This window comes from Flagellimonas oceani, from assembly GCF_011068285.1.
GTDB classification, from domain to species: Bacteria; Bacteroidota; Bacteroidia; order Flavobacteriales; family Flavobacteriaceae; genus Flagellimonas; species Flagellimonas oceani.
The window spans coordinates 57,672-173,014 of sequence record NZ_CP049616.1 but is presented as its reverse complement, the minus strand read 5'-3'; the positions used below and the strand labels follow the sequence as shown (position 1 = coordinate 173,014).

The window sequence follows — 115,343 nt, the reverse complement described above, 5'->3', positions numbered from 1 at the left end:
ATTTTACTCACAAGTCGTATTTCTTCTTTGCGAAGGTTTTCGAATAGGCGGGCGTAAACGGGTTTTAAACTGTTTATAGATTCCAGGCTCAAAGAACTGAGGTGTGCAAAATCGCGAAAGTAGATCAGTCGCCTTTCTAGGTAAATATGGAATAACTCTTCTGCAGGGACAACCGAAGAAAGAAGACCTTCAATCTCGTTTAAAAATGTTTTATGTTCTTGCTTTACTACTTCCTTGAAAAGTTCTTCTTTAGTGGAGAAGTAGTAGTATAGGGATGCTTTTGATAGACCTATATCCCCGGCAATCTCCGTCATTGTTGTTTTTTTAAGGCCATAACGGCAAAATCTTTTTTTGGCGGAATCAAGTATTAACGAAAAATTATCGGTACTTTCAATATTGAACATTTGACTTTTTTAGTTAGAAAGTCTAAAATAATATTTATTTTAGCAAAAAAAAAATCTTTTAATTTTTAAAATCTGACCAATGCAGGAAATAGGGCAAGACGACTATTTGTTTTTAAAGCATGCTATTGAAAACATGATGCCGGCCAATAAAATATTCGGGTTAGAAATTATGGAAATCAGACTTGGGTACGTGTGCATCAAAGTCCCTTTTAAGAAAGAATTCATAGGCGACTATCTGCAAAAACGATGGCATGGAGGAATTTTGGCCGCTATGGCCGATACGGCTGGAGGAGCTGCCGGAGCGACGACCCTCGATTCCTTACAGGACAGGATAAATACCTTGGATATGCGGATCGATTATCTCCATCCTACCGTTGAAGGGGATATTTTGGCCAAGGCAAAGATTGTTAAAAGTGGTAAATCCATCAACGTGGTGGACGTGGAACTTTTCCAAAGTGGACAAAAAGATTTAGTGGCTTTGGCAAGATGTATATATAGCATCCATAGAAACGGCTCCTAAACTTTAGGTAATAAAGAATTATACATAAAACAAGAGGATCTTAAAAAACCCTATAGGACATCCTAAAATTTCTCCCCCATTAAATACGTATCCGTTTATGATCAAAAAAATTTTAAGCATTTCCCTTTTATGCCTTGTTTGCGTAGCCAATGCCCAGGAAATAAAGCAGCTTAGCCTAAAGGATGCCGTTTCCTATGCTCTTGAATACAAGGCCGATGCACAAAAATCGAAGCTGGCCATTGAAAATAGTGAGTACCAAATCCAGGAAGTTCGTTCGCGAGCATTGCCACAGATCACAGGAAATGGTAGTTTGGTCTATAATCCCATCCTACAGACCAATGTGATCGATGGAAGTTCCTTTGGGCAACCGGGCACCGTTATACAGGCAACTTTGGGGCAAAAATGGAATTCGGTCTTTGGTGTTTCGTTGAACCAGAACTTATTTGACCAATCGGTTTACACAGGTTTAAAAGCAGCAAAAACTACCCGTGAGTTTTATCAGATCAATAATCGATTAACTCAAGAGCAGGTAATAGAAAAGGTAGCCAATAGTTACTATCAAGTATATCTACAGCGTTTAAACCTTCAGGTACTTGATAGTACGTTGGCAAATACGATCAAGGCGAAAAATATCATTGAGGGCCAGTTTCAAAATGGGCTAGCGAAGAAAATCGATTTGGACAGGATTATTGTTAAAATTTCAAATCTAGAGACCCAACGGCTCCAGATAAACAATGCGCTACAACTTCAAGAAAATACCCTGAAATTTTTTATGGGAATGCCCATAACCGCCCAAATCGAAATTCCGGAAATCGAGTTCGAATTCAGACCAAGCGAGGTAGTTTCATCCCCGGATACCGAGAATCGATCGGAGTATCTGCTTCTCAAAAAGCAGGAACAATTGTTGACTTACCAGAAAATGGCGGTCAAGGCGGAATATTATCCAACGCTTTCCCTAACAGTTGGGTACAACTATCTTGGCCAAGGCCCGGACCTTCCCTGGTTCAAAAAGCCTGAGGACAAGGTATATTGGTCCGATTTTTCATCGATAGGATTGAATTTGAAAATTCCCATTTTCGCAGGTTTTGGTACACGTTCCAAAGTAATGCAGGCCGATATAGATCTGCGGATCTTACAAGAGGATATCAAGGATACCGAATTGGCCTTAGATCTTGATTACGAAAATGCCCGAACCCAAATAAACAATAGTATTGCGACCGTCAACAATCAAAACGAAAATGTCAGGTTGGCACAGGCAGTTTTGGACAATACCAGAAACAATTACGTCCAAGGTTTGGCTCCGCTAACGGATCTATTGGATGCGGAAAACGCCTTGACCGAGGCTAGGAACAACTTTAACTCCGCAATTTTACAATACAAACTGGCAGAAATCCTGTTGTTGAAGTCTAAAGGGGAATTAAAGTCACTAACAAACTAATAAGCACGATGAAAAAGAACATAATATACATACTTACAATTTTAGTGGTATTGGCCCTGATTGCCTTCATCTTAATGAACAACAAACAAGAAAATCAAGCAAAAACGGATATAGTTGCACAGAAAAATGCTAGTGTCACTGTAAAGGTTGATACGGTAAAGATGGAAACTATTCCCCTCAATTTTACCGCCAATGGAAACTTCGAGCCCTTTAAAGAACTGGATTTTTCTGCGGAAAAGCCAGGTAGAGTCGTTAGGGTATTGGTAGAAGAAGGTGATCATGTCAGAGTGGGCAAGACTTTGGCAGTTGTGAGAAGTGAGCAGGTATCGGCAGAACTGCACGCGGCCGAAGCGGCCTATCAGAATGCGTCCAAAAATTTCAACCGTTTTGAAAATGCCTTAAAAACCGGTGGAGTGACCGAACAACAAATGGATCAGGCCAAGTTGACCTTGGTTACTGCACAATCGAGACTGGAACAAGCGAGGGTAAATGCGAGTGATGTCAGCATAAAAGCTACGATAAAAGGAGTTGTAAATAAGCGTTTTATCGAACCAGGTTCTGTTCTGGCAACAGCAACACCAATGTTCGAAATTGTCGATGTCTCCAAACTTAAACTTAGGGTTACGGTCAACGAGTCCCAAGTGGCCAGTTTAAAAACGGGTGCCCCGGTAAATGTAAAAGCCAGTGTCTTACCAGACAGGACATTTGCAGGGAAAATCACGTTTATAGCACCGAAATCGGATAGCAGTTTGAATTTTCCTGTGGAAATCGAGATATCGAACAATCCGGACAACGCCTTGAAGGCGGGCATGTACGGGACGGCATCCTTCACCTCGTCAGACCGGGAAAGCGAAAAGATACTGGTGGCCCCTAGAAATGCGTTCCTGGGAAGTGTAAGCAGTAACCAGGTTTTTGTCGCTGAGGATGGAGTTGCAAAACTGACCGGTGTAACGGCTGGAAGAATATTCGGTGATAAGGTCGAAATATTAGATGGTCTGGACAGCAATGAACTCGTAATAGTTACCGGGCAGATCAATCTACAGAACGGTTCCAAGATAGACATCATCGACTAGAACCGGACAATAACCTGAAACATTTTATTCCATACTATGAAATTAGCGGAAATTTCCATAAAAAGGCCTTCATTGGTCATTGTGCTATTCACCATACTTACCCTTGGGGGCCTGTTCAGTTATAACCAACTGGGGTATGAATTGATACCCAAATTCGACCGAAATGTCATAACCGTCGCCACTATCTACCCCGGTGCCTCGCCCAGCGAGATCGAAAATACCGTGACAAAAAAAATAGAGGATGCGGTTGCCTCTCTGGAGAACATCAAAAAAATAGAATCCCGTTCTTATGAAAGCCTTTCCACGGTTGCGATTACCTTGACGGATGATGCCAATGTTGATATTTCCCTAAACGATGCACAACGGAAAATCAATGCCATTATCAGTGATCTGCCCGATGATGCCAAAACACCCTCCTTAAGCAAATTTTCATTGAGCGACCTTCCGATTATGACAATTGGTGCTAATGGCACTATGGATGAAATTAAGTTTTATGACCTGATTGATAAAAAAATTGCCCCTTTGCTTTCCCGGGTCAATGGTGTGGCACAGATAAATTTGATCGGGGGGCAAGAAAGGGAAATCCAGGTAAATTTAGACGCCGACCGACTTCATGGATATAACCTTTCCATACCCCAGGTCCAACAGACCATCCTGGCCTCGAATTTGGATTTCCCCACAGGAAATATTCAGACCAGGCAGCAAAAAATATTGATCCGGTTGGCCGGAAAATATAAAAATGTTGAAGAGCTGCGCAATCTGGTAGTCGCTGATAAAGATGGCATCCAAGTGAGGCTCAGTGATATTGCGGATGTTCAGGACAGTCAAAAAATACCTGAAAAAATTGCACGGGTAAAGCAAAAAAGTGCCATCCTACTGCAGGTGATCAAGCAGTCCGATGCCAATGCCGTAGCTGTAAGTGAAGATATATTAAAACGGATAGCACAGCTCGAGACCGATTATAAAACCATAGACCTCAGTCTCAATGTCGCCAATGACAGTAGTGTTTTTACCCTAGAGGCGGCCGATTCCGTAATCCATGACCTATTGATCGCCGTGTTATTGGTGGCGATCGTAATGCTGTTCTTCTTGCACAGTGTAAGAAACTCGCTAATTGTAATGGTGTCCATACCCGCATCGTTGGTTGCGACATTTATAGGCTTTTTGTTGTTGGATTATACCTTGAACTTAATGAGTTTATTAGGATTGTCTTTGGTCGTAGGCATCTTGGTGGACGATGCCATCGTTGTACTCGAAAACATTTACCGGCATATGGAAATGGGCAAAAACCGTGTCCGTGCGGCCTATGACGGTACCGCTGAAATCGGGGGCACGGTAACATCCATAACGCTGGTAATCGTGGTCGTCTTTTTTCCCATTGCCATGAGCAGCGGTCTGGTGTCCAAAATCATTACCCAATTTTGTGTGACCATAATTATTTCGACCTTGTTGTCCCTATTGGCATCGTTTACCATTATTCCTTGGTTATCGTCCCGTTTCGGAAAATTGGAGCATATCACAGGTAAAAACCTGTTCGGTAGGCTTATCATCAAATTCGAAACACAATTAAAACGTTTCACGAATTGGATCTCCGGCTTATTGACCTGGTGCCTGGATCATTATAAAACCACGCTGTCCATCGTTTTGGTTATCTTCTTTGCTTCGATCGCCTTGGTAGCGGCAGGATTTATTGGAGGCGAATTCTTTGCCACATCGGATAGGGGCGAGTTTTTGGTGCAGATAGAACTACCAAAAGATGCCTCATTGGAAGAAAGTAATTTTATGGCCCAAAAAGCAGAGGCCTTTTTGAATACACAGGAAGAAGTCAAGAGCCTTATCACCACTGTAGGCCAGACCAGCGAAGGCTTAGGAGCTTCACAGGCTACAGCTTACAAGGCGGAAATAAACGTCCAAATGGTTGATGAAAATGAAAGGCAGGACGATTCTTATGTATTTGCCGCCAAAACAAAACGTCGTTTAGAGAAAATTTTGGTCGGAGCCAAGGTGAAAACCGTCCCTATAAGTCTTTTGGGAGTGGCGGAGGAAGCCCCGTTGGCCTTGGTAGTGACCGGACCTAGTTTGGATAGTGCCATGGTCTTTGCCAGAAAGGCGGAGGCGGAACTGCATAAGATTCCTGGGGCCACGGAAATTGAATTGTCCGTAGAAACGGGAAATCCTGAAATCAATGTTCAAGTAGATCGGGATAAAATGGCCTCCCTGGGATTATCGTTACAAACGGTGGGGTTGACAATGCAAACAGCATTTAACGGGAATACCGATGGCAAATTCAGGGCAGGGGAATATGAATATGATATTAACATTCGCTACAATAGTTTTGATAGAAAAAGCATTGTCGATGTAGGGGATTTGATCCTTACTAATGACCAAGGGCAAGAGGTAAAACTCTCACAGTTCGCCGACATCACCGAAACGTTGGGCCCGAGCCAATTGGAACGCCGGGATAAGACCGCGTCGGTTACCGTAAAAGGGCAGTCCGTTGGCAGACCAGCTGGTACGGTCGCGGATGAATGGGAAGCTGCCTTCCAGGATGTCGAACGGCCCACGGGGGTCGATTACGTATGGGGTGGGGATAAAGAAAGGCAATCGGAAGGGTTCGGAACACTGGGAATTGCTATGTTGGCAGCTATTATATTGGTCTATTTGGTAATGGTTTCCCTGTACGACAGTTTTGTGCACCCGTTCGTAGTTCTTTTTTCCATTCCCTTATCGTTCATCGGAGCTTTGCTGGCATTGGCGTTAACGAACAATTCCCTGAACATCTTTACCATTCTTGGTATAATTATGTTGATCGGGCTAGTGTGTAAAAACGCCATTATCCTGGTTGACTTTGCCAACGAAAGGGTCCGGTCAGGGGAAACGGTCAGGAACGCCTTGATACAGGCCAACCACGCACGTCTCCGCCCAATTCTAATGACTACCATTGCCATGGTTTTCGGGATGCTTCCCATTGCGTTGGCCTCAGGCCCGGGATCGGGATGGAAAAATGGTCTTGCCTGGGTTATCATCGGGGGATTGATAAGTTCGCTTTTCTTGACCTTGATAATAGTACCGGTAATATACAATTTAATGGAAAAATTGGTACATAAGTTTACCAAGGGAACAAAAACTGATTATGAGGAGCTTATGGTGGCCGATTACGAGCATAAAAAATTGGTAGATGGCTTTAACCCAGACCACACGCTGTGATATGCTGGCCGTGTTCCGGTTGTTGAGCTTTATCGACATCTAAAATGCTATCCCCATGGCGGTCCTTGGCGACCTTTTTGTTAGATTTGAATCGATGTTCATCATTATAATGTACAATGATACACCAAGTGAAATCTTGGATAAGTAACTAACTACTGACCTCTAAAAATTAATACTTAATTACTTTCAGACAGAGTTTAATTTGCAGACCCGTTTTTTCTTTGGTTTTATCATGGAAATCGTGCCTCAAAAAATACAATTAAATCGATTTTGGTGATTGTTCCATTTTTAAAAAATTCTTACCCAATATAATGATTTACCCAATGGTGATTTTGATGCTAAAAAACCTTCTTTAGAAGATGCCTATTTTAAAATTTTAAGCGAACACTAAAATGAAAACAATATTTTCCATAGTAAAAAACGAGCTAAGACAGCGTGTATTTAGTTGGGTTACCCTTGTTTTCTTTCTCATGCTTGCCTTTCAGATGATATGGTATACCAAGGGATCGTTTGATTTCTTTTCCAACGAAGGGGTGCTTATGAACGCTTCGAGCATTTTGTATAGAAACTATGCGGCCATGGGTATGCTTATGATCATCATCATTGCCATAGCTACCGGAGGTGTGCTTTACAAAGAGATCAGGTATAAATCCGCGGAGTGGACCTATGCACTGCCCATCAATGAAAAACAATTTTTTATAGGCCGCTTTTTGGCCGCTTTCCTATACCTTGTCATTCTAAGTACGGGTATGATTGTTGGGCATTTGTTGGTGCCGTTTTCCGGCATTGGCGAGGCTGGTCGTTTTGGTCCGGTTCAATGGGGCCCTTTGTTTCACGGTTGGATCATGTTTACCGTACCCAACCTCTTTTTTTATGTATCCGTTGTATTTTTTGCCATTGTGTTTACCCGTAGAATGACCACAAGTTATTTGGCCGTATTCTTGGTGGTCATTCTATTTTTAATCGCCCAAACTTCCTACGAAACCGGGGGTGGGGATAATCTAATGGCTTACATCTTGGCGGATTCGGGAGGCTATGTAGCGGCACAGCACTATACCGAACTGTTGAGTCCCACACAAAAAAATACCGAACTGTTCAAACTGACCGGCTATGTTTTAAAGAACCGATTGCTTTGGATGGGACTTGCCATGGTGTTTGCCATAGCGGCATATCTACGCTTCTCTTTCAAGTACGTCATACAGGCCGGTACCGATAAATCCAAAAAAATCAAAGAAGGCAAGAAAGTGTCATTTTCTACGGCATCCATAAAATTGCCAGAGGTCGTGAAACAATACAAAGTACCTAATTTTCTCACTAAACTATGGTCACTCTCAAAATTGGAGTTCCTGAACATTGTTCGCCCTACTTCCTTCAAAATAATCCTCGGTATTATCTTATTGATGGTGTTTTTGCAAAATGTTACTTGGAATGCGGCTTATTATATTGGTAATGAATATCCCATCAGTAGCAATATGACCTATTTTAGGTTGCAATGGGGCGTTTTTATAACCATGTTGATCATGATTTGGGCCGGCGAGTTGTTTTTTAAGGACAAGACGGTCAATATTTGGCAAATAACAGATTCGTTGCCCGTTCCTGTCTGGGTTACCCAACTTTCCAGATTGGCAGCGATTATTGGACTGTCTTTTATATTAAGTGTGAGCTTTATTGTAGTATCCGTGTTTACCCAAGTGTTGTTGGGTGGAGCTTCTTATATAGATTTAGGACAATTTGCAGAGGACCTTTTGCTCTATCGTTGGGCCTTTTTGAACTTTGTACTTTGGGCGTCTTTGGTGTTTTTTGTGGGAGCTTTGACCAGCCATCGAATTTTCACACACCTTCTTTGTGTGGCCATTTTCATCTTCTTGATTGTTTCCTTTGATATGGGCATCATTGAAGATTTAAGGCTAGGATATGGTTTTACTCCTGGAGTTGAAGATTATTCGGAAATGAGCGGTTATGGTATATTTCAAGAATCGGCCAATTGGTTCTTCCTATTGTGGTTGGCTTTGGCCATTACCTTGGTCATGACCGGTGTTTGGCTATGGAAGCGGGGCTCGGATAAAAAATGGAAAAACAGACTTTCGTTGAAGAATATGCAACTTAGCATGGTTTCCAAAGGTGTGATGGTGTTGTTTTTTGGGGCATTCTTGTTTTTGATGTCGTTCATCACCAAAAATGTGTATGATAATGGCAACTTTATCCCAGATGCCGAAGAGGAACGATTGGATGCCTAGTACGAGATAAAATACAAGTATCTGGAAACCAAACCACAGCCCAAATATGAAACAATCGATGTAAAATTGGATCTATTTCCTTCAAAAAGAAGGGCAGAATTTACTGCTGATATCACATTGAACAACGAAAAGGGGGCAGATACCTTGTTTTTCAATACCAAGGATTTTGTCCAATTATCCAATGTGAAGCTGAACGGACAAGAATTGACCATGGGAAAAGGGGATGTCGAGCAAAACCTGACCGCCTATCCAATCCCGTCTACCTTACAAAAAGATAGCGTGTTGCAGCTTTCCTTGGTAGGGAGCAAACAATATGTCGGTTTTGTGCAGAGCGATTTTCAGGCAGATTTGACCAAAAAGGGAAGTTTTGGTAGTCTTCAGGATTTTTTACCTGTGAAAGGATATGATAGCGACAAGGAGTTATTGGAAAACCGGAAACGCCAAGAACAGGGATTGGAACGTCTGGATTCCAGAATGGCCACTGTTGATAATGCCTTTGCCCTTACCCAAAATGTGTTTGCTACGGATGCCGATTGGGTTACAGGTAAAATTATTATTAGTACCGAAGAAGGCCAAATTCCGTTTACGGCCGGAGCCTTACAAAAAATGGAAACTGAAGATGGTAGAACCACTTCCATCTATACCATTAAGAAACCCCAAGTGTTCAATTGGCAGGTAGGATCATCAGACTATAGCGTTGGCAAGGGCAAGGCCGGGAATATAGACTATTCCATTCTGCATAAACCCACCCATTCGTTCAATGTGGACCTCTATCAAGAAGCATTAAAAAAAGGGGTTGCTTTTATGCAAACCAACTTTGGGGCCAATTCGGTCGACAATCAACTTCAATTGGTAGAAATACACCGTTGGCAAGACGATCGGTATACCTTTGCCAATACCATTGCACTTTCTGAAAAAGAAGGTTGGGTGGCCGATACCGAAGGTTTACAGGAAAAAGCCTATCTCTATCAAACCATCGGTAGTGGATTGGCCAAACTGTGGCTGCAAAAAAACTTGACCATTGCCAATGTGCAAGGGGCGGATATGCTTACAATAGGGTTGCCAGAGGCGTTGGGACTCTTGTATGTGAAAAATGAAATAGGTGGGGAAGCGGTAATCAGCTTATCAAGAAAAGTTGGAAAAGTATGGCAAGGACAAAAATAACGAGCCCAACCAAGAACCACCATTGCTCTATGCCGATGGAGCGGAATATCTTGAAATCAATAAAGGGGCCGTGGCATTTTATAAGCTGATCCAAACCATGGGTTTTGAAGGATTCAATGGATATTTGGCAGAATGGGTCAACGGTAACCTGGACAATCCTACATTGTTCAATGACTTTTGCCAAAAAGCAGTAACTCATATAAAATCATCCGAAAAAAGGGAGATAAGGGCACTTTTTGAAACCAACGAACCGTATACAAACAATACTACAAACAGTAACTAGGACAGATTGATTTTTGGGTGATAACTTATATGCATGTGCATTACACTTATTGGAAAATTTAAGTAATGTCGATTGGGTTTCTGTTATTTCTTCTTTTTGACAGGAAAGCCAGATAAAGAATATGTCAAAGCAGAATGCAATAACAGTCCCTTATAGAATTCAGTGGGAATGTCACAGTATAGGAATATGACAAAACAGTGAGTTTGTTCCCAATTTGATATCAACATCCTCTGGATCACTCATAAAAACAAGAGGACGCTTTATCGCCCTCTTGCATTTATTCTCTCACCGCTACCAAAAAGATTTCTCCATTCCGTTAAATTGGTTGTTTCCCTACAAGAAACCATTGTGTTTTGGTCATGGAAGGTGGCGCCCTGTCGGGCGCTCTTTTGTGGAAAGGGAGAAAGAAGAAAGGATTGGAAATCTCTTTGGATTTCCTATGTTCCTAATCGTATAATCCAAATCACTTAATATTGAATTACATGTAGGTATCATGTTCTTGGGCCATTTAACCCTTGTCTTGTCCTAGAATAGGTTGTCATGATAGAAGCAATAATTTAAATTTAATCATGAAAAGTGTAAACTCCTATTCGGACGATTTTAAACGAAAGGTTGCCTCCCACTATCTGGGATCGGATCTCAGCATGGCGGCAACGGCAAAACTGTATGGTCTCAAAACACCTTCATCCGTGCAACAATGGGTGAAAAGGTTCTGTCCGGACCAGGCCCTGCCGAACGACGGTACCACCAAGGAACCGGCCTCAACTGTCCTACCGGACTCCCCGGAGGGGATGCTGGCCAGGATCAGGGAACTTGAGTCCGATCTGGCAAGCGAGAAGCTCAAAAATCTGGCCGCCAACAAAATGATAGACATTGCGGAAAGGGACCTTAAGATCAACATCAGAAAAAGTCTGGTGCCAAACAGTCCAAGAAATGAAAGAGACCATGCCCAAAACAAGTGTTGGGACGCTGTGCGGACTGTTTGGCAAAACGAGACAGGCCTATTATAAGTTTTTGAGATACGAGTACAGGACACTTGCCGAAAAGCAGTTGGTGCTCGAGATGGTTCAGAATGAACGCGCCATACTTCCCGGCGTGGGCGTGCGCAAGCTCCACAGCATCATCTTCGGGCCATCCTGCCCACAACAGGTTTCAATGGGCATGGATGCGCTCTTCGCCCTCCTGCGGGAAAACTCGATGCTGCTGCGACGCTCCAGAGGCAGGGCAAGGACCACCAATTCACACCATTCGTTTCGGCGGTACCCCAACCTGGCAAGGGAGATGACGGTCGATGCCCCACACCAGCTCTGGGTCAGTGACATAACCTATATCGACACGATGGAGGGATTCATGTACCTTTCGCTCGTCACGGACGCATATTCCAGGAAGATAATAGGATGGGACATATCCCCAAAACTAACGGCCTCCGGTGCGATCGGCGCCCTGAACATGGCCATATCACAGTTGCCGCATGGGACCGGTCCCAAACCGGTGCACCATTCGGACAGGGGCATCCAGTACTGCTGCGACAGGTACATAAGCATCCTTAAGGGTGCCGGCATCGGGATCAGTATGACAGAAAAGGTGGATCCCTTGGAAAATGCAATAGCCGAAAGGGTGAACGGCATACTGAAGACCGAATGGCTCAAGAACAATAGACCAAGGCTCAAAGTGGAGGCAATAGATATGTTCGGGGACATCGTCTCCTCTTACAATGGCCGTAGGCCCCATCTAAGTCTCAATATGCAGACCCCCGATTCGGCCCACATGTCCCACGGACCGATACCAAGGGCATGGAAAAATTATTGGAAGGAAAGACATAAATATGATCAGGGAACAAACCCCTGCATGATAACAAAGGGAACCTTGGGTGTAAACCTGACCTAAGATTATTGAAAAATGTGTAAACTCGTTATAGTATCAACCGCTTTAAGTGACAACTTTTTTCAGGACGAGACACATTTTTTGTACGATCGTACAAATGTATGATCATTTAAATGATCATGTGCTCCAAGGAAAATAAAGGAGGATTAAAGTAAAATATACAGGAAGGAAACTGGACAAAAGAACACTGGTAATCATCGTATAGAGGTAAGGATTTTTCAAAACGCTAATAAATTTGTCTTGATGATTTGCTATGTTAAGGCTGTTTGCGGATAAGGTGCCAAGCCTCATTATTGAACAATCACCATTTTTAAGTTCCCTTTCCTCAATGTCATACCCTTTCTGTTTTTTCCCTTTCCACTATTGGCCCAAACGGGCTTTAAAAATCAGTTTGGAAAATGACAATTGGACAACTGGTAAAGAGATTAAAATTAAGGGTATATTCATACATTGACCATTTTTCTCCCTTTCCATAGAAACTCACCCCTGTGATTTCGTCCAATTCCTTATTTCCAACACTGGATAAATTTACCGTACATATAACTCTGTACGGCAAATCCCTTGTAAACAATCAATAGACAATAGGTTTGTGGTATAGTTGATCGGAGGTCACGGAGCAAGTTGTGTTTTTGTAAACAAAAACTGCGCACTCTGTTTGCAAGCGGCTTTGTGATCCACAAAAAATCCATAAAAATGGCAAGACCTAAAAAGGACATATCAAAACAAAGGGCAGTAGTTATCGCCTTTAGAGTTTCGCAAAGCGAATACGTGATCATCGGCAACAACGCGGAGACCATTGGGCTGTCCGTTGCCGAATATATCCGAAGAAAGTGTACGGGAAGATCCTTGCCGAATAAAAAGGTTGATCCGTTGGACCGGAAACTTTTTGTCGAGCTGAGTAGGGTGGGAAACAACCTGAACCAACTTGCCAGGGTCTCGAACTCAGGTATCCGTGACCCGTTCAATATTCATAAACAATTGGAGGAGGTAAAAATGTTGTTGCAACAGCTCAAATCAAACATCACCAATAATGATAGGTAAGATAACCATAGGGAAAGACTTCTACGGAGTTCTGGCCTACAATGAAAAAAAGGTAAGTGAAGAGGTCGGATATGTCATTGATTCCAATATCGAACAATCCACAGCGGTGAATATGACACAGGAATTCAATTTGATCAGGCAATTGCGTCCGGGACTTGGGAATACGGTCTTCCATGTTTCCTTGAACCTGCCATACACGGATCAATTGAACGATAAGGAGTTTGCTTCATTGGGATGCGACTATCTGATGAAAATGGGTTTTGATAACAACCAGTTCATCATATACCGGCATACGGACACAAAACACGAACATATCCATATCGTGGCCAATAGGGTCAGGTATTCGGGTAGGATAACAAGTGACAGCAACATTAAAAGAAGGAGCCGGGAAGTGCTCAATGATCTGGAGAGGAAATATGGACTGACCCAAATTTCGACAAAAGCCAGTGCCAAAAAACCGCTTACCCAAAAGGAAATCGAGAAAACCCTGAGAACGGGTAATCTGCCTATCAAACTGATACTCCAGAAGAGGATAGCTACAGTAATTTCAGCAGCTACGGATACCACGGAATTCATCACATTGCTGAAAGCGCAAAATATCTTGCCAAAATTCAATGTCAGCCAGAATACGGGCCGAGTGTCGGGAATATCGTTCAAATATGAGGGTGTCATTTATAAAGGAAGCTCTCTGGGCAAAAAATATTCATGGAACAGTATCGTAAAACAAATCGATTATGGGCAAGACAGAGACCATACAGTTATACTATCGGCTAATGGAAAAGAACGGGGAACTGATAGAGCTGGCGAAGGAAACCATGGAACGGCAATCACATCTGTGCCAAGAAGTGAGGGAGTTGCAAAAGGCACTGAAAATTCTGCTCAACAATCAAAAGGTCATGTGGGAAAAATTGAGGGAAATGGAATGACCGGGCGTTTGGCAAATGAAACGGATTGGACTCCTTTCAAACTGGAACTCAAAGATGATATTAATAAGAAAAAGTCCAAAAGAACAAAGAAAAAGAAAGGGCTGGGCCTGTAGAACTTGAACTTATGGAAAACAACAACAAGCAAGAACATTCGGGATTGTCCCCCTCCGAGATCCAGGTATTGGAAATGATGCGCAGCAAAAGGTTCCTGTCCATCAAAGTGATCATCAAGAACGGGGAGGTCGATGCCATTGAAGGTCTGGAACGATTGGACACAGGGGAGCGTATCATCGATATGTTGAAACAACACGATTTTCAAAATCTCGAGATCAAACAAAGCAATGGTAAGATTGTCTGTGTGAACAGGATTTTTAGAAAAAAGATCGATCCTTTCGCAAAAACCAAAAGTTGTTGACCGACACCTCATAAGTATGGAACAAAACAATGATCCCGCAAGGGATCAGATCGATTAAAAAAGGTAAATTAAAGCCTGCTTTACAAATACGGTAGTGACCTTCAAGATTCAGGAGCTATTGCTATTTATAGGAAATGTCAAACCCGATAATCGAGCTAAAGTGGAAAAACAGAACATTCAACAGTACATGGCTCAGAACGTATAAAGGTTTTGAGGACTGCCCGGAGGAAGAAGCGAAAAAGATCGTGGAACAACTCCAACAACTGGCCGACATAGTCTGCGGCCATGTTCAGCGAATAGAGAATGAACGACCTGATAAAAAAGGCTTTTGACTTTTTTTGTGAAGAACGTGATAAAGTTTTAATTTAGATCACCACAGGTAATGGGAATAAGGAATACTGATAATAAGCGGTGAGCGGACCAAGCAATCAGAGGCATTTCGAAAAGGAAAGTTCCTGAAAATCGAAGGAAAGTTCCAATGAAGATAGGGGTCGACCCAAAGTACAAATAACGACAAGAAGGTATGAAAAAGCAATGGCATGGAGATAGGACCAGGTTTTCAAAAGAAGACTTGAGAATGTTCGATGATATCGCCAACTTGGAATTGGATTATTGTAAATGCGGGAACCGACAATCACCGGAGTATTTTTTCTGCGATAATTGTGAAAAGCCCATTCCCGGTGTAGATGAAGGTATAGTTAAAACGTTGGTGACAATTACGGGCCAATTTAAATTTTTAAAGTCCAAATAATCAATGGGAACAATACAGGAAACATTTCGGAAGTACAAAGAGTTGAACCTTACCATGTCGTTTGAAGAGGAAAGGGAAATGCTTTTCAGTTATGTCCATTTGACCAATAAACTGGAGGGCAACAAGCTCACCTTGGCACAGACCACCCAATTGTTGTCCACCGATACCATTTCGGGAAACAATATCAGGACAAAGGACATTTTGGAACAAAAGGGAATGTACAAGGCCTTGGTACGAATGCTCAATGCCGTTAGGGCCAAGGAGGAACTCTCCACATCCCTAATGATAGAATTGAACTGGTTGGTGATAGGCAACCTATGGAAATTGGACGATTTCTATATCGATGCCAAACAAAAGGGCCAGGAACCGGGCAATTTCAAGGTGAGCAACAACCTTATCCAAATAAGTCGGGGCAGCAAGGTGATTGAACGTATGGAACCCTTGAGCTCTCCCGATAATGTTTCCGAGAACATGGACAGACTGGTGGCGCAGGTCGAAAAAAGTACCGCATCTGAAATCAAGAAGGCAGCCTTTTTGGCACAGGAACTTTGGCTCCACCAACCCTTTGTGGACGGCAACAAAAGGACCGGAAGACTACTGATAAATTTTTTGACGATGAAGAAGGGCTTTCCCCTGTTCGTGTTCGACGACAAGAGCATCAATTACAATTCAACCTTGGTAGAGCAATATTTGGAAAACAGACCGGGACTTGTTGAACGATACATCGAGGATGCATTGTTGAAAAGAATGAACAAGGCCATCGACCTCAAACAACATAAAGGGAAGGACAGGGGGTTCAGAATGGTTCTTTAAAGTATGGTCCGACCATGGAAAATGATGAGTTGAAAAATATCACATCATGGTTCGGCTCTTTGCCCGAAAAGAGAAAATTTGAGATCCATCAAGCTGCACGCCTCACCTATAATTCCTGTGCCATTGAGGGCAATTCCTTATCTGAAAACGAAACCTTCAATCTGATAGTCAGGGAATTGTACAAAAGGGAGGCCGGAAAATCCAATAAAAACGAAAAGTCAAGATAAACTTCAACATATGGGCCTAGAGGTATTCAGTCAATTTGCGAAAAAAGAAAAAGGAAGGATAATAGGAAAGAACAATACGGCGGTCATCTACACCCGTGTTTCCAGTAAGGAGCAATTTGACAACAATGCCAGCCTGACGACACAACTCAAATATTGCCAGGAATATGCAATTCGAAAAGAATTGGAAGTATTGGAATATTTTGGGGGAACCTATGAATCCGCAAAGAGCGATGAGCGCAGGGAGTTCCAAAGAATGCTCAGCTATGTCAAAAGGAGAAAGAACATCGGTTATATCATCGTCTATTCCTATGATAGATTTTCCAGAACAGGTGCGAACGGTGCCTATATCAGCGAGCAGTTAAAAAAGCAGGGAGTGGCCGTTATATCGGCCACCCAGGAAATCGATGTGACCACAAGTGCGGGTACGTTCCAGGAAAACCTGTACCACATGTTCTCCCACTTCGATAACCAGATCCGTAGGGACAAATCCATTACGGGAATGCGGGAGAAACTGAGAAGGGGCCATTGGACCGGTGCCTATCCATTTGGATACACCAATACGAATCCCGGTAAGGGGAAGATCCCGAATTTTGTGATCTCGGAGAAAGGAAGATTGCTCAAACAGGCTTTTTTATGGAAAGCTAACTCCAATATGTCCCATGTCGAGATTGCAAAGCGATTGAAAGAAAAGGGGCTGGACATGCATGCAAAAAGATTGACGGACCTTTTCAGGAACCCGTTCTATTGTGGGCTTATCGTGAACAGCCTTATTCCCGGTGAAGTCATCCAAGGGAAACACGAGGCCCTCATATCGAAAGAAATGTTTCTCAAGATCCACAATCTGCTCCATGCAGGTGAACCACCGAAGAAATATTCGTTCGATGACGAAAACCTGCCATTGAAAATGTTTGTCAGATCTTCGGCCTGTGGAACGCCCTACACTGGATATATTGTGAAGAAAAAGGGCCTATACTATTACAAGAACAGACGCAAGGGCAGCAAGGAGAACAGAAGTGCCAATAAGCTCCATAAAGAATTTTTAAACCTATTGGGCAGGTTTACAATTGCCGACAAAAAGTATATCGAACCTTTGACCGATATCATACATGACACCTTGATAGATAAAAACCAAGAGGCACTTGAAGATCAAAAGCGGTTGGCCAAAGAACTCGGCCAACTTAAAGAACGGATAGCCACATTGGAGAGAAGATATGTCGTGCTGAACGAGATCACAAAGTCCCAGTACAATCTTTTCATGCCGGAACTGAAAGCCGAACAAAGGGAGCTGGAGATGAAATTGGAAAATGGGGGAATAAATAGTTCGAACCTCAAAAAGTCCGTAAAATTGGCACTTGGTTATGCCTGCAACCTCCCTGTATTGTGGAAGTTAGGCAATCTGGAAACGAAAAGGGCCATACAATATATGGTGTTCCCAGACGGGATTGGGTATGACTTCAAAAACAAAGCAGTTCGAACTTTTCGGGTCAATGAAATTTTTGGCGCAATCAGTTCGTTTTCAGGTAATTTGAAGGAAATAAAAAACGGGAATTTCCACTCGATTTGTGAAAAATCCCGTTTAGTGACCCAGGGAGGATTCGAACCCCATCCGCTAGCCCTTAAGTTTATTGACTTGTGCCTTGCTTATGTTTAGTAACTAACCGAATTACAGACCACTATGAGCAATCTCCTTTCGTATAAGCCAAAATTAATCAATAATAATCAAATAGGATTAAATATCTATCCATGTAATAACCATGTAAACTGTTAATTGATTGTTTGAACTTTTTAATCAGATAAATATCTGTTATAGATGTCTTTTGAAATCTCTTACCTGTCCTAAAATGCGAACAACGAATATGCCCTTTTCAATTGGTTCATAAAAAATTGTGTGCGCCTTATAGTTGTATCTTCTAAGTAGAGCTGCAAATTCTGAAGCACTTCGACCAAAATCGGGATTATCTGCCAGAGTTTGTAAAAATTGGTATAATTCGGTAACATAGATATGGGTCTGTGATTCCCCCCAAGTTTCCAAGGTATAATCCACTATATCATCGATATCGTCATCCGCTTTGGACGATAAATAATATCTAGGCATTTCTGTTCTTTTTACGAACTATCGCAGCTTCAATAATTTCATCAACAGACCTGATTTTAGAACTTATGCCACTATCATAACCATCTTGTATGGCCGCCTTAGTGATTAGAAACTCCCTATTGCGCTCCTCATCTAATCGTATTAGATGTCGCATGTACTCACTATCGTTTGCGAAGCCACCATTCTCGATTTGTAATTTAATCCACTCTTCCTGGGCAGCAGTTATAGTTAATGATTTTCTTATTGTTGCCATAATAATTGTATTTACATACAATATACGCATTATAACATATTATTGACACATACTTATTAAAAATTTATCAAAGGGAATTAAATCAGGAATGTTTTAGGTATCGATTATTTGAACATTATGTTACGATGTGCTTTTTTTTATTAAGCTCTTTATCTTTTCTGAATCAAAATAGTCTAGTTCTTTCAAGAGAATTGGCAAAAACTTCTCAAAACTTTTAAAACTATCGTTTTGTTCGTATTCCTTGATTTTGGCCTCAAATTGCGGTAAAAAAATAAAATTCAACTCTTTAGTGTGGTATTTGCGTAATTCTTTTGCCCATTTTTCATTACCGCTCCTTTCAGCTAATCTTATTTCTCCTAATCGAACTAGATGTTCTGCGATGCAGTCAAACCAATTATCATAGTTTTGTGCTCCCATAACATTTTGAAGTTCAGGGGTGAATAAATTCTCATACCTGTTAAGAAGTATTTTATTTTCATTTTTATCCAGTATTGTATTCACAAATGCGTGACCGAACTCATGATATGAATTACGCAGGATGAATTTTTCATTGTCAAAACCAAAATACTCGTATTTATTGGAAATACTATCTTTTTCTACTGGTAAGGAAGCACTTATTATTTGGTAAATCAACATTCCATCAGGAGTGTACACATACGGACCAATTCCTCTATACCCATATGCGCCACCAGTAGGCATTTCAGGAGCAGGTATAATCGTATATCTTATTTTTTTCTCTCGGTAGTATTCTTCCATTTGTTTGACAAAATCTTTTGGAGGCAAATTGTTCAATACTTCTTGTCTCGCACCATTATAAAATGCCTTGTTTTCATTCAAGAAAGATTCCACATTTGCATCGATATAGAATTCGGACAACTTTTTTATCCATTCATTAATAATTCCTGTTCTATTTGAATATGGTGAATTATCAAGTGAATACTTGAAGTTCGTACTTGGAAAATCATCTAGGTACAATAGGATTTCAGTTAGTTCGTCAAAGTAGAATATTTCGTTTTGCAATAAACTATCGGAAAGTTTAATTGCAGGATGGTCCTTAAAAGGTTCAAAATACATTTGGGCTGCAACACACATAGGACGTGTTGGATATTCGCCGGGCCAAACGAACATTTCTACAATATGGGAAGTATGAATATTGGGATTTAAATCTACTTGGACTTGCTTTTCGACAATTTCTTCTTTTTCATGATTGCGGTTCTCTGATTTACAACCGAAAAGAAGTACAATGATCCCTAATAGATAAATATTAAATCTCATGGTTTTTCTATGTTATATTGCATTCGTTTATTTGAACTTTATACGTTGCTTAAACTTAGGTAAGAATTGATTAAACGCCTTAGTTTCTCAATCCTTCTTATTCCTGTATTCTTAAAATATTCAACTTCTTCATTATAATATTGAACCAAATCAATTAAGCTCTCATCTGCTTTTATTATACTTTCAGATTTTTTCTTCCATTCTTCATTTTCAGGCAACCATTCATGCCTAAAAAGAATACATTTAATTTTAGTCAAATCTCCTGATTCAAGCCAGTCTGAAGTTAACCTATCTAATTTAGTTCCGTTATCTGGAGTTGACCAAGTGAGTATATCTAAGATAATTGCAATCTTTCGTAAGTCAGTACTCACTTCAATTGAATCTAAAAGCAACTGACAAAAATCTCTTTCAAAATGATTTTTAACTAAAACATCAACCTTTTCAAAGGTAATCTGCCCAATAACATCCGCTTCCTTATTTTCTGGTCTGATATCCTCTAAAATTTCCCAAAGTAATGTCGAATCAATTTTATTCAAGAGATTAATTATTAGAGTTTGACTAATCGTTTATTTGAACTTTGCTTTAATTTTTTTCCACAATGAATAAGAACCACTGTTGCCATTAGTTTTTATTCCATCTATAAAAGTATCCAATTCGGTTTGCTCCAAATTATTTGAATCATCATAAATCAAATAAAAATTCAATACGAATTTGCCAACTTGGTAATTCAAAACTCTCAAATTTGATGGGATTGAATCAGTGCCATTTTTGGTTTTATAGTCAAACCCATATTCAGTGGAAAGGGCTCCTGTCATTTGATTTCTCAAAATCCTTTTTGCATTCATGGGTACTTCGTTTGTTTTTTTTGCCAAATAGGGTACCCACATTAATTCAAACTTATTTATACTCCGAATATTCAAATTGCTTCCACCTTTCAATGCCCTGATGGGATATAAATAACAGGCAATTACTGGTCTTCGACTATTTTTTTTAAGTACAAACACAGGTGGGAAAATTCTCTTTTCGAAGCTTTCCAAATCCTTTTTTGAAAATTCTGAGTTCTCTGGAAAAACATATTCTGCTTTGAAATTTTCAAAAATTCCCCCGTCATCGACTTTAAATCCATTTGGAATAGGTATTGAGATTCCGATGTCGTTCAATTCAATGGAATTTTCTGAAATTTCAACCTTAGGTTTGAATTTCAATTCTCGAATTTTTATTTGGTCTGTTAATTTCATTCTAATTAATGACAGGTTGTTTAATGAAAGAAAAAAACAGCCCTTTATCTTTTATTTGAACTATTAATTAATTGTAGGGGTTGTCCTCTTTAATCTGCTAATAATTTTTCGAGCATTACTTTCTACAGTCTTCCATTCCCATAATTCTGGATTTCCAAATTCATGATTAGCGCTTTTCCAGTTATCAGCTCTCTGTTTTGAGTTCACTGAAATATTACATTCAATATGGTTTTCCCCATCTTTTAAATCAAGTTGAATAAAAATTATTGCCCAGCCATCTATCCGATAACGAAAAGTCATTCCGTTACAATGTTTTGGGTTTAGTGGTATTTTGGAGACGAAAAACTTGCCTCTATGCTCAGGATTATATATTCCAAATCCGAAGTGCACTTTTCCATTCGAAATACCATAGTCTAAATAGTTCTTAAACTCAGATAGAGTGTTAATCCGAACTATTTCCTTTTCCTTTTCAGAGTATGATTCATAGAGTTCAACTTTATAATCTGAAAGAATAAATTCTATCAGTTCCAAAAGTTGATTTTTATCTATGACTTGTTTTCTCTGCATCGTTTATTTGAACTTTTGTTGCTCTCAACACTGATTTAAGAAATAGGTTAGAAAACAAATACTATTCTGACGACTATCCAAGCTATCATTAATATTGTCGCAAAAAAGAAGAGGGTTTTACCTCTGGCACGGTCCTCTGATGAATACGAATATACCTTACTACCGTCTGGAAGTGTTTTCTTTGATGTCCACAAAAAGTAGCCTATGATAATTCCTATTATGCCTCCAAGCAACGCAAAAATATATCCGGCATAGAGCCAAGGTTTTTGATTTCCCTCAGGTTCCGAAAGAGTCTTTAGTCTTTCTTTTTTAAATGTACTTAAAAGTTCCTGATCTATCGATTTCCCCCTATCTGTCAAAATTTTTTGAGCAAGTGTATAGTCAAACTCATTCCATTCATCAGCCTTTATTAGGATTTCATATAATTCTTCATTTGTAAATTCGAACAGATAATAATCATTGTCCACTTGATTTATCAAATTCTTTGCATGATTCTCAAGAATTTTTTCGGCCCTTGGAAAATCAGATTGCTTAATTCGTATTTCATAACGATGTTCCAGAGTGCTTCCAGAAAAAGTAATATCGACCGGTGGAACATTATCACCAAGTGCCGAATCTATACCTTCCTTCTCGAGTAATTCTTTGAATTCTAGAGCTAATTCTTTAGTGGGGTAAACCTTAAAAATGGAATAATTATCTGTCATTAAATCGTTTATTTGAACTTTAGCCTAATCATTTTACTGAATTATTGGTATAATCTAAACGTCATCAACATACCATCTCCAATGCTGGCCACTTTTCCTATTCCTTTTTGATAATAATTGTGGTATTCACTTAATTTATTTGAATCTCTTCCTGTAACTTGACTTGCCTTCATAACCAATAAGTTTGAGTATTGCCTTTGGGGTGTTTCCAATTCTCCATCTAGTTGAACAATTTCATATTCCCAGGCTTTGTCTGTGCTTACCCATTTAAAACCAACCTTGGGATTCTTGGGCATTATCATACTCTCAGTATTGGATGCAACATCGTAGTACAAAACATTTCCATCTTCCAATCTATAAAACGTCTCTACTTTTTTGCCCCATGAATATTGGATTTCGCGAACACTATAGGCAATTTGATTCCATTCAATTTGCTTTGATATGTCTTTATGGATTACATAGGCATCAGTATCAACATACTTAAACTTAGCATCATAATTTCCTACAGGATAATATGCATTTGCGCTGGGTTCAACAACTGTTCTTTTGGACCCGCAGCCCATACTTACCGATAGAAGAACAATTAGGGTTATATTTTTCATTATTGTAGTTAATAAATAATCTTAGCGATTATCGTTTTTTTGAACTTTAAATTCTATTTACAAATACCATTCTTCATATCCTCAAGAGTGGGGTTATGTAAGTTGTTGGAAACATTCCATTCACCTGAGAACCCACCCATATTGATTAAACCATCTAGGTCACAGAAATTGGCAAGAACGCCGTTATCATCTATATAAACCCTATCTTGAATTGTTCTAAGACCATTAAGTCCAGATAGGCTTTCCAATACGGGGTTATCCCATATTTCAATCTCATTTGCCATAATCAATGATTCCAGTCCTTTGAGTGAAGTAAGATTATAACAGTGAACAACAGCTATACTAGCAGTTGTATTTTCAGCAGAAATACCGCTTAAGTCGGTAAATTTTCCACTGTAACCTATCGTTAGCTTAGTTTGGACAATATCCAGGTTTATGCCTTCTATACTTGCCAATTTGAGATTTGTACTCAGAAATAATTCATCGACAAAATTAAGATTTTCAATGGCCGAAATAGAAACTAATTCATTGTTGCCCTCAATTGAAAACTTTTGTCCAATAGTTTCCAAATTTTCAAGTCCATCCAACGACTCCAGTCCTTTATTGGACAAATAAAAATTTCCTCCTATACTAGTAAGTTGATTTAAGCCATTTAATGATTTCAACTTACCATTGCTTTTTATTGTAACATCCTTGGCAACATTTATAATGCCTTGTAAACCGTAGATACTAGTCAATTCACGATTGGATTCGATGATGAGATAATCAACCTCTTGGATATTATGCAGAGACTCAAGATTCTTCAACTTGGAACAAAGATAAACTCTTAGTACTGCTGGGTAATTAACATTTTCCATATCACTATATCCTGTTATTTTTTTTAGACTGCCTAAAGCCTCGATTGATGTTAGTTCACTATTCCAAGATAACCAGAGCTGTCCAACAGATTCTATATTGTCCAGCCCATCTAAAAGTTCTAAGCTTGTGTCCTCAATGCTCAGTGCTCCTGTTATTTCATTTAAACTTTTCAATGAACTTAAATCAACAATATATGGTTCTGAAGGTTTCACGAATCCAGTTATAATTAGACTTCCATTGATTTTTGTATAGCCCTTGGCACCAAATGCTTCAACTTCATTTTGGTTCCTTAGAGTAACATTTCCTTCAAAAATATTTGCATCCTTTAGCGTTATAAAAGTTGAACCAATTGTCCATTCCCCTTTACTGTTTGAACAAACTCCACGGACATAAACGTCATATTCAGAATTTGGTGCCAGGTTTTGAAGTTCAACTGATGTTGTGCCAGCTTGTATTCTTGTTCCCTGTCCAATGGTAAACCCTGTTAAACCATATTCCATATCATATTCTGAGTAATCACCCTCTGTGGACCAGCTTAGGTTTATGTAATCACTGCCTATTGCGTCAATAGACAAGGTTATTGGACCCTCACATGTTACCTCAGAAACGGGTGGTTCGGGCAGTGGAGACTCTGAATCTTCACCACTTGAACAAGAGAAAATTAAAGTGAAAACAAATAGTAGGGAAAAATTGGTCAGTTTGGTATTTGAAATGTACATGATAAGAAAAAGGTTTATAAAAAGATTGATTGCTTTGGGCAAATGTTATTTTGTTTTTAAATGTAGGAATTTTCCATTTATAAAAAATTGGGTTTTCGGTGAAAGGAGGGAATAGTGGTCAATCGGTATTGAGAAATAGAACTTCAATGTAGGGGTAAATAAGGGTCTAAATGGGAAACCAATTAAGTGTACGGAAAAAGTAAACTCTTAAGAATCAGTGGACTCGTTTTGCAATGAAAGTTCAATAAAACGGTGCCTTTTAAAACCCTGGTCTTGAAATAGAAATCGAAATAAGGGCGAACGTAACGAAGTGGAGTGCTGCAAGCCCCAAATCTTGCCAAACTAACTTGCTGAGCGAGGTGAAATTTGACCTGTAAGACTTCTTGAAACCCATTTTTCCATTAAAAATGGGTTGAATCCAAAAGTATAAGAGTGCCAAAGCAATGAATAGAAACCTACATCCGCTTCTAACATTAAACCGTCATTTTTTCACCAAAAATTCATTGATTTTATTGGGCTAAGCCCATTTTTTCACCAAAAATGAAATAACCCATACAAATAAACATTATGGAAAACCATCTAAAAATGGGCTTTTCCGAAGGAAAATGAATTCATAGCGCTGCGTCAGCACGCTATCCTCTTGCTCTTCATATTTTCTTTGCCAGCAAAGAAAACATAAATAGCCATATTCAATAAGATTGAACATTGAAGTCTTTGATTATTACAAATAAGTTATTGCATCCTATTTCAAGTTTACTTCACGCTTATCTTCCCGAACACTATAAAATTGCAACAGGGACCAAGTGCAAAAGTTAGGGTAAGAAATGGGACTTTTGATACGTCTTGGTTTGAATTGAAGTAATTCAGAATTACTGTTCAATGGTCAAAATTTCCAAATCTTTCCTTTGCAATATTGGATTCTGACATTTTTTTGTCCAGTATGGTATCAAGTCCGTCCATGTCCTCACTTATCTTTCTGTCCAGCACCCGTGCATAGACCTGGGTGGTGGCCAATTTAGTATGCCCCAATATCTTCGAGACCGTCTCGATTGGCACCCCGTTACTCAATGTAATCGTAGTGGCAAATGTGTGCCTTGCCATGTGAAAAGTGATATTCTTCCTTATTTTACACGCATCTGCCAACTCTTTGAGATAACTGTTCAGTTTTTGGTTGGAGATGCTTGGGAATAATTTTTCCGGGCTTTTTTTCGGGTGGTAATGGTATCTCTTGATAATGGATAGGGCAGGACCTATTAGGGGAAGCTTGAAGGTGTTCTTGGTCTTTAGCCTTTTGGTACTTATCCAATGTTTTCCATCTATTCCCAGTACTAGGTTATCCTCTCCAAGTTCCATCAAGTCACAATAGGAAATGCCTGTGTAACAACTGAAAACAAATAGGTCCTTGACGATGCGTAGCCGCTCTATACCCGTATAGTATTCTTGAATGTCCTGTAGTTCCTGCAAGGTCAGGAACTCCTTTTCTTTTCTTTCCATCTTTACTTTGAACCTGCGAAAGGGATCTCTGTCAATCCATTCATTGTCCAAAGCCATTCTTGTCATCTTGCGCAGGCGTTGAATATGCTTCATCGCTCCATTATTTGAAAGCTTTTCATGTTTATGCCTGGGATAGAGTTTGCGAAGAAACGTCTCAAATCCGACAATAAAATTATGGTCTAGCTGTGAAATTGGATAATCGTCGCTTTTATATTGTTCATTGATATACTTCAATAGGTAGTTCTGTGTCGTCCTGTAATGCCTCAGTGTAGCCTTGCACAAATTGTGGGCGCAATGCACATTGTGGTGCTCGAAGAGTGTCTTTATTTTGATATTACTCCCGTCTTCCCCAAAATAGTAAGCCTTGACCATCTGTGGGGTAATATAGTGGGATTTAGATTTTAATGCTCGATAACATTGAAAAAGTTCTGTTTCAACCTCCATAAGATAGGTGTTGATTTCCCTTGCCTCTTTGGTATGCCCCAGAACCCTGGACCCTTTTCTGTCCCAAATTTCTGTAGGGATAGTATACTTCAGACTCATGTTGGTCCTTTGTGAATCGACCGTGATACGGGCATAGATCTTTGCTGTGCCATCAACCCTTCTTGCAGTACTTATCCAAAAACTAATTGAAAATGTTGACCTTGTTCTCATAGGATTTGTGTTAAATTAAACGAATTTTACCTACGAAAGTCAAATACCAAGTATCTGTAATATAGTCAATTACAAGCTTATTCGGTTAACACTTTCAAAATAAAATTTTACTAACCGAATTACAAACCAAAAAAGGTCAAATCAAACCATATCATATGATAGCTCAAAAAAGTCAAAACCTTGTAAATCAATAAGATATGCAAGGTTTTGTTTTTGTTTAAACTTAAAAAGTGACCCAGGGAGGATTCGAACCCCCAACCCTCAGAGCCGAAATCTGATATTCTATCCAGTTGAACTACTGGGCCATTAACTATTTATGAACTCAATTTTTTCTTTACAATCGCCGATATAGTTTTGCCATCGGCCTGTCCGGCCAATTCTTTGGAAACAATTCCCATCACCTTGCCCATATCCTGCATACCGGAAGCCCCAACAGCATCAATGGTCTGTACCACCACCTTTTCTATTTCTTCTTCGGTAAGCTGCTCCGGCAAGAATTTTTCTATAACGGCTACTTGTGCCAATTCCGGTTCCGCAAGGTCTGCACGGCCTTGCTCTTGGTAAATCACAGCACTGTCCTTTCGCTGTTTCACCAATTTTTGAACCAGTTTTATTTCATCTTCCTCAGATAGTTCTGCTCCACCGCCTTTATCGGTCTTGGCCAATAAAATGGCCGACTTAACCGCTCGCAACGATTCCAAGGCAACGGTGTCCTTTGCTTTCATTGCGGCCTTCATTTCGGTCATCACCTTATCTTGCAAACTCATCTGTTCTGATTTTAGTTCGCGAAGATAAAAAATAAACCCGAAAGTTTCTGCACTTCCGGGTTTATGCTTTCCATTAAAATGGATGTTAATTTAAACACTACTAATCAACATTATCGTGTAAAAAAGAGTTGTTGGAACGCAATTGCAAATCATCGTTGCTGTCCTCCCCCAAAGTGGTACGGGACACTTTTTGCTCCTTTGGAACATCGTTCAGGTCAACTCCCTGCCGCTTATATGCCGGCTGCTTTTCAATTTCGTCAATACTGTTCCTGTTGTTCTGGAACTTATAATTGAAATTCTTGAGCTTTCTTCTGCGCTCATCGGCACGATCTTTTAAAATATCGCTGATAGAACTGTTCATTGGATCCAAACTCGCCATGGTTTCCTCATTTTGAGCCTTGGCTTCCTCCTTTTCCTCTATCTCGACTGTCTTTTTCTCAAAAACAAGCTCGTTCTCGACCATTTTTGGTTCGTGGGTCTCTGCTTTTGATTTGGCTCCGGTCAATCGCTCTTCCAATTCCATGTATTCTTGAAGGTCGTATCTGGTCTCACCTTCTTTTTTGTATTCCAAAACAGGCTTCACCTCGACATAATCGTTCACTTCCACATCGCCCAGACCATCATCGTCCAAATTAAAGGTTACTGTATGCTCTTTTTCTTCTTCCTCTTCAACTTCATTGTTCAAGGGCATATCGAAGCTCAAAGTGAACTGGTCTTCACTGCTTTTTGATGGTACCACCTCTGCATCGATGACATCAAAGTTATTGATGACATTTTTGGCCTCGATGATAATAAAATCGTCCTCCACCTTATCTGCGATGACTTCCTCATAGAACACATTAAAGTTCCTGATGTAGTTGGTCGTCGGTATAAGGTCCGGGTCCTTTGTTTCAACTTTTGGAGCGATGGTCTGCTTTACCTCCCGCACTGGCTCTTCCTCCATTTCCAAGGTATGCTTCACCACATTTGGTTTGGGCTCTGGTTCAGGAGCCGGTTCAGGCTCTGGAGCTTTTTCAACTTTGACCTCTTGAACCGAAGTCGACTCGGGAGTAAGATCCTGCTCTGCGGTCTGTTCGTCCTCCAAGGTGTAGAAGACCTTTTTGGACTCGGTATTTACAATGTTATCTTGTTGATCCACATTAAAACCCGTAGCGATTACGGTTACTGCAATAGCTTCACCTAAGCTCTCATCTTCACCGACACCCATAATGATGTTGGCACCATGACCTGCTTCAATTTGGATGTGATCATTGATCTCTCCTATTTCATCAATGGTAATCTCCTGCGAGCCGGAAACAATGAGCAACAATACATTTTTGGCCCCATTGATCTTATTATCGTTCAACAATGGTGAATCCAATGCCTTCATAATGGCCTCGGTAGCCCTGGATGATCCCGAAGCGGCCGAAGAGCCCATGATGGCGGTTCCGCTATTGGACAGGACGGTCTTGGCATCCCTAAGGTCGATATTCTGTGTGTAGTGATGGGTAATTACCTCTGCGATACCCCTTGCCGCAGTGGCCAAAACTTCATCCGCTTTTGAGAAACCGGCCTTAAACCCAAGATTACCGTAAACTTCCCTAAGTTTATTATTGTTGATAACGATCAAGGAATCCACGTTGGCACGCAATTTCTCTATCCCTATCTGCGCTTGTTTGTTCCGCATGGCCCCTTCGAACTGGAACGGCATGGTAACGATACCAACCGTAAGAACATCCATTTCCTTAGCGAGCTTAGCGATAACAGGGGCTGCGCCCGTACCTGTTCCACCGCCCATTCCCGCAGTGATGAAGGCCATTTTTGTATTATTGTCCAGCATACCTTTTAAATCCTCCATGCTTTCCAAGGCTGCCTGTTCACCAACATCGGGATTGGCACCAGCTCCCAAACCTTCGGTAAGGGAGACCCCTAATTGTATTTTATTGGGCACGGCACTATTTTGCAAAGCCTGGGCATCGGTATTGCAGATTACAAAATCCACTCCGTTGATTCCGGCCTGGAACATGTGGTTGATGGCATTGCTACCACCGCCACCTACTCCGATAACTTTAATTACGTTGCTTTTGTTCTTGGGCAAATCAAAAGCGATATTGTCAAATTCAGTGTTCTTACTCATGACAGTTGTGTTTCTCTTATGGGGTTATTACTCTGCGTTGTCCAAAAAGTCCTTCAACTTTTCCGACCATTTGTCAAAAATGGATTTTCTGTCCGTATGGGTGGTCGCAGCCGAAGCTGTTGCCTTGGTTCCCATATCGTTTTCTTGTCCTACCAAAACCTCTTCTTCGTGCACCTCTTCTTCATGCTGCTCGATACGGTTTTTCTTCTTGGCCTCCAGGGAATTCATTAGCAATCCAACGGCTGTTGCATACAATGGGCTGGCCACCTCTTCATCCGAATCACCGGCCAAGTGCTCGTTCGGATAACCTATTCTTGTGTCCATTCCCGTAATGTATTCGACCAATTGCTTTAAATGTTTCAATTGGCTCCCTCCACCGGTCAGTACAATTCCTGCGATCAATTTTTTCTTTTGTTCCTCGTGGCCGTAGTTTTTGATCTCCACATATACCTGCTCCACAATCTCCACAACGCGGGCATGGATGATCTTGGAAAGGTTTTTTAGGGTGATTTCTTTCGGCTCACGACCTCTAAGCCCAGGAATGGACACAATCTCGTTGTCCTTGTTCTCCCCTGGCCAAGCGGAACCAAATTTTATCTTCAATAGTTCGGCCTGCTTTTCTATGATGGAGCAGCCTTCCTTGATATCTTCGGTGATTACGTTACCTCCAAATGGGATAACCGAGGTGTGACGGATAATGCCGTCCTTAAAAATGGCAAGGTCCGTGGTTCCACCTCCTATATCGATCAAGGCAACACCGGCTTCTTTTTCTTCTTGACTCAAAACGGCATCAGCGGAAGCTAAAGGCTCCAAAGTGATGTTGCCCAAGTCCAATCCGGCACTTTTGATACATCTTCCAATATTTTTGATGGACGATACTTGGCCCACCACTACATGAAAGTTGGCTTCCAAACGACCACCGTACATTCCAACAGGCTCCTTGATTTCGGACTGACCGTCGACTTTGTACTCTTGTGGCAACACATGGATGATTTCCTCACCGGGAAGCATTACCAATTTGTAAACTTGATTGCACAGCTTATCCAAATCGTCGTTGTCTATCACTTCTTCGGAGTTGGGCCGGGTAATGTAATCGCTGTGGTGCAAGCTTCGTATATGCTGACCTGCAATACCCACGACCACGGAACCTATTTTAAGGCCCGAATTCAATTCGGCCTGTTCCACCGCCTGTTGAATAGACGAAATGGTCTGTGTGATATTGTTGACCACTCCACGGTGAACACCCAAACTTTTTGAACGTCCGGTGCCCAAAATTTCAATTTTTCCATACTCATTTTCCCTACCAATGATCGCTACGATCTTGGTGGTTCCAATATCCAATCCAACTGAATAATTACCTTGTTCCATAATTTAAATTTTGGTGCAAACCACTTGATTGTTGAATTCCAAACTAACTGTTGCATAATCCTCCAAGGAATTGTCCTTGGCCGCCTTTGCATAAAAGGCCATAAAATTGCTGAACTTCTTGTTCAGGTTATCCACTCCGCCCAAATTCACTACAAAGTTTTCCATGCGGAACTTGAGCTGATATTTTCCTTCATCCTCGATATGTATCCCAATGACGTTTTTTCTCAAAAAATCGTCGTTGTTGATATAGTCCAAAATCAAATAGGCATCCTCCAAGGTCTTTCCTGTAATCTTACCGGTAATTATGGGGACTCTTGCCGAATGATGCTTTGACAATGGCATGCGCTGGCCCAAATCATCGAGATAAAATTTAGAGGTACCTTCCACCCTTCCAATTGGCTTTCGCTGAACAATCTTGGATACAAGTTCCCCGTTTACAGTAAGATAGACTTGGGCATTTTTTACCATATCGTTGGATAGTATTACCTCCTCTATGGTATTCAAAACTAACTGTTCTTTGGGCCTGTTCTCGAGGGGTCCGTATTTTTGTATTAACAATTTATTAACCGCATCCTCAGTTAAATACAAACTGTTTTCGCCAACAAATTTCACGGTGACATTTTCCACCATTCTTTTTTGATTTCGATGGTCGGCAAAACCGTAAAGCGCAACTACGCCAACCGACAAAAACGCCAATTTTATGTAATCCCAATTAACGCGCATAGCTCAATTCTTTTTTGATTTTTGGCACCTCAAGTCCAATGTCACCTGCCCCAAGAGCCACCAAGACCCCTGTTGTACAGTTCTTTACTTCTTCCAATAATGCTGATTTTGAAATCAACTTTTTATTGGGATTCTCTATTTTTTCCAAAAGCCATTGCGATGTCACCCCTTCAATCGGTTCCTCCCTGGCGGGGTAAATATCCAACAGGATGATCTCGTCAAAATCCGAAAGACTGGCTGCAAAATCATCCGCAAAATCCCTGGTTCGCGAGAATAGGTGTGGTTGAAAGATTACCGTAACCTTTTCCCCTGCGTGCATTTCCCGAATGGCTTGGTGCACGGCACTTATTTCGGTTGGATGATGTGCGTAATCATCAATGAATACAAAATCTTTTTCCTTTATCTGATAGGAAAACCTGCGCTGAACTCCTTTGAACGTAGCCAAAGCTTCGGCAAGGCGGTGGGGTGGGCAACCCGTTTGCACCGCCATCGCAAAAGCAGCTAATCCATTGAGCAAATTGTGTCTTCCAGGCTTGTTGAACTTTACGTTCTTGATTACCTCGGAAGGCGTTACGAGATCAAATATGTAGGCTCCATGTTCAATTTCAATGTTTTCTATGCAGTAATCGGCACCATCTTCAATACCAAAAGTGATTCCTTCCAAAGGAAGGCCCTTGCGCACGAACAACTTACCTTCGGGCTTGATCCTATTCACAAATTCCCTGAAAGATTTGTCCAATTCATCCTTGGTACCATAAATATCTAGGTGGTCGGCATCCATCGATGTAATACAGGCAATGGTAGGCGTCAATCGTAAAAATGAACGATCGAACTCATCGGCCTCCACTACGGAATATTCCGTGCCATCCAACACAAAGTTGCTGTCAAAATCTTCCGAAACACCACCCAAAAATGCGGTCATCGGCAATTCACATTCTTTTAGCAAGTGCGCCAAAATACAGGTCGTGGTGGTCTTGCCATGTGTACCTGCAACGGCCAAACAAAAAGAATCCCTTGTAATTATTCCCAAAACCTCGGAACGTTTTTTAAGATTGAATCCGCCTGATTGGTAAAACTGGAACTCCGTATGTTTTGATGGCACTGCCGGAGTATAGACCACCAAAGTATCGGGATGTTTGAAGGTATCCGACACCAAATCGATATTATCCTCAAAATGCACGGATATACCCTTTTCGATCAATCCATCAGTAACAGGTGTAGGCGTACGGTCATAACCAGCCACTTCCTTCCCCACAAATTTGAAATAGCGCGCCAAGGCGGACATTCCTATCCCGCCAATACCGATAAAATAAACGCTATGTATATCCTTCAAATTCACTTCAACAACTTTTCTATTTCGTCCACAATATGTTCCGTGGCCTTTGGCATGGCCATTTTTTTAATGTTTTTTCCCAATTTTTCCTGAAGCTCTTCTGAACTCACCAAATGGGAAAAGCTGTTTTCAAATTCAGCATCCAACTCATTCTCCTTTAGCATGATGGCGGCTTCCTTGGCCACCAAAGCTTTTGCGTTTTGGGTTTGATGGTCCTCTGCCACATTGGGCGATGGAACAAAAATCACCGGTTTGCCCACCAAACAAAGCTCCGAGACCGAACCGGCTCCAGCCCTTGAAATGCTGACATCCGCTGCTGCATAGGCCAAATCCATACGGTTGACGAAAGCCAACACCTTTACGGTATCCGACTCATACTTCTTGTATTCTTCATGATACAGTTTGCCACATTGCCAAAGCACTTGCAATCCTTTTTCTTCAAAAAAACCGAGCTCCTTTTCAATCAATTGGTTGATTCTTCGTGCTCCAAGGCTTCCGCCCAATATCAAAACTGTCTTTTTATCGACATCAAGTCCAAAAAATGCAGCCGCCTCTTTCTTACTTTCCTTTATTTCGACCAAATCCGTTCGGATAGGATTTCCTGTTTTAACAATCTTTTCCTTGGGAAAAAAGCGCTCCATGCCATCGTAGGCAACACAAATTTTCTTTGCTTTTCCTGCCAATAGTTTGTTCGTGATCCCTGCAAAGGAATTTTGCTCTTGCAGCACACAGGGAACACCCGAGCTTTCGGCCATGCGCAACAATGGGCCACTCGCAAACCCTCCTGTGCCAATGGCAACATGGGGCTTGAACTGTTTCACTATTTTGCGCGCTTCTAACAAACTACTCATCAGTTTAAATGGAAACATGAGATTTTTCAATGTCAGTTTCCGTTGTATTCCACTTATCCACAAACCCTTTATTTCGTATCCGGCCTGCGGTACTTTTTCCATTTCCATTTTATCCTTGGCCCCGACGAACAAAAACTCCGCATCAGGATATCTTCGCTTCAACTCGTTCGCTATGGCCACGGCGGGATAAATATGTCCTCCCGTTCCCCCTCCAGAAAGTATAAATCTATATCTGTCCACTTAATACTTCTAAAGGGTTTGTTTCATCTATTCCATGGGATTGCTCCTCTAAATTTTCTTTCTTGTTGCTGGCACTCAACACAATTCCAATGGCCATACAGGTCATCCAAATGGAGGTCCCTCCCATACTGATCAATGGCAACGGCTGACCCGTAACGGGAAACAGCTGCACCACGACCGCCATATTGATGAAGGCCTGGAAGACAATCGGCAACCCGACCCCTATCACCAATAATTTTGAAAAAACCGTTTTGGACGAGTGCGCTACCACGACAATCCGAAATAGCAGCAACAAATAGAAAAACAACAATGCTCCTCCACCCAGCAATCCATATTCTTCAATTATGATGGCAAAAATGAAATCCGAAGTACTTTGGGACAACATATTCTTCATTACACTTTTTCCTGCTCCCTTGCCCACTACACCACCTTCGGCCACGGCAATCTGTGCCAATGTCAACTGATGCAGATCGTCTCTGTCCGCCTGTTCGGGGTGGATAAAGGTCTCTATCCTTGACTTCCAAGTTCCGGCTCGCTGGGGCAATACTTCCGGTGCTTTGAACAGTACAAACAGGAACATTCCTGCAAATACGATTCCCGACGCCACCATGGCGAACAAGTATTTTAAAGGATACCCGCCCAAAAAGCACAGCACCAAAACCATAAAACTGATGATAGCAGCCGTCGAGAAGTTCTCCGGCAAAATCAACAGAACCACTAATACTACGGGCAACCAAAGCGGTAAAATACTTTCTTTGAATGTTATCTTGACATCCTTGATCTTGGTGAGGTATCTGGCAATCCATATCATCAAAACCACCGCTGCCAATGTAGATGTCTGGAAATTGACCCCGACCAACGGAATTTTTATCCAACGGTTTGCCGTCACCCCGCCAATTCGAGTTTCCACGGTCAAGGTGTAAATCAAAAGCAATATAACTATGGGCATGGCTATGATGGAAAGCCCCTTAAAATAGTGTGTGGGTATCCTGTGTACGGCATAAATAATACCGAAGCCCAAAAACAAGAGCACAGCATGTTTTACCAAATGACCCAATGTGGTCCCATCACCGTTGACGTAGACCAAATTGGTACTGGCGCTGTACACCGGCAAAAATGAGAAAAGTGCCAAGAGGGCCACTACGCCCCAAATGGCTTTATCACCTTTCAGATTTTTGAATATTGCAAACACGTTTTACAAATTTTTTACTGCGTTTTTAAATTGATCTCCCCTGTCCTCATAATTTTTGAACAGGTCGAAACTGGCACACGCCGGAGAAAGCAAAACTGCATCTCCGCGCTCCGCTACTTTATAGGCCACCTTTACGGCCTCTTCCATGGAATAGGTCTCTACCATAAGGTCGATTACGTTTCCGAACGCATCCAATAATTTGGCATTATCAACGCCCAAGCAAACGACTGCCTTTACCTTTTCTCGGACCAATGGCATCAACTCGGAATAATCGTTTCCCTTGTCCACACCACCAACAATCCATACTATCGGTTTTTTAATACCGTCCAAAGCATAATAGGTGGCGTTCACATTGGTTGCTTTGGAATCGTTTATGTATTCCACATGATTGATCTTCAACACTTTTTCCAACCTGTGGGGCACGCCCTGAAAAGATTGTATGCTATTGCGAATGGTCTCTTTTCTGACCTTAACCAGCATAGCTGCCATGCTGGCTGCCATCGTGTTCTTTACGTTGTGCTGACCTTCCAAGGCCAAAATATCTTCACTCATTTCCAAGGTTTTATGTTCTAATTTTATTTTTATCGTTTTGTTCTCCGACCAAGCACCTTCCTCCAATTTTCTTTTGACGGAAAAGGGCAATAATTTGGATTGAACCGGGTGTTTTTCCAACCAATCTCGAATCACTTCATCATCGGCATCGTAGATCAGGTAATCATTTTTATCCTGATTCATGGCTATTCTGAATTTGGATGCGATATAGTTTTCAAACTTGTAATCATACCTATCCAAGTGATCGGGCGTTATGTTGGTAATTATGGCGATGTGGGGTTTAAAATCCACAATACCGTCCAACTGAAAGCTGCTTATCTCCAACACGTAATGGTCAAAATTTTGCTCGGCCACCATTTTAGCATAGCTATCGCCAATGTTTCCTGCCATGCCCACATGTAAACCTCCATCTTTTAACAGATGATTGGTCAACATGGTAGTGGTTGTTTTACCGTTGCTTCCCGTAATCCCAATAATGGTCGCATCGGTGTATTTTGATGCAAACTCTATTTCCGAAATTACCGGAATCCCTTTTTCAACAAGCGCCTTCACCAATGCCACTTTATCAGGGATACCCGGACTCTTCATCACCACATCGGCATTCAGGATCTTGGCTTCGGTATGTTCGCCGGACTCCCATTCAATCTCAAAATGTTCAAGAACTTTTTTATATTTTTCTTGGATCTCGCCTTTGTCCGAAACAAAGACTTCAAATCCTTTTTGCTTTCCCAAAATGGCGGTTCCCACACCACTTTCTCCACCTCCAAGTATCACCAAGCGACCCATTGCTATCTAATTTTTAGCGTAACAATGCTGATGATGGCCAGCATAATCCCAATAATCCAAAACCGGGTCACTATTTTGCTCTCGTGATATAATTTTTTCTGATAATGATGGTGCAATGGCGCCATCAAGAAAATTCGCCTCCCCTCTCCATACTTCTTCTTGGTCCGTTTGAAATAGCCGACCTGAAGCATCACAGATAATGATTCAGCAAAGAAAATTCCGCACAAAATGGGTATCAATAGTTCTTTTCTAACTATGATTGCGATTACCGCGATTACGCCACCAATGGTCAAACTACCCGTATCGCCCATAAAAACCTGAGCGGGATAGGTGTTGTACCACAGAAATCCGACCAAGGCACCGGCGAATGCAGCAATATATACCACCAGCTCACCTACCCTTGGCAAATAGAAAATATCCAGATAATCGGAGAATTGAATGTTACCGGAAACCCAGGCGAAAATTCCCAAGGTCAATACTATGATTGCTGATGAGCCTGCTGCGAGACCGTCGATACCATCCGTTAGGTTGGCCCCGTTGGAAACTGCGGTAACAATTAAAATCACCACTGGAATAAAAATGAGCCATGCATAATCCTCCGCACCTTCACCCATCCAGGATATAAAATCGGCATAATCCAATTCGTTGTTCTTAAAAAAAGGCACATTGGTACGCACGGACTTGGTTTCTTCCCCGAAAACCTTTTCCACCTCAAAGGTTTCGGTTATGGTGGTGGTATCCTTCTCCTTTATGGTAACAGCAGGATGAAAATAAAGGGTGAGTCCAACGATCAGGCCCAGCCCAACTTGTCCCATAACCTTAAATTTCCCCTTAAGACCTTGTTTATCTTTTTTGAAGGTTTTGATGTAATCATCGATAAATCCAATAATTCCCATCCAAACGGTGGTCACTATCAAAAGGATGACATAGATGTTCTTGATATCTGCAAATAGAATAACGGGCAACAAAGTGGACACAATAATGATGAGCCCTCCCATAGTTGGCGTTCCTGCTTTTTGCTTTTGTCCTTCCAAACCAAGGTCACGGATGCTTTCCCCGATCTGCTTTTTTTGCAAATAGAGGATGATTCGTTTTCCGTAGACCATGGCAATCAATAGTGACAACAATACGGAGAGTGCCGCCCGGAACGTAAGGAACTGAAAAAGTCCCGCGCCTGGCAGTTGGTATTGTTTCTCTAAAAATTCGAACAAGTAGTATAACATGGACTACATTATTTTTTTAGGCTCTGCAGAGCTTCTTTCACTTCTTTAAAATCATCAAAATCGACCCGGACACCATTGGTTTCCTGATAGGTCTCGTGGCCTTTTCCCGCCACTAGGATAATATCATTGGCCATCGCAAGCTTGCATGCGGTTTTTATGGCCTGTTTTCTGTTTTCTATGGACAACACCTTTCGGACATTTTGCGCCTCGACGCCCGCCTCCATCTCTTCGATGATGGTCGTGGGAGATTCGGTTCTCGGGTTATCCGAAGTAAAAATGGCCTGATCGCTCATTTCGGATGCGATATGACCCATAACCGGACGCTTAGACTTGTCACGGTCACCACCACACCCCACTACGGTGATGACGTTTTCATTTCCAGTCCTCAATGCATTGATAGTAACCAATACATTTTTTAGTGCATCCGGCGTATGGGCATAATCAACAATAGCCGTTATCTTATCTTTTGATATATAATATTGAAACCTGCCATCCACGTTTTCCAACTCGCTCATCAACCTCAAAATCTCCATTTTCTCGAGTCCAAGGATATCGGCGGTGGCGTATATGGCAAGTAAATTATAGGCATTAAAGTCACCGATGAGTCTAGACCATAATTCGTTGTCATCCACTTTCAGCAGCTGACCGTTGAATTGGTTTTCCAAAATCTGGGCCCTGTAATCGGCAAAGGTTTTTAACGCGTAGGTATATTTTTTGGCACGGGTGTTCTGCAACATTACCAGTCCGTTCTTGTCATCTATATTGACCAAGGCAAAAGCCGTTTTGGGCAATCCATCGAACAATTTTTTCTTGGTGTCCCGGTACTCGGCAAATGTTTTATGATAATCCAAATGATCGTGGGACAAATTGGTAAAGATGGCTCCTTCAAAATGGAGTCCTTCTGCTCTTTTTTGATGGATTCCGTGCGAGCTCACTTCCATAAAACAGAACTCTACCCCGACCTCGTTCATCATGGCCAAGTAATTGTTGATGGTCATTACATCCGGGGTGGTGTGCGTGGTTTTGAACTCCTTGTCATCTACCAATACCTTAATGGTGGAAATCAACCCCACCTTAAATCCTGCTTTTTTGAAAAGATTATATAAAAGTGTGGTTACCGTAGTCTTGCCATTGGTTCCCGTTACACCCACCAATTTTAGGTTCTTGGAGGGGTTATCATAGAAATTGGAAGCAATTACGGCCAGAGCACTATTGCAATTGTCAACTTGCAAATAGGTAACGCCGTTCACCATAAGTTGGGGAAGCTCTTCGCACACAATGGCCCTTGCCCCTAAATCCACAGCTTTTTGAATGAATTTATGGCCATCGGTAACCGTACCACGAACAGCGACGAACACATCGTCCATCTCCACCTTTCTGGAATCGAAATGCACTTGGTTCACCATTACGTTGGTGTCCCCGCTCACCGCGGAGAGGCTTACTCCATATAATATGTCCTTCAATAACTTCATGAAAGTTCCAATACTATTTTTTTGACCTGTTTGATATTGGTCCCTTGGTTTACCGACTGATTTTTGACTTTTCCATTCCCATGTACTTCGACCTCGATGCCCAAATTTTCCAAAAGCGAAACGGCGTCCATACCGCTCATGCCCTTCACATTGGGCACGGTGCTATATTTTTTTTGAACCTGGGCATAATATTGTTGATACTCCTCTTCCAAGTCTTCATCTTCAATAATCTTGCTATCCACCTCATCCACCATGGGAGAAATAGCATGTATTTTTTGGGCCATGGATTTAAATACGGGACCGGATACATCCGCCCCGTAGTAACCTTCCTCTTTATCTGGCTCATGAATCACCACGATACATGAATATTTTGGGTTATCTGCTGGGAAATACCCGGCAAACGAGGAGATGTACGCCAACTTATCAGGATTTTTCTCCACATAGTTTTTCTGTGTGGTCCCTGTTTTTCCCGCCATGGAAAAATTTTTGGAATACATCCTGTGCCCGGTTCCATAATCCTTCTCCACTACATCTTTTAATAGTTGCTGTGCCTTTTTGACGGTTTCTTTGGAGCAAATGGAAGAGTTCAACACCTCTTTATCAAATCGCTGTACGACTTTATTTCCTTCCCTTACTTCTTGAATCATACGAGGTTTTACATATTCGCCATCATTCGCAATCGCATTGTAAAACGCCAAGGTTTGAATAGGGGTCAACGACACTTCATAACCATGGGACATCCAACCCAAAGAAATTCCAGACCAACCCTTATCACCGGGATAACGGATTACCGGGTCGCCTTCGCCAATAATCGGTAAGTCCAGTTTTTTATGAAGTCCCATGTTCATGAGACGGTTCACGAATTTTTCAGGTTGCTCCTTATAGTTTTCGTTGATGATTTTTGCAAAGGCGGTGTTGGACGAAACCGCAAAGGCCTTGGACAAGGTTATTTTCCCATAGCCTCCCCATTTGGTATCCTTCACAACCCCATCATAAATGCGGTACCTTCCTTTTTCGGTATCAATGACCGTGCTGGTATCGACCACTTTGTCTTCCAGAGCGGCCACCATGGACATTAATTTGAAAGTCGAGCCTGGCTCATGGGATTCGCCAACGGCGTAATTCAGCTTTTCATAATATTTTCCTTCGGAAGTCCTTCCCAAATTGGAAATCGCCTTGATTTCTCCAGTTTGCGTTTCCATGACCACCACACAACCATGGTCGGCCTTATATTTTTCGAGTTGCTTCAACAATTCGTGATGGGCAATATCTTGAATGTTCACATCGATTGTAGAAACCACATCCAAACCATCTTGTGGCTCTACAATATTGTCCAGCCCAACAGGTTTCCATTGCCCTTTGGCAATTTTTTGCTTTAATCGCTTACCTTCCCTGCCTCGCAAATATGTTTCACCGAATGCACCATCCAGACCCACCCGGGTGTAATATCCGTTTTCATCGACACGTTCGTAACCAATGCTCCTTGCGGCCATGTTGCCGAGAGGGTATTCGCGAACCACGCGATGCGTTTCAATAAATCCACCTTTGTACGGCCCCAAATTGAACAATGGAAATTGCTTGATCCGCACATAATCCAAATAACCCACATTACGGGCCACCAACTTATAGCGATTGCCATTGGCCCTCGCTTTTCGGAACAATTGTCTATAATAAGATGATGGTCTTTCGAACATTGCGCCCAAGGAATCGGACAATGCAGCAACATTGTTCTCAAAATTCTCTTGCGAAACGGTCTTTGCATCAAAACGGATGTCATATTTCGAAACCGAGGCCGCCAACAAACTACCATCTTCAGAATAAAGATTTCCACGATTGGGCTCTATTGTGAACATCTTTTCGGTCTTGCTCAGGGCCAACTCCTTATATTTTTCGCCCTGCACCATTTGGATATCCACCAACTTCACCACCACGGCTATGGCCAAAACAAGAAGTCCCCCGGCTACGAGGTACAGTCTGTTCATGATATTTTTTTCGGTAATGGCCACTATTCCGCTGATTTAACTTTAATTTTTCGTGGAGGGTTTTTAGACGGCTCCAAGCCCTTCTCTGCAACCACCTCACGCAAGGTTGACTCCAACTTGAGCTGCTGTACACTGGAGCGAGCTTCAAAAAACTCGCTCTTGAGCTTTCTTACCTCCTCGTTCAATTCGGCAATCTCCAATACTTTTTTATCGGCATTGTGACTGCTGGAAATCATCAAGGCCGCCAAGAAAGAGGCGAACAACAAAAACATCCAGTTCTTGGGCGCATCTCCGCTCACCAAAAACTTTCCTTTTAATATGTCCAGTAATCCTTTTCTCATTTTACATTTTATATGCGTTCCGCAATGCGGAGCTTTGCACTTCTCGCTCTGTTATTGTTCGCTATTTCTTCTGCTGATGGCGTGATCAATCCCCCGACTTTTTTAAGGGGCACATTAATGTTCCCATAAAAATCCTTTTCCGGTTCACCATCAAATCTACCTGCGCGGATAAAGCGTTTCGCCAAACGGTCCTCCAAGGAGTGATAACTGATCACGCTCAACCTGCCACCTTCGTTCAACATCTCCGGCACTTGTTCAAAAAATTCCTTGAGCACCTCAATTTCCTGATTGACCTCAATCCTGATCGCTTGATAGATCTGTGCCAAAATCTTGTTCTCCTTCATTTTTGGCAAAAACTTACGCAGCACCGTTTTTAGGTCATCTGTTGTTTTGATGGGCTCTTCCGATCGTGCCTCCACTATGGTTTTGGCCATGGCATTTGCATTCCGCAATTCGCCATACTGAAAAAGAACCGACGCTAAATCTTCTTGGGAGTAGGCGTTCACCACCCGAAAGGCCGACAATTCGCTTTTTTTGTCCATCCGCATATCCAAATCTGCATTGAACCGAATGGAGAAACCGCGCTCGGCTTCATCGAACTGATGGGAGGAAACCCCAAAATCCGCTAAGATTCCATCAACTTTCCGAATGCCATAGAACTTTAAAAACTGTTTGAGGTAGCGAAAGTTCTGATTGATCAACTGGAACCTTTGATCATCGATTGCATTTTTAAGCGCATCTTCATCCTGATCAAAAGCGAACAGTTTTCCGCCATCACCCAATCTTTTCAAAATTTCTTTGGAGTGCCCGCCGCCACCAAAGGTGACATCCACATACACTCCATCATCTTTTATATGTAATCCGTCCACCGATTCTTTCAGCAGTACCGGATTATGATATGCACTACTCATCGTCGTCAAAAATCTCCTCGGCCAGGTCGGCATAATCCTTCTCCCCTTCCGCCAAGACTTTCTCGTACAGATCCTTGTTCCAAATCTCGATTTTGTCAAAAACCGCGTTCAGAACCACTTCTTTCTCGATTCCGGCAAACTCCACCAAATTTTTTGGAATCTGCAATCTCCCGGAATCACCATCAATACTGACCTCCTTCATCCCCGCCACAAAATTCCTTACAAAAGCGTCGTACTTTCGGTTGATTTTGCTTTTCTTCATCACCTTCTGCATCAACACATCGAACTCGGCCTTGGGGTACAGCTCCAGACATTGCTGGAAAACAGATCGCTTGATGACAAACCCATCCTTGATCACGGGCACCAACTGATTCTTCAAAGAAATGGGCAATAACACCCTTCCTTTGGAGTCCGCTTTACAATCATGTTGTCCTATGATATGGGTCACTAGAAATCAATTGGTTACTTAATACAACTCAAATATATAGATTTTATTTCCACATTTCTCCACTTAACACCACTTTTGTTAATAAATTCCCCACTTTTGAACCATTTCATCCTTTTTGCATAACAAAAACGACAATCGCATCATGAGCGCAATCGGAAATAGTTTTAATCAATTTGGGAAAACTTGCAACCGATAAGTCAAAACCTAAAATCTTTGTGATATGAAATTCCTATATTTGCCCCTCTTACTACCAACTGACTATAGATGGAAGAGCATTTAATCGAGGATGGCAAATACCGCTACATAGAGAAGGGAGAAGGAACTCCCATGATCATATTGCACGGTTTGATGGGAGGTTTGAGCAACTTCCAAGGCGTATCCGAATATTTTCCTCCAAAAGGATATCAGGTGCTGATTCCCGAACTGCCCATTTATGATTTACCGCTTTTAAAAACCACGGTAAAGAACTTTGCCACGTTTTTGGAAGGATTCATTGAGCATAAAGGTTTGAAGGATGTTATTTTATTGGGAAATTCCTTGGGCGGACATATTGGCCTTTTGCATACCAAAATGTTCCCGGAAATGGTCAAGGCCCTTGTAATCACAGGAAGTTCGGGGCTTTACGAGAGCGCAATGGGCGATGGATATCCCAGACGCGGTGATTACGAATTCATCAAAAAAAAGGCGGAGGACGTGTTTTACGATCCAAAAGTAGCCACCAAGGAAATCGTTGATGAAGTTTTTGCAACGGTGAACGATAGGATGAAACTGGTAAAGACATTGGCCATTGCAAAGAGTGCCATCCGCCATAACATGGCCAAGGACCTACCCCATATGAACACCCCCACCTGTATTATTTGGGGAGAAAACGATACGGTTACCCCACCCAACGTAGCAAAGGAATTTCACGAACTCCTGCCCGACTCGGATTTATATTGGATAGAAAAGTGTGGCCACGCCCCCATGATGGAACATCCGAACGATTTTAACCGTATCCTGGAGGCTTGGTTGAAAAAGCGTAACTTCTAAACATGAAAATCACCTCGGCAGAATTTGTAATGAGCAACTCCAATGTTGCGAAATGCCCCAATGAGCCTTTGCCCGAATATGCCTTTATCGGTAGGTCCAATGTGGGAAAGTCTTCCTTGATCAACATGTTGATGGAACGCAAGTCGTTGGCCAAAACATCGGGAAGACCGGGAAAAACACAGCTCATCAACCATTTTAAAATCAACAATAATTGGTTTTTGGTGGATTTGCCGGGTTATGGTTATGCCAGGGTCTCCAAGAAAGATAAAAAAACCTTCCAGAAATACATCACTGAGTATTTTCAAAAAAGAAAACAACTGGTCTGCGGGTTTGTATTGGTAGATATCCGACACGAACCGCAGCCGGTGGACATGGAGTTTATGGAGTGGTTGGGCACCAATCAGATTCCATTTGCGATAATCTTCACCAAGGCTGACAAGCTTAAACCCGGTGCCATTGAAAGACAGGCGAATGCCTACCTTCAAAAATTATTGGAGGGCGCGTGGGAGGAAGCTCCCCCACATTTTACCACTTCATCATCAAACCGTATGGGCCGGGAAGAACTTTTAGGGTTCATTGACGGTATCAACCAAGATTTTTTTAAAGGCAACGCCTAGACCTCAGACCGTTACCGTCATCAATCAATTTGGTAAGAAATAGTTTGTTTTTACGACCAATCAATCAGCTAAAACCCAAGTTTTAATTTAATAAAGATTGATACAATGAAATCCGTATTACACAAAGCAGCAACCCGTGGCCATGCGGACCATGGCTGGTTGAATTCACACCATACATTTAGTTTTGCAGGCTATCATGACCCTGAGCGTATGCATTTTGGGGTACTCCGCGTACTCAATGATGACAAAGTGGCGCCCGGAAGGGGTTTTGGGACACATCCACACGACAATATGGAAATCATCTCCATTCCTTTGGAAGGGGATTTGGAGCACAAGGACAGCATGGGCAACACTACCACCATTAAGGAAGGGGACGTACAGGTGATGAGCGCAGGTACTGGAGTTGAACATAGCGAATACAACAAAAACGCTGACCAAGAGGTAAAGTTTTTGCAGATCTGGGTCTTCCCCAACAAACGCAACGTGGAACCGAGATATGACCAAATCTCTATTCGCGAAATCGAAAGGAAGAACGCCTTTTACCAAGTGCTTTCACCAAGTTCCGAGGACGAAGGGGTTTGGGTGCATCAAGATGCATGGTTCCATTTGGGCAAATTCGAAGATGGAAAAACGGATTCCTATCAAATCAAAAAAGAAGGAAACGGTGTTTATGCCTTCGTTTTGGAGGGCGAAGTCGAAATCAATGGACAAAAGCTCGAAAAACGGGATGGATTTGGGATTTGGGATGTGGATTCCTTCGATTTTAAATCCAATACAGATAGCAGGGTCCTGCTTATGGAAGTCCCTATGAGCTTGGACAAGATCGGACGTTAAACAGCTCGATTTTCAACAATAAAAAAGCCCCGACAACGGGGCTTTTTTATTTGGATGGTTTTTTTTCAGAACATCCCATTAGCTTTTTGGGTATTTTAGAGCCGTAAACACACAGCCATGGTTCAAAATAACAAACCAACCAATCAAATAACTCCCAGCGGGTTCATTCGAATTATGTCCTTTTTACATATGGGCATTGCCGCAACACCTATAATACTGGGTATTTTATTCTATTTTAACTCGGAAGACCCTCAGTTCAACCCTTCGGGCTCGGAAGATATGTTTTTGGCGATTGTACCCGTAGTGGCCCTGGCAAGCATTTTCTTGGGAGATTTCATTTTCAAAAAAATATTGGGCTCCGCATCCCAAAAGAACGGACTCAGGGAAAAGTTGGGCAAGTTCCAAACGGCCTCGATTTTAAAATATGTACTGTTGGAAGGAGCCTCACTCTTTAGCATGGTTATTTTTTCCAACACCCAGAATCTCGTTCATTTGATTTTGGGCATAGTCCTTATTCTTTATCTATTCCTACAACTACCTACCAAACAAAAAATCGAGAGTGCCCTGGACCTAAAAGGAGCCGAAAAGGCAAAGTTCGACCGCACACACGAACCAGTGGATTGAGTTATTTTTTCAACTCCAGTTTTTCGGCAAAATAATCACAGAAGTCCTTCATCGTAGCGGTCATTTTTTCATCTTGCGTGGCCTTGTAAAAAGTATCGGCCAAAGTTACCAAGGTCTGGTGAAAAAACACCTTCATCTCGTCCACGGGCATATCCTTGGTCCACAGATCTATTTTTAAGGATTCCTGATTTTTGCTGTCCCAAACGGACAACAACATGGCTTTGGCCTCTTCCTCATTAATACCGCCATCCTGTGCCGACCAAGTCAATTCCTCGGGCACTCGGTTCTCATCCAATCCAACCTTTAAGGTTATCTCCGAAGTGTGTTCTACTGCCATTTATCTTTTTGGTTTGTAATTTGACTGTTTTAAAATTTCATCTGCGGACATATCCAACATTTGCCCAATTCCTGTATCGGTCTTTTCCATAAAGGCCCTCACAATTTGCCACCCCATGTATCTGCCCAAGCGTGCCGGGGACTCATTGTCCAGTTCCAGCCCAAATTTTGAAAAAGGCGCCGGGTCCAAAAATTTTCTATCCAAGCCCGTATCCGTACTGTACAGCAGTTCCCGTTCCACAAAATACGTCCACATCTGTTCCTCATTCGCCCTTGCCCACGCTATTTCTTCTTCGGAGTATCCTATTTTTTGGGCATCCGTTGCCGATGGAATCAATTTGTCCTTTAAATAAAGTTCCTTTCCATAATACACCATACGGGAAAGAAGCGTTCGGTTTCGTGGATAGGAAATAACTTTTTTGGCAAATGCGCTGGCCACGTCCGAGGTCAAGAATTTTTTATCCAGTGATGATGCAATATACCGCTGCATACCTTCATAAAAATGATGGTCCTCTCCCAAATAATTGTCAAGTCCTATCAACAACAAAGAGTCTACCAAGATAATCCGGCTTTCGTAACGAACATCGGAGGTCAGTGTAACGACATGCGGTGTTTCGGTGCCAGGGAAATAATATTTGATATGTTTAAAGAGCGATTCCAAATCTGCAGCTTCCTGCTCAAAATCACCAAATTCCTTAGCTACCTCGTCGGAAAGTTCAATTTGAAGCGTATCGGTCAATTTGGCCGACCAAACACTATCGGGAAACTGTTCCGGGAACAAATAGGGATACTTCGCTTTTAATTTGTGAATGTCACTGGTAGAGGCAGTTGCAAATTCCCGATCAAACCTTGATATTTTCAAATCCACGGGAATCTTAGCGATTTCCTCTTCGGTCTTATCGGTTTCACCACATGAAGAAATGGATAAAATCAACGTCAAAACAAAACATCTCAACACGGTAATGGTAAAGTATTTGAACAACCGCTTCATTTTTAAGGACACAGGGATTAAATTTACAGGGCACAAAGGTAATTTATAGAATCTAAATAGTAAGATATGCAAACAGAAAAGGTAATCGCCCATATTGTTGATTGGTTAAAAACGTACGCCGAAAATGCAAAATGCAAAGGTTTTGTAATTGGTGTCTCAGGTGGGATTGATTCTGCAGTAACCTCAACGCTCTGTGCCAAGACCGGATTGGACCTTTTATGTTTGGAGATGCCCATTCACCAAGGCGAAAACCAAGTTACCCGTGCCGACAGACATATTGATTGGTTAATTGAAAACTTTCCAAACGTATCCCGTCAACCGGTTGACCTGACACCTGTGTTCGACACTCTGGTGGACGCCTTCCCAAAAGTGGACAAGGAGGAAGACCGTTTTATGTCACTTGCCAATACAAGGGCACGACTTCGTATGACCACGCTTTACTATTTCGCCGCCCTAAAAGGATATTTGGTTGCCGGAACCGGAAACAAAGTGGAAGATTTCGGAATCGGGTTCTACACAAAATACGGTGATGGGGGCGTTGACCTTAGCCCCATTGCCGACTTGTTAAAAACAGAGGTATACGAACTTGGACGCGTGCTTGGAGTGAACCAAGATATTATGGAAGCGGCACCCACGGATGGTCTTTGGGGAGACAGTAGAACCGATGAAGACCAAATAGGCGCATCGTACCCAGAATTGGAGTGGGCCATGAAAATGGATGAGCAAGGCAAGACTTCCGATGATTTTTCTGACAGGGAGAAAGAAATTTTCATTATATACAAAAGATATAATACTGCAAACAAACATAAGATGGTTCCGATACCTATTTGCGAGATCCCACAAGGGTTAAGATAACATTTCAACAGAAAAACCTTAATCCAAAACGAAAAAAACCATAGAAAAACTATGGTTTTAAGAAAAAAGTTACAATTTTACATCATTAAATTGTTATCTTGGTCGCTATATACTTTAAGTATTAGCAGCTAACCATTCACTAAATAAACCGTTTCATAATGATTAAAGTATTGATTGCTGACAACCATCCTATTGTTAGGCTTGGTATAAGACAGGTACTTGAAACGAGCTCGGATATTGAAGTCATTGCGGATGTATCTACTACAGAAGAGCTTTTTAAAACGCTAAAAGACGTAAATCCAGACGTTGTTATTTTAGAAATGGATATTCCGGAAATCAACGGAATCGCCACACTAAGAAAAATGAAATTGGAATTTCCGGACATTAAAACGCTAATGTACAGCGGGCAGTCCGAAGATGTTTACGCCCTTAGTACAATTCGCGCCGGAGCATTTGGCTACTTATCCAAAACCGCTGATTTGGAATACATTATCACAGCGGTTAAAAAAGTAAGCGAAGGCAACATGTTCATCACCAACGAACTGGCCCAACGCCTTGCTTTTGACGAGGGAACCCAAAAACCGCGCAGATTTTTTAGAAAACTTTCTTCCAGAGAGGTCGAAGTACTTAAACTATTGGCGAGCGGCAAACGAAACAAAGAAGTTGCCGAGGGGTTGAACCTAAACGAAAAAACCGTGAGCACCTACAAAGCCCGTTTGATGAAAAAATTGAACGTGGATAATTTGGTGGACTTGCTTCAACAGGCCAAAGCACTGGAACTCTATTAGGAATACCCAACCAAACCAACTATTGTGGGAACCCCTTTCAAAACAACATTGGAAGGGGTTTTATACTTTAAGAAAGTACTCGGTTCAACTTCGCGTTCAATAATTTATTGAGCTGCAGATAGTTCATGATTTCCTCCAAGACCTCCGTATGGTCGCCCTGGCTATCCACGGTTCTCTCCTTGAGCTTTTCGATTCGGTTTTTGATCAAATTACAGCGCAAGGTAAGAATGGTCTCCCCTACCAATTGTGCCACACCTGTTTGTTTTTCTTTTGGATAGATATCACGTCGTTCCCAATCGTGCAGGACATACTGTTCCTCTTCCATTAAAATTGACGAAACCTGGGAAACCGTTTCTTGGTCCAGATCCGACAAAAAAGTATTGATCGAAAACTCCGAATCCTCGTTCAACTTCTCGATCAACTTGTAATAAATGTTCTTGAACTGCTCATTGGTCAGTTCAATCTCATCCTCTTGAAGATCTAAATACACTTTTTCATACACCTTCGCCTCGGAGACTTCAGGCTCCAGCACCAATTCGCCCTCTTCATTTTCCTTGAGCACCAAATCTTCAAACTCCTGCCTTTGATTGCCGTACAATAGAAGCACCTCTATGATCTTTCGTTCCAGCTCGTATTGCACATCCACCTTCTCGACTACGGCATCATTCTTTACGACTTCGAAGGCTTTTTGCTCCTGTTTTACCTTTTTGGAGGCATCGGTCTGATGCTTTTTATCAATCTGGGCCAAGGTATTGTACAGCACATCTTCGGAAATCTGCATCATTCTTGCACATTCCTGAATATAAATCTCTTGCCGTATTCTGTCCGGAATCTTACTGATGCTGTTTACAATATCCCTAACCGTATCAGCCCGCTTTATGGGATCATTGGCCGCCTCTTTGGCCAACAACGAAGTCTTGAACTGGATAAAATCTTTGGCATTTTCATCCAAGTACTGCACCAAATCCTCGTAAGTATTGTTTTTCGCAAAGCTATCGGGGTCTTCACCTTCGGGAAAAGTGCAGACCTTCACGTTCATCCCCTGTTCCAAAATTAGGTCGATACCTCGCAAAGAAGCGCGTAATCCCGCGGCATCCCCATCAAACAAAACGGTAATGTTTTTGGTGAGCCTATTGATGAGCCGTATCTGCTCAGGAGTGAGTGCCGTTCCGCTCGAGGACACCACATTCTCCACACCACGCTGATACATCTGGATCACATCCGTATACCCTTCAACCAAAAAACAATTATCCTCCTTGGCGATGGCCTGCTTTGCGTAGTAAATCCCATAAAGCACCTTGCTTTTATGATAAATATCGCTCTCAGGGGAGTTAAGGTATTTGGCCGCTTTTTTATCATTGGTCAAAATACGGCCTCCAAATCCAAGCACCCTGCCACTCATGGAATGGATGGGAAACATTACCCTGCCCTTGAACCTATCAAACCTTCGATTTTCACCACCACCCTGCTCCTTCACAATGGTAAGACCTGTTTTTTCCAAGAACTCCAATTGGTAACCTTTGTCCAAAGCCGCTTTGGTAAAAGCCTCCCATTCGTCCAAACTATAGCCTAGACCAAACTTTTTTATGGTAGCATCGGTAAAGCCACGCTCCTTAAAATAGGTAAGGCCTATGGCTTTGCCCGGTTCGGATTCCCAAAGGGTTTCGGCAAAATACTTTTGGGCGTACTCGGAAACCAAATACATACTTTCCCGCTCGTTGGCCTGCTCCTTTTGCTCATCCGTCTGTTCCGTTTCCTCTATTTCAATATTGTACTTTTTCGCCAAGTATTTTATGGCCTCGGGATAGGTAAAATGTTCGTGCTCCATCAAAAAAGCGACAACATTGCCCCCTTTGCCGCTACTGAAATCCTTCCAAATCTGCTTAACCGGGGATACCATAAAACTGGGCGTACGCTCATCCGTAAAGGGGCTCAGTCCCTTAAAATTGGAACCCGATTTCTTCAATTGCACAAAATCACCGATCACCTCCTCCAATCGGGCGGTTTCATATACTTGGTCTATGGTGGTTTTTGAAATCAAGGCGTTCCGTTAAAATAGCTGTTAAAGGTAAATAAAAACAATGTTTTGGTGAATTCAAAGACCAAATCCCTATTCAAGATTTAGTATATTAGGAGCACATTCCTTAAAAGCAAGGAATTATAAAAAATTGATTTTATGATAAACCGATCATCAAAAAATTATTGGGGACTTGCAACATTTCTATTGGCCTTTACCTTTTCTGTACAGGGTCAAATGGCTGAAAAGGCATCCCCTTTTTTTGAAAATGGCGAAGCACAAGTAGTAAAGGCCTTCTCCGACCCAAGTAAATGGATACGCCATGATCTTTGGGTCGAGACCACTTTTGATTCTGACGGCGACGGAAAATTAGATCGCATGCACGTGGATGTAACCCGGCCAGAGCAAACAGAGTCCGAAGGGTTGAAATTACCTGTAATTTATGAATCAAGCCCCTATTACGCCGGGACCGCAGGACTGGACAAGGGAATTTTTTGGGATGTTAAACACGAGCTGGGCGAACCGGGAAAACCTAGAAAACATCCTGAGGTAATGCGCCTTGGTGAGCGCCCCATCATATCCAATTCGCAAATAATGACATGGGTTCCACGGGGCTATATAGTTGTACACTCCTCTTCGCCGGGAACCGGGCTTTCCGACGGTGCCCCTACGGTTGGTGGCGACAATGAATCTTTGGCACCCAAAGCGGTGATAGATTGGCTCAATGGAAGGGCAAAGGGCTATTCGGAACGAGATGGCGATACCGAAGTGAAAGCCTACTGGTCCACAGGAAAAGTGGGCATGACAGGCACTTCGTACAACGGAACCATTCCGCTCGCAGCAGCTACAACGGGCGTTGAAGGACTTGAGGCCATAATTCCAATTGCACCGAATACTTCGTACTATCATTATTACCGTTCCAACGGACTAGTACGTTCGCCCGGCGGATATTTGGGCGAAGATATTGATGTGCTATACGATTTTATCCATAGCGGCGATGAATCCAAACGAGCTAGAAACAATAAGGTGGTACGTGACACCGAAATGAAGAACGGACAAGACCGCATAACAGGTGACTACAATGATTTTTGGGCCGGAAGGGACTATCTGAACGATATGAAACCCATGAAGGCCGCACTTTTGATGTCGCACGGTTTTAACGACTGGAACGTGATGCCCGAACACAGCTACCGCATCTATAAAAAAGCCAAGGAAATGGGGCTGCCCACGCAAATCTACTACCATCAAAACGGTCATGGGGGACCGCCTCCTATTTCCATGATGAACCGATGGTTCACCCGATACCTTTTTGGGGTGGAAAACGGGGTAGAAAACGGCCCAAAGGCATGGATCGTTAGGGAAAACGACAAAAAAGACAACCCTACCGCCTATGCCGATTACCCGAATCCGGATGCAATAGATGTAAGCTTATATCCGACCAAAGGCGGGTTAAAATCTGGAAAGTTGACGCCTCTAAAAACCAAGAAACAAGGCACTGAAACCCTTACGGACGATTATAACTTTTCAGGGGCCGATTTGGCCATGGCCAAAGCATCGGAACACAGATTGTTGTACGTTACAGCTCCCTTGGCCGAGGATGCGCACATTTCCGGGGTACCCAAAATCAAAATAAAACTGGCGAGCAGCAAACCTGCTGCCAATTTATCGGTTTGGTTGGTATCCCTACCATGGTCTGAAGCCTTGAACACCAAGATAACCGACAATATCATCACCCGTGGATGGGCCGATCCTCAAAACCATAGCTCGCTGACCGAAAGTAAACCTTTGGTTCCCAAAAAGTTTTATAAAGTGGAATTTGAGTTGATGCCAGATGACCAGATCATTCCAAAAGGCCAGCAAATCGGACTTATGATTTTTTCCAGTGACAAGGAGTTTACCCTATGGCCGGAACCGGGAACAAAATTAACCATTGATTTGGACGGGACGGAACTGACACTTCCCGTAGTGGGTGGAAAAATTAAATTCTAAAAAAAATGATTTTTTCTCAATAATGGGGTTTGACAAAAGAGGCGAAGTAAAGATAAAACATCCGAATTTTAAGCAAGGAGAGTTTCTTTGGAAATACCTAAGCCTTCACAAATTGTTAAACTTTGTTATTAAAAGTGAACTTGTATTTACCCGTTTAGACCTTTTGGAGGACCCGGTGGAAGGATTGTCCACATCACAATTGAGAGCTGCCAACCTTGAGGACCTTATAAACGAAAGCGAGAACAAGGAAAAAGTTTTGCAGATACAACAACGGTTCCCCAATCTTTTGAAGGGCAAGGAATCCATGAATGGTTTTGGAAAATATAGGCAACAACTACAATTTGCCAATTGCTGGTTTCATGATGAGCGGGAATCCATGGCCATGTGGAATTTATACTCCAATAAAGACTCGGTGGCCATTAAGGTAATTGCCAAGGATTTTATTTCGTATATTACTGAAGCTGCCGAGAAATTTGTAGTAGATAGTGGACATAGGCTTCACTTTATTGCTGATGAGGTAAGATATTTGCCCTTGAACCCATTCGACCCGGACTTATCTAAACAGAATTTCAAATATTCTGCGTTCAAAAAAGATTCATCGTACAAACATGAGCAGGAATACAGACTGCTACTTTATATACATTCAAAATGGCAAGATGAACATAAGTTCAAGTTCATTAAATTTCCATTGGAAGACATTGATTTTCAAATTGAAATCGTTTGCCACCCATTAATGCAAGAGTGGAAAAGAACCAATCTGGAAAATTTAGTATCGAGGTTCAACAATAAAATCAAGGTGAAAAAATCGGATATTTTTATGACCGTGTAGAAATTTTTGACCCTAGAATTCAAAACTTAAAAAAATGGCACATCATGACTTTACAACTCTTTCGCAAGCGGTGAACACGTTGACCCAAAATGAAGGCTTCAAGGAAGATTTTGAGGCGGATGAATCCTGTATTAAGGCACTCTACTCCAAAAAAGAGTATCAACCCAGCGATTTGGTCATCATCGAGTCCTATCGTTTTGAGGGGATGACAAATCCGAGCGACCAATCCACTGTTTTTGCCATCGAGGCCAAAGATGGGACCAAGGGTACTTTGGTGATGTCCTACGGTGCATCAACATCACAAAACGAGGAACTTATTCGGCAAATTCCTTACAAAAAAGATTGATCACACAAACAACTTACCCACCGATGAGGGTTGGTAGAGCAACCAACCAGTAAGGCTAAATCTACTTTTGTGGGCCTCCAAAACCGCATGGGGCACCTCGGCACTTTTGAACATTACGCACCTTGCCGCCAATGGTTCCACCAGAAAACTTGAACCATCCTTTTCAAAAATTTCCAGTTCCCCACCATCGCCCAGTTTCCAATCATCGTTCAAATAAATGATCATCGATATCATGCGGTTGTTCCTGTTTTCAAACTGGTCCAAATGTTTATCGTAATGCCCTCCCGAAGGATAATGTGCCAAGTGAAACTCGTAACCCGACAAACTCAAATAACAGTACCGGTTGAAGATGTGCATGGTTTCATCCAATAGATTCCAATAGGTTTCCAATTGGGCATCCCGCTGTCTATCCAACCAATACGTAAAATCGCCACGCACCTTACTGTCGATTTGGTTATCGGCATGGGCACCGATACCTGCTTCCTTGAAATTGGGGAGTTTGCCCAGAAAAAAAGATTTGATCTCCGTATACAGATCGTCACGAAGAAAATTATCGATAATCACATAATCCTTACTGGAGATGTCGTCCATCCAGGACAGCCAATCCTCCAAATCGTGGTAGGCGTTCAATGTTTCAAAAATGTGGGCGAATGTAGAAATTTTTTAAAAACGAAAATCATTTTTTTCATTCGCCCGTGAAAGGGCTAACTTTGAGATGGATAAATATATATGTGGAATGATACTTTTCTTCGGAACAAGACCCGGCAAAAAAGAAACCAAAAGGTTGCCCCATGTTTCCTGTTCGCATTGCGGGCAAACGGGAACCATCACCGCAGTTGCCCAGCCCAACTACGCCCATTTGTTCTGGATTCCGTTGTTTACGATCAACAATATCCGTTATGCGGAATGTTCGCACTGTAAAAAAGTGTATTACAAAGAAGATTTTACCCCAGAAATGGAGCGGGCACTATCCACATAAAAAAACGGTCAGGAAAATCCTGACCGCATTTCTTCAAGGTTCAAAATTGGTCAAATATCGAACCGAAGGCCCAGTGAAATATTGTTTTGCTTTACTTCTGCATCTTTAAAGATAGGGTTCAAGTCATATTTTAGATACAGCAGCACACCATCAAACCCCATGTAACCGCTTACCCCATAGATCAAATCGCTGCTGTTGTAATCCCGCTTGAGCTTATCCTTGACATTCTCTCCATCGCGGTTGTACTTTAATTTTTGACGGGTACCCAGACTAAAGCCTCCGTACCCTCCAAATCCGACCCTAAATTGGTCTCTAATGGAGTAACGCATGGTACGCTCGGTTTTTCTTAACCTTGAAGGACCTACCTCAAAATGAACGGGGAACACCAGATTGTCCATTCGAAACTTGGACTTATCCAAATCATATTCAAATTCCTGCAACACGGTTTGACCTTCCTCCTGCACAAATATTCGGTTCCCATCAGGTTTCAACCCATTGAACTGGAACGAAAACCCGTAATTAAATCGTAGCCAATTGGAGTTTTTGAACACCCGGGTGCGCCATTGCCATCCCATTTCAAAAAAACGGCTTCCGCCAATCTTATAAGGAGAATCGGATAAAGATTGCCCCTCGATGATAGCGTTGTTCAAACCAATGGCCATCACAAAATCGGAATAGGTACGCCTGTCATATTTTATCTCCTTTTTCCACCTGTTGGAATTAAATGTAATGGCCGGTTTACCATCAATAAGTAACCCAATTCGCATTCTATCACCATAAATGGTATCTATCTCACTCAATGTAAGCACCTCTCCCTTGTTCCGCTCCAACAAAGCAATCCTGTTTTCGATAATGGCTACGCGATTTTCAATATTGAGTGCCCTTTGCTTGGCCACTTCCTCTTTTAAAATCCTTGCCTCATTTTCCGAAATATCACCATCTTCCAAACGCTGGTTGATATCCTTTACCTCAAACTTTAAAGCATCCTTTTCTTGTTCAATGATGCGCTGTTTTTCAACTTTCAACGCCTCTATTTTCTTTTGATAGTCCTCTTGTCCAAATGCTACTTGGGAAACAAGGAAAAGGAATAAAACTGTTGAATAAAATGTAATTGTTTTCATGATTGTTTTGATTTATAAACCTCCCTCCTCCCTGCCCGTTCAGAGCAGGAAGTCGTAGAAGGTTCAGCTTGATTGATGAATAATTTTATTGATTTCGGTCTGCCACGGCGGTACGCAGTTTAAGGTATCCCGATTTTAGGGCGTCAAAGATTTGGTCGCGGAACGATTCGTCGAGTTCGTCCTCCACTTCTGCCAATAGTGACATGGCATCCACGGAACCGCCATCGGCGAATAACTTATCGGTCAAAATCTGTCGTTGTGCCGCCCGCAAAAGCGAATCCACTTCGGCATCGGTAACATCTTGCTTTGCATTTTCCATAATTTGCACCTGAGCGACCACTTCTTCCACCTTTTGTGCAATCAGCTTATCCGAGTTGATCCTGATTTCATCACGCAAAGGCTCTTTTGCTTCTTGCTCGGCAACCGCAGCATTGGAAGTCGGTCCTTGAAACTCTTTGGTTTCCTTTGGAATTGTAAGCTCTACCTCTGCTTCGGCCACTTCAGCTTTCTCCTCTGGAACTGGTTCTTTGTCGACTTTTTCGATAGATTTTATGTCGGCTTCTTCCTGTGTTTCCGTTTCAACAACTTGTGGTGCTTCAATCGCTGCATCATTATTTGTATAAAAGAAGACCGAAACCAGCACAATGCCCACAACGCTTGCCGCTATGGCATAAGAAAGCCATTTGTTCCTATTTTGTGGCTTTTGTGCCACCTGCGAAGCAATTTTGTCCCATGCTCCTTCTGATGGCACAATGGTTCGCTTCTCCAGCTTCTCTTTGATATGTTTTTCCAGTTTATCCATACCTCTATTTTTTGTTCGCCGAATGTGATTTGGGCGACATTCCCTTTAAACTTAAATTATCTTGAAGCATCTTTCTGGCCTTGAACAATTGTGATTTCGAGGTTCCTTCCGATATTTCCAATAGTTCCGCTATCTCTTTATGACCATAACCCTCAATGGCGTAGAGCAAGAAAACTGCCTTATAACCTTCCGGCAATCCGTCGATAAGCTGCTGAACATACTCTAGATCCAAAATACCATCGTGAGAAGTGGAAACTTCTCCATTTACCCCAACAGCTTCGTCATCATATACTACAAACTGCCTTTTGCGCAGATACGAAATGCTCTCTCGCACCATTATGGTTCTGATCCAACCTTCAAAACTCCCTTTAAATTGATAGGAACTTAAGTGGTTAAAGACTTTGACAAAACCATGGATCATCACATCCTCTGCAAAATGCAGGTCTTTGATGTACTGCCTACAAACTCCCAACATCTTGGGCGAAAACTTATCGTACAGCAACTTTTGGGCCTGTTGGTCCCCTTTGATCGATTTCTTGATCAGTTGTTTTTCGTTGCTATGTAGCGAGATGATCTTCAAAAGTTTGGTTATAAAAGTGCTTCTATTTTAATAGACGGGATATAGACACAAATAGTTGCCTGAAAATAAAAATTATCAGTATTTATTTGATAATCAATAATTTAAAAATTTATTTTTTACGATCCACCACGTAGTTGACCATAAGTGTGAGGGCACTTTTATACTCGGAATCGGGATAATTGTCCAAAATGGCCAAGGCTTCGTCCTTGAACTCAAGCATTTTTACCACGGCATAATCCAGTCCGCCTTTTTCCTTGACGTACTCGATTACTTCTTTTACCCGTTTCTTGTTTTTGTTATGCTTTTTGATGGAGTTGATCAACCACTTTTTCTTTTCCTTGTCGCTATTGTTCAAGGCGTAGATAAGGGGAAGTGTCATTTTTTGTTCTTTGATATCGATTCCGGTAGGTTTTCCGATTTTCTCTGCACCGTAATCAAAAAGGTCGTCCTTGATTTGAAAGGCCATTCCACAGAGCTCACCGAACTTTCTAAAGATTTCTACTTCATCGGAATCCGGTCGTACGGAACAGGCTCCCATACTGCAGCAAGCCGCGATTAGGGTTGCGGTTTTTTGTCGGATGATGTCGTAGTACACATCTTCCGTAATATCCAACAATCGCGCTTTTTCAATTTGGAGCAATTCCCCTTCGCTCATATCCCGTACCGCATTGGAAATAATATGGAGCAAGTCGTAATTTTTGTTTTCCAACGAGACCAAAAGTCCTTTCGAGAATAAAAAATCCCCAACCAAAACGGCAATTTTGTTCTTCCAAAGGGCATTGATGGAGAAAAAACCTCTTCGTTTGTTACTATCGTCCACAACATCGTCGTGCACCAAACTTGCGGTATGGATCAACTCGATAATGGATGCCCCCGTGTAGGTCCGCTCGTTGACTTCCCCGTTCAACAACTTGGCGGTCAAAAAAACGAACATCGGGCGCATTTGCTTGCCCTTTCTATTCACTATGTAGTAGGTGATCCTGTTGAACAATGCGACCTTGGAGGACATGGATTTGAGGAATTTTTCCTCAAAAAGCTGCATCTCATTTTCTATGGGCTCCCTTATCTGCGAAACGATTTTCAACGTAACGGTGTGGTGTTTGGTTTTGAAACCCTAAAAGTAGGGAAAATGCCAGAGTTGTAGGAATGAATTGCAAGTTTTAAGATACAGACCTCAAAGTGTCGATGATTTGCAAGGGGAATAGTTCCTGAGTTCTGAGTTCAGAGTTCAGTGAAAAACTAAATATAACCTGTCCCCTGTCCCCTGTCCCCTGTCCCCTGTCCCCTGTCTCCTGTCTCCTGTCTCCTAAAAATCAGCTTTTATTGGCAAGCTGTCCGCAAGCGGCATCAATGTCCTTGCCACGAGATCTGCGTATGGTGACCGTAATCCCGTTTCGTTCCAAGGTTTTCTGGTACATTTCAACGGCACTATTTGGTGCTTGCTGAAACTCACCGTCATCAATGGGATTATACTCGATGATATTTACTTTTGATGGAGCAAACTTGCAAAACTTCACCAAGGCATCGGCTGCTTCCTGAGTGTCGTTGATGCCTTTCCAGACCACATATTCGTAGGTAATTCTGTTCTTGGTCTTGCTGTACCAATATTCCAGCGCTTCACGAAGGTCTTTCAGTGGAAATGTGGAATTGAACGGCATAATGGAGGTGCGCACCTCATCAATTGCCGAATGCAAGGAAACCGCCAAACCGAACTTCACCTCTTCATCGGCCATTTTTTTAATGATTTTGGGCACTCCGGATGTGGACACCACGATTCGCTTGGGGGACATGCCCAGTCCCTCGGGGGATGTGATTTTTTCGATGGCCTTCAATACATTGTTGTAATTCATCAAAGGTTCGCCCATGCCCATAAAAACGATATTGCTCAGTGGGCGATCAAAATACAAACGGCTTTCATTGTCAATGGCCACAACTTGATCATAAATCTCATCGGGATTCAAATTTCGCATCCGCTTTAGGCGGGCAGTGGCACAAAACCGGCAATCCAAACTACATCCCACTTGACTGGATACACAAGCGGTGGTTCGGGTATCGGTGGGAATCAATACAGACTCCACCACTAGCCCATCGTGCAAACGTACCGCATTTTTGATGGTACCATCGGAACTACGCTGCATTTGGTCCACCCGAATGTGATTGATGACAAAATTATCTTCCAACATTTGTCTGGTCTCTTTGGAAATATTGGTCATGGCATCAAAATCGTGGGCAGATTTTTGCCATAACCATTCGTAGACCTGATTTCCTCGGAATGCTTTATCGCCCTGCTCCACAAAAAAATTGCGAAGTTGTTCCTTGGTCAATGCACGTATGTCCTTTTTTTTGGTTTCCATCCCTTAAAGATAAGCAAGAAAAAATCCCGTTGGCCACATAGCAAACGGGATTTCTATTCTATGATTTTTTGTACTTACAGAATCAACATGGCATCCCCGTAGGAATAGAAGCGGTAGCCTTCCAAAATGGCCTGCTTGTATGCTTTCTTGATCAAGTCGTGACCTGCAAATGCAGAGACCATCATCAATAAGGTTGATTTCGGCAAGTGGAAGTTAGTAATCATACAGTTGGCGATACTGAACTCGTAGGGAGGAAAGATGAACTTATTGGTCCAGCCCTCGAAGGTATTCAACGTATGCTCGGATGATACCGCACTCTCCAAACCTCTCATCACGGTAGTACCCACGGCACATACCTTTCTTTTATTAGATTTGGCGTTGTTTACGATTTCGGTCGCTTTTTCATCGATCACCAACTCCTCGCTGTCCATTTTGTGTTTGGACAAATCTTCTACCTCGACCGGATTGAATGTTCCCAAACCTACGTGCAAGGTCACTTCGGCAAAATCAATGCCCTTAATCTCCAAACGCTTCAACAAGTGTTTTGAAAAGTGAAGACCAGCAGTTGGGGCGGCTACTGCACCTTCATGCTTGGCATAAATGGTCTGGTAACGCTCCTCATCATCAGCGGTAACTTCTCTTTTTATGTATTTTGGAAGTGGTGTTTCTCCCAATTCCCTCAATTTTCTTCTAAAATCGGTATAGGAGCCATCATAAAGGAAACGCAGTGTTCTACCTCTTGATGTGGTGTTGTCGATAACTTCGGCCACCAAGCTCTCGTCTTCGCCAAAATATAATTTGTTACCGATACGGATTTTTCTTGCAGGATCCACCAAAACGTCCCAAAGCCGTTGTTCCTGGTTAAGCTCGCGCAACAAGAAAACCTCGATTCTAGCTCCGGTTTTTTCTTTGTTACCAAAAAGTCGTGCAGGAAATACCTTGGTGTTGTTCAAGACCATTACGTCGTCTTCATCAAAATAGTCAACTAAGTCTTTGAACATTTTATGCTCAATTTTTCCGGAATCCCGGTGAATCACCATTAGTTTGGATTCGTCCCTGTGCTCTGCGGGATATTCTGCCAATAATTCCTTGGGCAATTCAAAATTGAAGTTTGATAATTTCATGTGGACTTTTTTTCGATTTTTTTAAAGATGGCAAATATACAACCTCATGGTAGCGGATGTCAAGTAATTTGATGATTAAATGTGGATTACAGTTCCCCTATATGGAAACCGAGCGCTTTTAAATCGTTCCAAAAATCGGGATACGACTTGGAAACCACCTCAGCATCGTTTACCACGAAATCAGCTTTTAAAGCTAGTGGGCCAAAGGCCATTGCCATTCGGTGATCGTTGTAGGTATCTACCGCAACACCAGTATTCAACTGTGATTGCGCTTTTAAGGTCAAGCTTTCGGAATCTATATCGACTGTGGCCCCAAACTTGCCCAACTCGGTCTGCAAGGCAGCCAAGCGGTCTGTTTCCTTGATCGGCAAGGTGTGCAGTCCCGTTAAATGACACCCAATGCCCAAACCGAGACAAGTAACTGCAATGGTCTGTGCAATATCGGGAGCATTGGAAAGATCGTACTCCAAATGATTTGATTTTACCTCTCTTGCTTTTTTAAGGAGAATGGAATTGTTAGAAAAAACGGTATCTACTCCAAAATCACGATAAATCTTGGCCAAAACACTATCGCCTTGCAACGAACTTTGTTTGTACGAGGACAATTGAATTTCCGTACCCACTTCGCACATGGCGGCTATGCTGTAGAAGTAACTCGCCGAGCTCCAATCGGATTCCACGACCAAAGTTGTGCCTTCGACAGCTTCTTTGGGGGCAACCTTGATGCTATTTCCTTCAAAAGAAGTTTGAACTCCTATTTGCTCCAGAAGGGCCAAGGTCATTTTAATGTAGGGAACCGATGTAATCTTACCGATAAGTTCCAGTTCCATTCCGTTCTGAAGACTTGGCGCTATCAACAATAATGATGAGATATATTGACTACTGATATTGGCCGGTAGGGAAACGCTGCTTTTGATCAATTTTTTCCCGGTAATCTTCAAAGGTGGGTAACCTTCTTCCTTCACATATTGAATATCTGCACCTAACGACCGTAATGCCTCCACTAAAACTTTGATGGGACGTTCCTGCATACGTTGAGACCCGGTAAGCACAACTTCCTTGCCCTCTTGAGAAGCAAAATAACCGGTTAAAAAGCGCATCGCCGTCCCCGCGTGGTGAATGTCCACTTCTCCTTGAGATTTTGTCAATCCTTTTTGCATAACCTCGCCATCATCGGAATTGGAAAGATTCTCTATTTTGATGTTCGGGAAAAGCGCCTGCAACAAAAGTGAGCGATTGGTCTCGCTCTTGGAACCTGTTATTGCTATGCTTTTTTGAATTTTTTTATTGTTGGGTGAAGAAAGCTGGAGTCTCAATGCGGTGCTGTTTGAATGAATTGTCAAAACTAGAAAAAACGGTCCTAAAGTCCCTTTAAGCGGATAACTTTATTTGAGCTTTTTGTTATTTTGATGACGGTCGTGGTCGCGTTTGGTCTTAAGGTCCAACTTTTTATCAAAAGCTTCCTGCAAATCTATGCCTGTTTGGTTGGCCAAGCAGAGTACCACAAAAACCACATCGGCGAGTTCTTCGCCCAAATCCTTGGCTTTGTCGGATTCCTTCTCGCTCTGTTCCCCGTAGCGTCGTGCAATAATGCGGGCCACCTCCCCTACCTCTTCGGTAAGCTGGGCCATATTGGTGAGTTCGTTAAAATAGCGGACCCCGTGGTTTTTGATCCATTCGTCAACGGCTTTTTGTGCGTTTGCAATATTCATTATTCTTTGTTTTTTGTATCCATTGTAATGGTAACCGGGCCATCATTCAGCAACTCCACTTTCATGTCGGCCCCGAAAACTCCAGTTCCTACTTTTTTACCAAGTTTTTTTTCCAAAACTTGCACAAAGGCTTCATACATGGGAACTGCTGTATCCGGTTTCGCCGCTTTAATATAGGATGGACGATTGCCTTTTTTGGTCTGGGCGTGCAACGTAAACTGACTTACTACAATAATATCACCTTCGACGTCCATCACGGAACGGTTCATTACCTCATTTTCATCATTAAAAATGCGAAGATTTAAAATTTTATTGGTCAACCAATCAATATCCTCTTTGGTATCGGCATCTTCGATTCCCAACAATATCAAAAGACCATGATCAATTGATGAAATCAGTTCCCCCTCAACGGTTACACTGGCTTTTGAAACTCTTTGTAATACTGTCCTCATTTATCTCTCCCTGTATGGATTGTCTTCATCCCCTGTTACCATTTGCACGTAGCTCCTATATCTACTGGCGGCAACTTCATCATTCTCCAAGGCTTCTATTACCGCACATTTTGGTTCATCCAAGTGGAGACAGTTATTGAATTTACATTCCGATTTTAATGCAAAAAATTCTGGAAAATAATCGCCAATCTCGTCTTTTTCCATATCCACAATACCGAATCCCTTGATCCCGGGGGTATCTATGATCCGTGCATCGAACGATAAATCGTACATTTCTGCAAACGTTGTGGTGTGCTGGCCCTGCATATGCTGCTCGGAAATCTCTGCCGTTTTTAATTCAAGACCTGTTTCCAATGCATTGACCAAGGTTGATTTGCCCACTCCGGAGTGGCCGGCAAACATACTTGTGTTGCCCAGCATCAATTCTTTGACCTGATCAACATTTTTGCCCTGCTTGGCCTCTATTGGAATACATCCGTAGCCAATTTTTGAATACAGGCTCATCAACCAATTCACCTCCAACTTTTCTTCCTCCGAATAGGAATCCATTTTATTGAAAAGCAATACCACAGGAATGTCATAGGCTTCTGCCGTAACCAAAAAACGATCTATAAAGCTGGTAAAGGTCGGGGGATTGTTCAAGGTCACCAACAAAAATACCTGATCCAAGTTTGCAGCAATGATATGGGTCTGCTTGGAAAGCTTGACCGACCTGCGAACGATATAATTTTTACGCTCTCCGATACTGGAAATCACACCAATGGTTTCATCTCCAATACTTTCCAGTTGAAATTCCACATAATCGCCCACAGCGACCGGATTGGTACTTTTGATTCCATGGGTACGGAACTTGCCTTTGATCCGGCATTCATAAAATTCTCCCTCCGAGGACTTTACGGTATACCAGCTTCCCGTTGATTTATAAACAGTTCCGTTCACTTTTTGTTCATATTTTGATTACAAAGAAACAATATTACTCCTTATTCGTCGTATATCTTTGTTAACAGTTTTAACAATCATTAACTTAATCTAGTATGAAAAAAATCATTTTGGCCGCTGTAACAATGTTCGCAGCAAGTTTTACCATGAGTGCGCAGCAGTACCATGTAATTACCAGTGTGGAATCCATTGTACCCAATGGATTGGGAAGATCACGGATCATCAATGCACTGGAAGAGAAGGATTACAAGGAGTTCACTACCGTACAAACGGAGGACGACAACTCAAGAAACAAATCCGACAGGAGCGAGATTCGGGTAAAGAATTTCGAAGAAACCAAACTTTTGAACTTTTACAATATTGGCGGTATTCGTTTCCAGAACATAGCGGCCAACGATGCCATGATCACTTCCATGATCAACGATATGGTTTCCAACGGTTGGGAATTGGCCTTTGTGGTAAGTGGTGTGGAAAGTGAGGGCGGTAAAGGTGATGGACAGGGTATTTTTATTACCCGCTACATCTTTAAAAAATAGGCTTCAATATTTATCGATAAAAAAGCCCTCCAAAATGGAGGGCTTTTTGTTGGCAACAAGTTTCATTAATCCTTAATATAGACCCGTCCGCCTACAAAGGTTTTTTTATGTACCGTTTCCGGATTTCCGTATACATAGACATCACCACCGGCTCTCACATTGATATCCACCATTTCTGAAGCGAACACATCCGCTTCCCCGCCTGCAGAAATCTTCACATCGGTTGTGGCAGTTCTTAGTTCACGACCCTCAAAAATTCCACCGGTGTTCAAAACAACACTTTGGTTTTTGGCCAGTCCCGAAGCTTTTACGATTCCGCCGGTCACCGCCCTTACCTCGGCATAATCAACATCCATACCTATACGGATCATGGCACCCTCTTGGGCCCTTAGCTCGATCTTGCTTTTTTGTACCATTTCGTTACAGGTAATTTGGGCTCCTTCATTACCATCTATAACATCCAAATTGGTGTAGTACACCTCGATCATGGTATCCTCGCCCTGAAACTTTTTGTCCAACTGCATACGGAGTTTTAATGTTCCGTTTTTGTTGGTCCAAATAATGTCGTCCACGTTCCAGCCCTTGATCATAATCTTGTTCTCGTCCGATTGGATCAAATTGACCTCGATCAAATCAAAAACCTTGATTTTGTTGAATTCCCCGACCTCGGTATCAATGATTCGTTGTGAAAACATGACCAAGGGCAACAAAAGAAGGCTAAGTGTGTATAATTTTTTCATGATAGCGTGTTTTTACTCTTCAAAGATGACCCCAAAATTGTTTTGTTACAGTTTGAACCAAAAAAAACTACTTGCAGTTCCAAAATCCTGAAACTACAAATAGTTTTTTTACAACCCGATTAAAAAATCCTGCTACGAGTTGATGATTTTTTCTTGGTGGTTGATGGATTCCTGATGGATTGCCTTGAACATTTTCAAAACAAATTCCTCGCTCAATCCTCTTTGCTCCCCTTCCAAGATCATATTGCCCAGAATAGCGTTCCAACGATTGCTTTGCAATACGGCAACGTTCTTCTGTTTTTTAAGTTCACCGATTCCATCGGAAATCTTCATTCGTTTACCCATTAGGTCAATCAATTGATTGTCCAGAATATCGATTTGCGCCCTTAGATTGCTCAAATTGCTATTGTACTCTGCTTCCTCATCGGTCTCTTTCCTAATACGCAAATCTTTCATCATCTGAATCAACGTTTTGGGGGTAACCTGCTGGGCGGCATCGCTCCAAGCATTGTCCGGATCGTAATGTGTTTCGATCATTAAACCATCAAAGTTCAAATCCAAGGCGGTCTGGGAAACATCAAAAACCATATCGCGCTTTCCAGTTATGTGGCTTGGGTCGTTAATGATGGGCAGATCAGGGAATTTTGTCTGCAACTCAATGGCCAGCTGCCACTCCGGAATATTACGGTATTTGGTTTTTTCGTAAGTGGAAAAACCTCTATGGATCACACCCAATTTTTCGATATTGGCAGAATATAAACGTTCCACAGCTCCCAACCACAAAGATAGATCTGGGTTTACCGGGTTTTTTACCAAAACGATTTTGTCAGTTCCTTCCAAAGCATCTGCAATATCTTGAACGATAAATGGGCTCACGGTAGAACGTGCACCGATCCACAATAGATCGATATCGTGCTCCAAAGCAAGGTCTACGTGTGCTCGGTTGGCTACCTCCGTGGCCGTTTTTAGACCAGTTTCTTCTTTTACCTTTTGCAACCACTTCAATCCAATGGCGCCAACTCCCTCAAAGTTTCCAGGACGAGTTCTTGGTTTCCAGATTCCGGCACGGTAATAGCTCACGTCGGTATCTTTTAGCTCGTGGGCTATTTTTAATACTTGGTCTTCGGTCTCCGCACTGCACGGACCAGCTACTACCAAGGGATGAGCCAAATTCATGTCATCCAACCATTTCCTCATTTCCTTTTTGTTTTCCATAATACTCTCTATTTTTTTGTAAGTGGTATTCCTTTTAGTATTTGTTTTATTTTATTGGTATTGCTCATTTCTTGGTGGACATTCTCAAAATCGTTGTCCAAAATCAGTTGTTTGAACCGTGTAAGATTCTCGATATACTCTTCCAACGTTTCCACAACATTGTCCTTGTTCTGTTCAAAAATCGGCGTCCACATATCCGGTGAACTTTTTGCCAAACGAACGGTACTCTCAAATCCACTCCCCGCCATGTCAAAAATATCACGCTCATTTTTTTCTTTCTCGATAACCGTCTTTCCCAACATAAAAGAGCTAATGTGTGATAAATGAGAGACGTAGGCGATGTGTTTATCGTGTGCTTCGGGGTTCATGTACCGAATCCGCATGCCTATCTCTTGAAAAATGGCCAATGCCCTTTCCTGAAGCTTAAAAGTTGTTTTTTCCACTTCGCATATGATCATGGTCTTACCATCGTACAACCCTTGCAAGGCTGCTGTTGGTCCCGAGAACTCGGTACCGGCAATCGGGTGACATGCTATAAAATTCCTTCTTTTGGGATGATCGGCAACTTGCTCACATATCAATCGTTTGGTGGAGCCTGCATCCATTACCACGGTTTCATCTCCAGCGGCATCCAATATTTTGGGCAACTCGGAGACCAAAACGTTTACCGGAATGCTCACATATACCATATCTGCAGTTGCCAATGCATCGTAATCTCCTTTTTTATCTATGATTTGAAGTTGTAAGGCCTCGTCCAAATGGGCATCACTTTTGTCCACCCCAGTAATTTCCGCTTCGGGATGCAGTTTTTTTACATCCTTCGCGAAAGAACCGCCTATCAAACCAACTCCTACAATGACTACTTTCATACTCTAAAATCTTTCTATGGCTTCTTTGATTTTTTCTTCGCTCACGCAAAGTGAAAAACGGATATAGCCTTCGCCATTGCTTCCGAATATGGTTCCCGGAGCAATAAAAATATCTTTATCGTGCAACACTCCATCTATAAATTCTTCCGAAGACTTCGCACCCTCCGGTAATTTGCACCAAACAAACATGCCCACGGCATTTTTATCATAGGTGCAGCCCAATTTATCCGCCAATCGGAACATCAATTCCCGTCTTTTAGTGTACACCTTATCTAGTTCATCGAACCATTCGGGCCCGCTTTGCAGTGCCGCAATGGCCCCTTTTTGAATGCCATAAAACATCCCAGAATCCATGTTGCTCTTCACCTTTAAGACAGCGTTGATGTGCTCCTCGCTGCCAAGCAACATTCCAACACGCCAACCTGCCATATTGAAGGTCTTGCTCAAACTGTTCAGTTCCAAAGTGCAATCTTTGGCCCCTTCGATGGACAGAATACTTGTTGGGTTATTCGACAGGACAAAACTGTATGGATTATCGTTCACCAAAAGAATCTCGTTCTCTTTGGCAAAATCCACCAATGATTCCAACTGCTCCTTGGTCGCCGTTGCACCTGTGGGCATGTGCGGATAACTGATCCACATTAACTTTACTTTGGACAAGTCTTTCTTGGCCAATTGCTCCAAATCAGGAAACCAACCATTTTCAGCTTTCAAATCGTAGGTAATGGCTTTTCCACCCACTAAATTGGTAACGGATGCATAAGTAGGATACCCAGGATTAGGGAGCAACACCTCATCACCTTCATTTAAAAAGGCCATACTGATGTGCATGATTCCTTCCTTCGAACCCATCAAGGGCAAAATTTCGGTATTGGCGTCCACGGACACCTCGAACTTTTGCTGATAGAAATCCGCAATGGCTTCGCGTAGTTGTGGCAATCCTTGATAACTCTGGTATTGATGCGCCCCCGCTTCGATAATGGAATCCCGAAGGGTTTCCAATACTTGCGGTGACGGTGCCAAATCCGGGCTGCCGATACCCATATTGATGATTGGTTTTCCTTGGGCCATCAATCCCCTGACCTCCCTTAATTTTTTGGAGAAGTAATATTCCTGTACGGTATTTAATCGATCTGCTGTTATCATTACAACAATGCATTTTTATATTCGCCCAACACCTTGAAATCCTCGGCCATGATCTGCATCAAAGATTTGGTCTTGGCAAAGTGCTTGTATTTATCAAAAGTTACATCCACAAAAAAAGCATACTTCCAAGGGGTCTCGATTACAGGCAGGGACTGAATCTTGGTCAGGTTCATATTGCAATCGCTCATTACATTTAATACCGTCGCCAAGCTTCCTCTTTTGTGATCGGTTATAAACCTTAATGATGCCTTGTTGATTTCCTCTTCGGGCAGCACCTTATTTTGTTTTTTTAGAATGATGAACCGCGTGGAATTGTTGACAATGGTCTGGATGTTGTCCGCAATAATTTCCAAATCGTACAATTCGGCCGCCATTTTTGGGGCTATTGCGGCAATGTGTTCCAGCTTATCCTCATTGATTCGTTTTGCTGTTTCCGCTGTATCCACACTTTCCACCAATTTGATCTGGGGATGCGCCTTAAAGAACTCCTTACACTGCAACAAAGCCATGGGGTGCGAATGCACCTCTTGGATATCATCAAAGGTTCTGCCCTTTAGAACCATAAGGTTATGGTGAATATTTAAGTAGTGCTCCCCGATTACATGGATATTGTTGTGGTACACCAAATTGTAGTTTGGTATTATGGAACCGGCTATGGAATTCTCGATGGCCATGATTCCCTTGTCGGCTGCACCGATCAATAAGCTATCGATAACTGCATCAAAAGAGTTGCACTCGAGCAACTCAATTCTTTCCCCGAAAAAATCGGTGGCCACCTGATGATGGTTCGACCCTTTTATTCCTTGTATGGCAACTTTTAATTCCATTGCAAAAAAAAAGCCCCGATGTGTATCGGGACTTTATATATTGGTTATACTTTAAACGTATCTATAATAGTCCCGCTTCTCCCTTAAAAAAGAAGTAAAAATAAAAACGGTTCCAGAAATACGTGTTTGTCATCTCGTTGTTAATTGTCGGCTAATTTAGGTATTCAATCGGAAACACACAGACATTCCCAAATTTTTTTTGATTTTTTTCAAAAAAGACATTTTCGCTGCACATTATTTTACAGAAACGATGCTTTTTTAAGAATTCCCTTCTTACCAATAATTTTAAAAAGATTTAATGAACGAAATCCTTGCTTTGGAAACCCAAGGATTAAAACAAGTAAAAGTGTATTTTTGGGATACCTTAAATTCATTTTGAATGTCCATCACCGTACAGAACATCACAAAGACCTTTGGTTCGCAAAAAGCGTTGAACAATGTTTCATTTACCATCAACAAAGGAGAAGTCGTCGGTTTTTTAGGTCCCAATGGTGCTGGAAAGTCCACCATGATGCGGATTTTGACCACCTATTACAAAGCGGACAACGGTGAGGCCTCTGTAAACGGGTTCAATGTTTTGGAAGACGAAAAAGACGTTCAGAAAAGTATCGGGTATTTGCCAGAGCACAATCCGTTGTATTTGGAAATGTATGTAAAGGAGTATTTGGCCTTTAATGCCGATGTCTACAACGTGGACAAATCCAAGATCAATGATGTGATCGAGCAAACCGGTCTATCTCCAGAAGCCCACAAAAAAATCGGGCAGTTATCCAAAGGATACCGCCAGCGTGTCGGCCTAGCCGCTGCTCTGTTGCACGACCCCGAAGTTTTGATTCTCGATGAGCCGACTACAGGACTTGACCCCAACCAATTGATAGAAATTAGAAAACTGATCCGCGAAATCGGCAAGGAGAAGACCATTTTGCTCTCCACCCACATTATGAAAGAAGTTGAAGCCGTTTGTGACCGTGTGATCATCATCAACAAAGGAGAATTGGTGGCCGATAAGAAGCTGGAAGAACTCCGTGAAGCCGAGGAGCAAATCATTGAGGTGGAATTTGATTATCGCGTAGAGGAGCAATTGCTTCAGCAAATGCCCAATGTTTCCCATGTAAAAAATACAGGCGGATTTGTCTACGAAATCACTTTTGGCACTTCAAAGGATATGCGGCCGATCGTTTTTGATTTTGCGCACGACAACAAACTAAAAACATTGCAGCTCAGCAGAAAGAACAAAAACTTGGAAAGCCTCTTTACCGAACTCACCTCCTAAGGTTTCATTTGCCCTAACAGAGGAACAACTCCAAAATGACGTGGAAAACCGTTCCAAATATGGTATTTTTGCGGTTCAGAAGAAAACGGACCTATGAAGCAGAACAACGCCAGATTGGAACTCTCCAAAGAAGAAATGAAGAATTATGGCTATCAAATTATTGATGCTATTGTAGAACACCATGCCACCCAACATGAAAAATTGCCCGTAGCGCTCGGTTCAAGAGAGGAAATGGACTCCTTGTTCTTGGAGGAAGCCCCTGAACAAGGTATGGATTCTTCTGAAGTTCTGAATTTTGTTTTGGACAAGGTAATGACCAACAGCGCCAATATGGCCCACCCAAGGTCGTTTTCGTTTGTTCCCGGGCCTAGCAACTATGTTAGTGTTATGGCGGATGCCTTGGCAACGGGTTACAACATCTTCTCCGGGGGATGGGCTGCCAGTCCTGCCGCTGCCGAATTGGAAATCGTGACCATTCAATGGTTGTTGAAGATTTTTGGTTTCCCCAAGAAAAAAGGAGGCGGCATCTTCACCAGTGGAGGCTCCATGGCGAATCTAACCGCTGTGGTAACCGCCCGACGAATAAAATGTGGCGATGATTTTTCCAAAGCCGTGATTTATCTATCCGATCAAGCGCATTCTTCCAACATTAAGGCGATTCGGGTGCTGGGCTTTAAAAAAGAGCAGATTAGGATCATTCCCACGGACAGCGAACTCAAGTTTTCCGTAAACAAATTAAAAAACTGTATTGCCAAGGACCGATTGGAAGGCCTTTATCCTTTCTGTTTGATTGCCACTGCTGGAACGACCAATACGGGAACAGTTGATCCATTGGTGGAATTGGGAAAAATATGCAAGAAAGAGGATATCTGGTTCCATATTGATGGCGCCTACGGCGGAGCGGCCATCTTATCCCAAAAAGGAAAACAGGCAATGAAAGGCATTGAAAAAGCCGATTCCCTGACGGTGGACCCCCACAAATGGTTCTTTCAGCCCTACGAAATGGGCTGCCTTTTGGTGCGAAACCACAAAAATCTGAGCAGTACTTTTACAGAAAAACCAGAATATTTAAGAGATATCGAGGGCAATACTTCGGAAATCAATTTTTACGACCACGGTATCCAGTTGACCCGCAGGTTTAGGGCGCTCAAGTTTTATATGTCCTTAAAAACCTTTGGTTTAAAGGAATTCCGGGACGCCATTACCTACAATATTGATTTGGCCGAAGAAGTAGAAACCATGCTCCGAGGCAGCAAAAGTTGGGAAGTTGTTTTCCCGGCAACCTTGGCGGTCATCAACTTTAGGTACAACCCCATCAACAAAAAGTATTCGGAGAAAGAGTTGGATAAAATCAACCAGTACATTTCCGCAAAAGTTGTGGATTCGCGCAAAGCCTTGCTTGTTACCACCATTTTAAATGGGCAGATTGTGCTTCGGATGTGCCTCATCAACCCAAGAACCACGATGGAAGATGTGACCGAAACCTTTGATCTTTGCAAAAAATATGCGTTGGAAATTGAGGAGGAGTTGGCCAAAAAAGTCTAAAATCAACTCTTTAAAACAGCATCAATCGCCTCATCCAAAACAGATTGCACTTTTGGGTCCGTGCAATTGATCAGGATAGCAATGACTTTCTCCTGCTCTGGATAAACAAAAAGATTGGTGCAAGCTCCCACGCTGTTGCCGACATGCCCAACAAACGCCCTGCCGTTTGCATCTTTGCTGACCTGAAACCCAAGGCCGTAGTATGTGGGTTTGTCTTCAATGATCTGGGAAGTCAGCAATTGCCTGTAGGTTGCTGACTTGAGCAATCTTTCCTCCAAAATCGCCTGCCCCAATTTGGCAATATCTTCGCAGGTCGATAAATACCCACCTCCAGCCAATTTGTAATTGTTGTTTACGGCAACAGCTTGGGTAAAGCAAAGTGACCGCTTGGTGTAAAATCTTGTTTTGTTCTCGGTTGCCATCGAACTGACAGCAAAATCCACTGGGGAAAAAGTATTGTTTAATCCCAACGGAATCAAAATATTTTCTTTGACGTAGTCTTGAAATGGAACACCACTAGCTTCCTGCATGGCCAAGGACAACAACACAAAATCAAAACTATTATAGAGGTAACTGGTTCCCGGCTCGAAAAACAAGGGGTCATTTTTAAAGACTTCTATCCCATCTTTGATGGAGTAATCCTGATTCAAAGCGTATTCCTTGCCCCGATAGCCACGAATCCCAGCGGTATGACTTGCCAATTGGCGAAGTGTGAATTCGTATTTCTTTTTGGGAAAGTAAGGCACATAAGTGTAAAAAGACGCGTCCAGATCCAGGATGCCACCTTCCATCATTTTGCCCAAGGCCAATCCCGTAATGCATTTGGAAATGCTTGCTATACGGAAAACGGTACGCTGGGGATTTACCTTTTTTCTATTTTCCAAATCAGCATAACCATATCCTTTTTGGAGCAACAATTCACCCCTATCCAAAATGGCAACGGACAATCCCGGTATTTTTTTCTCCGCAACTAGATTATGGAAAAGTGCATCCGCTTTTTCCATTCCCGTTAATCCATTGAGTGGTTTGACTTTTGGAAATGGGGAAAACAGATTTTTAATATGTGAAATAAGATTTCCCAAAAACTCGATTTAAACATCAAAACTAAAGAGAAATAATAAAGCTAGTGAAGTTTTATACAACTGATTACGGTTCCTTAATCCTGAAAAATCAATCTACCATTAAAAAGTTCTTCCACATCCACCACTGGAGGTGTGTTAACGCTGATCAAATTTCCCGTGCCCCTTACCACACCTTCTAATCTTTGCTGCGGATTTACAAAAACATCATTGGAACCCCTGTGGTTTACAGTTACATTTTCCGAAATCAGATTCTCAGCTTCGATCCTAGAATCTCCTGCTGCAACATTTACGTTAAAATTTACAGTATTTCCCTGAAGCTTAAAGAAAGCTATACCATTTACCACTATTCTGACGGTATTGGAATTCAGGTTTAAATCAAAAGAACCATCCGTGGTTTCGGTTTCTGGATTTACAAAACTCTCCGCCAACAGATTTAGGTTGGGATAATTCAGCACCCCATCACTGGAAATCAACAGCCCTGTACTGCTTCGAATTTCTGTGATATTGGGCGAGGTAATATAAATCGTTGTCAGGCCGTAATCCCGAACATAGTTGCAACTGTTCTCATTACGAAGGATAAGGCGGTTACCCTCTACCACCGCAGAAACATCGTTCAATAGAAATTCGCCCGTTTCCACTTCCACCAATTGTTCATCTCCCTGTTTGAGGACTACATTAAGATTTTCAAAAACCGTAATGGCACTGAATTCGGAAACATCTAAAGGTTCCCTTACCATATTGCCCGCATTCTGAAAACAATCGGGCACATTATCACCATTGCAGGAGATCATCAAAAAGGTAAACAGCATTAAAAACGCCCCTAACGCTCCCCCAAGGGAACGCTTTGTATTTCGTATTTCGCACTTACTCCTTTTCATAATCTTACGCCTATTCCAAATTCAATGGCCTCCGCTTTGGCTCCGTGTGATTTTAAAGTGATGGCCCCAAACACCTTGTCGCCAAAATATCGTTTTAAACCGATGCGATTGTACATTCTTCCCTCAAAATCAAAAGGATAGTACACGTAATACCCCAATTGGGCCACTACGCTCAATTTATTGACGAAAAGTTCGTGCCCCACAAATAATCCCACTCTTTTATAATCGGTATCCGGGGCAACTTCCAACTCAGGAAATGATATGGATTGATAGCGTATCAATTCCTTTAAAAAATTGGAAAAGAACACATCTGTTCCCAACTGAATGGCACTACGGTTGCCCAAACGTTTATCGGCATAAGCGGAAACTATGGCAAAACCGTAACGCCCCATATTGATGACGTCGCTCTCGTTGGCACCTCCCCGGAGCACCAAATTGTATCGAATGGGTTCTTTTATTTTTTCCTTGGTTTCGGGAACCAGATATTCAATGGATTCATCCTTGTTTAAATCATACGTCAATCCAAAATTAAAGGCCATGGTGTTGGTAGAGGTATTTGGAGCCTTAAAGTTGGCATTGGAGTAATGCAAAAGGGAGATACCGGCCTTAAAACCCAATCCTGCCACTATATTTTCTTTATGGTAGTTGAACATCACCATGGTGGAGCTCAACAAATGGCTCCCGTAGGCATTGTTCCTAAAATTTTCAGTCCTATCGTAAGGATTTGTGTTGTAGGACACCCCTTGAGCTACCCTAAACTGTAGATTCCGTTTGAAAAAATAAAAATTATAGTGCGCATAGAGGCCAAAGTGTTTTCCAAGGGTCTCATTGTTCATATCTTGATAGACAAATGAAAAACCTGTATCGGGATAGCCCAAATCCGCTTCCCAATCCTCGTGCCCGAACCGTTTTCTGTTAAATCCCACGATAATACCCCCCGGATGATTGGTGATCAAGTGGGAAATGTCTGGATTGTGCAATAGTATGGAACCATTAAATTGGCTTACATCCAACGTATAGTTTTTTGGAGCATCCCCGTCTTGTGAGAATCCAAAGCAAAAACACAACAACAATACCAGATAAAGTAGGTGCCTCATGGGGCGCTAAAGTAGGAAATTAAAAAAGTTCCTTGGCTATGGCCTTAACATTATCTGATTTTCCCATGGAATAATAATGTAACACCGGCACACCTGCATCCCTTAGTTCCTTGGACTGCTGAATGGCCCATTCCACGCCGACTTGCCGCACTTCTTTGTTGTCTTTACAGGCTTCAACGGCATCAATCAGATCTTGTGGAAGATCTATGCTGAACACATGGGGCAGCAATTGCAAGTGACGTTTTACTGCAATCGGTTTGATTCCCGGAATAATGGGTACATCAATGCCTATTTCACGGGCAGCTTTCACAAATGCAAAGAACTTTTGATTGTCGAAAAACATCTGTGTTACCACATAATCTGCCCCCAACTCCACTTTTTGCTTCAAACGCTTTAAATCGGATTGCAAAGAGGGGGCTTCCATATGCTTTTCAGGATAACCTGCCACTCCAATGCAAAAACTGGTCAAATCACTGGATTTGATCGTATCATGAAGGTAATTCCCTTCGTTTATGTCTTGAATCTGTTTTACCAGATCGGTGGCAAATTGATGTCCTCCTTTGGTGGGGGTGAAATATTTTTCCTCTTTGCGGGCATCACCGCGAAGCGCCATCACATTTTCAATCTCCAAATATTGGCAATCCACCAAAAGGTATTCGGTCTCTTCTTTGGTAAAACCACCGCAAAGCACGTGCGGAACAGTGTCCACATTATACTTATGCTTTAACGAGGCACAGATACCCAAAGTACCTGGACGGGTACGGGTCAGTTTTTTGTCCAACAGCCCATCCTTTTCCTTGTAGATGTATTCCTCACGGGAAGTTGTCACATCAATAAAAGGAGGTTTGAATTCCATTAATGGATCAATATTCTTGTAAAGTTCTTGAATACTTTTGCCTTTAACGGGAGGCACAATCTCAAAACTAAAAAGCGTTTCCCCGTTTGCTTTTTTTATGTGGTCGGTAATTTTCATCGGTTATTCATCAACAATATTGGGAGCCAGCCATTTTTGGGCCTTTTCCAGTTTTATATTTTTTCGGTCGGCAAAATCCTGAACTTGGTCCTGCTCAATTTTCCCCAAGCCAAAATACTTGGCCTCTGGATGTCCAAAATAATAGCCGCTCACACTTGCTGCGGGCCACATGGCCAGACTATCGGTCAGTTTTACACCAATCTTTTCCTCTACCTTCATCATTTCCCAAATAGTGAGTTTTTCCAAGTGATCGGGACAAGCTGGATAACCGGGAGCCGGACGGATCCCACGGTATTTTTCTTTGATCAAGTCCGTGTTGTCCAATTGCTCGTCCAAGGCATAGCCCCAATAGTTGGTTCGCACTTCTTTATGCAGATATTCCGCAAAAGCTTCTGCAAATCTATCCGCCAAGGCTTTGATCATGATGGAATTGTAATCATCATGGTTCCTTTCGAATTCAGCGGCCAATTCCTGTGTTCCGAATCCCGTGCTCACACAAAAACAGCCAATATAATCCTGAATTCCTGAATCTTTAGGGGCGATAAAATCCGCCAAAGCAATATTGGGAACCCCTTCGCGCTTTTTTAATTGTTGACGAAGTGTTCTAAAAATGAAGGTTTCTCCATCCTTATCAACTTCAATGTCATCATCATTGATCTGATTGGCCGGAAACAATCCAAAAATGGCCTTGGCCTTCAATAGCTTTTCATCTAAAATACGATTCAAAAGCTCCTTGGCATCCTTGAAAAGTTCTTTGGCCTGTTGTCCGACAACCTCATCCGTAAGAATATCGGGGTATTTTCCGTGCAAATCCCAACTTCGGAAAAAGGGCGACCAATCAATGTAGTCCTCCAATTTGGTCAGGTCAAAATCTTCCCAGACCTCAATGCCCAACTGGTTGGGTTTTTTGATTTCGGATGGATTCCAATCGATTTGAAGTTTGTTTTTACGGGCCTGTTCCAAGGTCAAATATTCCTTCTGCTTTCCTCGCTTTAAAAACTTCTCCCTAAAACTCTCATAATCCAGCTTGATGGCTTTTTTATACTTGACAGCAGTTTCATCCTGAAGCAAATCGCCCACCACCGTTACCGCTCTTGAAGCATCGTTTACATGCACTACGGAATGACTGTACTGCGGGTCGATTTTTACGGCGGTATGCGCTTTACTGGTTGTGGCACCCCCAATCAAAAGGGGCACCTCAAAGTTTTGACGCTCCATTTCCTTGGCCAAGAATACCATTTCATCCAAAGATGGCGTAATCAATCCGCTCAAGCCAATAATATCTACTTTTTCCTCTTTGGCCTTGTTGATGATTTTTTCCGGTGGCACCATAACCCCCATATCCACAATGGCATAGTTGTTACAGGCCAACACCACGCTCACAATGTTCTTTCCAATGTCGTGCACATCGCCCTTTACGGTCGCCATCAGTATTTTTCCAGCCGCCTTGGCATCCTTGTCCTTGGATGCTTCAATATATGGGGTTAGATAGGCTACGGCCTTTTTCATCACACGGGCGGATTTCACTACTTGCGGCAGGAACATTTTTCCGCTTCCGAACAAGTCCCCGACCACATTCATACCTGTCATCAAGTTGCCCTCGATCACGTGCAAGGGCTTGGCGGCCTGTTGACGGGCTTCCTCTACATCTTCGATAATATATTGATCTATTCCTTTGACCAAGGCACGTGTAATCCTATCCTGAAGGGGCTCTTCCCTCCATGAAAGGTCTACTTTGGATTCTTTTTTGGTGCCTACGACGGTTTCCGCAAAGTCCAACAATCGTTCAGTAGCATCATCCCGTCGGTCCAACAGCACATCTTCCACATATTCCAAGAGATCCTTGGGAATATCGTCGTACACTTCCAACATGGTCGGATTTACGATACCTATGTTCATGCCCGCCTTTATCGCGTGGAACAAAAATGCGGAATTAATGGCCTCTCGAACTGGATTGTTGCCCCTGAACGAAAAGGAAACATTGCTCACCCCTCCACTAACGCTGCAATAGGGCAGGTTCTCCTTTACCCATCGAGTGGCTTCTATAAAATCGACAGCATTGCGCCTGTGCTCTTCCATTCCCGTGGCCACCGGAAAAATGTTAAGGTCAAAAATGATATCTTCTGGAGGAAAATTCACTTTATTGACCAGCACATCGTAAGACCGTTTGGCTATCTCGATTCGGCGCTCAAAGTTATCCGCTTGACCTACCTCGTCAAAGGCCATAACGATTACGGCAGCTCCATAGCGCTTGATCAACTTGGCATGGCGGATAAATTCTTCTTCCCCTTCCTTAAGGCTGATGGAGTTCACCACGCATTTGCCTTGCACCACCTGAAGTCCAGCTTCGATGATCTCCCATTTGGAACTATCTATCATAATGGGCACTCTGGCAATATCCGGTTCGGAAACTATCAGGTTCAAAAACTTGACCATGGCCTCCTTTCCATCAATAAGACCATCGTCCATATTAATGTCGATAATCTGGGCTCCTCCTTCGACTTGGTCGCGTGCCACATCAAGGGCTTCATCGAACTTTTCTTCTTTGATGAGCCTTAAAAACCGTTTGGAACCGGCCACATTGGTACGCTCCCCCACATTTATGAAATTGCTTTCAGGGGTAATGACCAAGGGCTCCAGGCCTGAAAGTTTTAGTACTCTTGTTCCCACTACTATTGGTTAATCCTTGATTCGTATATACTTTTCTACAATATGCCTATTTATACCTGCATCGGGCACATCCTCTACCCCAGATTGGATAAGTGTGTCCCCTTTGATTGCTATTTCAAAGGTAAATTCATGGCCCCGTAATTCTTTCGCTCCAATATAATCCAACCGCTCGGTGTACACATTTCCTTTTAGGGAGTATGTCCCACCTCCTCCGTAAAACCCCTCGGCGGTATCTTTATTTTGGTTGAAAAAGGCAAAATGGTCCTCGTTCAATATCTTTATAAATTCAGTATCGGACAGGTCTTTCACTTCTACGGTATCCGCTGTCCTTGTTTCCCCATAAACCAAGAGCCAACTTCCCTTTATTTCATTTTGGGCCGCAACGATTACGGTTTCATTTTTTTCGGCTTTTTCTTTATCTCCACAAGATACCAAAGCCATAAGGGCCAACATTAAAATTGATTTGTTAAATAGACGTTCCATATGCTTGCTCAGTTTTTCTGGGACTGTATTCTTTTACCACATCTGCAATGGCTTTGATATGATCCGGGGTAGTCCCGCAGCAGCCACCCACAATGTTCACCAATCCTTTCTCTACATATTCCTTGATCTGGGCGGCCATCTGCTCGGGTGTTTCGTCGTATTCGCCAAAGGCATTGGGCAGTCCCGCATTTGGATGCGCCGAAATAGCATATGCTGATTTCGCCGAAACAACCTCCAAATGAGGCACCAATTGCTTGGCTCCCAAGGCGCAATTGAATCCAACGGATAAAATGGGAATATGGGAAATGGAAATCAAAAATGCTTCGGCGGTCTGTCCGGACAACGTTCTTCCCGAAGCATCGGTAATGGTGCCACTGACCATTACGGGGACTTCGATATTGCGTTCATCCTTTACTTCCTCAATAGCAAAAAGAGCGGCTTTGGCATTCAATGTATCAAAAATGGTCTCTACCAATAAAATGTCCGAGCCACCATCGAGCAGGGCCTCTACCTGCTGTTTATAGGCAACACGGAGTTCATCAAAAGAAATGGCACGAAACCCGGGGTCGTTTACATCGGGAGACATACTGGCCGTTTTATTGGTGGGGCCAATACTACCGGCAACAAACCTTGGCTTGTTCGGGTCTTTTTGGGTGAATTCTTCGGCTACTTGCTTTGCAAGTTTGGCCGATTCATAATTGAGTTCGTATACTAATTCTTCCATGCCGTAGTCTGCCATGGCAATGGTTGTACCCGAGAAGGTATTGGTTTCCAAAATGTCCGCACCAGCTTCCAAAAATTTTCGATGGACTTCCTTTACGGCCTCTGGCTGGGTCAAGGACAACAAATCGTTGTTTCCCTGCAAATCAGTGGGCCAATCCTTGAAACGTTCGCCCCTAAAATCTTCTTCTTTGAACTTATATTGCTGTAGCATGGTGCCCATTGCCCCGTCCAGCACTAAAATCCGTTTCTTCAGTATGTCTTCAATTTTTTCCATAGCATAATTTCCTTTAAAAAAGGATGTAACGAAATCAAGAAATGTGCGCAGGTACCGTGATGAACACTTTACGTTATCCTTCCCCTTACAGGTTAAACTTCCTAAAAGGTCTTGAAAAAAATTCAAGACAAGGGTAGAATGTAGCACCTTCTCGAAGTCGAGGGTTGCTAAGGCTTCAAAGGGTCCAATCCCTCCACCTTTCTTGATAACACTTTCAATTTATAAATGAACTGAACTGCAAAGAAACGGTACTCCCGAGTGAAAAGCAAAAAAAGCCCCTGAATTTTTACAAATGCAACAATAAAAAAACGGGTCGATTGCTCGACCCGTTTTAACTTGCATTTTGTGATGATTTTAAACCAGCATTCCGCCAGACACTTCAATTCGTTGGGCATTTACCCATTTGGCATCATCGGTACAAAGAAATGCCACTACCCCGCCAATATCGCTTGGAATGCCAACTCGGCCCAAAGCTGTAAAATTCGCGATAGCTGCTCTTTTATCTTCATCATTTTTGTTGGTGCCGCCACCAAAATCCGTTTCGATGGCACCGGGCGCCACTACATTCGACCTAATTTTACGTGACCCCAATTCTTTTGCTTGGTATCGGGTCAATGCCTCGATAGCAGCTTTCATAGAACCGTAAACCGAATAACCCGGGAACGAAAAACGTGCCAAACCGCTTGAGATGTTAACGATACCGCCTCCGTCCGCCATGATCGGGAGTAATTTCTGGGTCAAGAAAAATGCCCCTTTAAAATGAATGTTCACCAAAGTGTCCAAGTCTTGCTCGGTAGTCTCGGTTATGGGCGCATTGATTCCGATACCTGCATTATTGACCAAATAATCCAGTTTTGAAGCATCAAATTGGGTTGTAAGCGCATTTTTGACTTCACCTACAAAGGCATCGAAACTTTTGCTTTCGGCAACATCCAATTGCAATGCGTAGGCTTTTTGACCTAGCTCTTCAACTTCTCTTACTGTTTTGTCCGCTTCTTCTTTGTTGCTGTGGTATGTCAACAATACGTTAAGACCTTTTTTGGCCAAGTTGATGGCCATGTTCTCCCCAAGTCCGCGGCTTCCACCGGTAACCAATGCTATTTTTGCTTTGTTCATGTCAATTGATTTTTGAATTCAAAACAAAATTAGTCCCGTATGCCCTCGGTAGGGTTGTATGAATCAATCTATTTTTTGCAAAAATCAAATTTTGACGGCGGACCTAAACTTTAAAGGAGATAGCTGCACATGCTTTTTGAAGAAGTTGGAGAAATGGGCCACTTCTTCGAAGCCAAGGCTATACGCTATTTCGGAAATGTTCCAATCGGTGCTGTTCAACAGTATTTTAGCCTCTTCGAAAATTCTGGCATGAATCACCTCAGTGGTCGTGCTTCCCGTAGTTTCTTTAAGGACTTTATTGAGATGGTTGGGATGTATCGCCAATCGTTCCGCAAAATCGTTTGCCGTTTTGAGCATCAATGGTCGTGCAGGTGTGTTGACGGGAAATTGACGTTCCAACAGCTCCACAAACATATCAGTAATGCGAATCGCCGCATTTCTCGTGTTTTCCTGAGCTTTAACCGGATGCAATTTCTGCCCCATATGCAACAGTTCGATTACGTAGGCACGTATCAGGTCAAATTTGAAGGGGTAATCAGAGGACAATTCCTTATCCATTTTTTGGAAAACTTGTTCCAACGCTATATAATCTTCATCTGAAATATTGAGGATAGGGTAGCCTCCGGGATGAAAAATTGGCAACGTTTCAAGGATGACACCACTCTTGTCCTTGGATAAAAAGTTATCCGTGAACACACAAAAATAACCAGACTGTTCATCGTTTTGGGGGACATAGTTGTATGGAATCCTTGGTGAAGCGAACAATAGTGCCTTATTATCTATATCGATAACCTTGTCCGCATATTCCGCTCTATTTTTTCCATTAATCAAGCTGATTTTAAAATATGCCCGTCTATCGTAGCGCATCTCACCTTTGCTCAATCGCGTACGATATTCGGCAATATTGAAAACATTGAAATGTCCGATATCCTTTCCGATGTTTTCAGGAATGGGCAGACCAAGCTTTCCATAAAAATCACGCAATGTGAAAGTCGCCTCCATATTTTTGTAAAATTCAAATATACTTCAAAAACAAAAACACCCTTCAAAATCGCTCTTGAAAGGTGTGTTCGCTTCTAAAAACTATTATCGTTAATCGATGCTCTGCACGACTTCTTTTTTGGCTTCTTTTTTGGAACCATCAAATCCTTGTACACCTCCAACGGTGGTATATTTCATCACAAATCGCTTATCTGGGTTGATGATTTGATAGGCAAATTGACACATTACGGCAGCCTCATGGAATCCGGACAGAATCAACTTGAGCTTTCCTGGATACGTATTTACATCGCCTATGGCAAAAACTCCCGGAAGATTGGTCTGGTAATCCTTGGCGTTGTTCACTTTGATGGCGTTTTTTTCGATTTCCAATCCCCAATCGCCTATCGGGCCCAATTTTGGGGACAATCCGAACAATGGAATAAAGAAATCGGTCTCTACATAAGTTGATTCCTTTTCCTCATCGTTGTACTTGATGACCACGGCGTGCAAATCTTCCTTGCCGTGGATTTCTTTTACCTCAGCCTTTGTAAACAATCGTATTTTGCCCAATTTGGCCAATTCTCTTGCTTTTTCCACGGAATCCAATGCTCCTCGGAATTCATTTCTACGGTGTACCAAGGAAACTTCGGAAGCTACATCGGCCAAGAATATGGCCCAGTCCAATGCGGAGTCACCGCCACCGGAAATTACAACTTTCTTATCACGGAACTGCTCGGGATCTTTTACCATGTACTCCACTCCCTTGCTCTCGAACAACTCAATATTTGGAATCATGGGTTTTCTTGGCTCAAAAGAACCGAGTCCGCCAGCAATCACAACCACAGGTGCGTGGTGCCGGGTTCCTTTATTGGTGGTAACGATATAGGAGCCATCTTCTTGCTTGTCCAAGGTTTCCGCACGTTCTCCCAAGGTAAAACCAGGCTCGAAGGGCTTGATCTGTTCCATTAGGTTATCCACCAACGTTCCCGCTAAAATTTCTGGATAGGCCGGAATATCGTAAATGGGCTTCTTTGGATAAATTTCAGAGCATTGCCCGCCTGGCTGCGCCAAGGCGTCTATTAAATGACATTTTAATTTAAGCAATCCCGCTTCAAAAACGGTGAACAAACCTGTTGGTCCTGCCCCGATTATAATGATATCTGTTTTGATCATAATTTTGCTTTTAATTGGTCTTTAAAGTCCCTTCGACATGGCTCAGGGACCTAAAGAGCTGACATTTTATTTACACTTTTTCAAACAATTCTTTTCCCTGCAGTTGATATTGGTTTTGAATATCCAATATTTGCTGACGATGATTTACCACCTCGCCAATTACGATTATAGCTGGATTTGACAGCTGCTGCTCCTTTGCCTTGTGCTCAATCGAAGCAACAGTGCCAATTCCAATCTTCTCGTTTTCAGTGGTACCGTTTTGAATGATGGCCACTGGTGTATTTTCTTTTTCTTCCTTTTTAAAGAGGTCCATTATCTCACCCAATTTGGACATTCCCATAAGGATGATGACGGTTGCATTGGATTTTGCGGCCAAGGCAACATCATTGGACAATTTATGTTCTTTGGTAGTCCCCGTTATTACCCAGAAACTTTCGGCAGCGCCTCTTTTGGTCACAGGGATGTTTTGAGATGCTGGTACGGATACCGATGATGATATTCCGGGAACCACCTCTACTTCTACTCCAAATCTGGCTGCATGTTCCATTTCTTCGGCACCTCTACCAAACACAAATGGGTCACCTCCTTTTAACCGCACTACGTGTAATCCTTGACGTGCGCGTTCCACTATCAAATCGTTGATTTGATTTTGTTGGTAGGAATAACATCCTTTTCGCTTGCCCACAAATATGTTTTCAGCATTGGTTGCATACTCCAATAACTCGGATGACACCAATGCATCGTACAGCACTACATCTGCACTTTGCAAGGCCTTGACGCCTTTCAGTGTGATTAAATCCACATCGCCTGGGCCTGCGCCCACTACGGTTAATTTTCCCCTACGCATGTTCCAACTCCATTTTTCTGAACGTTTCCAATTTGGTCAAAACCGTTTTGGCATCTTCCACATAGCTTTTCGCAAAAGCTTCGGATGGTTCGTTCTTGTTCAACTGAAGGGCTACTTTGTCAAACCCGCCCTCAAAGGCTATTTTTCCAGTCTCCACGTACAGTTCATCAAAATCCTTGATGATGCTTGCGTGGGTATTGGTCTTCACTTTCTCCGCTGTCAACAATGCCTTGGCAGAGTTCACTATGGATTGATAGGAATAGTAAATACTAGCTGCCCATTTACCTTCTTTGATGGCCTCCTCTGCATTTTCTATCTTCTCTTGGCTTTCAAGGAAGAGGGTGGCCACAAGGTCAACGATGACCCCGGCGCACTCACCGATTCCAATCTCTTTTTTATATTTTTCATCATTCCCCCAGTCGATAAAATCTTCTTGGGTCAGGTTGTCCACATCGGTCAAAGGCTTCAAGAAATCATAGAAATAAATCTGTCCTTTTTCCTCATAATAATCGGTAAAGGATGCTCCGTTTCCATTGGCCTCAAAATCATCCAAGATTAGGCGCAAGGCTTGCGGCCCTCTTTTACTTGGAATTTTGGCCACTTTGTCTGCAAACCTCGCTTTACCATCTCCAAAGTTTCCACCTCCCAACAACACCTGAAGCGCTGGTGCCACTAATTTATCCTTTGTTCTGACGGACATTCCCTGAAAACCGATATGTGCCATATTGTGCTGTCCGCACGCATTCATACAACCACTGATCTTAATGACCACATCAGGGTTTTTGATGTACTGTGGGTATTCTGCTTTGATGACCCGTTCCAACTCATCGGCGATTCCCGTACTACTGGCAATTCCCAAGTTACAGGTATCCGTTCCTGGACATGCGGTGATATCCAAAGCTTTATTATATCCTGCTTCTGCAAAGCCTAATTTCTTCAGTTCTTGGTAAAAGAATGGCACCAATTCTTCTTTTACATACGGAACCAAGATATTTTGTCTCAACGACAAACGAATCTCCCCAGCTGCATAGTTCTGAACCAATTTGGCCAATTCACGGGCCTTATCGGTATAGAAATCACCCAATAGCACTTTGATACCGATGGCCACGTAGCCTTCTTGCTTTTGAGGGACCAAATTGGTGGATTTCCATTCCTCGAAAGCGTTTTGGTCTTCTATGGAAACTTCTGGAGTTTCAACTTGGGCAACCTTTACTTGGGGATAATCTTCAATATGGATGGGATAGGTTTTATGTGGGATCGCTGTTTGTTCTTCTTCCAACAATTCTTTGAAACCATCAAGTCCCAAATCCTTCAATAAAAACTTCATACGGGCCTTTGCCCTACTCTTGCGCTCCCCATATCTGTCAAACACACGGATGACACCTTCCATTAAGGGAATTATTTTATCGGTGGGCAAAAAACTGTACAGTTCATCGGCGTGGCGTGGTTGTGAACCTAGGCCTCCGGCCAACATCACTTTAAATCCTCGTTCGCCATCTTTTTCTTTGGCGATAAAACCAAGATCGTGCATGTAAGAAAGCCCGGTATCGGCATCACTCGCAGAGAAAGAGACCTTGAATTTTCTTCCCATTTCCTGACCGATGGGGTTTCTAAGGAAATATTCGAACACAGCTTGTGCGTATGGTGAGACATCGAAAGGTTCGTCCACATCGATACCAGCGGTTTCACTTGCAGTTACATTACGAACGGTATTTCCACAAGCTTCGCGAATGGTAACATCATCCCTTTCCAGTTGTGCCCAAAGTTCGGGGGTACGTTCCAAATCCACGTAGTGGATCTGGATATCCTGACGGGTGGTGATATGTAATCGTCCACGGGAATATTCATCCGACACATCGGCAATTCGGAGCAATTGATTGGAGGTCACCTTACCATAGGGCAACTTGATACGAATCATCTGTACACCGGGCTGCCTTTGTCCATAAACTCCACGTGCCAAACGTAGGCTACGGAATTTTTCCTCATCCACTTCCCCACCTTTGAACTGGCGAATTTTTTTCTCCAATTCAATGATGTCCTTTTCTACGACTGGGTTTTCTATCTCTGTTCTAAAACTTTGCATAATCTAGTTTTCCTATCTATTTTATAGAGTTATTTTAAAAAAACTCCCTTTCCTCCTCACAAAAGCGGAAGAATATCATTCAATAAATCCTACGCCTGCTGTTGTATTTGTTCGGCTGTCGATTATTATAAAAGACCCGTTGGTACGATGGTCTTTGAACCTATCATAAAAAATAGGTTTGTTCAGCCTTAAGCGCACTTTGGCTATATCGTTCATTTGAAGAGAAGTAACATTCTCCTCAATCCCTGAATAATCCGGATGGATTTTATGCTCAATGGCATCGACCTTAGCCAATACCTTATTTACACCGTGCTGCAAGGTGTACTTGCCACCAGGGGTAAAACTGGCGCTATCCATCCAAGAAATGGTGGCCGTAAGCTGCTTATCGATTGTTGGAAGGTCGTCCGCTTTTACCAACATATCGCCTCTGCTTACATTCACCTCATCTTCCAATGTTATAGTGACCGAAGATCTTCGAGGTGCCGTTTTGTAATGTTTATTGTAAAAATAAATGTCCTTGATTTTGGAACGTGTCATGGATGGCAAAACCACCACTTCGTCCCCAACATTGAGTTCACCTCCATACACCTTTCCTGCGAATCCACGGAAATCATGAAAATCATCCGTTTTGGGACGGATTACATACTGAACCGGGAAGCGTGGGGTACCGGTGTTGTAGATATCCTTCTGGTCCAATTCTTCCAAATGCTCCAAAAGTGTCTGACCTTTGTACCAAGGCATTTCTTTGGAACGATTTACCACGTTGTCACCTTTTAAGGCACTAACGGGAATGAAGGTGATATTTTGATCTTGGTAATCACGTTTCTTCATCAACTCCTCAAAATCGGCCTTGATGTTGTTATAGGTTTCTTCGGAGAAATCCACCAAATCCATTTTATTGATGGCCACAATAACATCCTTTACCCGCAAAAGGTTGTTGATGAAAAAGTGACGGTGTGTCTGCTCAATCACTCCTTTTCGGGCATCGATCAAAATAATGGATGCCTGAGAAGTCGAAGCTCCCGTAACCATATTTCGGGTATACTCCACATGACCAGGGGTATCGGCAATAATGTAACTCTTGGATGGCGTAGAAAAGTAAATGTGGGCCACATCTATGGTGATGCCCTGCTCTCTTTCCGCTACCAAACCATCGGTCGCCAATGAAAAATCGAGGTAATCGTATCCTTTCTGTTTGCTTGTGCGCTCAATGGCCTCCAGTTTATCGTCGGTCATTGATTTTGTATCGTAGAGCAATCTTCCGATCAAGGTACTTTTACCGTCGTCTACACTACCCGCTGTTGCTATTTTTAAAACTTCCATATTTCGTTTTTCGTTAATGGTTGATCGTTGTTGGTTTTCAATACCTCTAAAAACCAATAACTATAAACTATCAACCATTTTAAAAGTATCCTTGTTGTTTACGTTTTTCCATTGCTGCTTCGGAGCGCTTATCATCGATTCGGGCTCCCCTTTCCGAGATTCTGGAATTCCTGATTTCTGCAACCACTTTATCAATGGTATCGGCATGCGACTCCACAGCTGCGGTACAGCTCATATCACCAACGGTTCTAAAACGCACCATTCGCTCTTCTACCTGTTCATCATCGGCCCTAAAAACTACATCGTCTTCTGCGGACCAAATCAATCCATCACGAAGGAATGTATTTCTTTTATGTGCAAAATAGATGGATGGAATCTCAATGTTTTCCTTTTGGATATAACTCCAAACATCCAATTCTGTCCAGTTACTTATCGGGAAGACACGTACATTCTGACCAATTTCAATTTCACCGTTCAACATATCGAACAACTCTGGTCTTTGGTTCTTCTCGTCCCATTGCCCAAAATCATCACGTACGGAAAATATACGTTCCTTGGCCCGTGCCTTTTCTTCATCACGTCTTGCTCCACCGATACAGGCATCAAATTTGAATTCTTCAATGGCGTCCAGCAAAGTTGTGGTTTGAAGCATGTTTCTACTAGCATACTTGCCGGTTTCCTCTACTACTTTTCCTTCATCAATGGAATCCTGTACATTTCGAACTATCAATTCAACACCAAGTTCCTCCACCAACTTATCACGGAACTCGATGGTTTCGGGAAAGTTGTGACCTGTGTCTATATGCATCAACGGGAACGGTATTTTGGCAGGCCAAAAGGCTTTTTGGGCCAAACGTACCAAAGTGATGGAATCCTTTCCTCCGGAAAATAGCAGTACAGGTTTTTCAAACTGCGCCGCTACTTCGCGCATTATGTAAATAGCTTCGTGTTCCAAGGCATTTGCCGTCGGTCTTTCGACCCCGTTCAATGTCTCTGGTTTTTTAATTTCTTTTGCAAGTGTGCTCAAGGCTTTATCTTTTTATTGTAAATCACCACGATTGGTGACAATTCATTCGTTTTATGTGTGCAAACCGCATTCACGGTTGGCCAATACTTTTGTCGGGTCAAAGTATTTGTGTTCGTTCGGCAATTGGCGCGCTTTTAAGTAAGCATCCAATTGGGTGTCGCTCCAATGATAGAACGGACTCACCTTTAAAACACCATCGTTGCTCATGCTCAACACGTCCAAAGAATCCCTGTGCGCTGTTTGACCTTTGCGCAAGTTGGTGAACCAAACATCGGGCTTATGCTCTTCCATAGCGCGACGGAACGGCTCCAACTTTACCTGCTCGGTAAACTCTTTGTGCCGAGGGTCATCAATTTGTGGAATGCCCATAATGGCATCACGATGGGAACTCGTTTGTTTGGGAACATATAATTTTACGTTGAGCTCCAATATGGAAATCAACGCTTCCGCATGTTTATAGGTTTGAGGGGTATTGTAACCTGTATCGCACCAAATTACGGGAATACTTTTATCCACTTCGGTCACCGCATGAAGAATAGCCACTTCATAAGGTCTAAAATTGGTCGTTACTACCGGTTTTTTTCCATGGTTGATGGCCCAGGATATAATTTCTTCGGGAGAAATTCCCTTAAACTGAAGGTTCAGTTTCTTTATTTCTTCTTGTGTCAATGCCATTGCCTATCCTTTTATTTGCCCCATTTGATGGAGTTCCAAATTCTTTCGTGAAAAAAATAAAGCACCATTTTGGTGACGAGTTCCACCAATCCGATTGAAAATGCCAAACTTAACGTACCTGTCACTATCCAAGAGATCAATATCGTGTCCATAGTACCAACAATTCTCCAACTTATGGATTTTGCAATACTCCGCTTTGGACTTTCCGAAGCACTATCCTTAGTGTACGTGCTTTGCTGTTTTTCGTTTTTTATTATCAACTGATCGGTAATCATTTTTAAACTTTTATTACCCTACTGAACTGGTAGGAATTTCAAAAGTAAAATTATTTTTCTGAAGAAAAAGCAAATTGAATCATAAATTTACTTTTACCCTATAGTTTTAGTAGATTATCGATAATCAATAGTGAATTTTGAGGATTTTTAAGCTAAAATTTGATGTGGCGCGCTGATTTAAAGCAAATCTGCCAGCGTGTTGTTACGATAAACATCCAAGGCACTGTCCCTAACTAGAAGCATTAATTTATGAACGGAGCATTCCTCCTCATCCGGACAGTCGTCACATTTTTCGTAGAAGTTGAGACTAACGCAGGGCACCATGGCGATAGGGCCTTCCAATACCCGCATAACCGTGGTCATTTGAACATCTTGAGGCTCTTTAATTAGATAATAACCCCCTCCCTTCCCTTTTTTGGAACCCAAAAGGCCATTCCTGCGAAGGGTAAGCAAAATACTTTCCAAAAACTTTTGGGAAATATTCTCGCACTTGGCAATTTCAGCAATCTGTACTGGCTGTCTACCCTCCACCTTGGCAAGGTAGGTAAGTGCCTTAAGTCCGTATTTTGTCTTCTTGGAGAGCATCGCACGAAGATAGGGAAATTTGACAACCTGCCTTAATGGCCAATTACAGAAAGATTAACCTAGAGCCTGCTCAATATCAGCGATAATATCATCGATATGTTCCAATCCGACGGACACGCGTACCATTCCATCGGAAATTCCAACGGCATTGCGCTCCTCTGTGGTCAGCTTGCTGTGGGTAGTGGATGCGGGATGCGTCACAATGCTTCGTGCATCTCCCAAGTTCGCGGACAAGGATAATAATTTGATACTGTCAAAAAATTCCCGCCCGGCTTCCAGACCGCCCTTAACTTCAAAGGCCACAACGCAACCGCCTGCTTTCATTTGCTTTTTGGCAATTTCGTGCTTGGGGTGCGATTTCAAAAATGGATACTTCACCCATTCAATCTTATCGTGACTCTCCAGATAGGTTGCCAATTTCAAAGCGTTCTCACAGTGTCTATCCACCCGAATCGCCAAGGTTTCCAAGCTTCGTGACAACACCCACGCATTGAACGGGGACAATGCAGGTCCCGTAATTCGGGAAAAACGGTACACTTTGTCCATCAATTCTCCGCTACCCACCGTAATTCCGGCCAATACCCTTCCTTGTCCATCCATCAACTTGGTTCCCGAGTGAATGACCAAATCGGCACCAAATTTAATCGGCTGTTGCAAATACGGTGTCGCAAAACAGTTATCGATAATAAAAATAAGGCCGTGCTTTTTGGCAATTTTGGCCAACACTTCCAAATCCAAGACATCCACGCCTGGGTTGGTCGGAGTTTCGGCATAAAGTATCTTGGTATTTGGTTTGATCAAACCTTCTATTTGAGACAAATCGTTGGCATCAAAATAACTGGTTTCGATGTTCCACTTTGGAAAAAACTGCGTGAAAAGGGTGTGCGTGGACCCAAAAATACTTTTGGACGAAATCACGCGATCACCCGTATCCAATAAAGCAGCCAAAGTTGAAAAAACGGCGGCCATACCGGAGGCGTAAGCAAAACCGCTCTCAGCCCCTTCCATCTGGCAAACCCTTTCAATGAGTTCGTTCGAATTGGGGTTGGAATATCTGGAATAGATATTGCGCTGCTTTTCCTCTGCAAAAGAGGCACGCATGTCCTCCGCATCTTCAAAAACAAAGCTGGAGGTCATATAAATGGGGCTGGAATGCTCCAAGTTTTGACTGCGCTCCATTTGCGTTCTTATTGCTTGCGTCTCGAATTTTTTGCCTTTCATTTTGTTCCATTTTTGGTGGCTGAGCGGAGTCGAAGCCACTTATTTTTTCTCCTTATAATATTTAAAACTTGTCTCATTTTTACACTCGGCTAAATTTGTGAGTGCATCAAATTCTCCAACTATCAATGCCTTCTTTTTTTCCCTAGACCACCCTTGAATCTGCTTTTCGCGTTCAAAGGCTGTTGCAATACTTAAATACTCTTCAACATATACCAACTTAACCGGCAGTCTTTTCTTTGTATGGTTGGCACCCCGACCATCTTGATGCTCCTTTAACCGGTTCTCCAAGTCAATGGTACTTCCGGTATAATAACTTCCATCTGAGCATTCCAATATGTAGACGTATCCTTTCATTATAATTGTGGCTTCGACTACGCTCAGCCACCGAAACTTCAAAATCATTGGTAGCTGAAGTCGAAGCTATATTTTCTCCGCTATTCTTAATATGTCTCCAAAAACACCCCTTGCCGTTACAGCGGCCCCTGCCCCTGCTCCTTGAATCACCAAGGGATGCTCTCCGTAGGATTCTGTATAAATCTCAATAATCGAATCGGAACCTTTCACCTGCCCCAAAGCGCTTTCTTTGGGCACAGACACCAATTGTACGTCCAAGATCCCTTTGTCCTGTTGCAAATCCCCGTGCAAATCACCTATGTAGCGAAGCACGTGTCCTTGTTTTTGGTCTTCTTTGATTTTCTTATAAACATCATCCATCTCTACGATGTGTTCCATAAACTTTTCAAAATCCAAAGTTCGTAGTTCTTCTGGAATCAAGTTTTGTACATCAATATCCGAAAACTCGTTCTGAAGGTCCAATTCCCTGGCCAAAATCAATAGTTTTCTTCCCACGTCGTTACCGGACAAATCTTCTCTTGGGTCGGGTTCGGTAAAGCCACTTTCCATAGCCTCCTTTACGATTTCTGAAAAAGAAACATCTTTCTCGGAAAAGGTATTGAAAATATAACTTAGCGATCCCGAAAACACGCCTTTGATTCTAGTGATGTTCTCACCGGACAAATGCAACAGTTTGATGGTATCTATCAACGGTAGTCCTGCTCCTACGTTGGTTTCGTACAGGTATTGTTTTTGATTTTTATCCAAACACTTTCTTATTGATTTATATTTCTCAAAACTCAGCGTGTTTGCAATCTTGTTTGATGAAACCAAGTCAAAACCGTGCTCGATCAATGATTCATATTGCTGCACAAAGGTTTTGCTCGCCGTGTTGTCCACCGCAATCAGGTTTTCCAAATGATGTTGTTTCGCAAAAGCGGTAATATCTTCGATTTGATAGGGTTGCCCCTCTTTTTCCAAACGTTCCTTCCAATCCGAACCCACTCCCGAAGCATCCAAAAGCACTTTTTTGGAATTTGCCACAGCGAACACTTTTAAATCGATACTTTTTCGGTCTTCGATACTGGTTTTTGAATCCAGAATTTGACTGATCAGCGTTCCGCCGACATTGCCGTGTCCAAACAACGCCAAATTGATTTTTCTAGCGATTCCGAAAATCTGTCCGTGAATCACATTGATGGCCTTGTTCAAGTCGGATTTCTTCACCACCATACTCACGTTCTTCCCGGTTACCGTATTGTTGAACAGCAAGGGCGTGATTTGGTTCTTCGCCAAGGCATTGAAGGGTTTGTGAAAACTGCTCAAATCCATTCCCACAATGGAAATGACCGAAACATCTTTGACCACTGAAATCTGGTTGATGTCTTTTGAAGAGTAATCCGTCTCAAACTCTTGGTCGAGCACTTTCTTGGCTTTGTCCGCTTTGGATGCATCCACCACGAGACCAATGCCCCGTTCCGAAGACCCTTGAGAAACAATACCTACGCTAATGCCATTTTGGCCCAATGCCCGAAAAATGCGCATGTCCACACCCACTTTACCAAGCAGTCCTCTACCTTCCAAATTGATGAGGGCCATATTGTCGAGCACTGAAAGGGATTTGATGCCCCCATTATCGGTTTTTGGACCGATCAACGTGCCTTCGTTATTATCATTGAAGGTGTTGCATATGCGCAAGGGAATGTTTTTCTCGATCAGTGGAATTATGGTCTTCGCGTGCAAAATATTTGCTCCGAAATTGGCGAGCTCATTGGCCTCGCCATAGGAAATCACATCTATTAATCGCGCATCCGCCACCAAATCCGGATTGGCCGTGAAAATACCATCCACGTGGGTGTAATTGATCAACTCGCCCGCATCCAAAAAATTGGCCAGCAGCGCTGCGGAATAATTGCTGCCGTTCCTGCCCAAAGTGGTCGTTGAACCATCACGGTTGGAACCAATAAATCCAGTAACTATCGGGATGGTATCCTTTTCCAGTGCATGGAAATATCGAAGTACATTTTCTTTGGAGGTGCCATAGTCCACTTCGGCATTGCTATAATTGTCATCCGTGCTGATCAACTTTCGAGAATCCAAAAGCTTTGCTTTTACCCCAGATGTATTCAGCGCGGCCGTTACATATTTGGCGGACAACAATTCTCCAAAAGACAATACCTCATCTTTGGTTTTGAGACTGTAATCGCCCGTTAAGGAAACCCCGTTCAATATTTTTTCGATGGTCGCCAGCTCTTCATCAATATCGACTCCATCAAAATTGTTTTTTTGATAGTCGGCAAACTTCTTTAAATCGGTTTGAAAATCAGCTCCCTTGGCCGCTTTTTCGAGCAAGTTTTCCAGTTGGTCCGTTGCCTTGCCACGAGCGGAAACCACGACTGCAAAGTGTTCTTCCGCTTCAAACCTTTGGGTGATAATTTTCAATACACGCTGAATGCCCTCTCCGTTGGCCAGGGATTTCCCACCGAACTTCAATATTTTGATGCGTTCGGTATTCTTTTGGAAAACGGTCTCCAACAATTTTTCCAATTGTTCAAACTCCATCAAAAAGGCATCGTGACCGTGTACGGATTGTACCTCGCCATAAGTCACATTGGTATTGGCCTGGGCCAATCTTTTAAATGTCTCCTTGTTCTCCTCCGCCGTGAAGAACAAATCGGAATTGACCCCAATAATGTGGATTTTGGTGTCGCTATCCTGCAATGCCTTGAATGCTTCTTCACCATTTCTGGTGATATCGATGGATTTCAACAGTTGGTTCATCAATTTATAGGCTGATAGCTGAAAACGCTCCTGCAATTTTTTACCGTGGTGCATCAACCAAGATTCCACATTAAAAACCTGTAGTTCCTCGTTGGTGCTTCTTTTGAATCGCTCTTTAAAAGATTCCGGTGTTCGGTAGCACAACATCGCATGCATACGGGCATCGTGCACGGGTTGTTTGGAATTGACCAAAAACTGCTCTTGAATCTGACAGTTGGCAATCAACCAATCCGTGGATTTCCAATCGGATGCCACGGGAATCAAATGCTCCGTGATATTTGGGTTGATGGCCGTCATTTCCCAAGCAATTCCACCTCCCAAAGAGCCGCCAATGATGGCGAACAGTTTATCGATCTCCAATTGCTCCAGTCCCCAAAGAAATATTCTGGCGATATCTCCAGCTACAAAATCCTTATAGTTTTCGATGATGAAACCATCAAAACCGTTTCCAGGAATATTAAAAGACAATATGGTGTACTTCTCGGTATCGATACATTTTCCATCCCCGATAAGATCGGACCACCACCCATCTTTCCCGGCAACATTGGAATTGCCCGTGAGTGCATGGTTCACCAAAATGATGGGTGCCGTATGCAAGGGTTTTCCAAAAACTTGATATGACAACTTTATGTCTTGAACGGACCCGCTCAATGTTTTAAAATCTGATATGGCCAAATGCCTTAAATCCATAAATACAGTAATAGACCCAAAAGGGTCAACAATTAATAAATAGTAAGGCTAAAAGAAAGAGGGGCGGAAACCACCTGTGATGTTATCTATTCCCAAATGGGATAGAACGTAGCACCTTCATGACGAGCGTCAAGGGTTGCTAAGGCTTCAAAGGGTCTATTCCCTCCACCTTTCTTGATAACCAACAATACGTGTTTGAACTTCGAGGGACAAATATACAGATGGAAAGATTGATTTTCCTAATCTTTTGGAAAAATTTCCTCAAAAGACTTTGCCCCACGAACTTCAATATTATTATTTCAATACCGTAAACTCAATATTGGAATCGGTGAAAACGGTATGTGTCTGTGTCTTGAAATCGGATTCGTTCGCTTTAAAGATGTTGTCCACATAGGTCTGTGGGTTTAAATCGATAAGTGGGAACCAAGTGCTTTGCACCTGAATTTGCAATTTGTGCCCTTTTTTGATGGTGTGGAACACATCCTGAAGCTTTATGTTCACATCCGTCTTCTCATTTGGTGTGAAAGGTTCCGGATCGGAAAAACTATTTCTGAATCGGCCACGAAGCACTTCACTTCGCACCATTAAATGGTAATTGCTCATTTTAAGGTGGTCCTGCATTTCTTCGTTGGTCTCGGCATCCGCTGGGTGCACATCGATGACCTTAACGATCCAATCGGCTGCAGTTCCCGTGGTAGCCACTTTCAAATGGGCCATAATATCGCCGGCCAAGGTCAGGTCTTCTTCCATCACATCGGTTTCAAAAACCAGAACATCGGAACGTCGGGCGGCAAAGCGCTGATCATCCGTCATGTATTTTCTTGGGGTAAAAACGGTCTTTACATCTTCGGAATAGGGAACAGGTTTCTTTATATCGCTGATAAACTGAATTCCAGTAGTTCCTTTTTGCTCTGAGGTGAGCTCTTGGTCATCGGACAAGTACATGGTTTGTTTGGCAGCATTTTCCGGAGGCCAAGTATCGTACTTTTTCCATTCCTTTTTACCGGTATCAAAAACGTAGGCCTCTGGCAATCCAGAGTTTTTATCGCCCTCACCTTTCAAAAAATGGTTGAAGAACTTGGTTTCGATATCTTTCTGATAAAACAACGAAATGGAGTCCCCAAAATAGTAGTTGCCCACCACGTTACGTTCCTTGTCACGAGCCCAACCCCCATGGTCCCAAGGGCCAAAGACCATTGTATTGTAGTTGTCCTCGTTATATTTTTCAATGTTCTTGTAGGTCTCCAACGGCCCGTACAAATCTTCAGCATCGAACCACCCGCCAACAATCATGGTCGCCACACTGCTCTTTACATTTTTAAGGTGTTGGATCAGGCCGCGGCTCTGCCACATTTCATCATAATTCGGATGCTCCTTCAGTTCGTTCCAAAAGTAATCGTCAGTCACACCTTCTGGACGCATGGTGGGCGTATCGGCAGTTTCGTATTCGAAAAAGTAATCCAGATTTTTGAGCGGACCTGCATCCAAAAAGAACTGATACTGGTCCTCTGTTGGCAAATTCGGCAACGTATACCATGCCGTATCAATTGGTGCATCTCCATTGGGACGTTGAGTTCCAAAAAGCGAAGTAGCCCTAAAATAACTCAACAAATAGGCGCCGTTATGGTGAAAATCATCAAAAAAGAAATCCCCGATACAGGCCTGCGGCGAAGCCGCTTTTAATGCCGGGTGTGCATCCACAGTAGCGTAGGTGGCATAATGCCCGGGATACGAAATCCCCCAAATACCCACATTACCGTTGTTATTTTCCACATTGTTCACCAACCACTCGATGGTATCGTAGGTATCCGAACTTTCATCCACTTGGTCATCCGAGGTTTTATTGGGAATATAGGCGCGCATATTCACATAGTGGCCTTCACTGAGCCATCTACCCCTAACATCTTGGTAAACAATGACATTTCCTTCTTTCATCAAATGCTCGTTCGGACCAATTTTGGTCTTAAAATTTCCTTCTCCGTATGGTCTGGAGCTGTAGGGGGTACGCTGCATAATTATAGGGTACTTTTTTGATGTATCCTTTGGAGAGTATATGGTGGTATGCAACGTAATACCATCGCGCATTTCAATGTCCACTTCTTTTTTGGTGTAATTGTCGGCCACGTAGGTATCGACCTCTTGCACCTCCGTCTTGGTTGTTTTCTTACAACTGACGGTCACCGTCAACAGTAAAATACTAAGCAGTAAAATCTTGAAAGAACTTTTCATTATTTCGTTTTTGATTTGCTAAAGCTACTAAAGTCCGTAATAGTATGCCAATAAAAAAAGGAGCCTCGTTGAAGCTCCTTAGTATTTCTATTTTCTGATGGATTATAGCCCAAAGGTTTCCTTCACCTTGTCCACCATATCCAGTTTTTCCCAAGTGAAGAGTTCCACTTCTTTTTCTATCCTACCATTGTAAGGAGATTCGAATACCTTGGTCTTGGTTCGGGGTTGTTTGCCCAAATGTCCGTAGGCGGCGGTTTCCAAATAAATAGGGTTGCGAAGTTTTAAGCGTTCCTCGATGGCAAACGGTCTCATATCAAAAAGTTCGGATGCCTTTTTGGCGATCTCGCCGTCCGACATATCCACGTTGGAAGATTTATAGGTGTCCACAAAAATGGATGTGGGCTCCACCACCCCGATGGCGTAGCTTACCTGCACCAAAATTTCACCGGCAACCCCGGCAGCCACCAAATTTTTTGCCATATGGCGGGCGGCATAGGCAGCGCTCCGGTCCACTTTGCTAGGATCCTTTCCGCTAAAGGCACCTCCTCCGTGGGCTCCTTTTCCTCCATAGGTATCCACAATTATTTTTCTTCCGGTAAGGCCGGCATCGCCATGCGGGCCACCGATCACAAATTTCCCTGTTGGGTTGATGTGGTATTTAATGTTGTCCGTAAATAATTTCTGAATACTCTCGGGCAACAACTTTTTCACCTCCGGAATCAAAATATGGATGATATCGTCCTTGATCTTGGCCAGCATCACCTCGTCCGCATCAAACTCATCATGTTGCGTTGAAACTACTATGGTATCGATACGCTGTGGAACATTGTCGTCGGAGTATTCAATCGTTACCTGCGCTTTGGCATCGGGTCGCAAATACGGAATTCGGGTCCCTTCTCTCCTCAAATCGGCCAATACTTCCAAAATTTTATGGGAAATATCCAGGGCCAAAGGCATGTAGTTGGCGGTCTCGGTGGTGGCATAGCCGAACATCATACCCTGGTCGCCAGCGCCCTGCTCTTCTTTGGTGCCGCGATCCACCCCTTGGTTAATATCCTGTGATTGTTCGTGAATCAAAGAAATCACGCCACAGGAATCACCACTAAACTTATATTCACCTTTGGTGTAGCCAATTTTATTGATAACGTCCCTAGCTATGCTCTGCAAATCCACATAGGTATGGCTCTTTACCTCGCCAGCCAACACTACCTGACCCGTGGTCACCATAGTTTCGCAGGCCACTTTGCTCTCTGGGTCAAAGGCCAAAAAATTATCCAACAATGCATCACTGATCTGATCTGCAATTTTATCCGGATGACCCTCACTCACGGATTCCGATGTAAACAAATACGCCATTACTAAAATTTATATCAAGAGATTTGACAAAAACTGCAAGAAGTAGTTCTTTAATCCTTTGAGAGGAGATGCCCCGACCTTATTTAGCCAGACACGAACTGCTTTAGCATTTTTAATCCTGAACAATTCAGGAAAAGAGGTTGCAATCAGTCAAATCTTTCCTCATTTTGAAGGGCAAAAGTACGTAATTGGTTGATATTTCAAAACTTTGTTTTAAGGCAATGCAACATCGTCCATTTGAACCAGTTTTTTTTCGATAAGTGGATATACTTTGTATATTGCGATGATTTGATTTCCTTGGTACAAACACTAAAAACACTGACATCTTATGCATATTGCTGTGGCAGGCAACATTGGGGCCGGCAAAACTACGTTGACCAATTTACTTGCAAAACATTACAAGTGGGAGGCCCATTTTGAAGATGTGGTGGACAATCCTTATCTCGACGATTTTTACACCCAAATGGAGCGATGGAGCTTCAACCTCCAAATCTACTTTTTGAACAGCAGGTACCGTCAAATTTTAAAGATCAGGGAAAGTGGAAAAAGTGTTATCCAGGATAGGACCATTTATGAAGATGCTCACATATTTGCTCCTAACCTGCACGCCATGGGACTCATGACGAACCGGGATTATGAAAATTACAAGGGCCTTTTTGAGTTGATGGAATCCTTGGTGCAACCACCAGATCTAATGATATATCTGCGCAGCTCCATTCCCAATTTGGTGAATCAAATCCATAAGCGCGGGCGGGATTATGAAAATTCCATTTCCATTGATTACCTCAGCCGTTTGAACGAACGCTATGAGGCCTGGGTGAACACCTACGCAAAAGGCAAACTGCTCATCTTTGATGTGGACAACCTCGATTTTGTGGACAACCCGGAGGATTTGGGAGAGGTGATCAACCGTATCGACGGAGAGATTCATGGGCTGTTTGAATAAAACAGAACGTTATATTTGTTTTGATCAAGAGTTTAGAAGATTGAAACTCAAAATTGAATTGTTTCCGTTTTTTTAAGTTCATCAAGTATTTTCCCAAAAGATTTGGTGTATTTTGCTTGATTTATACTCTTTTTACATGGATTGGACCCATATCCATTCCAAAAAGACAATAAACAATAAAGAAAACCTGATACCATGAACTCAGATATTTTAAAACTTTACAAGCAATTGGAAAGTATGGAACAGACCAAGGAGGTTATCCAATTGCAAAATCAAATCAAGGAAACCCTGTACCAAAATCTACGGACCCACTTTTTGGAATATGTAAGTATTGGCCGCATCATCGGTTATGATGAATTACAAGAGGAGTTAAAAAAGGCATTGGAACTTCTGGAACTTCAGAAATAATAAAGAAACATATTACCCAACCCATCATGAAAACTGCATTTCCTTTGAGATTTTCCACTTTCCTTTTATACTTCTTTATACAATTTACAGTAAGCGCCCAGCAGCTGGTCAAAGTCTCTCCTGAAGAAGTTGGCATGTCTTCCGAGCGATTGGAAAGGTTATCACAAACCTTTGAGGGGTATATTGATGGAAATGAGCTGCCGGGAGCCACCGTTCTTGTAGCCCGAAAAGGCAAGATCGCCTATTTTGAATCTTTCGGTAAAAATGATCTGGAGAACAATGTTCCGATGAAAAACAGTTCCATCTTTAGGATTGCCTCCCAGACCAAGGCCATTGTAAGTGTTGGTGTTATGATGCTCCAAGAGCGGGGCAAATTGTTGATCACCGACCCTGTTGGAAAATACATGCCCGCCTTTATGGAAACCAAAGTTGCCGTAAGCAAGGATGATGGTTCGTACGAAATCGTAAAAGCAAATAGACCAATCACCATACGTGATTTGTTGACACATACCTCCGGAGTATCCTATGGAGAGGGAATAGCTTCAGACCTTTGGGAAAAAGCCAAAATACAGGGCTGGTATTTTGCTGACCGCGAAGAGCCCATATTGGCGACGGTGACCCGAATGGCTGACCTTCCCTTCGAATCACAACCAGGAGAACGATTTGTATATGGGTACAACACCGATATTTTAGGAGCGTTGATTGAAGTTGTTTCTGGACAAACATTGGATGTTTTTCTAACAGAAAACATTTTTGAACCCCTGAACATGAATGATACCCATTTTTATCTGCCCAAGGACAAAAAAGAGCGTTTGGCCACAGTGTATTCCCCTTCTGAGAACGGGTTAAAACCAGCACCAAACCCTGGCGGCATGGTCGGCCAAGGTGCTTATGTGGAAGGGCCAAGAAAAAGTTTTTCCGGTGGTGCCGGACTGCTGAGCACCTCAATGGACTACGCCAAATTTTTGCAAATGATGCTGAACAAGGGCATTTTGAACGGAAAACGCATTCTTTCCCCAAAAACAGTCGAGCTTATGACGGTGAACCATTTGGGCAAAGCAAACTTTCCATGGGTCGGTGGCACCGGTTTTGGCCTAGGGTTTTCTGTGGTGGAGGATCTAGGGGAACGAGGTACTCCCGGTTCGGTCGGTGAATATGGTTGGGGCGGTGCCTACCACTCCTCGTATTGGGTCGACCCCAAAGAGGAATTGGTCGTGGTGTATTTTACCCAATTGATTCCCGCCAACGATATTGATGATCATGGAAAGTTACGTGCCTTGATCTACCAAGCTATCGTTGATTAATCCAAACATTCAATTTCCCTCAACGAAACAACCCGTTCACTCATTGGCGGTTTACTTCGGTTCTTTTTCAGAGTAGTTTAGGGTTGGGATGAGCCCACTGCTATTAACTACGCCTTTTTAGGCCTAAACTTTGAAATTATGGAACCAAAAAAGAATCCACAACTTGATTTGAAACGAAACAGCCTGCTCTATTTTTTTGTAGGCATGACCTTGGTACTGCTCATGGCCTATTTGGCGTTGGAATGGAAAACCTATTACAAAGCTGATTCCTGGGATGTTAGCCAAAATGTTGATGAAGATCTGACCGAGAACGCCACCATTGTAAAAATAAAGCTGCCAGACCCTCCCAAACCCGAAATCCAGACCCCTCCAAAAATTGAAATTGCGGAAGATGATGAAAAGGTTGAGGAAACCGTTATCAAATCGGACGAAGTCAATCAGGAAACGGAAATTGCCAAGGTTGAAGATGTTGTTGTGGCCGAGGACGACATTCCCGAAGAAATCCCTTTTGTTCTTATTGAAAACGCCCCTGTTTTTCCCGGTTGCGAGAATGAAAAAACAGAAAAGGACAAACGAGCATGTTTTCAGTCCCAAATGCTGAAACACATCCGTAAAAATTTTCAGTATCCCGAGATGGCCCAAGAAATGGGGCTTGAAGGTCGGGTAAGTGTCATTTTCACCGTGCAAACGGACGGTAGTATTGGGAATATCAGACTTCGTGGGCCGCATGAAAGCCTAGAGAGCGAAGCGGCCAGAATCATTTCCAAATTACCAAGATTGACGCCCGGAAAACAGCGCGGTACAGCGGTTAAAGTGCCCTACTCCATTCCGATCACGTTTAAGTTGAATTAATAAAAAAACCACGCCAAATGGCGTGGTTTTTCCAGCTTTCTATAAAGCGCGAGCTAATCCTTTGCCTCGGCACTCTTATATTCTTGTATTTTTTTCTCCAATTCCTCTTTGGAATCGGCCATCAGTTCTTTCGTTTCTTCAACAACTTCTCCGTTTTCGTTCGTGCTTGATGTAACAACGGCCTTATATCCACCATCCGAAGTATTGCTGATCTCTACACGGATTTCCTTTTCAATCGCTCTGGTTTCTTTCATCCCCTCTTCGGTAATGGTAATCATGGTGCCATCTTCTTTGGTGATGCCAACTCCATCTGCAGGAGAAAGGCTTACCAAACTAGGAGCAATTACCAAAGCAACTACGGACATCAATTTAAGCAAAATATTTAAAGAAGGGCCCGATGTATCCTTAAAAGGATCACCAACGGTATCTCCTACCACTGCAGCTTTATGGGCATCGCTACCCTTTCGGCCTTCGCTTTCAATGGTTTTTTTGGCGTTGTCCCATGCTCCACCAGCATTGGATTGAAAGATGGCCATAAGTACTCCGGCAGTGGTTACACCGGCCAAAAGTCCACCTAACATCTCGGCCCCACCGATAAAACCTACGGCAACCGGAACGGCAATGGCCAACAATCCGGGCAACACCATTTCTTTTATGGATGCTTGGGTAGAAATCTCCACACATTTTTGATATTCCGCTTTACCATCGGCAGCTTCAAAAATGGCCATATCTTCTTTGCTCGCTTTGGAAAGGTCCGAATCATACTTGCGCATAACGGCCAATGCAGCTTTCAATTCCGGTATATCCTTGAACTGGCGACGTACTTCCTCAATCATGGACATGGCCGCTCTACCCACCGCATTCATGGAAAGTGCGGAGAATACAAAGGGAAGCATCCCACCCACGAGGAGTCCCGCCATTATATCAGGTTGGGAAACATCAATGGATTTAACGCCAGCAGTTTTCATAAAGGCAGCAAAAAGTGCCAACGCCGTCAATGCTGCGGATGCAATGGCAAATCCTTTACCAATGGCCGCAGTAGTATTACCTACCGCATCCAATTTATCTGTTCTTTCGCGCACTTCTCCAGGAAGTTCTGCCATTTCGGCTATACCCCCGGCATTATCGGAAATAGGTCCGTAGGCGTCAACCGCTAGCTGAATACCCGTATTGGCCAACATTCCCACTGCGGCGATAGCTATACCGTAAAGACCTGCAAAATGGTGGGAAACGAGAATCGCTGCTGCAATCAAAATTATTGGAATTGCAGTGGACATCATTCCAACTCCAAGACCTGCAATAATATTGGTTGCGGAACCTGTTTCGGATTGACGAACGATGGAATTCACGGGTTTTGTTCCCGTTCCTGTGTAATATTCGGTTACTTTTCCAACTAACAATCCAGCTACCAAACCTGCAATGGTCGCCAAAAAAACACCCATAGCGGTAAATTCTCTTCCGCCTTCCATCCAAGATTCGGGAAGCATTGCATTTATGATAAAGTAAGAAGCTATCAGCATAAGGCCTGCGGAGCCAAATTCACCAATATTCAAAGCCGTTTGTGGGTTTCCACCATCTTTCACCCGTACGAAGAATGTACCGATGATTGACATTATGATACCCACGGCGGCCAGTGCCAAAGGCAAATACACCGCTCCAAGACCATCAAAAGCAGCTTGGAATTCGGGTAATCCTGCAAAAACAGCCCCAAGTACCATGGTACCAATAATAGAACCGACGTAAGATTCAAAAAGGTCGGCGCCCATACCTGCCACATCACCTACGTTGTCACCAACGTTATCCGCAATGGTTGCAGGGTTCAAAGGATGATCTTCGGGAATTCCTGCTTCCACTTTACCTACCAAATCGGCTCCCACATCGGCAGCTTTGGTGTAGATACCCCCGCCCACACGGGCAAAAAGAGCTATGGAAGATGCGCCAAGGGAGAAACCGGAAAGTACGTTCAATACTTCACCTAGTTCCCAGCCTTGTCCACTGTATATCATAAAAAGACCGCTCAAACCAAGAACACCGAGACCAACAACACCGAGACCCATAACGGCTCCCCCTGCAAAAGCGACTTCGAGCGCCTTGCCCAAAGATGTTCTTGCGGCGTTGGTCGTCCTTACGTTCGCTTTGGTAGCAACCCGCATACCAATAAAACCTGCAAGGGCGGAACAAATGGCCCCAACAATAAAGGAAACGGCCACCATACCGTTAGAGCCTGTTTCACTATTTCCTTTAAAGAAGAGCAAAACGGCCACAGCAATCACAAAAATGCTAAGTATTTTATATTCAGCTTTTAAGAATGACATTGCTCCATCGGCAATGTTCTTGGCAATCCTTGCCATCTTGGCGTCACCGACTTCTTGTTTTGAGATCCAAGCGTTCTTCACGAACACATACAGGAGGGCCAAGACACCAAATACAGGCAAAAATTTTACGATTAAATCCATAGGTTAGATTATTTAGAAATATTTAATGCCAGCTAATGTAGTAAAATACGAAGTAATAAAAAAAATGCGCCTTTAATTATTAAAAGCGCATTTTTTTAAAGTTATTGTTATGTAATTTATATGGTGTAAGCACGTCTCTTTTTGTGCTCACTATCTTCGTAGCGTTGAACGCATTCGTGATAGATTTGTATGGCCTCGTTCACATCGCCCCAACCGCCTGTGTCTACTTTCTTCTCTTCCAAATCCTTATACACTTGAAAGAAATGTTCAATCTCTTTTAATCGATGGGGATTCAATTCACTGATATCGTCCCTTTTGCTCCAAATAGGGTCGGAAACGGGCACACAGATTATTTTCTCATCCGGTCCTTTTTCATCGGTCATATGGAAAACCCCTACTGGCTTTACTTCCACGACCACCATAGGGTATGTTGGCTCGGTGCAAAGTACCAAAACATCCAATGGGTCACCGTCCAAAGCTAAGGTCTCTGGAATGAAACCGTAGTCTCCAGGGTACATCATTGAAGAAAAAAGGGTTCTGTCGAATCTAATTTTGTTGAGGGTGAAGTCGTATTCGTACTTGTTCCTGCTACCTTTTGGAATTTCTACAAGTACATCGAAAGTAATACGTGGTTTTTTAGACATGTTAGTGATATAATTTATGCTGCAAAAATAACCAGTATTACTGGAATAGACCACATAAATTGCAGGTTTCCTTTGAATTAAAAATTAAAGCCGAAGGTCCCTGTAATCCCAAAAGCACGGGCATCCGGATTTTCGAGGTAATTGCCGCGAAAGTTGAAATCTATCCGAAGTATTTTAAAAATATTTCCGACGCCAAAAGAATATTCCCAATACACTTGATCTTCGGGGGCCATTAATGGAATGTTCGTGGGAGCACTCAAAGCAATATTTTCTTCGGACAGTTGCCCCCATGCTCCTCTTACACCAACAATTTCCCGTAGATTGAGCTTTCGCAACAATGGAATGCGCGAAAATAATCTTCCGTTAAAGTTGTGTTCCAAATGGACCGTGGCATAGGTATCCGTGACAAACTCGTAGAAATCCAAGTTCGGAAACACATTGTATAACGAGAACAAGGTTTGGTTACCAGGAATCACGCTGAGCAGTCCCAAAGGTACTGTTCCAAAGGTTTTTCCCAGTTCCACAGTACTCGTTAACCTACCAAAGCCTCCAATTTGCCATGGCTGTTGATAGGAAAACTGTATTTTCTCGTAATCGAAATCACTTTCCAGAAAACCATCCACACCCTTGGTATACTTTAACACCAACGTACTGTAATCATCGTTGATATTGGAACGTTCCACTCCATAACCAATGGTCCGTTTGCCCGGGGTATAGATCAACGTGGTGTTCAGGTCAAACTGTTTTATTTCCGATGATATGCCAGAAGGCGATGCCGGGTCCACATAATCCAGACTAAAGGCCTCGGGCAGTGCGGAACTCAAGGTACGGAAAGAGCCACCTATATCTATTCTGAAGTTTTTTACCGGCTCCATTTCAAAGTTTAGCGTTGAAAGGTTGATGCTGGTCAAACGGTCATTGGAACCTACGGTCACCAAGGATGAAGAGGCAATGCTCCTTCCCATTACATCATTGGTACTGGTAAGACTCAGCCCCAATTGTTCAATATCCCGTCGATTTCCCCCGGAAACAATTAAACGATTCTTGCGGTCGAGCAAAAACTTTCCGGACACACCATATTTGAACTTTTTATCGGTAAAGCCATAGGCCGTATAACCTTCCAATCGCCATAAATCGTTTTGGCCAAAATACGTTCGGGCCCCGGCCCTTAACCGAATACCTTCGGCATCGTTATAACCAAAGGTGCTGTAAATGTCCCCGATATCGATGTTCCACTTGTCGATTTCGACGTATCCCGACCCCAAAATGCTGACAATATCGTAGTACGTCCGGAACTTGGGCACAGTTTTTAAGGTATCCAGCAATTTGAAGATTCCAGATTCGTCTTCGTTCAAACGTTCCAACCGGGCATTTTCCCAGAAAATACTGTCCTGCGAGAACACGCGAGGATCGTATGGGTCGGAAACGGCCTTATAAAAGTCCTCTGACCTAGGGTTGTTAAAATTATAATTATCAAAAACGGTGGTACGTTTTCCATATACGCCCCGCGATTCCTCTTTTTTTGAAAAACTAAAATCGCTCAGCATATAATCCCGCTTCAAGAGAAAAACAGAATCGCTCACCACTTCAAAATCCTGCTCAATGTAAATCTCCTTCACCCAGTTGATGTTGGCACTTTTGGTGACCTGTAAGTTGATTTTTTTAATGGCAAAGGTGGTATCGTTCACCCAAAAATCACCTTTAAAGGTAAGCTCGTTCTTACGGCGTGGGTAATAAATAATGTTATAGCACCACTTATCATCGATATAGGTACTGTCGGACAATACATAATTATAGACATCTATCCCCGTTTTGGACAAGGGACTGGTAAAGCTCTTATCAAAAAACTTAAGGTAATTATTGTAAATATCGTAATCGGAATAGAGATCTTCCACAAACGCTGTTATGGCTTGGTTACCGCTAAAACCTGAGTTTTTGTTGCCGAGTACATCCTCCTTTTCCTTACCGAGCACGTTGTCGCCGTATACTTTGGAAAAAGATTCGCTCAAGAACATGGGCAGATAAGTTTTTCCCGTAATTCGTGAAGTATCCAAGTCCTCGAACATAAACTCGAGCCCTTTGAAAAGTTTGCTTTTGATCAAAGCACTGTCGATGGTATTCAGGTCAAACTCTATTTTTTCGTATTTGTCATATTGGTACTGCTTGAACTTGCGCACCCCGTTCTCCCGCTTTTTCTCCCAAATTTTACGCAGAATGTCTATGGCCGGGTTGTTCTTCTTGGATTGTTTGCCCGTGTACACCACCACCTCCTGGAGCTGCTCGGTAGATTCGGTCAGCACAATTTCCATATTATAATTCACCTTTTGCTCCAAGGCAATTTCCTTCGTCTCATACCCTATAAAAGAAACCTTTACAGCATCATAGGTCGCATCGGATTCCATATAAAAACGGCCATTGTCGTTGGTTATGGTTCCTTCGGATGAATTGGTAAAAATAATATTGGCAAAGGCGATGGGCATCCCGGTATCGTCGGTCACTATACCCTCGATTTTGGTCTGTGCAAAAACACTGTTGATAAGTAAAAGAAAAAGTACGGAAAGTAATCTTCTCATAGGCAGATGTAAGGGACATTGTGGAACAGCACAACTGCTAGTTCCCATTTAACTCAGGTCAAATTTGGTTCAAAGTAATTTCTAATCAAAAAAATGTTCCCTAAATAATAAAGCCCCGTCAACAAAATTAACGGGGCTAATATACCTTAAAATATGCTTCTATAACTTATATAACACTTTCTTAACAGCCTTAATGACATCTTCGTGATTGGGCAACCACTCGGCCAAAAGTACTGGAGAGTATGGTGCGGGGGTATCCGCAGTGTTCAATTTTACGATAGGTGCATCCAAATAATCGAACGCTTTGTCCTGTACGTGATAGATAATTTCGGTCGCTACGTTTCCAAAAGGCCATGCTTCTTCAAGAATAACCAATCTATTGGTTTTTTTGACAGAATTGATAATGGTTTCATGGTCCATGGGACGAATGGTTCTTAAATCAATGATTTCGCAGCTAATCCCGTCTTTTTCCAATTCATCCGCAGCTTTGTAGGCTTCTTTGATGATTTTTCCAAAGGAAACAATGGTCACGTCCTTACCTTCTCTTTTAACATCGGCAACACCTAATGGAATAGTGTACTCGCCTTCCGGCACCTCGCCCTTGTCACCGTACATTTGCTCGGACTCCATAAAAATAACGGGGTCGTCATCGCGAATGGAGGCTTTCAACAATCCCTTCGCATCAGCTGGGTTCGATGGAACCACGACCTTAAGCCCTGGGGTATTGGCGTACCAGCTTTCAAAAGCTTGGGAGTGGGTTGCCCCCAACTGTCCCGCAGAAGCCGTAGGACCTCTAAATACGATCGGACAATTGAACTGCCCGCCGGACATCTGACGGATCTTGGCGGCGTTGTTTATAATTTGGTCAATTCCCACCAAGGAGAAGTTGAACGTCATAAATTCTATAATGGGCCTGTTGCCGTTCATGGCAGAACCAACACCGATACCGGCAAAACCAAGTTCTGAAATTGGGGTATCCAATACACGCTCCGGTCCGAACTCATCCAACATGCCTTTGGAGGCCTTGTAAGCACCGTTGTACTCGGCCACCTCCTCGCCCATCAAATAAATGGTATCATCTCTTCGCATTTCTTCGGACATAGCCTCGGCTATTGCCTCCCTAAACTGTAATGTTTTCATTGAATCGTACTAAATATTTATAGTCTGCTTAAAAACGCAAGCAAAAATAGCAAAAACTACCCGAAACTCGCCTGACCAAAATCCAAAAAAAGAACAAAATTTATTATGCATGCATAATAAATTTCGGATTTTTATAATTATATTTGAGCAGATAAACCTAAAGTATATATGAAGATTTTAGTTTGCATTAGCAACGTACCGGATACTACTTCCAAAATCAATTTTACGGAAGGCGATACCAAGTTTGACACAAACGGGGTCCAATTTGTTATTAATCCCAATGATGAGTTCGGACTCACACGTGCCATGTGGTTCAAGGAAAAGCAAGGTGCCACGGTCCATGTAGTGAACGTGGGCGGTGCCCAAACCGAGCCCACCATTAGAAAAGCCCTGGCCATTGGTGCCGATGAGGCCATTCGAGTGGATGCAGAGCCAAAAGATGGTTTTTTTGTCGCCCAACAGTTGGCCGAAGTGGTCAAAAATGGGAAATACGACCTGATCATCGCAGGTAGGGAATCCATCGACTACAATGGTGGTATGGTTCCCGGAATACTCGCCACGTTGTTGGACATGAACTTTGTGAACACCTGTATCAGTCTCGAAATCGATGGCGATACCGCAACAGCAGTTCGTGAAATCGATGGTGGTAAAGAAAAAATCAGCACTTCGCTTCCACTGGTGATCGGTGGACAAAAAGGGTTGGTAGAGGAAAGCGACCTTCGTATCCCGAACATGAGAGGTATTATGATGGCCCGTAAAAAAGCATTGAACGTGGTAGAGCCCGTTGATGCCTCACAACCCACACAGGATCAAAAATTTGAAAAGCCCGCCGCCAAAGGACCCGTTAAATTGGTCGATGCCGGCAACGTCGGAGAATTAGTGGAACTACTGCACAACGAAGCAAAAGTTATCTAAACAAGAGAAAAGATTATGTCAGTATTAGTATATACAGAATCCCTAAAGGGAAAATTCAAAAAAAATGCCTTCGAAGCAGCCTCTTACGCACATAAAGTGGCCCAAGATTTAGGCACAACCGTAACCGCGGTCTCTTTTAATGCCGAGGACGATGCCTCATTGGGAACCTACGGGGTTTCCAAAGTCCTGAAGGTATCGGATGACTCCTTAAAAACCTTTAATGCCAAGGCCTATGCCGATGTATTGGAGCAAGCTGCAAAAGCAGAGGATGCCAAAGTGATTATATTGAGCTCCAGCGCAGACAGTAAATATTTGGCCCCGATTTTATCGGCTAAATTATCTGCTGGATATGCACCCAATGTGGTAGCTGCCCCTGAAAGCACTTCACCATTCGTGGTTAAAAGGACTGCTTTCAGTAACAAAGGGTTCGCTATGACGGAAATCTCGTCAGATATTAAGATCGTAGGAGTTTCCAGTAATGCCTTCGGTGTTGTTGAAAACAATGTTTCCGCTTCGGTGGAAGATTTTGGCCCATCATTGAGCGATAACGCATTTTCCGTTAAATCGGTGGATGTAGATCGTGTGGTCGGAAAAGCCACCATCGCCGATGCCGATATCGTCGTATCTGGCGGTCGAGGACTAAAAGGACCCGAAAATTGGGGCATGGTTGAGGAATTGGCCGATGTTTTGGGTGCGGCGACCGCATGTTCCAAACCTGTTTCGGATATGGGATGGCGCCCGCATAGCGAGCACGTTGGTCAAACCGGTAAGCCTGTGGCCAGTAATCTTTATATAGCTATCGGAATTTCCGGGGCCATTCAACATTTGGCAGGTATCAACGCATCCAAAGTAAAAGTGGTCATCAATAACGACCCGGAAGCACCTTTCTTTAAGGCTGCAGATTACGGAATAGTCGGGGATGCCTTCGAGGTAGTGCCCGAACTCATCGAAAAATTAAAAGAATTTAAAGCCCAAAACACTTAAATTTTGTTAATTTGCCCATTGCAAGGGGCTGTTCAGATAACTGGTAAAGCCACTTATTTGGACGGCCCCTTTGCTTTAGGAGGAGATATATGAGTTTAGTACGATTAAAAATAAAGGGGATTTCATACAGCCAAACACAAAATGGCGCATACGCCCTTATTTTAAATGAAGAGGAGGGAGACCGTAAACTTCCCATTGTTATAGGCGCATTTGAAGCACAGTCCATCGCCATTGCTTTGGAAAAAGAGATAAAACCGCCCAGGCCTTTGACCCACGACCTGTTCAAGAATTTTGCGGACAGGTTCAAAATTGTGGTCAAGCAGGTGATCATCCATAAACTGGTGGACGGCGTTTTCTATTCCAGCATCATTTGTGAGCGCGATAACGACGAAGAAATCATCGATGCCCGCACCAGCGATGCGATTGCACTTGCACTGCGGTTCAACGCCCCCATTTTTACGTACAAGACCATTTTGGACAAAGCCGGTATTTTCCTAAAATTTTCTTCCAAAGAGAAAGAAGAGGACGAGGACGACAGCATTATGGTCGATGAAATCCTTCAAGAAGGAGAGGCCGTGGAGCTGGAATCGGGTTCCGACACCCACGGGTACAGAGAAATGTCCCTACAAGAACTCCATAAAGAATTGGACAATGCGGTGGCCAGCGAAGACTACGAAAAAGCTGCCAAATTGAGGGATGAAATTTCCAAGCGTAAATAAACGACCAACATACATGGCGAAAAAGACCCAAAGTTTACTGATACTTTTACTTCTTTGTTCGGTCGCTTTCGGCCAAAATTCATTGCCTTCAGATTCACTCAACGTTGCCATCGGCTCCACCATTACGGACAATATTTCCGTACAGGAAACTGCAGAGATCGTTCCCAATCAAGGTTTTACCATTACCACATTGCTTCGCGGGGCGTTGGGAATGGCCGTTCTGATTCTGATTTCATTTTTGTTCAGCTCCAACAGAAAAGCCATCAATTGGAAAACGGTCGGAATCGGTTTATCATTGCAGATCTTAATAGCCATTGGGGTGCTCAAAGTCCCCTTTGTACAATATATTTTTGAACAGGTCGGAAGCATTTTTGTCAGCATCTTGGACTTTACCCGTGCCGGAAGCCAGTTCCTGTTTGAAGGCTTGGTGGTGGACATGGACACCTTTGGTTATATTTTCGCGTTTCAAGTTTTGCCCACCATTATATTTTTCTCCGCATTGACTTCCGTGCTTTATTACTTGGGTGTGATTCAGGTAGTGGTAAAATGGATGGCATGGTTGCTTTCCAAAAGTTTGGGTATTTCGGGAGCGGAAAGTCTTTCCGTAGCGGGCAACATCTTTTTGGGACAGACAGAAGCGCCCCTGCTCATCAAGGCCTATCTGGAAAAAATGAACAAATCCGAAATCCTTTTGGTGATGATCGGCGGCATGGCCACGGTTGCGGGAGCTGTTCTGGCGGCTTACATCGGATTTTTGGGCGGTGACGACCCCGAACTTCGTTTGGTATTTGCCAAGCATCTTTTGGCAGCATCCGTAATGGCCGCGCCGGGCGCCATTGTTATTTCAAAAATATTATATCCGCAGACCGAAAAGGTCAATACAGATGTAGAGGTGTCTTCCGAAAAAATAGGTGCCAACATTTTGGATGCTATCGCCAACGGCACCACCGAAGGTTTAAAACTCGCCTTGAATGTTGGGGCCATGCTTTTGGTCTTCGTGGCCTTTATCGCCATGATCAATGGAATCTTGGGCTGGGTCGGAGATCATACCACTTTCAATAACTGGATAGCCGCCAATTCCCCGTACACCGAATTTTCCTTGGAAGCCATTCTGGGGACCATATTTGCCCCGCTCATGTGGCTCATTGGTGTCGCCAACGAGGACATTATGCTCATGGGGCAATTGCTTGGGATAAAATTGGCCGCAAGCGAATTTGTCGGGTACATTCAATTGGCCGATCTTAAAAATGTGGCAAGCGGTGTTCACTTTACTTACAACAAATCCGTGATCATGGCCACGTACATGCTCTGTGGTTTTGCCAACTTTGCTTCCATCGGCATTCAAATCGGGGGAATCGGTTCTTTGGCCCCGGGTCAACGCCAGGTGTTGTCCGCTTTTGGAATGAAGGCCGTTTTGGGCGGGTCATTGGCTTCCTTGTTGTCCGCTACTATTGCCGGGATGATTTTGGGGTAGATGCTTTAAGGTTAAGGAAGCTAAAGAATAACGCGTCAGTTCGAGTGATTTTTGGTGGTTGAGCGAAGTCGAAACCAAAGAAAATCGTATCGAGAACAAGCGGAATATCTTTTAAATTCTAACTCTCGATACAATTTTTCTACGTTTTCCCTCGAAAAATCACTCGAGTTGACAAATTTTGTAATCAAACAGCAAATTAAAATTACACCAAACCAGTTAATAAACTCTTCATAAGTCTTTTGGGATTTTGTTTCAAAAACCTACCCATTGCAGTAATTTCGATGGATTGATTTTTTGTCATACCGAGCTATATCCCTGAGCATAGTCGAAGGGGGTGTTGAAATGACCTAAGTTTAATCGGATAAGATTTCTCGATACCATTTTCCGCCAGCGGAAAATCACTCGAAATGACATCAGTAACGGAACAGGCAGCATGAAACAGTACCACGACCTTCTAAAACACGTATTGGAACACGGAAACCAAAAAGGGGACCGTACAGGAACAGGAACCTTGAGCGTTTTTGGCTATCAGATGCGGTTTGACCTCTCTGAGGGCTTTCCCATGGTGACCACCAAAAAATTGCACCTCAAATCCATTGTACATGAATTGTTATGGTTTTTAAAAGGGGACACCAATGTGGCCTATCTGCAAGAGAACGGTGTGCGCATCTGGAACGAGTGGGCCGATGAAAACGGTGACCTTGGTCCTGTGTACGGGCACCAGTGGCGCAATTGGAACAGCGAGGAAATCGACCAGATCAAGGAAGTGGTAGAGACCTTGAAAAACAACCCGAATAGCCGCAGGATGCTCGTTTCTGCTTGGAACCCCAGTGTAATGCCGGACACTTCGGTATCTTTTTCGGAAAATGTGGCCAACGGAAAGGCAGCCCTCCCGCCCTGCCATGCCTTTTTCCAATTTTATGTGGCGGATGGCAAACTTTCTTGCCAGTTGTACCAGCGTAGTGCGGACATCTTTTTGGGGGTGCCTTTTAATATTGCGTCCTATGCGCTGTTTACCATGATGATGGCCCAAGTTTGCGGCTACCAGCCCGGGGATTTTATCCACACCTTTGGTGATGCCCACATTTACAACAACCACATGGAGCAAGTGGAACTGCAATTGAGCCGCGACCCGAGACCCTTGCCCACCATGCAACTGAACCCCGAAGTAAAGGATATTTTTGACTTTACCTTTGACGATTTTGAGCTCCTGAACTACGACCCACACCCGCATATTAAGGGGGTTGTGGCGGTGTAGTCAGAAAATTGTTTTCCGTTTAAAATTATTATGAAAGCAGCGCCTCATAAATTTTATTCATTAAAATGGTCATGAATCTATTCAAAACTAAAAATGAACGTATTAAGGATATTTTAATTGACTTTGTATATGACCATTGCTACAATGAAATAGTACAACGGATGGAGGGTGATGGCAGC

Annotated in this window: 110 protein-coding genes, 1 tRNA gene and 2 riboswitches (2 of these 113 cut by a window edge); of the genes, 40 read left to right on the top strand and 71 right to left on the bottom strand. The window is 42.7% G+C overall.

Translation table 11 applies throughout. The features are described 5' to 3' along the window. On the bottom strand, positions 1 to 404 hold the 5' portion of the coding sequence (locus GVT53_RS00820; RefSeq protein WP_051947139.1) for a TetR/AcrR family transcriptional regulator. Its footprint begins 205 nt before the window's first position; 404 of the gene's 609 nt are visible here — the first part of the coding sequence; its start codon is at positions 402 to 404; its stop codon lies beyond the left edge, outside the window. Positions 405 to 483: 79 nt separating this feature from the next. Between GVT53_RS00820 and GVT53_RS00815 the strand changes: the two genes are divergently transcribed. The 17 genes from GVT53_RS00815 to GVT53_RS00735 all read left to right on the top strand — a co-directional run bounded on the left by GVT53_RS00815 (position 484) and on the right by GVT53_RS00735 (position 18,034). Next, positions 484 to 924 carry a PaaI family thioesterase gene (locus GVT53_RS00815; protein WP_036379402.1) on the top strand — a complete coding sequence of 147 codons (441 nt, stop codon included), beginning with the start codon at positions 484 to 486 and terminating at the stop codon, positions 922 to 924. 100 nt (positions 925 to 1,024) lie between these two features. After that, a complete protein-coding gene (locus GVT53_RS00810; RefSeq protein WP_036386003.1) occupies positions 1,025 to 2,362 on the top strand; it encodes a TolC family protein in 1,338 nt (445 codons plus the stop codon). An 8-nt stretch (positions 2,363 to 2,370) separates the two neighbouring features. Further along, positions 2,371 to 3,435: an efflux RND transporter periplasmic adaptor subunit gene (locus GVT53_RS00805; RefSeq protein ID WP_036379401.1), complete on the top strand. Its 1,065-nt coding sequence runs from the start codon at positions 2,371 to 2,373 to the stop codon at positions 3,433 to 3,435. 36 nt (positions 3,436 to 3,471) lie between these two features. Beyond that, the gene (locus tag GVT53_RS00800; protein ID WP_036379400.1) at positions 3,472 to 6,642 is read left to right on the top strand and encodes an efflux RND transporter permease subunit; all 3,171 of its coding nucleotides are present in this window, start codon (positions 3,472 to 3,474) and stop codon (positions 6,640 to 6,642) included. Between the two features lie 392 nt (positions 6,643 to 7,034). After that, a complete protein-coding gene (locus GVT53_RS00795) occupies positions 7,035 to 8,879 on the top strand; it encodes an ABC transporter permease (protein WP_036379398.1) in 1,845 nt (614 codons plus the stop codon). Positions 8,880 to 8,945: 66 nt separating this feature from the next. Next, the gene (locus tag GVT53_RS00790) at positions 8,946 to 10,043 is read left to right on the top strand and encodes a hypothetical protein (RefSeq protein WP_141673284.1); all 1,098 of its coding nucleotides are present in this window, start codon (positions 8,946 to 8,948) and stop codon (positions 10,041 to 10,043) included. Continuing rightward, positions 10,015 to 10,326 (top strand): hypothetical protein, encoded by a 312-nt coding sequence (locus GVT53_RS00785; RefSeq protein WP_036379395.1) that lies wholly within the window; start codon positions 10,015 to 10,017, stop codon positions 10,324 to 10,326. Before GVT53_RS00790 ends, GVT53_RS00785 begins: the two co-directional genes overlap by 29 nt. 569 nt (positions 10,327 to 10,895) lie before the next feature. Then, positions 10,896 to 11,336, top strand: a complete 441-nt coding sequence (locus tag GVT53_RS00780) for a helix-turn-helix domain-containing protein (RefSeq protein ID WP_051947138.1) — start codon at positions 10,896 to 10,898, stop codon at positions 11,334 to 11,336. After that, positions 11,260 to 12,213: an IS3 family transposase gene (locus GVT53_RS00775; protein WP_067032276.1), complete on the top strand. Its 954-nt coding sequence runs from the start codon at positions 11,260 to 11,262 to the stop codon at positions 12,211 to 12,213. Before GVT53_RS00780 ends, GVT53_RS00775 begins: the two co-directional genes overlap by 77 nt. A gap of 690 nt (positions 12,214 to 12,903) precedes the next feature. Then, on the top strand, positions 12,904 to 13,251 hold the full coding sequence (locus GVT53_RS00770) for a plasmid mobilization protein (RefSeq protein WP_166247000.1): 348 nt from the start codon (positions 12,904 to 12,906) through the stop codon (positions 13,249 to 13,251). Next, a complete protein-coding gene (locus tag GVT53_RS00765) occupies positions 13,241 to 14,290 on the top strand; it encodes a relaxase/mobilization nuclease domain-containing protein (protein ID WP_166246999.1) in 1,050 nt (349 codons plus the stop codon). The genes GVT53_RS00770 and GVT53_RS00765 overlap by 11 nt, the downstream gene beginning before the upstream one ends. Before the next feature lie 11 nt (positions 14,291 to 14,301). Then, on the top strand, positions 14,302 to 14,592 hold the full coding sequence (locus tag GVT53_RS00760) for a hypothetical protein (RefSeq protein ID WP_166246998.1): 291 nt from the start codon (positions 14,302 to 14,304) through the stop codon (positions 14,590 to 14,592). A gap of 134 nt (positions 14,593 to 14,726) precedes the next feature. Further along, a complete protein-coding gene (locus GVT53_RS00755; protein WP_166246997.1) occupies positions 14,727 to 14,924 on the top strand; it encodes a hypothetical protein in 198 nt (65 codons plus the stop codon). Between the two features lie 191 nt (positions 14,925 to 15,115). Continuing rightward, complete coding sequence (locus GVT53_RS00750) at positions 15,116 to 15,343, top strand: hypothetical protein (RefSeq protein ID WP_166246996.1); 228 nt, start codon at positions 15,116 to 15,118, stop codon at positions 15,341 to 15,343. 3 nt (positions 15,344 to 15,346) lie between these two features. Then, positions 15,347 to 16,156, top strand: coding sequence for a Fic family protein (locus GVT53_RS00745; RefSeq protein WP_166246995.1), 810 nt, complete (start codon positions 15,347 to 15,349; stop codon positions 16,154 to 16,156). A gap of 14 nt (positions 16,157 to 16,170) precedes the next feature. After that, complete coding sequence (locus tag GVT53_RS00740; RefSeq protein WP_166246994.1) at positions 16,171 to 16,383, top strand: hypothetical protein; 213 nt, start codon at positions 16,171 to 16,173, stop codon at positions 16,381 to 16,383. Positions 16,384 to 16,393: 10 nt separating this feature from the next. Then, positions 16,394 to 18,034: a recombinase family protein gene (locus GVT53_RS00735; RefSeq protein WP_166246993.1), complete on the top strand. Its 1,641-nt coding sequence runs from the start codon at positions 16,394 to 16,396 to the stop codon at positions 18,032 to 18,034. A 153-nt stretch (positions 18,035 to 18,187) separates the two neighbouring features. On the opposite strand, the gene GVT53_RS00730 is transcribed toward GVT53_RS00735, so the two are convergent. The 25 genes from GVT53_RS00730 to GVT53_RS00610 form a co-directional block, all read right to left on the bottom strand. Then, a complete protein-coding gene (locus tag GVT53_RS00730; RefSeq protein ID WP_166246992.1) occupies positions 18,188 to 18,478 on the bottom strand; it encodes a type II toxin-antitoxin system RelE/ParE family toxin in 291 nt (96 codons plus the stop codon). Then, complete coding sequence (locus GVT53_RS00725; protein ID WP_166246991.1) at positions 18,471 to 18,731, bottom strand: ribbon-helix-helix domain-containing protein; 261 nt, start codon at positions 18,729 to 18,731, stop codon at positions 18,471 to 18,473. Before GVT53_RS00725 ends, GVT53_RS00730 begins: the two co-directional genes overlap by 8 nt. 120 nt (positions 18,732 to 18,851) lie before the next feature. Further along, entirely contained in the window at positions 18,852 to 20,006 is a 1,155-nt protein-coding gene (locus GVT53_RS00720) for a DUF4932 domain-containing protein (protein WP_166246990.1), read from the bottom strand. Positions 20,007 to 20,044: 38 nt separating this feature from the next. Beyond that, a complete protein-coding gene (locus GVT53_RS00715) occupies positions 20,045 to 20,542 on the bottom strand; it encodes a hypothetical protein (protein ID WP_166246989.1) in 498 nt (165 codons plus the stop codon). 30 nt (positions 20,543 to 20,572) lie between these two features. Beyond that, positions 20,573 to 21,244, bottom strand: a complete 672-nt coding sequence (locus GVT53_RS00710; RefSeq protein ID WP_166246988.1) for a hypothetical protein — start codon at positions 21,242 to 21,244, stop codon at positions 20,573 to 20,575. 63 nt (positions 21,245 to 21,307) lie between these two features. Beyond that, a complete protein-coding gene (locus GVT53_RS00705; RefSeq protein ID WP_166246987.1) occupies positions 21,308 to 21,811 on the bottom strand; it encodes a hypothetical protein in 504 nt (167 codons plus the stop codon). Positions 21,812 to 21,858: 47 nt separating this feature from the next. Next, entirely contained in the window at positions 21,859 to 22,515 is a 657-nt protein-coding gene (locus GVT53_RS00700; protein WP_166246986.1) for a hypothetical protein, read from the bottom strand. 41 nt (positions 22,516 to 22,556) lie between these two features. Further along, positions 22,557 to 23,117 (bottom strand): hypothetical protein, encoded by a 561-nt coding sequence (locus GVT53_RS00695; protein ID WP_166246985.1) that lies wholly within the window; start codon positions 23,115 to 23,117, stop codon positions 22,557 to 22,559. Positions 23,118 to 23,170: 53 nt separating this feature from the next. Further along, positions 23,171 to 24,694, bottom strand: a complete 1,524-nt coding sequence (locus GVT53_RS00690) for a fibronectin type III domain-containing protein (RefSeq protein WP_166246984.1) — start codon at positions 24,692 to 24,694, stop codon at positions 23,171 to 23,173. An 876-nt stretch (positions 24,695 to 25,570) separates the two neighbouring features. Then, positions 25,571 to 26,842 carry a site-specific integrase gene (locus GVT53_RS00685; protein ID WP_166246983.1) on the bottom strand — a complete coding sequence of 424 codons (1,272 nt, stop codon included), beginning with the start codon at positions 26,840 to 26,842 and terminating at the stop codon, positions 25,571 to 25,573. 231 nt (positions 26,843 to 27,073) lie between these two features. Then, positions 27,074 to 27,147, bottom strand: a tRNA-Arg gene (locus tag GVT53_RS00680). Between the two features lie 9 nt (positions 27,148 to 27,156). Further along, positions 27,157 to 27,609 (bottom strand): GatB/YqeY domain-containing protein, encoded by a 453-nt coding sequence (locus GVT53_RS00675; protein ID WP_166246982.1) that lies wholly within the window; start codon positions 27,607 to 27,609, stop codon positions 27,157 to 27,159. A 100-nt stretch (positions 27,610 to 27,709) separates the two neighbouring features. Then, a complete protein-coding gene (gene ftsZ / locus GVT53_RS00670) occupies positions 27,710 to 29,725 on the bottom strand; it encodes a cell division protein FtsZ (protein ID WP_166246981.1) in 2,016 nt (671 codons plus the stop codon). A 27-nt stretch (positions 29,726 to 29,752) separates the two neighbouring features. After that, positions 29,753 to 31,093 carry a cell division protein FtsA gene (ftsA, locus tag GVT53_RS00665; RefSeq protein ID WP_166246980.1) on the bottom strand — a complete coding sequence of 447 codons (1,341 nt, stop codon included), beginning with the start codon at positions 31,091 to 31,093 and terminating at the stop codon, positions 29,753 to 29,755. Positions 31,094 to 31,096: 3 nt separating this feature from the next. Next, positions 31,097 to 31,816, bottom strand: a complete 720-nt coding sequence (locus GVT53_RS00660) for a cell division protein FtsQ/DivIB (RefSeq protein WP_166246979.1) — start codon at positions 31,814 to 31,816, stop codon at positions 31,097 to 31,099. Then, positions 31,806 to 33,155, bottom strand: coding sequence for a UDP-N-acetylmuramate--L-alanine ligase (gene murC, locus GVT53_RS00655; RefSeq protein WP_166246978.1), 1,350 nt, complete (start codon positions 33,153 to 33,155; stop codon positions 31,806 to 31,808). The genes GVT53_RS00660 and murC overlap by 11 nt, the downstream gene beginning before the upstream one ends. Beyond that, complete coding sequence (gene murG / locus GVT53_RS00650; RefSeq protein ID WP_166246977.1) at positions 33,152 to 34,240, bottom strand: undecaprenyldiphospho-muramoylpentapeptide beta-N-acetylglucosaminyltransferase; 1,089 nt, start codon at positions 34,238 to 34,240, stop codon at positions 33,152 to 33,154. Before murG ends, murC begins: the two co-directional genes overlap by 4 nt. Further along, positions 34,227 to 35,432 carry an FtsW/RodA/SpoVE family cell cycle protein gene (locus GVT53_RS00645; RefSeq protein ID WP_166246976.1) on the bottom strand — a complete coding sequence of 402 codons (1,206 nt, stop codon included), beginning with the start codon at positions 35,430 to 35,432 and terminating at the stop codon, positions 34,227 to 34,229. Before GVT53_RS00645 ends, murG begins: the two co-directional genes overlap by 14 nt. A 3-nt stretch (positions 35,433 to 35,435) precedes the next feature. Then, a complete protein-coding gene (gene murD / locus GVT53_RS00640) occupies positions 35,436 to 36,770 on the bottom strand; it encodes a UDP-N-acetylmuramoyl-L-alanine--D-glutamate ligase (RefSeq protein WP_166246975.1) in 1,335 nt (444 codons plus the stop codon). 2 nt (positions 36,771 to 36,772) lie between these two features. Next, positions 36,773 to 37,993, bottom strand: a complete 1,221-nt coding sequence (gene mraY, locus GVT53_RS00635; RefSeq protein ID WP_166246974.1) for a phospho-N-acetylmuramoyl-pentapeptide-transferase — start codon at positions 37,991 to 37,993, stop codon at positions 36,773 to 36,775. Positions 37,994 to 38,001: 8 nt separating this feature from the next. Continuing rightward, positions 38,002 to 39,465, bottom strand: coding sequence for a UDP-N-acetylmuramoyl-L-alanyl-D-glutamate--2,6-diaminopimelate ligase (locus tag GVT53_RS00630; protein WP_166246973.1), 1,464 nt, complete (start codon positions 39,463 to 39,465; stop codon positions 38,002 to 38,004). Further along, positions 39,462 to 41,471 carry a penicillin-binding protein gene (locus GVT53_RS00625; protein ID WP_166246972.1) on the bottom strand — a complete coding sequence of 670 codons (2,010 nt, stop codon included), beginning with the start codon at positions 41,469 to 41,471 and terminating at the stop codon, positions 39,462 to 39,464. Before GVT53_RS00625 ends, GVT53_RS00630 begins: the two co-directional genes overlap by 4 nt. Beyond that, the gene (locus tag GVT53_RS00620) at positions 41,471 to 41,788 is read right to left on the bottom strand and encodes an FtsL-like putative cell division protein (RefSeq protein WP_166246971.1); all 318 of its coding nucleotides are present in this window, start codon (positions 41,786 to 41,788) and stop codon (positions 41,471 to 41,473) included. Before GVT53_RS00620 ends, GVT53_RS00625 begins: the two co-directional genes overlap by 1 nt. An 8-nt stretch (positions 41,789 to 41,796) precedes the next feature. Continuing rightward, complete coding sequence (gene rsmH, locus GVT53_RS00615; protein WP_166246970.1) at positions 41,797 to 42,699, bottom strand: 16S rRNA (cytosine(1402)-N(4))-methyltransferase RsmH; 903 nt, start codon at positions 42,697 to 42,699, stop codon at positions 41,797 to 41,799. Further along, the gene (locus GVT53_RS00610; RefSeq protein ID WP_108244773.1) at positions 42,692 to 43,147 is read right to left on the bottom strand and encodes a division/cell wall cluster transcriptional repressor MraZ; all 456 of its coding nucleotides are present in this window, start codon (positions 43,145 to 43,147) and stop codon (positions 42,692 to 42,694) included. The genes rsmH and GVT53_RS00610 overlap by 8 nt, the downstream gene beginning before the upstream one ends. A 264-nt stretch (positions 43,148 to 43,411) precedes the next feature. Here GVT53_RS00610 and GVT53_RS00605 point away from each other — a divergent pair, with 264 nt between their 5' ends. The 4 genes from GVT53_RS00605 (at position 43,412) to GVT53_RS00590 (ending at position 46,251) form a co-directional block, all read left to right on the top strand. Further along, complete coding sequence (locus GVT53_RS00605; protein WP_166246969.1) at positions 43,412 to 44,176, top strand: alpha/beta fold hydrolase; 765 nt, start codon at positions 43,412 to 43,414, stop codon at positions 44,174 to 44,176. 2 nt (positions 44,177 to 44,178) lie between these two features. After that, positions 44,179 to 44,793 (top strand): ribosome biogenesis GTP-binding protein YihA/YsxC, encoded by a 615-nt coding sequence (yihA, locus tag GVT53_RS00600; protein ID WP_166246968.1) that lies wholly within the window; start codon positions 44,179 to 44,181, stop codon positions 44,791 to 44,793. A gap of 105 nt (positions 44,794 to 44,898) precedes the next feature. Continuing rightward, entirely contained in the window at positions 44,899 to 45,627 is a 729-nt protein-coding gene (locus GVT53_RS00595; protein ID WP_166246967.1) for a pirin family protein, read from the top strand. 174 nt (positions 45,628 to 45,801) lie between these two features. Beyond that, on the top strand, positions 45,802 to 46,251 hold the full coding sequence (locus GVT53_RS00590) for a hypothetical protein (RefSeq protein WP_166246966.1): 450 nt from the start codon (positions 45,802 to 45,804) through the stop codon (positions 46,249 to 46,251). Between the two features lies 1 nt (position 46,252). Here GVT53_RS00590 and gldC read toward each other — a convergent pair whose 3' ends face one another. Further along, complete coding sequence (gldC, locus tag GVT53_RS00585; protein WP_166246965.1) at positions 46,253 to 46,588, bottom strand: gliding motility protein GldC; 336 nt, start codon at positions 46,586 to 46,588, stop codon at positions 46,253 to 46,255. Next, the gene (gldB, locus tag GVT53_RS00580) at positions 46,589 to 47,578 is read right to left on the bottom strand and encodes a gliding motility lipoprotein GldB (RefSeq protein ID WP_166246964.1); all 990 of its coding nucleotides are present in this window, start codon (positions 47,576 to 47,578) and stop codon (positions 46,589 to 46,591) included. A 66-nt stretch (positions 47,579 to 47,644) separates the two neighbouring features. Here gldB and nadE point away from each other — a divergent pair, with 66 nt between their 5' ends. After that, a complete protein-coding gene (gene nadE / locus GVT53_RS00575; RefSeq protein WP_166246963.1) occupies positions 47,645 to 48,433 on the top strand; it encodes an NAD(+) synthase in 789 nt (262 codons plus the stop codon). Between the two features lie 158 nt (positions 48,434 to 48,591). Next, positions 48,592 to 49,221, top strand: coding sequence for a response regulator (locus GVT53_RS00570; RefSeq protein ID WP_166246962.1), 630 nt, complete (start codon positions 48,592 to 48,594; stop codon positions 49,219 to 49,221). 67 nt (positions 49,222 to 49,288) lie between these two features. Here the strand turns inward: GVT53_RS00570 and dnaG are convergent, their stop codons facing one another. Beyond that, on the bottom strand, positions 49,289 to 51,262 hold the full coding sequence (gene dnaG / locus GVT53_RS00565; RefSeq protein ID WP_166246961.1) for a DNA primase: 1,974 nt from the start codon (positions 51,260 to 51,262) through the stop codon (positions 49,289 to 49,291). Positions 51,263 to 51,397: 135 nt separating this feature from the next. Between dnaG and GVT53_RS00560 the strand changes: the two genes are divergently transcribed. The 3 genes from GVT53_RS00560 (at position 51,398) to GVT53_RS00550 (ending at position 54,402) form a co-directional block, all read left to right on the top strand. Beyond that, complete coding sequence (locus GVT53_RS00560) at positions 51,398 to 53,227, top strand: Xaa-Pro dipeptidyl-peptidase (protein ID WP_166246960.1); 1,830 nt, start codon at positions 51,398 to 51,400, stop codon at positions 53,225 to 53,227. Positions 53,228 to 53,339: 112 nt separating this feature from the next. Then, positions 53,340 to 54,056, top strand: a complete 717-nt coding sequence (locus GVT53_RS00555) for a hypothetical protein (protein ID WP_205791824.1) — start codon at positions 53,340 to 53,342, stop codon at positions 54,054 to 54,056. Between the two features lie 34 nt (positions 54,057 to 54,090). Next, positions 54,091 to 54,402 carry a phosphoribosylpyrophosphate synthetase gene (locus tag GVT53_RS00550; protein ID WP_166246958.1) on the top strand — a complete coding sequence of 104 codons (312 nt, stop codon included), beginning with the start codon at positions 54,091 to 54,093 and terminating at the stop codon, positions 54,400 to 54,402. Here GVT53_RS00550 and GVT53_RS00545 read toward each other — a convergent pair whose 3' ends face one another. Beyond that, positions 54,403 to 55,032 (bottom strand): 2OG-Fe(II) oxygenase, encoded by a 630-nt coding sequence (locus GVT53_RS00545; RefSeq protein ID WP_240905111.1) that lies wholly within the window; start codon positions 55,030 to 55,032, stop codon positions 54,403 to 54,405. It lies immediately after the preceding gene. Between the two features lie 106 nt (positions 55,033 to 55,138). Here GVT53_RS00545 and GVT53_RS00540 point away from each other — a divergent pair, with 106 nt between their 5' ends. Further along, positions 55,139 to 55,381: a zinc-ribbon domain-containing protein gene (locus GVT53_RS00540; protein WP_166246957.1), complete on the top strand. Its 243-nt coding sequence runs from the start codon at positions 55,139 to 55,141 to the stop codon at positions 55,379 to 55,381. A gap of 50 nt (positions 55,382 to 55,431) precedes the next feature. On the opposite strand, the gene GVT53_RS00535 is transcribed toward GVT53_RS00540, so the two are convergent. From GVT53_RS00535 to rsgA, 10 genes are all read right to left on the bottom strand, one after another. After that, a complete protein-coding gene (locus tag GVT53_RS00535) occupies positions 55,432 to 56,502 on the bottom strand; it encodes a hypothetical protein (protein WP_166246956.1) in 1,071 nt (356 codons plus the stop codon). Positions 56,503 to 56,587: 85 nt separating this feature from the next. After that, complete coding sequence (locus tag GVT53_RS00530; RefSeq protein ID WP_166246955.1) at positions 56,588 to 57,304, bottom strand: hypothetical protein; 717 nt, start codon at positions 57,302 to 57,304, stop codon at positions 56,588 to 56,590. 4 nt (positions 57,305 to 57,308) lie between these two features. Next, positions 57,309 to 57,884 (bottom strand): RNA polymerase sigma factor, encoded by a 576-nt coding sequence (locus GVT53_RS00525; RefSeq protein WP_166246954.1) that lies wholly within the window; start codon positions 57,882 to 57,884, stop codon positions 57,309 to 57,311. 109 nt (positions 57,885 to 57,993) lie between these two features. Beyond that, positions 57,994 to 58,968, bottom strand: a complete 975-nt coding sequence (locus GVT53_RS00520) for a polyprenyl synthetase family protein (RefSeq protein WP_166246953.1) — start codon at positions 58,966 to 58,968, stop codon at positions 57,994 to 57,996. A 229-nt stretch (positions 58,969 to 59,197) separates the two neighbouring features. Further along, a complete protein-coding gene (gene rlmN / locus GVT53_RS00515) occupies positions 59,198 to 60,238 on the bottom strand; it encodes a dual-specificity RNA methyltransferase RlmN (RefSeq protein WP_166246952.1) in 1,041 nt (346 codons plus the stop codon). Positions 60,239 to 60,312: 74 nt separating this feature from the next. Next, on the bottom strand, positions 60,313 to 61,362 hold the full coding sequence (queA, locus tag GVT53_RS00510) for a tRNA preQ1(34) S-adenosylmethionine ribosyltransferase-isomerase QueA (RefSeq protein ID WP_166246951.1): 1,050 nt from the start codon (positions 61,360 to 61,362) through the stop codon (positions 60,313 to 60,315). Between the two features lie 86 nt (positions 61,363 to 61,448). Next, entirely contained in the window at positions 61,449 to 62,678 is a 1,230-nt protein-coding gene (locus GVT53_RS00505) for a 3-phosphoshikimate 1-carboxyvinyltransferase (RefSeq protein WP_166246950.1), read from the bottom strand. A gap of 69 nt (positions 62,679 to 62,747) precedes the next feature. Continuing rightward, entirely contained in the window at positions 62,748 to 63,074 is a 327-nt protein-coding gene (locus tag GVT53_RS00500; RefSeq protein WP_166246949.1) for a nucleotide pyrophosphohydrolase, read from the bottom strand. Further along, on the bottom strand, positions 63,074 to 63,526 hold the full coding sequence (gene dtd, locus GVT53_RS00495; RefSeq protein WP_166246948.1) for a D-aminoacyl-tRNA deacylase: 453 nt from the start codon (positions 63,524 to 63,526) through the stop codon (positions 63,074 to 63,076). The genes GVT53_RS00500 and dtd overlap by 1 nt, the downstream gene beginning before the upstream one ends. Continuing rightward, positions 63,527 to 64,465 carry a ribosome small subunit-dependent GTPase A gene (rsgA, locus tag GVT53_RS00490; protein WP_166246947.1) on the bottom strand — a complete coding sequence of 313 codons (939 nt, stop codon included), beginning with the start codon at positions 64,463 to 64,465 and terminating at the stop codon, positions 63,527 to 63,529. Between the two features lie 95 nt (positions 64,466 to 64,560). Between rsgA and GVT53_RS00485 the strand changes: the two genes are divergently transcribed. Next, positions 64,561 to 65,001 carry a hypothetical protein gene (locus tag GVT53_RS00485; RefSeq protein ID WP_166246946.1) on the top strand — a complete coding sequence of 147 codons (441 nt, stop codon included), beginning with the start codon at positions 64,561 to 64,563 and terminating at the stop codon, positions 64,999 to 65,001. Positions 65,002 to 65,066: 65 nt separating this feature from the next. Here GVT53_RS00485 and GVT53_RS00480 read toward each other — a convergent pair whose 3' ends face one another. The 5 genes from GVT53_RS00480 to GVT53_RS00460 all read right to left on the bottom strand — a co-directional run bounded on the left by GVT53_RS00480 (position 65,067) and on the right by GVT53_RS00460 (position 69,798). Next, complete coding sequence (locus tag GVT53_RS00480; RefSeq protein ID WP_166246945.1) at positions 65,067 to 65,741, bottom strand: head GIN domain-containing protein; 675 nt, start codon at positions 65,739 to 65,741, stop codon at positions 65,067 to 65,069. 132 nt (positions 65,742 to 65,873) lie between these two features. After that, a complete protein-coding gene (locus GVT53_RS00475; RefSeq protein ID WP_166246944.1) occupies positions 65,874 to 66,956 on the bottom strand; it encodes a bifunctional 3-deoxy-7-phosphoheptulonate synthase/chorismate mutase type II in 1,083 nt (360 codons plus the stop codon). Between the two features lie 8 nt (positions 66,957 to 66,964). Further along, on the bottom strand, positions 66,965 to 67,825 hold the full coding sequence (locus GVT53_RS00470) for a prephenate dehydrogenase (RefSeq protein WP_166246943.1): 861 nt from the start codon (positions 67,823 to 67,825) through the stop codon (positions 66,965 to 66,967). Positions 67,826 to 67,828: 3 nt separating this feature from the next. Beyond that, the gene (locus tag GVT53_RS00465; protein WP_166246942.1) at positions 67,829 to 68,971 is read right to left on the bottom strand and encodes a pyridoxal phosphate-dependent aminotransferase; all 1,143 of its coding nucleotides are present in this window, start codon (positions 68,969 to 68,971) and stop codon (positions 67,829 to 67,831) included. After that, positions 68,971 to 69,798: a prephenate dehydratase gene (locus GVT53_RS00460; protein ID WP_166246941.1), complete on the bottom strand. Its 828-nt coding sequence runs from the start codon at positions 69,796 to 69,798 to the stop codon at positions 68,971 to 68,973. Before GVT53_RS00460 ends, GVT53_RS00465 begins: the two co-directional genes overlap by 1 nt. A 379-nt stretch (positions 69,799 to 70,177) precedes the next feature. Between GVT53_RS00460 and gldA the strand changes: the two genes are divergently transcribed. Both gldA and GVT53_RS00450 read left to right on the top strand, forming a co-directional pair. Beyond that, a complete protein-coding gene (gene gldA / locus GVT53_RS00455) occupies positions 70,178 to 71,071 on the top strand; it encodes a gliding motility-associated ABC transporter ATP-binding subunit GldA (protein WP_166246940.1) in 894 nt (297 codons plus the stop codon). A 93-nt stretch (positions 71,072 to 71,164) separates the two neighbouring features. After that, entirely contained in the window at positions 71,165 to 72,616 is a 1,452-nt protein-coding gene (locus GVT53_RS00450; RefSeq protein WP_166246939.1) for a pyridoxal phosphate-dependent decarboxylase family protein, read from the top strand. Positions 72,617 to 72,618: 2 nt separating this feature from the next. Here GVT53_RS00450 and GVT53_RS00445 read toward each other — a convergent pair whose 3' ends face one another. The 22 genes from GVT53_RS00445 to metK all read right to left on the bottom strand — a co-directional run bounded on the left by GVT53_RS00445 (position 72,619) and on the right by metK (position 99,491). Then, positions 72,619 to 73,698, bottom strand: a complete 1,080-nt coding sequence (locus GVT53_RS00445; protein WP_166246938.1) for a serine hydrolase domain-containing protein — start codon at positions 73,696 to 73,698, stop codon at positions 72,619 to 72,621. A 74-nt stretch (positions 73,699 to 73,772) separates the two neighbouring features. Further along, a complete protein-coding gene (locus GVT53_RS00440) occupies positions 73,773 to 74,576 on the bottom strand; it encodes a head GIN domain-containing protein (protein ID WP_166246937.1) in 804 nt (267 codons plus the stop codon). Then, positions 74,573 to 75,673 (bottom strand): acyloxyacyl hydrolase, encoded by a 1,101-nt coding sequence (locus GVT53_RS00435; RefSeq protein WP_166246936.1) that lies wholly within the window; start codon positions 75,671 to 75,673, stop codon positions 74,573 to 74,575. Before GVT53_RS00435 ends, GVT53_RS00440 begins: the two co-directional genes overlap by 4 nt. A gap of 19 nt (positions 75,674 to 75,692) precedes the next feature. Next, positions 75,693 to 76,646, bottom strand: a complete 954-nt coding sequence (metF, locus tag GVT53_RS00430; RefSeq protein ID WP_166246935.1) for a methylenetetrahydrofolate reductase [NAD(P)H] — start codon at positions 76,644 to 76,646, stop codon at positions 75,693 to 75,695. 3 nt (positions 76,647 to 76,649) lie between these two features. Continuing rightward, on the bottom strand, positions 76,650 to 79,316 hold the full coding sequence (metH, locus tag GVT53_RS00425) for a methionine synthase (protein ID WP_240905109.1): 2,667 nt from the start codon (positions 79,314 to 79,316) through the stop codon (positions 76,650 to 76,652). Positions 79,317 to 79,325: 9 nt separating this feature from the next. Continuing rightward, positions 79,326 to 79,799 (bottom strand): hypothetical protein, encoded by a 474-nt coding sequence (locus tag GVT53_RS00420; RefSeq protein WP_166246934.1) that lies wholly within the window; start codon positions 79,797 to 79,799, stop codon positions 79,326 to 79,328. Then, a complete protein-coding gene (locus tag GVT53_RS00415) occupies positions 79,783 to 80,796 on the bottom strand; it encodes a homocysteine S-methyltransferase family protein (protein ID WP_166246933.1) in 1,014 nt (337 codons plus the stop codon). The genes GVT53_RS00420 and GVT53_RS00415 overlap by 17 nt, the downstream gene beginning before the upstream one ends. Before the next feature lie 70 nt (positions 80,797 to 80,866). Further along, a riboswitch (SAM riboswitch) is annotated at positions 80,867 to 81,008 on the bottom strand. A gap of 142 nt (positions 81,009 to 81,150) precedes the next feature. After that, positions 81,151 to 81,912, bottom strand: a complete 762-nt coding sequence (locus tag GVT53_RS00410; protein WP_205791822.1) for an SDR family NAD(P)-dependent oxidoreductase — start codon at positions 81,910 to 81,912, stop codon at positions 81,151 to 81,153. A gap of 84 nt (positions 81,913 to 81,996) precedes the next feature. Then, entirely contained in the window at positions 81,997 to 82,914 is a 918-nt protein-coding gene (locus GVT53_RS00405) for a helix-turn-helix domain-containing protein (protein WP_166246932.1), read from the bottom strand. 90 nt (positions 82,915 to 83,004) lie between these two features. Continuing rightward, positions 83,005 to 84,066 carry an NAD(P)/FAD-dependent oxidoreductase gene (locus GVT53_RS00400; protein ID WP_166246931.1) on the bottom strand — a complete coding sequence of 354 codons (1,062 nt, stop codon included), beginning with the start codon at positions 84,064 to 84,066 and terminating at the stop codon, positions 83,005 to 83,007. Between the two features lie 70 nt (positions 84,067 to 84,136). Then, complete coding sequence (cobA, locus tag GVT53_RS00395; RefSeq protein WP_166246930.1) at positions 84,137 to 84,913, bottom strand: uroporphyrinogen-III C-methyltransferase; 777 nt, start codon at positions 84,911 to 84,913, stop codon at positions 84,137 to 84,139. Further along, positions 84,906 to 86,996: a HEPN domain-containing protein gene (locus tag GVT53_RS00390; RefSeq protein ID WP_166246929.1), complete on the bottom strand. Its 2,091-nt coding sequence runs from the start codon at positions 86,994 to 86,996 to the stop codon at positions 84,906 to 84,908. Before GVT53_RS00390 ends, cobA begins: the two co-directional genes overlap by 8 nt. 75 nt (positions 86,997 to 87,071) lie before the next feature. Beyond that, the gene (locus GVT53_RS00385) at positions 87,072 to 88,319 is read right to left on the bottom strand and encodes a sulfate adenylyltransferase subunit 1 (protein ID WP_166246928.1); all 1,248 of its coding nucleotides are present in this window, start codon (positions 88,317 to 88,319) and stop codon (positions 87,072 to 87,074) included. A 79-nt stretch (positions 88,320 to 88,398) separates the two neighbouring features. Next, positions 88,399 to 89,250, bottom strand: a complete 852-nt coding sequence (gene cysD / locus GVT53_RS00380) for a sulfate adenylyltransferase subunit CysD (protein ID WP_240905211.1) — start codon at positions 89,248 to 89,250, stop codon at positions 88,399 to 88,401. 147 nt (positions 89,251 to 89,397) lie between these two features. Beyond that, entirely contained in the window at positions 89,398 to 90,021 is a 624-nt protein-coding gene (locus tag GVT53_RS00375) for a phosphoadenosine phosphosulfate reductase domain-containing protein (protein ID WP_166246926.1), read from the bottom strand. Between the two features lie 11 nt (positions 90,022 to 90,032). Further along, positions 90,033 to 90,296, bottom strand: coding sequence for a DUF2061 domain-containing protein (locus GVT53_RS00370; protein ID WP_166246925.1), 264 nt, complete (start codon positions 90,294 to 90,296; stop codon positions 90,033 to 90,035). A 177-nt stretch (positions 90,297 to 90,473) separates the two neighbouring features. After that, a complete protein-coding gene (locus GVT53_RS00365) occupies positions 90,474 to 90,881 on the bottom strand; it encodes an RrF2 family transcriptional regulator (RefSeq protein ID WP_166246924.1) in 408 nt (135 codons plus the stop codon). A 54-nt stretch (positions 90,882 to 90,935) separates the two neighbouring features. Further along, positions 90,936 to 92,102, bottom strand: a complete 1,167-nt coding sequence (locus tag GVT53_RS00360; protein WP_166246923.1) for a trans-sulfuration enzyme family protein — start codon at positions 92,100 to 92,102, stop codon at positions 90,936 to 90,938. 39 nt (positions 92,103 to 92,141) lie between these two features. Then, positions 92,142 to 92,504, bottom strand: a complete 363-nt coding sequence (locus GVT53_RS00355; RefSeq protein ID WP_240905108.1) for a GIY-YIG nuclease family protein — start codon at positions 92,502 to 92,504, stop codon at positions 92,142 to 92,144. 18 nt (positions 92,505 to 92,522) lie between these two features. Beyond that, positions 92,523 to 95,906: a bifunctional aspartate kinase/homoserine dehydrogenase I gene (gene thrA, locus GVT53_RS00350; RefSeq protein ID WP_166246922.1), complete on the bottom strand. Its 3,384-nt coding sequence runs from the start codon at positions 95,904 to 95,906 to the stop codon at positions 92,523 to 92,525. 79 nt (positions 95,907 to 95,985) lie between these two features. Further along, positions 95,986 to 96,090: riboswitch (SAM riboswitch) on the bottom strand. 110 nt (positions 96,091 to 96,200) lie between these two features. Further along, the gene (locus GVT53_RS00345) at positions 96,201 to 98,135 is read right to left on the bottom strand and encodes a CocE/NonD family hydrolase (RefSeq protein ID WP_205791820.1); all 1,935 of its coding nucleotides are present in this window, start codon (positions 98,133 to 98,135) and stop codon (positions 96,201 to 96,203) included. Positions 98,136 to 98,237: 102 nt separating this feature from the next. After that, positions 98,238 to 99,491, bottom strand: coding sequence for a methionine adenosyltransferase (gene metK, locus GVT53_RS00340; protein WP_166246921.1), 1,254 nt, complete (start codon positions 99,489 to 99,491; stop codon positions 98,238 to 98,240). 328 nt (positions 99,492 to 99,819) lie between these two features. Here metK and GVT53_RS00335 point away from each other — a divergent pair, with 328 nt between their 5' ends. The 4 genes from GVT53_RS00335 to GVT53_RS00320 all read left to right on the top strand — a co-directional run bounded on the left by GVT53_RS00335 (position 99,820) and on the right by GVT53_RS00320 (position 103,001). Then, positions 99,820 to 100,437 carry a deoxynucleoside kinase gene (locus GVT53_RS00335; protein ID WP_166246920.1) on the top strand — a complete coding sequence of 206 codons (618 nt, stop codon included), beginning with the start codon at positions 99,820 to 99,822 and terminating at the stop codon, positions 100,435 to 100,437. A 195-nt stretch (positions 100,438 to 100,632) separates the two neighbouring features. Continuing rightward, on the top strand, positions 100,633 to 100,845 hold the full coding sequence (locus GVT53_RS00330) for a hypothetical protein (RefSeq protein ID WP_166246919.1): 213 nt from the start codon (positions 100,633 to 100,635) through the stop codon (positions 100,843 to 100,845). Between the two features lie 26 nt (positions 100,846 to 100,871). Further along, complete coding sequence (locus GVT53_RS00325; RefSeq protein ID WP_166246918.1) at positions 100,872 to 102,149, top strand: serine hydrolase domain-containing protein; 1,278 nt, start codon at positions 100,872 to 100,874, stop codon at positions 102,147 to 102,149. A gap of 138 nt (positions 102,150 to 102,287) precedes the next feature. Then, entirely contained in the window at positions 102,288 to 103,001 is a 714-nt protein-coding gene (locus GVT53_RS00320) for an energy transducer TonB (RefSeq protein WP_166246917.1), read from the top strand. Between the two features lie 53 nt (positions 103,002 to 103,054). Here GVT53_RS00320 and GVT53_RS00315 read toward each other — a convergent pair whose 3' ends face one another. The 4 genes from GVT53_RS00315 to GVT53_RS00300 all read right to left on the bottom strand — a co-directional run bounded on the left by GVT53_RS00315 (position 103,055) and on the right by GVT53_RS00300 (position 109,814). Then, positions 103,055 to 105,457 (bottom strand): sodium-translocating pyrophosphatase, encoded by a 2,403-nt coding sequence (locus tag GVT53_RS00315; RefSeq protein ID WP_166246916.1) that lies wholly within the window; start codon positions 105,455 to 105,457, stop codon positions 103,055 to 103,057. Between the two features lie 116 nt (positions 105,458 to 105,573). Beyond that, positions 105,574 to 106,101, bottom strand: a complete 528-nt coding sequence (locus GVT53_RS00310; RefSeq protein ID WP_108244825.1) for an inorganic diphosphatase — start codon at positions 106,099 to 106,101, stop codon at positions 105,574 to 105,576. 77 nt (positions 106,102 to 106,178) lie between these two features. Further along, the gene (locus GVT53_RS00305) at positions 106,179 to 108,674 is read right to left on the bottom strand and encodes a DUF5686 family protein (RefSeq protein ID WP_166246915.1); all 2,496 of its coding nucleotides are present in this window, start codon (positions 108,672 to 108,674) and stop codon (positions 106,179 to 106,181) included. A gap of 159 nt (positions 108,675 to 108,833) precedes the next feature. Continuing rightward, positions 108,834 to 109,814, bottom strand: coding sequence for a pyruvate dehydrogenase complex E1 component subunit beta (locus GVT53_RS00300; protein ID WP_166246914.1), 981 nt, complete (start codon positions 109,812 to 109,814; stop codon positions 108,834 to 108,836). A gap of 168 nt (positions 109,815 to 109,982) precedes the next feature. On the opposite strand from GVT53_RS00300, the gene GVT53_RS00295 reads away from it, so the two are divergent. The 6 genes from GVT53_RS00295 to GVT53_RS00270 form a co-directional block, all read left to right on the top strand. Continuing rightward, positions 109,983 to 110,729, top strand: coding sequence for an electron transfer flavoprotein subunit beta/FixA family protein (locus tag GVT53_RS00295; RefSeq protein ID WP_166246913.1), 747 nt, complete (start codon positions 109,983 to 109,985; stop codon positions 110,727 to 110,729). Positions 110,730 to 110,744: 15 nt separating this feature from the next. Next, positions 110,745 to 111,713: an electron transfer flavoprotein subunit alpha/FixB family protein gene (locus GVT53_RS00290; RefSeq protein WP_166246912.1), complete on the top strand. Its 969-nt coding sequence runs from the start codon at positions 110,745 to 110,747 to the stop codon at positions 111,711 to 111,713. 89 nt (positions 111,714 to 111,802) lie between these two features. Continuing rightward, on the top strand, positions 111,803 to 112,432 hold the full coding sequence (locus GVT53_RS00285) for a bifunctional nuclease family protein (protein ID WP_108244830.1): 630 nt from the start codon (positions 111,803 to 111,805) through the stop codon (positions 112,430 to 112,432). A 13-nt stretch (positions 112,433 to 112,445) separates the two neighbouring features. Continuing rightward, entirely contained in the window at positions 112,446 to 113,906 is a 1,461-nt protein-coding gene (locus GVT53_RS00280; protein ID WP_166246911.1) for a NupC/NupG family nucleoside CNT transporter, read from the top strand. 433 nt (positions 113,907 to 114,339) lie between these two features. Next, on the top strand, positions 114,340 to 115,164 hold the full coding sequence (locus GVT53_RS00275; protein ID WP_166246910.1) for a thymidylate synthase: 825 nt from the start codon (positions 114,340 to 114,342) through the stop codon (positions 115,162 to 115,164). A 71-nt stretch (positions 115,165 to 115,235) separates the two neighbouring features. Further along, positions 115,236 to 115,343: the start of a hypothetical protein gene (locus GVT53_RS00270; protein ID WP_166246909.1), read on the top strand. The gene runs 438 nt beyond the window's last position; 108 of the gene's 546 nt are visible here — the first part of the coding sequence; it begins with the start codon at positions 115,236 to 115,238; the stop codon falls past the right edge of the window.

What these genes read in the sequence shown, in the direction of transcription:
- GVT53_RS00815 (WP_036379402.1), top strand. Translation starts at nt 484, where the DNA reads ATGCAGGAAATAGGGCAAGACGACTATTTGTTTTTAAAGCATGCTATT.
- GVT53_RS00805 (WP_036379401.1), top strand. Translation starts at nt 2,371, where the DNA reads ATGAAAAAGAACATAATATACATACTTACAATTTTAGTGGTATTGGCC.
- GVT53_RS00800 (WP_036379400.1), top strand. Translation starts at nt 3,472, where the DNA reads ATGAAATTAGCGGAAATTTCCATAAAAAGGCCTTCATTGGTCATTGTG.
- GVT53_RS00795 (WP_036379398.1), top strand. Translation starts at nt 7,035, where the DNA reads ATGAAAACAATATTTTCCATAGTAAAAAACGAGCTAAGACAGCGTGTA.
- GVT53_RS00780 (WP_051947138.1), top strand. Translation starts at nt 10,896, where the DNA reads ATGAAAAGTGTAAACTCCTATTCGGACGATTTTAAACGAAAGGTTGCC.
- GVT53_RS00775 (WP_067032276.1), top strand. Translation starts at nt 11,260, where the DNA reads ATGAAAGAGACCATGCCCAAAACAAGTGTTGGGACGCTGTGCGGACTG.
- GVT53_RS00770 (WP_166247000.1), top strand. Translation starts at nt 12,904, where the DNA reads ATGGCAAGACCTAAAAAGGACATATCAAAACAAAGGGCAGTAGTTATC.
- GVT53_RS00765 (WP_166246999.1), top strand. Translation starts at nt 13,241, where the DNA reads ATGATAGGTAAGATAACCATAGGGAAAGACTTCTACGGAGTTCTGGCC.
- GVT53_RS00760 (WP_166246998.1), top strand. Translation starts at nt 14,302, where the DNA reads ATGGAAAACAACAACAAGCAAGAACATTCGGGATTGTCCCCCTCCGAG.
- GVT53_RS00755 (WP_166246997.1), top strand. Translation starts at nt 14,727, where the DNA reads ATGTCAAACCCGATAATCGAGCTAAAGTGGAAAAACAGAACATTCAAC.
- GVT53_RS00750 (WP_166246996.1), top strand. Translation starts at nt 15,116, where the DNA reads ATGAAAAAGCAATGGCATGGAGATAGGACCAGGTTTTCAAAAGAAGAC.
- GVT53_RS00745 (WP_166246995.1), top strand. Translation starts at nt 15,347, where the DNA reads ATGGGAACAATACAGGAAACATTTCGGAAGTACAAAGAGTTGAACCTT.
- GVT53_RS00740 (WP_166246994.1), top strand. Translation starts at nt 16,171, where the DNA reads ATGGAAAATGATGAGTTGAAAAATATCACATCATGGTTCGGCTCTTTG.
- GVT53_RS00735 (WP_166246993.1), top strand. Translation starts at nt 16,394, where the DNA reads ATGGGCCTAGAGGTATTCAGTCAATTTGCGAAAAAAGAAAAAGGAAGG.
- GVT53_RS00730 (WP_166246992.1), bottom strand. Translation starts at nt 18,478, where the DNA reads ATGCCTAGATATTATTTATCGTCCAAAGCGGATGACGATATCGATGAT.
- GVT53_RS00725 (WP_166246991.1), bottom strand. Translation starts at nt 18,731, where the DNA reads ATGGCAACAATAAGAAAATCATTAACTATAACTGCTGCCCAGGAAGAG.
- GVT53_RS00720 (WP_166246990.1), bottom strand. Translation starts at nt 20,006, where the DNA reads ATGAGATTTAATATTTATCTATTAGGGATCATTGTACTTCTTTTCGGT.
- GVT53_RS00710 (WP_166246988.1), bottom strand. Translation starts at nt 21,244, where the DNA reads ATGAAATTAACAGACCAAATAAAAATTCGAGAATTGAAATTCAAACCT.
- GVT53_RS00705 (WP_166246987.1), bottom strand. Translation starts at nt 21,811, where the DNA reads ATGCAGAGAAAACAAGTCATAGATAAAAATCAACTTTTGGAACTGATA.
- GVT53_RS00700 (WP_166246986.1), bottom strand. Translation starts at nt 22,515, where the DNA reads ATGACAGATAATTATTCCATTTTTAAGGTTTACCCCACTAAAGAATTA.
- GVT53_RS00695 (WP_166246985.1), bottom strand. Translation starts at nt 23,117, where the DNA reads ATGAAAAATATAACCCTAATTGTTCTTCTATCGGTAAGTATGGGCTGC.
- GVT53_RS00690 (WP_166246984.1), bottom strand. Translation starts at nt 24,694, where the DNA reads ATGTACATTTCAAATACCAAACTGACCAATTTTTCCCTACTATTTGTT.
- GVT53_RS00685 (WP_166246983.1), bottom strand. Translation starts at nt 26,842, where the DNA reads ATGAGAACAAGGTCAACATTTTCAATTAGTTTTTGGATAAGTACTGCA.
- GVT53_RS00675 (WP_166246982.1), bottom strand. Translation starts at nt 27,609, where the DNA reads ATGAGTTTGCAAGATAAGGTGATGACCGAAATGAAGGCCGCAATGAAA.
- ftsZ (WP_166246981.1), bottom strand. Translation starts at nt 29,725, where the DNA reads ATGAGTAAGAACACTGAATTTGACAATATCGCTTTTGATTTGCCCAAG.
- ftsA (WP_166246980.1), bottom strand. Translation starts at nt 31,093, where the DNA reads ATGGAACAAGGTAATTATTCAGTTGGATTGGATATTGGAACCACCAAG.
- GVT53_RS00660 (WP_166246979.1), bottom strand. Translation starts at nt 31,816, where the DNA reads ATGCGCGTTAATTGGGATTACATAAAATTGGCGTTTTTGTCGGTTGGC.
- murD (WP_166246975.1), bottom strand. Translation starts at nt 36,770, where the DNA reads ATGGGTCGCTTGGTGATACTTGGAGGTGGAGAAAGTGGTGTGGGAACC.
- mraY (WP_166246974.1), bottom strand. Translation starts at nt 37,993, where the DNA reads ATGTTATACTACTTGTTCGAATTTTTAGAGAAACAATACCAACTGCCA.
- GVT53_RS00630 (WP_166246973.1), bottom strand. Translation starts at nt 39,465, where the DNA reads ATGAAGTTATTGAAGGACATATTATATGGAGTAAGCCTCTCCGCGGTG.
- GVT53_RS00620 (WP_166246971.1), bottom strand. Translation starts at nt 41,788, where the DNA reads ATGAGAAAAGGATTACTGGACATATTAAAAGGAAAGTTTTTGGTGAGC.
- rsmH (WP_166246970.1), bottom strand. Translation starts at nt 42,699, where the DNA reads ATGAGTAGTGCATATCATAATCCGGTACTGCTGAAAGAATCGGTGGAC.
- GVT53_RS00605 (WP_166246969.1), top strand. Translation starts at nt 43,412, where the DNA reads ATGGAAGAGCATTTAATCGAGGATGGCAAATACCGCTACATAGAGAAG.
- yihA (WP_166246968.1), top strand. Translation starts at nt 44,179, where the DNA reads ATGAAAATCACCTCGGCAGAATTTGTAATGAGCAACTCCAATGTTGCG.
- GVT53_RS00595 (WP_166246967.1), top strand. Translation starts at nt 44,899, where the DNA reads ATGAAATCCGTATTACACAAAGCAGCAACCCGTGGCCATGCGGACCAT.
- GVT53_RS00590 (WP_166246966.1), top strand. Translation starts at nt 45,802, where the DNA reads ATGTCCTTTTTACATATGGGCATTGCCGCAACACCTATAATACTGGGT.
- gldC (WP_166246965.1), bottom strand. Translation starts at nt 46,588, where the DNA reads ATGGCAGTAGAACACACTTCGGAGATAACCTTAAAGGTTGGATTGGAT.
- gldB (WP_166246964.1), bottom strand. Translation starts at nt 47,578, where the DNA reads ATGAAGCGGTTGTTCAAATACTTTACCATTACCGTGTTGAGATGTTTT.
- nadE (WP_166246963.1), top strand. Translation starts at nt 47,645, where the DNA reads ATGCAAACAGAAAAGGTAATCGCCCATATTGTTGATTGGTTAAAAACG.
- GVT53_RS00570 (WP_166246962.1), top strand. Translation starts at nt 48,592, where the DNA reads ATGATTAAAGTATTGATTGCTGACAACCATCCTATTGTTAGGCTTGGT.
- GVT53_RS00560 (WP_166246960.1), top strand. Translation starts at nt 51,398, where the DNA reads ATGATAAACCGATCATCAAAAAATTATTGGGGACTTGCAACATTTCTA.
- GVT53_RS00550 (WP_166246958.1), top strand. Translation starts at nt 54,091, where the DNA reads ATGGCACATCATGACTTTACAACTCTTTCGCAAGCGGTGAACACGTTG.
- GVT53_RS00540 (WP_166246957.1), top strand. Translation starts at nt 55,139, where the DNA reads ATGATACTTTTCTTCGGAACAAGACCCGGCAAAAAAGAAACCAAAAGG.
- GVT53_RS00535 (WP_166246956.1), bottom strand. Translation starts at nt 56,502, where the DNA reads ATGAAAACAATTACATTTTATTCAACAGTTTTATTCCTTTTCCTTGTT.
- GVT53_RS00530 (WP_166246955.1), bottom strand. Translation starts at nt 57,304, where the DNA reads ATGGATAAACTGGAAAAACATATCAAAGAGAAGCTGGAGAAGCGAACC.
- rlmN (WP_166246952.1), bottom strand. Translation starts at nt 60,238, where the DNA reads ATGGAAACCAAAAAAAAGGACATACGTGCATTGACCAAGGAACAACTT.
- queA (WP_166246951.1), bottom strand. Translation starts at nt 61,362, where the DNA reads ATGAAATTATCAAACTTCAATTTTGAATTGCCCAAGGAATTATTGGCA.
- GVT53_RS00500 (WP_166246949.1), bottom strand. Translation starts at nt 63,074, where the DNA reads ATGAATATTGCAAACGCACAAAAAGCCGTTGACGAATGGATCAAAAAC.
- dtd (WP_166246948.1), bottom strand. Translation starts at nt 63,526, where the DNA reads ATGAGGACAGTATTACAAAGAGTTTCAAAAGCCAGTGTAACCGTTGAG.
- GVT53_RS00485 (WP_166246946.1), top strand. Translation starts at nt 64,561, where the DNA reads ATGAAAAAAATCATTTTGGCCGCTGTAACAATGTTCGCAGCAAGTTTT.
- GVT53_RS00480 (WP_166246945.1), bottom strand. Translation starts at nt 65,741, where the DNA reads ATGAAAAAATTATACACACTTAGCCTTCTTTTGTTGCCCTTGGTCATG.
- GVT53_RS00475 (WP_166246944.1), bottom strand. Translation starts at nt 66,956, where the DNA reads ATGGAAAACAAAAAGGAAATGAGGAAATGGTTGGATGACATGAATTTG.
- GVT53_RS00470 (WP_166246943.1), bottom strand. Translation starts at nt 67,825, where the DNA reads ATGAAAGTAGTCATTGTAGGAGTTGGTTTGATAGGCGGTTCTTTCGCG.
- GVT53_RS00465 (WP_166246942.1), bottom strand. Translation starts at nt 68,971, where the DNA reads ATGATAACAGCAGATCGATTAAATACCGTACAGGAATATTACTTCTCC.
- GVT53_RS00460 (WP_166246941.1), bottom strand. Translation starts at nt 69,798, where the DNA reads ATGGAATTAAAAGTTGCCATACAAGGAATAAAAGGGTCGAACCATCAT.
- gldA (WP_166246940.1), top strand. Translation starts at nt 70,178, where the DNA reads ATGTCCATCACCGTACAGAACATCACAAAGACCTTTGGTTCGCAAAAA.
- GVT53_RS00450 (WP_166246939.1), top strand. Translation starts at nt 71,165, where the DNA reads ATGAAGCAGAACAACGCCAGATTGGAACTCTCCAAAGAAGAAATGAAG.
- GVT53_RS00440 (WP_166246937.1), bottom strand. Translation starts at nt 74,576, where the DNA reads ATGAAAAGGAGTAAGTGCGAAATACGAAATACAAAGCGTTCCCTTGGG.
- GVT53_RS00435 (WP_166246936.1), bottom strand. Translation starts at nt 75,673, where the DNA reads ATGAGGCACCTACTTTATCTGGTATTGTTGTTGTGTTTTTGCTTTGGA.
- metF (WP_166246935.1), bottom strand. Translation starts at nt 76,646, where the DNA reads ATGAAAATTACCGACCACATAAAAAAAGCAAACGGGGAAACGCTTTTT.
- GVT53_RS00420 (WP_166246934.1), bottom strand. Translation starts at nt 79,799, where the DNA reads ATGGAACGTCTATTTAACAAATCAATTTTAATGTTGGCCCTTATGGCT.
- GVT53_RS00415 (WP_166246933.1), bottom strand. Translation starts at nt 80,796, where the DNA reads ATGGAAAAAATTGAAGACATACTGAAGAAACGGATTTTAGTGCTGGAC.
- GVT53_RS00410 (WP_205791822.1), bottom strand. Translation starts at nt 81,912, where the DNA reads ATGAACAAAGCAAAAATAGCATTGGTTACCGGTGGAAGCCGCGGACTT.
- GVT53_RS00405 (WP_166246932.1), bottom strand. Translation starts at nt 82,914, where the DNA reads ATGGAGGCGACTTTCACATTGCGTGATTTTTATGGAAAGCTTGGTCTG.
- GVT53_RS00400 (WP_166246931.1), bottom strand. Translation starts at nt 84,066, where the DNA reads ATGATCAAAACAGATATCATTATAATCGGGGCAGGACCAACAGGTTTG.
- cobA (WP_166246930.1), bottom strand. Translation starts at nt 84,913, where the DNA reads ATGCGTAGGGGAAAATTAACCGTAGTGGGCGCAGGCCCAGGCGATGTG.
- GVT53_RS00390 (WP_166246929.1), bottom strand. Translation starts at nt 86,996, where the DNA reads ATGCAAAGTTTTAGAACAGAGATAGAAAACCCAGTCGTAGAAAAGGAC.
- GVT53_RS00385 (WP_166246928.1), bottom strand. Translation starts at nt 88,319, where the DNA reads ATGGAAGTTTTAAAAATAGCAACAGCGGGTAGTGTAGACGACGGTAAA.
- cysD (WP_240905211.1), bottom strand. Translation starts at nt 89,250, where the DNA reads ATGCGCGAAGTAGCGGCGCAGTTTGAAAAACCTGTACTGCTATTTTCC.
- GVT53_RS00375 (WP_166246926.1), bottom strand. Translation starts at nt 90,021, where the DNA reads ATGGCATTGACACAAGAAGAAATAAAGAAACTGAACCTTCAGTTTAAG.
- GVT53_RS00370 (WP_166246925.1), bottom strand. Translation starts at nt 90,296, where the DNA reads ATGATTACCGATCAGTTGATAATAAAAAACGAAAAACAGCAAAGCACG.
- GVT53_RS00365 (WP_166246924.1), bottom strand. Translation starts at nt 90,881, where the DNA reads ATGCTCTCCAAGAAGACAAAATACGGACTTAAGGCACTTACCTACCTT.
- GVT53_RS00360 (WP_166246923.1), bottom strand. Translation starts at nt 92,102, where the DNA reads ATGAAAGGCAAAAAATTCGAGACGCAAGCAATAAGAACGCAAATGGAG.
- GVT53_RS00355 (WP_240905108.1), bottom strand. Translation starts at nt 92,504, where the DNA reads ATGATTTTGAAGTTTCGGTGGCTGAGCGTAGTCGAAGCCACAATTATA.
- thrA (WP_166246922.1), bottom strand. Translation starts at nt 95,906, where the DNA reads ATGGATTTAAGGCATTTGGCCATATCAGATTTTAAAACATTGAGCGGG.
- GVT53_RS00345 (WP_205791820.1), bottom strand. Translation starts at nt 98,135, where the DNA reads ATGAAAAGTTCTTTCAAGATTTTACTGCTTAGTATTTTACTGTTGACG.
- metK (WP_166246921.1), bottom strand. Translation starts at nt 99,491, where the DNA reads ATGGCGTATTTGTTTACATCGGAATCCGTGAGTGAGGGTCATCCGGAT.
- GVT53_RS00335 (WP_166246920.1), top strand. Translation starts at nt 99,820, where the DNA reads ATGCATATTGCTGTGGCAGGCAACATTGGGGCCGGCAAAACTACGTTG.
- GVT53_RS00330 (WP_166246919.1), top strand. Translation starts at nt 100,633, where the DNA reads ATGAACTCAGATATTTTAAAACTTTACAAGCAATTGGAAAGTATGGAA.
- GVT53_RS00325 (WP_166246918.1), top strand. Translation starts at nt 100,872, where the DNA reads ATGAAAACTGCATTTCCTTTGAGATTTTCCACTTTCCTTTTATACTTC.
- GVT53_RS00320 (WP_166246917.1), top strand. Translation starts at nt 102,288, where the DNA reads ATGGAACCAAAAAAGAATCCACAACTTGATTTGAAACGAAACAGCCTG.
- GVT53_RS00315 (WP_166246916.1), bottom strand. Translation starts at nt 105,457, where the DNA reads ATGGATTTAATCGTAAAATTTTTGCCTGTATTTGGTGTCTTGGCCCTC.
- GVT53_RS00310 (WP_108244825.1), bottom strand. Translation starts at nt 106,101, where the DNA reads ATGTCTAAAAAACCACGTATTACTTTCGATGTACTTGTAGAAATTCCA.
- GVT53_RS00305 (WP_166246915.1), bottom strand. Translation starts at nt 108,674, where the DNA reads ATGAGAAGATTACTTTCCGTACTTTTTCTTTTACTTATCAACAGTGTT.
- GVT53_RS00300 (WP_166246914.1), bottom strand. Translation starts at nt 109,814, where the DNA reads ATGAAAACATTACAGTTTAGGGAGGCAATAGCCGAGGCTATGTCCGAA.
- GVT53_RS00295 (WP_166246913.1), top strand. Translation starts at nt 109,983, where the DNA reads ATGAAGATTTTAGTTTGCATTAGCAACGTACCGGATACTACTTCCAAA.
- GVT53_RS00290 (WP_166246912.1), top strand. Translation starts at nt 110,745, where the DNA reads ATGTCAGTATTAGTATATACAGAATCCCTAAAGGGAAAATTCAAAAAA.
- GVT53_RS00285 (WP_108244830.1), top strand. Translation starts at nt 111,803, where the DNA reads ATGAGTTTAGTACGATTAAAAATAAAGGGGATTTCATACAGCCAAACA.
- GVT53_RS00280 (WP_166246911.1), top strand. Translation starts at nt 112,446, where the DNA reads ATGGCGAAAAAGACCCAAAGTTTACTGATACTTTTACTTCTTTGTTCG.
- GVT53_RS00275 (WP_166246910.1), top strand. Translation starts at nt 114,340, where the DNA reads ATGAAACAGTACCACGACCTTCTAAAACACGTATTGGAACACGGAAAC.